105 protein-coding genes and 1 tRNA gene (2 of these 106 cut by a window edge) are annotated in these 115343 nt (G+C 32.9%); 71 read left to right on the plus strand and 35 right to left on the minus strand.

The annotated features are described in order from the left end of the window. The 10 genes from DK441_RS22070 to DK441_RS22115 all read left to right on the plus strand — a co-directional run. Nucleotides 1-2050, plus strand: the 3' portion of a protein-coding gene (locus tag DK441_RS22070) for a fibronectin type III domain-containing protein (RefSeq protein WP_109852764.1). Its footprint begins 137 nt before the window's first position; the window shows 2050 of its 2187 coding nt (coding positions 138-2187); the start codon falls outside the window, past its left edge; the stop codon is at nt 2048-2050. Nucleotides 2051-2177: 127 nt separating this feature from the next. Next, nucleotides 2178-8717, plus strand: a complete 6540-nt coding sequence (locus DK441_RS22075; protein WP_109852765.1) for a hypothetical protein — start codon at nt 2178-2180, stop codon at nt 8715-8717. A 50-nt stretch (nt 8718-8767) separates the two neighbouring features. Continuing rightward, nucleotides 8768-12328 carry a hypothetical protein gene (locus DK441_RS22080; protein ID WP_109852766.1) on the plus strand — a complete coding sequence of 1187 codons (3561 nt, stop codon included), beginning with the start codon at nt 8768-8770 and terminating at the stop codon, nt 12326-12328. A gap of 87 nt (nt 12329-12415) precedes the next feature. Next, nucleotides 12416-15766 carry a hypothetical protein gene (locus DK441_RS22085; protein ID WP_160112229.1) on the plus strand — a complete coding sequence of 1117 codons (3351 nt, stop codon included), beginning with the start codon at nt 12416-12418 and terminating at the stop codon, nt 15764-15766. A 30-nt stretch (nt 15767-15796) separates the two neighbouring features. Next, nucleotides 15797-19048: a hypothetical protein gene (locus DK441_RS22090; RefSeq protein ID WP_109852768.1), complete on the plus strand. Its 3252-nt coding sequence runs from the start codon at nt 15797-15799 to the stop codon at nt 19046-19048. Between the two features lie 159 nt (nt 19049-19207). Beyond that, entirely contained in the window at nt 19208-22357 is a 3150-nt protein-coding gene (locus DK441_RS22095) for a hypothetical protein (protein ID WP_160112230.1), read from the plus strand. Between the two features lie 34 nt (nt 22358-22391). Then, nucleotides 22392-23417 (plus strand): hypothetical protein, encoded by a 1026-nt coding sequence (locus DK441_RS22100; RefSeq protein ID WP_109852770.1) that lies wholly within the window; start codon nt 22392-22394, stop codon nt 23415-23417. Nucleotides 23418-23529: 112 nt separating this feature from the next. Next, nucleotides 23530-25965 carry a hypothetical protein gene (locus DK441_RS22105; protein ID WP_370444337.1) on the plus strand — a complete coding sequence of 812 codons (2436 nt, stop codon included), beginning with the start codon at nt 23530-23532 and terminating at the stop codon, nt 25963-25965. A gap of 147 nt (nt 25966-26112) precedes the next feature. After that, the gene (locus tag DK441_RS22110; RefSeq protein ID WP_109852772.1) at nt 26113-26577 is read left to right on the plus strand and encodes a DUF3291 domain-containing protein; all 465 of its coding nucleotides are present in this window, start codon (nt 26113-26115) and stop codon (nt 26575-26577) included. A gap of 54 nt (nt 26578-26631) precedes the next feature. After that, the gene (locus tag DK441_RS22115; protein ID WP_109852773.1) at nt 26632-27522 is read left to right on the plus strand and encodes an AraC family transcriptional regulator; all 891 of its coding nucleotides are present in this window, start codon (nt 26632-26634) and stop codon (nt 27520-27522) included. A gap of 56 nt (nt 27523-27578) precedes the next feature. On the opposite strand, the gene DK441_RS22120 is transcribed toward DK441_RS22115, so the two are convergent. Then, nucleotides 27579-28151 carry a hypothetical protein gene (locus DK441_RS22120; protein WP_109852774.1) on the minus strand — a complete coding sequence of 191 codons (573 nt, stop codon included), beginning with the start codon at nt 28149-28151 and terminating at the stop codon, nt 27579-27581. 178 nt (nt 28152-28329) lie between these two features. After that, nucleotides 28330-28461, minus strand: a complete 132-nt coding sequence (locus DK441_RS27175; protein WP_255412323.1) for a hypothetical protein — start codon at nt 28459-28461, stop codon at nt 28330-28332. Nucleotides 28462-28758: 297 nt separating this feature from the next. Between DK441_RS27175 and DK441_RS26795 the strand changes: the two genes are divergently transcribed. The 3 genes from DK441_RS26795 to DK441_RS22130 are packed head-to-tail and all read left to right on the plus strand — an operon-like array spanning nt 28759 to nt 29598. Continuing rightward, the gene (locus DK441_RS26795; RefSeq protein ID WP_160112231.1) at nt 28759-28923 is read left to right on the plus strand and encodes a hypothetical protein; all 165 of its coding nucleotides are present in this window, start codon (nt 28759-28761) and stop codon (nt 28921-28923) included. Between the two features lie 28 nt (nt 28924-28951). Then, nucleotides 28952-29395, plus strand: coding sequence for a hypothetical protein (locus tag DK441_RS22125; RefSeq protein WP_160112232.1), 444 nt, complete (start codon nt 28952-28954; stop codon nt 29393-29395). Beyond that, entirely contained in the window at nt 29392-29598 is a 207-nt protein-coding gene (locus DK441_RS22130) for a hypothetical protein (protein WP_109852776.1), read from the plus strand. The genes DK441_RS22125 and DK441_RS22130 overlap by 4 nt, the downstream gene beginning before the upstream one ends. Before the next feature lie 10 nt (nt 29599-29608). Here the strand turns inward: DK441_RS22130 and DK441_RS22135 are convergent, their stop codons facing one another. Beyond that, entirely contained in the window at nt 29609-30205 is a 597-nt protein-coding gene (locus DK441_RS22135; protein WP_109852777.1) for a hypothetical protein, read from the minus strand. A 187-nt stretch (nt 30206-30392) separates the two neighbouring features. After that, nucleotides 30393-30785, minus strand: coding sequence for a hypothetical protein (locus DK441_RS22140; protein ID WP_235015810.1), 393 nt, complete (start codon nt 30783-30785; stop codon nt 30393-30395). 144 nt (nt 30786-30929) lie between these two features. Here DK441_RS22140 and DK441_RS22145 point away from each other — a divergent pair, with 144 nt between their 5' ends. The 18 genes from DK441_RS22145 (at nt 30930) to DK441_RS22230 (ending at nt 41787) form a co-directional block, all read left to right on the plus strand. Continuing rightward, on the plus strand, nt 30930-31205 hold the full coding sequence (locus DK441_RS22145; RefSeq protein ID WP_109852778.1) for a hypothetical protein: 276 nt from the start codon (nt 30930-30932) through the stop codon (nt 31203-31205). Nucleotides 31206-31401: 196 nt separating this feature from the next. Beyond that, on the plus strand, nt 31402-31992 hold the full coding sequence (locus DK441_RS22150; protein WP_109852779.1) for a response regulator transcription factor: 591 nt from the start codon (nt 31402-31404) through the stop codon (nt 31990-31992). Between the two features lie 130 nt (nt 31993-32122). Then, entirely contained in the window at nt 32123-32380 is a 258-nt protein-coding gene (locus tag DK441_RS22155; protein ID WP_109852780.1) for a hypothetical protein, read from the plus strand. Between the two features lie 99 nt (nt 32381-32479). Beyond that, entirely contained in the window at nt 32480-32740 is a 261-nt protein-coding gene (locus tag DK441_RS22160) for a hypothetical protein (RefSeq protein WP_160112233.1), read from the plus strand. After that, the gene (locus tag DK441_RS22165) at nt 32737-32961 is read left to right on the plus strand and encodes a hypothetical protein (protein ID WP_109852782.1); all 225 of its coding nucleotides are present in this window, start codon (nt 32737-32739) and stop codon (nt 32959-32961) included. Before DK441_RS22160 ends, DK441_RS22165 begins: the two co-directional genes overlap by 4 nt. Next, nucleotides 32958-33161 (plus strand): hypothetical protein, encoded by a 204-nt coding sequence (locus tag DK441_RS22170; RefSeq protein ID WP_109852783.1) that lies wholly within the window; start codon nt 32958-32960, stop codon nt 33159-33161. The genes DK441_RS22165 and DK441_RS22170 overlap by 4 nt, the downstream gene beginning before the upstream one ends. A gap of 21 nt (nt 33162-33182) precedes the next feature. Next, on the plus strand, nt 33183-36251 hold the full coding sequence (locus tag DK441_RS22175) for a hypothetical protein (protein ID WP_109852784.1): 3069 nt from the start codon (nt 33183-33185) through the stop codon (nt 36249-36251). Next, nucleotides 36226-36471, plus strand: a complete 246-nt coding sequence (locus DK441_RS22180; protein WP_109852785.1) for a hypothetical protein — start codon at nt 36226-36228, stop codon at nt 36469-36471. Before DK441_RS22175 ends, DK441_RS22180 begins: the two co-directional genes overlap by 26 nt. Further along, the gene (locus DK441_RS22185; RefSeq protein WP_109852786.1) at nt 36471-37040 is read left to right on the plus strand and encodes a hypothetical protein; all 570 of its coding nucleotides are present in this window, start codon (nt 36471-36473) and stop codon (nt 37038-37040) included. The genes DK441_RS22180 and DK441_RS22185 overlap by 1 nt, the downstream gene beginning before the upstream one ends. A gap of 11 nt (nt 37041-37051) precedes the next feature. Next, nucleotides 37052-37264, plus strand: a complete 213-nt coding sequence (locus tag DK441_RS22190) for a hypothetical protein (protein ID WP_109852787.1) — start codon at nt 37052-37054, stop codon at nt 37262-37264. A 31-nt stretch (nt 37265-37295) separates the two neighbouring features. Then, the gene (locus DK441_RS22195) at nt 37296-37478 is read left to right on the plus strand and encodes a hypothetical protein (protein ID WP_109852788.1); all 183 of its coding nucleotides are present in this window, start codon (nt 37296-37298) and stop codon (nt 37476-37478) included. A 10-nt stretch (nt 37479-37488) separates the two neighbouring features. After that, entirely contained in the window at nt 37489-37827 is a 339-nt protein-coding gene (locus DK441_RS22200) for a hypothetical protein (RefSeq protein ID WP_109852789.1), read from the plus strand. A 2-nt stretch (nt 37828-37829) separates the two neighbouring features. Then, nucleotides 37830-38159: a hypothetical protein gene (locus DK441_RS22205; RefSeq protein ID WP_109852790.1), complete on the plus strand. Its 330-nt coding sequence runs from the start codon at nt 37830-37832 to the stop codon at nt 38157-38159. Between the two features lie 199 nt (nt 38160-38358). Further along, nucleotides 38359-38901 (plus strand): SPFH domain-containing protein, encoded by a 543-nt coding sequence (locus DK441_RS22215; protein ID WP_109852792.1) that lies wholly within the window; start codon nt 38359-38361, stop codon nt 38899-38901. A gap of 409 nt (nt 38902-39310) precedes the next feature. Continuing rightward, nucleotides 39311-39460: a hypothetical protein gene (locus tag DK441_RS26800; RefSeq protein WP_160112234.1), complete on the plus strand. Its 150-nt coding sequence runs from the start codon at nt 39311-39313 to the stop codon at nt 39458-39460. Between the two features lie 10 nt (nt 39461-39470). After that, nucleotides 39471-39914, plus strand: coding sequence for a hypothetical protein (locus DK441_RS22220; RefSeq protein ID WP_160112235.1), 444 nt, complete (start codon nt 39471-39473; stop codon nt 39912-39914). A 689-nt stretch (nt 39915-40603) separates the two neighbouring features. Next, on the plus strand, nt 40604-40834 hold the full coding sequence (locus DK441_RS22225; protein WP_109852794.1) for a hypothetical protein: 231 nt from the start codon (nt 40604-40606) through the stop codon (nt 40832-40834). 212 nt (nt 40835-41046) lie between these two features. Continuing rightward, on the plus strand, nt 41047-41787 hold the full coding sequence (locus tag DK441_RS22230) for an SOS response-associated peptidase (RefSeq protein WP_109852795.1): 741 nt from the start codon (nt 41047-41049) through the stop codon (nt 41785-41787). Here the strand turns inward: DK441_RS22230 and DK441_RS22235 are convergent. Further along, entirely contained in the window at nt 41784-42086 is a 303-nt protein-coding gene (locus DK441_RS22235) for a hypothetical protein (protein ID WP_109852796.1), read from the minus strand. The two genes, DK441_RS22230 and DK441_RS22235, sit on opposite strands and share 4 nt — an antisense overlap. 476 nt (nt 42087-42562) lie before the next feature. On the opposite strand from DK441_RS22235, the gene DK441_RS22240 reads away from it, so the two are divergent. The 29 genes from DK441_RS22240 (at nt 42563) to DK441_RS22385 (ending at nt 75232) form a co-directional block, all read left to right on the plus strand. Next, entirely contained in the window at nt 42563-43006 is a 444-nt protein-coding gene (locus DK441_RS22240; RefSeq protein WP_109852797.1) for a hypothetical protein, read from the plus strand. Beyond that, nucleotides 43006-44061 (plus strand): hypothetical protein, encoded by a 1056-nt coding sequence (locus DK441_RS22245; RefSeq protein ID WP_109852798.1) that lies wholly within the window; start codon nt 43006-43008, stop codon nt 44059-44061. The genes DK441_RS22240 and DK441_RS22245 overlap by 1 nt, the downstream gene beginning before the upstream one ends. Further along, the gene (locus DK441_RS22250; RefSeq protein WP_109852799.1) at nt 44058-45176 is read left to right on the plus strand and encodes a hypothetical protein; all 1119 of its coding nucleotides are present in this window, start codon (nt 44058-44060) and stop codon (nt 45174-45176) included. The genes DK441_RS22245 and DK441_RS22250 overlap by 4 nt, the downstream gene beginning before the upstream one ends. A gap of 6 nt (nt 45177-45182) precedes the next feature. After that, the gene (locus DK441_RS22255; RefSeq protein WP_074406644.1) at nt 45183-45509 is read left to right on the plus strand and encodes a hypothetical protein; all 327 of its coding nucleotides are present in this window, start codon (nt 45183-45185) and stop codon (nt 45507-45509) included. Next, complete coding sequence (locus DK441_RS22260) at nt 45509-45757, plus strand: hypothetical protein (RefSeq protein ID WP_074406643.1); 249 nt, start codon at nt 45509-45511, stop codon at nt 45755-45757. The genes DK441_RS22255 and DK441_RS22260 overlap by 1 nt, the downstream gene beginning before the upstream one ends. Before the next feature lie 11 nt (nt 45758-45768). Beyond that, complete coding sequence (locus DK441_RS22265; RefSeq protein ID WP_109852800.1) at nt 45769-50220, plus strand: hypothetical protein; 4452 nt, start codon at nt 45769-45771, stop codon at nt 50218-50220. Nucleotides 50221-50247: 27 nt separating this feature from the next. Next, nucleotides 50248-50472 carry a hypothetical protein gene (locus DK441_RS22270; RefSeq protein ID WP_109852801.1) on the plus strand — a complete coding sequence of 75 codons (225 nt, stop codon included), beginning with the start codon at nt 50248-50250 and terminating at the stop codon, nt 50470-50472. Further along, nucleotides 50465-50641, plus strand: coding sequence for a hypothetical protein (locus DK441_RS22275; RefSeq protein ID WP_160112236.1), 177 nt, complete (start codon nt 50465-50467; stop codon nt 50639-50641). Before DK441_RS22270 ends, DK441_RS22275 begins: the two co-directional genes overlap by 8 nt. A gap of 3 nt (nt 50642-50644) precedes the next feature. Then, a complete protein-coding gene (locus tag DK441_RS22280; RefSeq protein WP_109852803.1) occupies nt 50645-51100 on the plus strand; it encodes a hypothetical protein in 456 nt (151 codons plus the stop codon). Nucleotides 51101-51159: 59 nt separating this feature from the next. Then, a complete protein-coding gene (locus tag DK441_RS22285) occupies nt 51160-51570 on the plus strand; it encodes a hypothetical protein (protein ID WP_109852804.1) in 411 nt (136 codons plus the stop codon). A gap of 96 nt (nt 51571-51666) precedes the next feature. After that, entirely contained in the window at nt 51667-52233 is a 567-nt protein-coding gene (locus tag DK441_RS22290) for a hypothetical protein (protein WP_109852805.1), read from the plus strand. A gap of 184 nt (nt 52234-52417) precedes the next feature. After that, on the plus strand, nt 52418-53296 hold the full coding sequence (locus tag DK441_RS22295) for a S49 family peptidase (RefSeq protein ID WP_109852806.1): 879 nt from the start codon (nt 52418-52420) through the stop codon (nt 53294-53296). Between the two features lie 29 nt (nt 53297-53325). Continuing rightward, on the plus strand, nt 53326-55488 hold the full coding sequence (locus tag DK441_RS22300) for a hypothetical protein (protein WP_109852807.1): 2163 nt from the start codon (nt 53326-53328) through the stop codon (nt 55486-55488). 61 nt (nt 55489-55549) lie between these two features. Next, nucleotides 55550-56374, plus strand: coding sequence for a hypothetical protein (locus DK441_RS22305; RefSeq protein ID WP_109852808.1), 825 nt, complete (start codon nt 55550-55552; stop codon nt 56372-56374). A 324-nt stretch (nt 56375-56698) separates the two neighbouring features. After that, nucleotides 56699-57775 (plus strand): hypothetical protein, encoded by a 1077-nt coding sequence (locus tag DK441_RS22310; RefSeq protein WP_109852809.1) that lies wholly within the window; start codon nt 56699-56701, stop codon nt 57773-57775. Between the two features lie 6 nt (nt 57776-57781). Then, nucleotides 57782-58105 carry a hypothetical protein gene (locus tag DK441_RS22315; RefSeq protein WP_109852810.1) on the plus strand — a complete coding sequence of 108 codons (324 nt, stop codon included), beginning with the start codon at nt 57782-57784 and terminating at the stop codon, nt 58103-58105. After that, a complete protein-coding gene (locus DK441_RS22320; RefSeq protein WP_109852811.1) occupies nt 58102-58758 on the plus strand; it encodes a hypothetical protein in 657 nt (218 codons plus the stop codon). The genes DK441_RS22315 and DK441_RS22320 overlap by 4 nt, the downstream gene beginning before the upstream one ends. Beyond that, complete coding sequence (locus tag DK441_RS22325) at nt 58736-60442, plus strand: hypothetical protein (protein ID WP_109852812.1); 1707 nt, start codon at nt 58736-58738, stop codon at nt 60440-60442. Before DK441_RS22320 ends, DK441_RS22325 begins: the two co-directional genes overlap by 23 nt. A gap of 608 nt (nt 60443-61050) precedes the next feature. Further along, nucleotides 61051-62412, plus strand: a complete 1362-nt coding sequence (locus DK441_RS22335; RefSeq protein ID WP_109852814.1) for a hypothetical protein — start codon at nt 61051-61053, stop codon at nt 62410-62412. Continuing rightward, nucleotides 62412-63389: a DUF6712 family protein gene (locus tag DK441_RS22340; RefSeq protein ID WP_109852815.1), complete on the plus strand. Its 978-nt coding sequence runs from the start codon at nt 62412-62414 to the stop codon at nt 63387-63389. Before DK441_RS22335 ends, DK441_RS22340 begins: the two co-directional genes overlap by 1 nt. Before the next feature lie 9 nt (nt 63390-63398). Next, a complete protein-coding gene (locus DK441_RS22345) occupies nt 63399-63740 on the plus strand; it encodes a hypothetical protein (protein ID WP_109852816.1) in 342 nt (113 codons plus the stop codon). Continuing rightward, on the plus strand, nt 63733-64620 hold the full coding sequence (locus DK441_RS22350; RefSeq protein WP_109852817.1) for a hypothetical protein: 888 nt from the start codon (nt 63733-63735) through the stop codon (nt 64618-64620). The genes DK441_RS22345 and DK441_RS22350 overlap by 8 nt, the downstream gene beginning before the upstream one ends. Further along, nucleotides 64583-65035, plus strand: a complete 453-nt coding sequence (locus tag DK441_RS22355; protein WP_109852818.1) for a hypothetical protein — start codon at nt 64583-64585, stop codon at nt 65033-65035. Before DK441_RS22350 ends, DK441_RS22355 begins: the two co-directional genes overlap by 38 nt. A 169-nt stretch (nt 65036-65204) precedes the next feature. After that, entirely contained in the window at nt 65205-66032 is an 828-nt protein-coding gene (locus DK441_RS22360) for a DNA adenine methylase (RefSeq protein ID WP_109852819.1), read from the plus strand. A 204-nt stretch (nt 66033-66236) separates the two neighbouring features. After that, nucleotides 66237-67139 (plus strand): hypothetical protein, encoded by a 903-nt coding sequence (locus tag DK441_RS22365; RefSeq protein WP_160112237.1) that lies wholly within the window; start codon nt 66237-66239, stop codon nt 67137-67139. A 92-nt stretch (nt 67140-67231) separates the two neighbouring features. Continuing rightward, on the plus strand, nt 67232-67609 hold the full coding sequence (locus DK441_RS22370; protein WP_109852821.1) for a hypothetical protein: 378 nt from the start codon (nt 67232-67234) through the stop codon (nt 67607-67609). Then, nucleotides 67609-71244 carry a phage tail tape measure protein gene (locus tag DK441_RS22375; RefSeq protein ID WP_109852822.1) on the plus strand — a complete coding sequence of 1212 codons (3636 nt, stop codon included), beginning with the start codon at nt 67609-67611 and terminating at the stop codon, nt 71242-71244. The genes DK441_RS22370 and DK441_RS22375 overlap by 1 nt, the downstream gene beginning before the upstream one ends. After that, entirely contained in the window at nt 71241-73340 is a 2100-nt protein-coding gene (locus tag DK441_RS22380; RefSeq protein ID WP_109852823.1) for a hypothetical protein, read from the plus strand. The genes DK441_RS22375 and DK441_RS22380 overlap by 4 nt, the downstream gene beginning before the upstream one ends. Beyond that, nucleotides 73337-75232, plus strand: coding sequence for a hypothetical protein (locus DK441_RS22385; protein WP_109852824.1), 1896 nt, complete (start codon nt 73337-73339; stop codon nt 75230-75232). The genes DK441_RS22380 and DK441_RS22385 overlap by 4 nt, the downstream gene beginning before the upstream one ends. On the opposite strand, the gene DK441_RS22390 is transcribed toward DK441_RS22385, so the two are convergent. Both DK441_RS22390 and DK441_RS22395 read right to left on the minus strand, forming a co-directional pair. Further along, nucleotides 75222-76394, minus strand: a complete 1173-nt coding sequence (locus tag DK441_RS22390; RefSeq protein ID WP_109852825.1) for a site-specific integrase — start codon at nt 76392-76394, stop codon at nt 75222-75224. The two genes, DK441_RS22385 and DK441_RS22390, sit on opposite strands and share 11 nt — an antisense overlap. Before the next feature lie 124 nt (nt 76395-76518). Continuing rightward, nucleotides 76519-76592 (minus strand) — tRNA-Met (locus tag DK441_RS22395). A 199-nt stretch (nt 76593-76791) separates the two neighbouring features. Here DK441_RS22395 and DK441_RS22400 point away from each other — a divergent pair. Both DK441_RS22400 and DK441_RS22405 read left to right on the plus strand, forming a co-directional pair. After that, a complete protein-coding gene (locus DK441_RS22400; RefSeq protein ID WP_074406618.1) occupies nt 76792-77184 on the plus strand; it encodes an START-like domain-containing protein in 393 nt (130 codons plus the stop codon). A gap of 62 nt (nt 77185-77246) precedes the next feature. Next, nucleotides 77247-78095, plus strand: a complete 849-nt coding sequence (locus tag DK441_RS22405; RefSeq protein ID WP_109852826.1) for an aminotransferase class IV — start codon at nt 77247-77249, stop codon at nt 78093-78095. On the opposite strand, the gene DK441_RS22410 is transcribed toward DK441_RS22405, so the two are convergent. From DK441_RS22410 to DK441_RS22430, 5 genes are all read right to left on the minus strand, one after another. Continuing rightward, nucleotides 78092-78652, minus strand: coding sequence for a YqgE/AlgH family protein (locus DK441_RS22410; RefSeq protein WP_025666983.1), 561 nt, complete (start codon nt 78650-78652; stop codon nt 78092-78094). The two genes, DK441_RS22405 and DK441_RS22410, sit on opposite strands and share 4 nt — an antisense overlap. Before the next feature lie 133 nt (nt 78653-78785). Then, nucleotides 78786-79058, minus strand: a complete 273-nt coding sequence (locus DK441_RS22415; protein WP_024769076.1) for an HU family DNA-binding protein — start codon at nt 79056-79058, stop codon at nt 78786-78788. A gap of 187 nt (nt 79059-79245) precedes the next feature. After that, nucleotides 79246-80193, minus strand: coding sequence for a methionyl-tRNA formyltransferase (gene fmt, locus DK441_RS22420; protein WP_109852827.1), 948 nt, complete (start codon nt 80191-80193; stop codon nt 79246-79248). Next, entirely contained in the window at nt 80193-82100 is a 1908-nt protein-coding gene (locus DK441_RS22425) for an ATP-dependent DNA helicase RecQ (RefSeq protein ID WP_109852828.1), read from the minus strand. The genes fmt and DK441_RS22425 overlap by 1 nt, the downstream gene beginning before the upstream one ends. Before the next feature lies 1 nt (nt 82101). Then, nucleotides 82102-82659 (minus strand): AAA family ATPase, encoded by a 558-nt coding sequence (locus tag DK441_RS22430; protein WP_109852829.1) that lies wholly within the window; start codon nt 82657-82659, stop codon nt 82102-82104. Nucleotides 82660-82995: 336 nt separating this feature from the next. Between DK441_RS22430 and DK441_RS22435 the strand changes: the two genes are divergently transcribed. From DK441_RS22435 to murA, 8 genes are all read left to right on the plus strand, one after another. Next, nucleotides 82996-84285, plus strand: a complete 1290-nt coding sequence (locus DK441_RS22435) for a PepSY domain-containing protein (protein ID WP_160112238.1) — start codon at nt 82996-82998, stop codon at nt 84283-84285. Nucleotides 84286-84551: 266 nt separating this feature from the next. After that, complete coding sequence (locus DK441_RS22440; protein ID WP_109852831.1) at nt 84552-85013, plus strand: (2Fe-2S)-binding protein; 462 nt, start codon at nt 84552-84554, stop codon at nt 85011-85013. A 112-nt stretch (nt 85014-85125) separates the two neighbouring features. Continuing rightward, nucleotides 85126-87291: a xanthine dehydrogenase family protein molybdopterin-binding subunit gene (locus tag DK441_RS22445; protein ID WP_109852832.1), complete on the plus strand. Its 2166-nt coding sequence runs from the start codon at nt 85126-85128 to the stop codon at nt 87289-87291. A gap of 7 nt (nt 87292-87298) precedes the next feature. After that, nucleotides 87299-88354 carry an XdhC family protein gene (locus tag DK441_RS22450; RefSeq protein ID WP_109852833.1) on the plus strand — a complete coding sequence of 352 codons (1056 nt, stop codon included), beginning with the start codon at nt 87299-87301 and terminating at the stop codon, nt 88352-88354. Continuing rightward, nucleotides 88332-88949, plus strand: coding sequence for an NTP transferase domain-containing protein (locus tag DK441_RS22455; RefSeq protein WP_109852834.1), 618 nt, complete (start codon nt 88332-88334; stop codon nt 88947-88949). The genes DK441_RS22450 and DK441_RS22455 overlap by 23 nt, the downstream gene beginning before the upstream one ends. Before the next feature lie 87 nt (nt 88950-89036). Next, a complete protein-coding gene (locus DK441_RS22460) occupies nt 89037-89321 on the plus strand; it encodes a DUF493 family protein (RefSeq protein WP_109852835.1) in 285 nt (94 codons plus the stop codon). A 323-nt stretch (nt 89322-89644) separates the two neighbouring features. Then, the gene (locus DK441_RS22465; protein ID WP_074406607.1) at nt 89645-90301 is read left to right on the plus strand and encodes a DUF4290 domain-containing protein; all 657 of its coding nucleotides are present in this window, start codon (nt 89645-89647) and stop codon (nt 90299-90301) included. 47 nt (nt 90302-90348) lie between these two features. Continuing rightward, the gene (gene murA, locus DK441_RS22470; protein ID WP_109852836.1) at nt 90349-91659 is read left to right on the plus strand and encodes a UDP-N-acetylglucosamine 1-carboxyvinyltransferase; all 1311 of its coding nucleotides are present in this window, start codon (nt 90349-90351) and stop codon (nt 91657-91659) included. A gap of 174 nt (nt 91660-91833) precedes the next feature. On the opposite strand, the gene DK441_RS22475 is transcribed toward murA, so the two are convergent. The 20 genes from DK441_RS22475 to DK441_RS22570 form a co-directional block, all read right to left on the minus strand. Continuing rightward, the gene (locus tag DK441_RS22475; RefSeq protein WP_109852837.1) at nt 91834-93726 is read right to left on the minus strand and encodes a PAS domain-containing sensor histidine kinase; all 1893 of its coding nucleotides are present in this window, start codon (nt 93724-93726) and stop codon (nt 91834-91836) included. A gap of 363 nt (nt 93727-94089) precedes the next feature. Then, nucleotides 94090-94281, minus strand: coding sequence for a cold-shock protein (locus tag DK441_RS22480; RefSeq protein ID WP_024769089.1), 192 nt, complete (start codon nt 94279-94281; stop codon nt 94090-94092). A 208-nt stretch (nt 94282-94489) separates the two neighbouring features. Further along, nucleotides 94490-94966 carry a hypothetical protein gene (locus tag DK441_RS22485; RefSeq protein WP_109852838.1) on the minus strand — a complete coding sequence of 159 codons (477 nt, stop codon included), beginning with the start codon at nt 94964-94966 and terminating at the stop codon, nt 94490-94492. A 797-nt stretch (nt 94967-95763) separates the two neighbouring features. Then, a complete protein-coding gene (locus DK441_RS22490; protein ID WP_109852839.1) occupies nt 95764-95970 on the minus strand; it encodes a hypothetical protein in 207 nt (68 codons plus the stop codon). A gap of 142 nt (nt 95971-96112) precedes the next feature. Beyond that, entirely contained in the window at nt 96113-96250 is a 138-nt protein-coding gene (locus tag DK441_RS26805; RefSeq protein WP_160112239.1) for a hypothetical protein, read from the minus strand. Between the two features lie 49 nt (nt 96251-96299). Beyond that, entirely contained in the window at nt 96300-96830 is a 531-nt protein-coding gene (locus DK441_RS22495) for a dihydrofolate reductase family protein (protein WP_109852840.1), read from the minus strand. A 194-nt stretch (nt 96831-97024) separates the two neighbouring features. Next, nucleotides 97025-97237: a hypothetical protein gene (locus tag DK441_RS22500; RefSeq protein WP_109852841.1), complete on the minus strand. Its 213-nt coding sequence runs from the start codon at nt 97235-97237 to the stop codon at nt 97025-97027. Then, the gene (locus tag DK441_RS22505) at nt 97227-98066 is read right to left on the minus strand and encodes a bifunctional 2-polyprenyl-6-hydroxyphenol methylase/3-demethylubiquinol 3-O-methyltransferase UbiG (protein WP_109852842.1); all 840 of its coding nucleotides are present in this window, start codon (nt 98064-98066) and stop codon (nt 97227-97229) included. The genes DK441_RS22500 and DK441_RS22505 overlap by 11 nt, the downstream gene beginning before the upstream one ends. A gap of 674 nt (nt 98067-98740) precedes the next feature. Further along, a complete protein-coding gene (locus DK441_RS22515; protein ID WP_109852844.1) occupies nt 98741-99136 on the minus strand; it encodes a (deoxy)nucleoside triphosphate pyrophosphohydrolase in 396 nt (131 codons plus the stop codon). Further along, nucleotides 99123-99995 carry a YDG/SRA domain-containing protein gene (locus DK441_RS22520; protein WP_109852845.1) on the minus strand — a complete coding sequence of 291 codons (873 nt, stop codon included), beginning with the start codon at nt 99993-99995 and terminating at the stop codon, nt 99123-99125. Before DK441_RS22520 ends, DK441_RS22515 begins: the two co-directional genes overlap by 14 nt. A gap of 193 nt (nt 99996-100188) precedes the next feature. Beyond that, entirely contained in the window at nt 100189-101103 is a 915-nt protein-coding gene (locus DK441_RS22525) for a hypothetical protein (protein WP_109852846.1), read from the minus strand. Between the two features lie 158 nt (nt 101104-101261). Beyond that, on the minus strand, nt 101262-101999 hold the full coding sequence (locus DK441_RS22530) for a hypothetical protein (RefSeq protein WP_109852847.1): 738 nt from the start codon (nt 101997-101999) through the stop codon (nt 101262-101264). A 138-nt stretch (nt 102000-102137) separates the two neighbouring features. Continuing rightward, the gene (locus tag DK441_RS22535) at nt 102138-103322 is read right to left on the minus strand and encodes a hypothetical protein (protein ID WP_160112240.1); all 1185 of its coding nucleotides are present in this window, start codon (nt 103320-103322) and stop codon (nt 102138-102140) included. Nucleotides 103323-103957: 635 nt separating this feature from the next. Continuing rightward, nucleotides 103958-104506, minus strand: coding sequence for a hypothetical protein (locus tag DK441_RS22540; RefSeq protein WP_109852849.1), 549 nt, complete (start codon nt 104504-104506; stop codon nt 103958-103960). Nucleotides 104507-104518: 12 nt separating this feature from the next. Next, nucleotides 104519-105319, minus strand: a complete 801-nt coding sequence (locus DK441_RS22545; protein WP_109852850.1) for an RDD family protein — start codon at nt 105317-105319, stop codon at nt 104519-104521. 87 nt (nt 105320-105406) lie between these two features. Then, nucleotides 105407-106516: a serine hydrolase gene (locus DK441_RS22550; protein WP_160112241.1), complete on the minus strand. Its 1110-nt coding sequence runs from the start codon at nt 106514-106516 to the stop codon at nt 105407-105409. A gap of 228 nt (nt 106517-106744) precedes the next feature. Further along, nucleotides 106745-107395 carry a CPBP family intramembrane glutamic endopeptidase gene (locus tag DK441_RS22555; RefSeq protein WP_109852852.1) on the minus strand — a complete coding sequence of 217 codons (651 nt, stop codon included), beginning with the start codon at nt 107393-107395 and terminating at the stop codon, nt 106745-106747. 116 nt (nt 107396-107511) lie between these two features. Further along, nucleotides 107512-108333 carry a LytTR family DNA-binding domain-containing protein gene (locus DK441_RS22560; protein ID WP_109852853.1) on the minus strand — a complete coding sequence of 274 codons (822 nt, stop codon included), beginning with the start codon at nt 108331-108333 and terminating at the stop codon, nt 107512-107514. Nucleotides 108334-108553: 220 nt separating this feature from the next. Next, a complete protein-coding gene (locus DK441_RS22565) occupies nt 108554-109252 on the minus strand; it encodes a LytTR family DNA-binding domain-containing protein (protein ID WP_109852854.1) in 699 nt (232 codons plus the stop codon). Continuing rightward, entirely contained in the window at nt 109249-110211 is a 963-nt protein-coding gene (locus DK441_RS22570) for a sensor histidine kinase (protein WP_160112242.1), read from the minus strand. Before DK441_RS22570 ends, DK441_RS22565 begins: the two co-directional genes overlap by 4 nt. Nucleotides 110212-110553: 342 nt before the next feature. Between DK441_RS22570 and DK441_RS22575 the strand changes: the two genes are divergently transcribed. Beyond that, the gene (locus tag DK441_RS22575) at nt 110554-112743 is read left to right on the plus strand and encodes a DUF5916 domain-containing protein (RefSeq protein ID WP_160112243.1); all 2190 of its coding nucleotides are present in this window, start codon (nt 110554-110556) and stop codon (nt 112741-112743) included. A 12-nt stretch (nt 112744-112755) separates the two neighbouring features. Here the strand turns inward: DK441_RS22575 and DK441_RS22580 are convergent, their stop codons facing one another. From DK441_RS22580 to hutF, 3 genes are all read right to left on the minus strand, one after another. Further along, complete coding sequence (locus DK441_RS22580) at nt 112756-113091, minus strand: hypothetical protein (RefSeq protein ID WP_109852857.1); 336 nt, start codon at nt 113089-113091, stop codon at nt 112756-112758. A 124-nt stretch (nt 113092-113215) separates the two neighbouring features. Next, nucleotides 113216-114190 carry a class A beta-lactamase, subclass A2 gene (bla, locus tag DK441_RS22585; RefSeq protein WP_109852858.1) on the minus strand — a complete coding sequence of 325 codons (975 nt, stop codon included), beginning with the start codon at nt 114188-114190 and terminating at the stop codon, nt 113216-113218. A 622-nt stretch (nt 114191-114812) separates the two neighbouring features. Next, nucleotides 114813-115343, minus strand: partial view of a formimidoylglutamate deiminase gene (hutF, locus tag DK441_RS22590; RefSeq protein ID WP_109852859.1) — the end only. The gene runs 852 nt beyond the window's last position; the window shows 531 of its 1383 coding nt (coding positions 853-1383); its start codon lies off the right edge, out of view; the stop codon is at nt 114813-114815.

The raw sequence follows: 115343 nt of genomic DNA on the forward strand, positions 1-115343 counted from the left end.
ATCAGAATACGAAACAACCCCTACAGAAAAGCTAATAGTTAACTTATACCTTACCGATATTAACACATTTAATCGGCAGGTTCGTTTAAAATTACACATAGAAAATAATGCGGGATTATCGATCCAAAGTAGTGATGTGGTACTAGGAGCACCTCCTATTTTTTTGGATGGAGGAGTATCTTTACGATTAAGTAACCTTGATTTACGTCCCTATTTTTCCCTTCAAAATCTAAGAGGAATTACTCCGCAACAATATAATACCCCTTTGCCAGAAGGTTTATACCGTTTCTGTTTTGAAGTGTATGATATAAAATCAGGGCAACAGCTTTCTCGCAAGAGCTGTGTTGCAGCATATCTGTTACTTAATGATCCACCTTTTTTAAATCTCCCCAAACGAGACGAACAAGTAGTGATTCGGGATCCACAAAATATCATTTTTCAGTGGACTCCTCGTCATCTTAACGCTACTAATGTAGAGTATGAGTTTATACTAGCAGAATTATGGGATAATGGTATGAATCCTCAGGCTGCTTTTTTAGCAAGTCGCCCTATTTACCAAACCACTACCTATGCAACAACTTTACTATATGGCCCTGGTGAGACGATGCTACTACCCGATAAGAAATATGGATGGCGGGTTCGAGCTATTGTAAGTGATGGGATTACTAAAAGTGCAGTTTTTAAAAATGATGGGTATAGTGAGATTTTTCATTTTACTTATGCTGGGGATTGTGTAGACCCTCAATTTATAATGGCCAAAGGAGTAAGCCCTGTTCAGGAAAAAATTACCTGGCAAGGTGTACAACACAAGCAATATATAGTAGAATATCGTAAGAAAGATGTAGAAAATGCGGTATGGTTTGGTAGTGAGAGACCCATCTTAGAAGAAGAAACCACGATTTATAAACTAACCCCTGGTACTACTTATGAGTTTAGAGTAGGAGGGCAATGTCTGGAAAATGGTCCTTATATCTATTCACAGGTTTACGAATTTACAACCCAGATAGAAGATGGGGAGAGTACTTATAATTGCGGGATCACACCAGAGATCAAAATCGAAAATCAGGACTTATTACCAGGGTTAGCATCAGGAGATACGTTTACGGCAGGAGATTTTCCTGTACTGGTTCATGAGGTATCTGGCAGTAAAGGCAATTTTACGGGGATGGGTTGGATCAAAATCCCATATTTAAATGATATCAGTGTAGGTGTAGTTTTTAAAGGAATTTCTATTAATACTGATTATGAGTTAATCAAAGGAATGGTAGAGACTACCTACGATGTAACCTGGAGCAATGTTGACGATATTGGAGATGAGATAGAAATGATCAAAGAAATAACTTCAGTATTATCAGATAAACTGAATGCCTTGATTGATAAAATAAAAGATGGAAAACTTACAGGTAAAGACCTTGATGCACTGGTTGATAAATTAAAAGATGATTTACCCAACGATAAAATTAAAGAAGTTACAGATAAAATTAAAGAAATTAAAGACTTAGAAGAAGATTTGGCCAATGCAACAACAGAGAAAGAAAAAGAAGAAATAAAAGAACAAATCAAAGAATTGAATGAGGAGCTGGCAGAGATTCTTGATGAAACTCAAAAAGAGGTAGAAGATTTAATTGTAAATGCCATAGGAAAATATTATAACCAGAACAAATCACAAGAAGAAGGTTTAGTTGCCGCTTATAACGTGATTTTTCCTCAGGAAATAACAGCGGCAGATACAGAGACTGCAAGTTTAGATTTTGAGTTCGAATTCGAGGGAGAAATAGTGATAGACCAAATTGTAGATGAAAAGAAAGAAGAATTCGGAGTTCAGGAAAAATACCATTTATATTTCCTTTCAAAAGTTTTATCAGAAAATAAAGACTTACTGCTAAGTTTTGTAAATAAAATAAAAGACAAGATAAACCTTCTTAATCTACTTAAACAATATCAGGATAATGGTGACTCTGATGTTGATATCGTTGATAAGCTAGCGGTTGAAGCAAAGAACGCTTTACAAACAGTTATAGATGAAGAAAAATATAAATACTTAAACTAAGTATTTATATGAGATAATGTAGGCATATGAAGATAGATGTTATAGGTTCAATATTTGGTTTTTACTATGAAAACAATAGGGTTTCAAAATACCAAAGTGTACAATTTTTAAAGAAATAAAAAACATTATGTTTTTAAGAGAAATACAAAAAAAGGTAATCCTTTTGGCAATACTAGTAGTGATAAGTATTCAAAGTACAGCTTATGCTATAGATAAAATTCCGCTTACGGAAGGTGTAACGTATAAAACATTAGAAGAAGTACAAACAGGAATCGCTAATCAATTAGAGTATTTGATTGGTTATAATGAAACACAGAAACAAGGAAAAAAATGGTACGTGTATGTGGTAGGGGATGATACATTTAATCCTAAAACGATGTCAGGAGATGGTGATGCATTTGTAGAAAACCAGTTTGATCTTACTGATATCGGAATAGAGAATACCCCTATAGATAATATAGAAGAACTTAATGAAGCTCTGGAAGGATATAATACAAAATTAAGAGAAGCAGGGAAACCTTTGATTTATTATGGAGTTTCAAATAAAAAGACAGCAATCCTGGTACCTTACTTTCCTCCTAAAGGAAAGACAGAATCGGTAAAATCTTATTATGCTGATCTTATAGAAGAAAAAGAACCAGAGAAAGAAGCATTGCAACAAGTTCTTAAAAAACTAACTCATTTTTTTGATAAGGAAATAAGAGCTTCATTAACAACACTAATACAAAAAACAATAGCGAAAGCTTCTGATAACGGGGTGGTAGCTTTGTCAAAATACTATTTCGCGTTAAAGAAGGAATCTGGTATAAGTGGTCAAAGTGGGGCAATCAAATGGTATTCAGTTTCAAAATATGATCATAAGGGTAGTTATTTTGAAACAAACCCTATAAATAAGAAAGAGCTAAATAACCAAATAAAAATGCTATCAAGTACGGTAGGGGATAAAAACCTAAAACGTATTAATGGATGGTACAATTATTTGATGGGAGTATCATTACCAGATTCAAAACTGCTACAAGACATGCTGGTTGATCTATTAGGTAAGAGTTCTTGTGTAAGTATAGAAAATGCCGAAGCAGTTCGCCAGAAAGAAATTTTTATAAAATCAGTAACTACAGAAGATGCTCAACAAATCATCAAGGCAACAGAAAACCTGTGTTCTGATGTATTGCGTACTATAGACTATACCTATATAAGTAATGCCATACACACTATTGCCAAGGGAGATATGAAAGAAGATGGCGAAGCGGTCATTTTATATTATTTGCATACCATCCCCAATACCCATTATGCAGCACTGTTTGACGATCTCAAAAATGATAATAATAAACTGCTACGTACTTTACTTACAGAAATGGATGATATGTCTATCAATCCTTTTGATGAAAAACATTACACCTCATTTCTGGGTGCCCTTTTGTACATAGGACATCAAAATGATGGAGAATACCTTAAAAAAGAACGGGCATACTTATTAAACACAGTTTTTGAAGCAGAAAAAGAATTCAATTGGGACAAAAACCCCATCGCCAAAGCAATTACTCAAATAGCATCATTTAATATACCATCAGATGATGAATCTTTTGAAAAGTATCTTACCAATGATGAATATAAAAACCTAAGAAATATCCTACGGTTTTTAACATGGGATACCATTTACAACGAAGAATATTTAAAAGAACTAGCAAATACTCTGGGACCATTTCTTAATAAAAGAGATAATCATGAAGTATTTATAGAACTCTTAGAAACAGCTTTCGGGAGTAAAAAACTTACATCAAACATAGATCCGAAAAGAGAAGAACGTGTAGCTCATTTTGTACTGGATATCTTCGCTCATGTTCCCGAAGATGCAAAAATGTATTTTTATTTGGTTGGACAAGATTTTACCATGGAAATCTTAAAAAAAGTAATAACCTCTGGATATGTTCGTGATTCATATGCTACAAATTTTTATAAAGGATTAGATAAAATCATTAGCCTAAAAAAAGATCAACAGGTATATCTGACTTTGATACAATGGGCATTACATAATGATATTGTATTAGATAATAGCCACGAATATTTGGTTGCCAATATTTTCAATAACATAGATGAAAAAACCAAAGAAGAAAAAGAAATTATTTATAATTTTTTGACGTATTTGAGAGATGTGAAAGTAGAAATAAAAAACTATCAACTCTTAAAAAGCTGTCTAAAATTACTTAATTCTAATGAACTCGAAGGGCAGTTTATCACCAATTACACAAAATTATTAAATGATGGTATTGGCGATGTACAAGATCGTATAAACATACTAGAATATGCACTAGACAGAGGCGAAAGTATTTTCTTCAGCGATAGCGAAGGATTAATTTCTCACTTGTTTGATAATCTGAGTATAACAGATGCAGGGCTTATATCAAAAGAATTAAAAGCCAATAACAATCAACTTTTTGGTCGTATTTGGAATGTATTGCACGATTCAGGAATTACCGAGATATGGAATACTGATAATGAGTATGCCACCAATTTTGTAAAACAATTATCTGATATCATAAAAATGGTAAACCCCATTCCTGATACCAGGCATGTAGATCAATTTCTTATGGATAAGATAGATTATCTTAATACACCAGATATCAGTAGTATTCCCGTGATTGATATGGAGCAATATAAATTTGCGCCTATGCTCAAAACCAATCTTCTCGGAAACTCGACAGGAGGAACATACAATTATAATTATTTCAAACTCGAATCCAATATCGATTTTACTACCGAATCGGCTTATGTGACAGTAAACCTTAGGATCAAAGATGCATATGGTCAAAATGAAAAAACTATTATCGATGCCAAAAAAATAGACCCTATGAGTTGGGTAACCGTTCAGTTTTTGGATGATACGAGTATTAGTGATCAGGTATCTTATAAAAAAGGAACCATTATTATGGTGCCTGCTATGTATCTGGCATGGATGGATAATCTTATAGATGGAGCCAAAAATGAAAAATTGGCCGCTATCATAGGAGAAACAGCCGCTATAGTTGTTGGGGGAGTGGTTATTGCATCTACAGGGGGAGCATTAGCACCCTTATTGGGAGAAGGAGTCGAAATTGTTTTTGCATCCGTTAACCTGATGGTAGAAATCGATGAAGAAGGAATGAAAAATGCTTTTGGAGCCGATTTTGTACAAGGAGTACAAACTATTATTTTGTTATACGAACTCTCGCAAATTCCGGCAGCATTGCCAGAGTTATTTACACTCGCTACAAAAGGAGGAAAGATTATTGCAAAATCAGGTACAGCCGGGTTCAAAATGGCTGTAGAAGGAATGAAATCCTTCAAAGGACACAAGATTACTTATAATGGAGATCTGTTGCTACCCTCTCTAAGAGGGTTGAAAGCAGAATCTCCCGATGAATTTGCCTCTCGTTATAAACAGGCAAGAGAGCTACTGGCATCACAAGAAATGGCAATCGATAATCTGGCATCAGCAGCAGTAGAGGCTCGTAAAGATGCCAAAAAACTCAGAGATCAAACACAAGCTATTGTGAAGGCTTTTGAAAAGATAGATGGGGAAGATATCCTTGATATGACTCAATTACCTAATAGTTTTAGGTCAAACTTGATAACTCTTCTTCAAAAAGGATATAGGGTTACCAAAGATGGTCTCGTATACTGGGGAAACACCCTGTTGATGCAAATCGATATTACAGCCAAAAAAATTATCCTGATCGGAAAAGAAATCTGGAAAGAAATAGACAACACCTTTGCTCCCGATGCAGTCGTAACTACTCCTGATGGGTATCAGGTACGAGTAAAAATGAATACCGGAGAAGAAAAACCATTAGGAGAGCGAATCTTTGATATCATGAAAAGTGATGAAGGAACTGTAGGATGGAAAGGTCGTTCTGGAAACTCCACCGACGATCTTTCATTCGATTTTCTTGCAGATGTCAAAAACTGGAACGATGCTGATACCGAAGGATTAAAAGAAACCCTAAAGAATGATCCATCAATCGCAAAACTATTTGCCGAGGCAGAGGATGTAGAAAAGATAAAACTAGCGGAATCCTTTAAGATGTTAAGCAAATTCCCAGATCAAGTGACACCAGATCATGTCACACTCCTGTCCAGAGCTACTGATCAGGTCAAAACCAAGACAACAAAAGGAAGAGAAGCACTCGAAGCAGCAATCAAAAAGGTTGGAAAATTAGAGATCGCAGAATTTTTAAAAAGTTTGAATACGGCCGATCAGATTTTTGGAAAGATAAAAGGAGCAGATGGTCAATGGATTGCTTTTTATGATGTGTCAATGCCACAAATGATAAAAGTACTAGACGCTTCAGATGATCCAAAAAAACCCGTTTGTAAAATCAGTAATGGGTTGGTATTAGCAAAAGGTAAAAAAGAATTATATGATAAAGAACTCGAAGTAGTTGGCGCTCATGATGGATATCAGATAGTAAAAAATAAAACTAATGAACTTGGATTTAGGAAGCCATCCTGGAAAAATTTCTTTGCAAGCATGCAGGAAACACGTGATTGGGACAATAATTATGAAGATGAGTTAAGGGCATTTTTAGAGGATAACGAAAAGGTTAAAGTTTTATTTGACAAAGCTTTAAGCAATACTGAAGAGCTTAATGACGTATTAAAAATATGGATTGTATTAAAGAGCAACCCTACAGCAGTCAAATCTGCTGTTAATTTTAATACTATTCTAAAAACCAAAGAACGGTTCATATATGATGGAGAAAAAGGAATCGCCGGATTTGAAAAAGCATTTAAAAAGAGAGATATACTAGAGCAGTCGGGAGTTTTTAAAGGACTTGAACGTGCAAATCAGCTTTTTGACCCTTCAAAATTAAAAGGAACTCAGGTAGAGTTTAGTATTACAGAAGTAGATTATACATATTACCCTAATGTTATCGATCAGACAGGGCAGATCTGTTATTATAAAGAAGGATTACCTACTTATAAACGAGGGATACAAGACGGAGAAGAGTTGATAACAACAGCAGATCATACAATCCTGAAAAATAATAATAGTATTGGATTTAAAAATGGAGATTTCTATCTGGAGGAAGGAAACAGTTTTGATCAGCTATTTGATCAGTTAGGAGAAGATTGGACAAATAAAGAGTTAAGAGAAAAAATTGGAAATTTTATCGCAGATCATAAAAGTGTAAACCAAATGTTTTCAGGATCTGTAGCGATAGACCTTCAGAAACAACGTGCCAATACCTTGAAGAAATTGATTATAGATCATGACTATCCCGATGTATGTATCAAAAACCCAACGATATTAGATGTCAAAGGAGAAGATCTTACCCAACTCCTTACAGATTTTGATAATGCAGATGAATTAGTCAGGTTTTTTGAAACAGATACCAGAGCAACACAGCTATGGAAAATCCTGAAAAAAGGAGACGAACGACTCAACAACAATGAAGAGTATACCGCCATTATCCATAAAATGGAAAAAGATGGATTAGACATAGGGCAGGTGCAAAGAGCAATACAAGACCAAGGGTATGACACATGGATCAATGGAGGTCTTCTCATCACAGACAAACAGTTTAAAGCATTTTTTGACGAATTAGGAAAACCATGGAAGGGGGATGAAGCATTACAAGAGGAATTCCTCAGATTTAAAAATGATAATCCAGATGTTACAGCATTATTTACTACAATTAAAACTACTGCAGAAAAGAAAAATGCAAAAGAATATCTAAAAGTTTGGGTAGCCCTTAAAGACAAGTACGCTCAAATTTGTAAGAACAAAAGTGTATTACGTATTCTTGGAGGAGATGATGCTAGACTTACTCGATTTATAAACGATTTGGATACCTCACAAAGTTTGGTCGAAACGTTAAAATCAAACCCAAAATCTTTCTATAACGGATGGTACTTACTAGACGTTTTGAACCAGCGTAAAGCATGTCTGAATCAGGATGGAGAGTTGGCATTTTTACAAAAACGTTTCGATGAAATGGGCGATAATATAAACGAACCAAGAAAGTGGGGAACTATAGAAAAAGAAATCAAAGATGTTGGCAATTTTGAAGCCTGGAGAGAAAACCTGAGCGGGATTACTATTGATGGCAAAAAATATATAGCCAGAGACATCGCAGGAGAAGAACTGTATATCCACACCTCAAAAGATGCGAATCAGATCATCTATGGTAAAAAAGCAGGAGATAAATTTACAGAAACCATACAATTTGATCGATTAGACAAAAATCTGGCAATTACCATCCAATCGGATCTAGGCATACAAAATATAGGCAAAGCCATGTATACCGATGCTATAGTTCGATTAGGAGGTAGTGATACTGTCGACAAAATAAAATTTATAGATACAGATTCAGATATTGCCAAAACCTATGGAAACCAATGGGTTGATAACTATAACTATAAATATATAAAAGAGGGAAATGAGCATACTTGGGTAAAAATGGATGACGCTGCTATAGAAGCAAAATTTGTGGATATGTTAAAAAAATCTTCTAACAAAGAATTACTCGAGCAGTATAACCAATTATCACCAGAACTAAAAGAGATATTTAAAACAGATCTTGAAGAGTATGAAGGAGCTTTTGTTAACGTTAAAAGATTCTTTGACGAATGGAAAGAGTTTAGGGAAAAATTCCCAGAGGGAGACATTTGTAATATGTATAAATAGATTAAATCTATCTTAAAAAGAGGTAGCCTTCTTTCTGATCATAAAAAAACATGACAAAACATAACATAAAACATATTTTTTTAGGACTGTTTGTATTTTTTACAATATGTATAGCTAGTGCTACCTCTTACACAAGAGTTGATTATTTAGAGAATGATTGTGGATTAAAAAGGTTGAGCGAACTATTAGAATCAGATAATACTAACAAGAAGTTTAAAGATTTTATAGATGCCTCTAGCGAAAATATAAAGGTATTTAAAACCGCTCATAGAATTGATATGGCGGGAGATGATGCTTTTGTTACCAATATCGAAAACTTAAAACTAATCAAAGCCAACATAGGTGATGATACTATTGATGAGTTTGTATTAGAACTTAAAAACGCCGGCGGTTGGGATGCCTGGAAAGCAACATTTAATGGTGACTCTATTGATGATATCTCATTAGATTTTCTTATAGGGATCAAAAACTGGGAGGATAAGGACACAAAAGGCTTCACGGAAGCACTCAGCGATCTAGACCTTGCAAAACTATTAGCAGATGCAGACGACGATGCAGAAAAGATAAAACTTGCCCTATCCTGGAAAATGCTTAGCAACCATCCAAATCATATAACGGCAGATCATATTGCATTAATCACCAGAGCAAAGACTAAGTTTGAAAACGGAGGGATAAATCTAGAAGAAACCCTTAAAGAAATATTCTTAAGACCTAATAAATTACATGTACAGGATTTCTTTTCAAGTTTAAAAAATGCAGATAAAATTTTTGGATCAATAGATATAGCTTCTTATAGTTACAAAGGCATAGTTTTTAGGATACATGACGGGAAAAACGATATTGTATGTGAATTTTCGAAAAAAGGAGAATCGTTATCCCGTAAAAAACAACTACTTAATGGGGATGATGTAATAGGGGTTTATGAAAACTATAGTATAGTACAAACAGGAAAGGAACTTGGTTTTAGAGAACAATCCTGGATCGATTTTATTACAGGTATAGAGAAGGCTCCTGACTGGAATACTACCTATGAAAAGGATTTGTATTCATTTTTAGAAGAGAATAAAAGAGTAAGAAAAGTATTCAATAAAGCATTAGAGAATAATGCCAATGATACTAATGATGTGCTAAAAATCTGGTTGATGCTAAAACCCTATCGTAAAATAATTACATCAGAAGGTAATTTTAATACGATGATGAATACAAAAAATCGTTTTGTGTATGATGGTATAAAAGGATTGGATGGATATAAACATGCTTTTAAAAATATAAAAATATCAAGAGACTTACTGGTAGAATTAAAAAGAGCGAATACTTTTTTTGATCTTACAAAATTAAAAGGAGTTGATATCACTTTTAGCTTTACAAAAATAGAAGGAACATATCATACTAATGTTCTTTATAAACATGGGCAGATTTGTTACTCAAAAAAAGGAAAATTTTATGATAAAATAACACTCGAAGATGGAGAAGTAGTACTGGGAACTAAGAATGATAAAATCCTGAAAAAAGGAGACAGAATAGGTTTTGAAAAAGGAGATTATGACTGGGCAGAATTTGAGAATACTTTAGAAAACTGGACAAGAAAAGAAAAAAATAATTTTTTAACCGATCTCGAAGCATCAGAGAAATTAAAGGAGTGGTTTTTTACACGTGATATAGATAATCTACAACGGTATGAAATAGCAAAATTCTGGAGAATCTTAAAAAATGCAAAAGTTGATCCTGCTATACGAAAAGGCGAAAGTGAAGCATATACTCTATTAGAAACCTATCAGAAAAATAATCCCAAAATACTACCAAATGACATTGCAAAGAGTATTAAAAAAGATGGATGGGATGTTTGGGTGAAAACTCAATTAAAAAACAAATTAAATAAGTTTATAGGTGAAATAGCAGGGTGGGGTACTCCACTAGAACTGTTCTTCAAAGATTTTATTAGCAAAAATCAACATATAGAAACCCTTTTACTTGAATTGAACCCGCCTGAGCAAAAAAAGATTGCTTATGCTTGGCAAAGGCTAAATAGATTCCCTGGGTTATGCCAAAAAGAAGGGCTTTTGAAATCTTATGTTCTATTAAAAAGAAAAGGAAAATACATGAAAGGGGTGCATCCTATAGAAGTGACTCAATTGGTAAGAGCCTATAATCCGCGAGAATTAACAAATACCAATAGACTTCAGAAAATGGATGAGATCAAAAAAGCAGCAATATCCAATGGATATGATCTTAGTAAACCTGTGAGGGTGATTAAATTTGAAGATAAATTACTTGTCAAAGATGATGAAAGTCATCATATATTTCATGTACTCACCACAGAATTCAAGCAAAGAATAATACCTGTAGCAATACATGATTTCAATACTTCATCAAAAGAGGATGTAAAAACAATTTTGATATCAAAATTGACAGGTAATTATACAGGTGAATTCACAGGGGTGTCAGCCGTGAATTTTTTAGAATATGACAAGATTAAGGATGAAGCCATAGCATATATGGATGCTTATTTTCCGAATTGGAAAACACATACTTATATAGATGAATTGTTACCATTGGTAGGCGATAATGAAAAGTATAAATTAGAATTGACAATCGACTTGAAAGTAGACAAGGTATTTGCAGAAGTTCTAAAAAAAGATCAAGGTTTGATCGAACAATGGATAATATTTAAGAAACTTAATGTAGTACATGCGATCAGAAGAGGAAAAAATGGAGAATTGAAATTTTTGAAAGATTATATGCAGAAACTTCCTGAAAAAACCTCCGAACAAATTTACAAGGAAATCAAAAAAGATGGAGGCTGGGGCGCTTGGAAATCTATTGTCACAGGCAACTCTACCGATGATATCTCATTGGATTTTCTTGAAGATATCAAAAAATGGAGAGATATCGATATTATTGAGTTAAAAAAGACACTCAGGAATCCAGACCTTGTAAAACTATTTACAGGTGCAAATGATGCAGAAAAGATAAAACTGGTTCGTTTATGGAAAATGCTGAAGGAGAATAAAGTTAAGATTCCTATTAGATTGGCAAAATATCTTAAGATAATGCTGGTATCAAAAGACCGATTTGTTTATAGTGATATAAAAGGGTTAGATGGATTTCAGAAGGCTATACAAAACAAAAAAACTCGGGTGATTCCTTTATTGAAAAACTTAGAACAGGTTCACACTATTTTTGATAAATCTCAATTTAAGGGAGTTGATATTACATTTACATTCATCAGGAAAGGTAGTAACAAATATTATGTTAGTGTTTATGATCAGGCGGGACAGATTTGTTATGTAGACAATGGGAGATTTCTAGAAAAAAGAATAATAGAAGGAGGAACGATAGTAAAACAAACAGAAGACGGGGGTAACATTTTGCGAAAAGAAAATACAATAGGTTTTAATAGTGGAGTTACTGAAACAGAATTTATAAAACAGTTGGAGAATTATGAAGTATATAAAATATATAGTGAGTTACCAACAGATGAAATGAAGGAAAATTTTAAAAAAGGATGGATACGCTACAAACTTTATGAAGTCCCAAAAGAAGGTAAGAATATAAGAATACTACATTCTTTTATAGACTTTATAAAAAAAGGAGGAGAAGTTTGTGATTAGAGGTCATGTGAGAACCGGTATAACAGGTACCCATATTTTTTTCATAGAAAATTAAGATAAAATAATAAGAATAGTGATATATAAAAAATGAGTAAAATCATAAAGAACATTTTTACAAGGTTACTTTTTACAGTATTGAGGCGTCAAAACAATACCCGATGCTGGTCTAATGATTTAGTGGCTAAATTAAAAAGAGAAGCCGAACCAGAAAGTCGCCTCTATTCTTTTCAGACCTACATAAAAAACAGAACAAATGGTTGGAATGCCTATAAAATAAGATGGGAAACCACTCCTGCTAATAGACGAAACGATGATAAGGTGCTTATGGATATTAATGAACTCAACTTTATTGATGATTATGCTAACATATATAGCAGTAAAACCTCAAATCAGATTATAAGAGAGATTGTCGATATAGGAGGATATGATGTATGGAAAAAACAATTTAAAGATAATGAAGGTACAGGACCTTTAGAAGAATCAAAATCGAAGGATGGAATGCAGAACAAAAAAAGAGAGGTAAAGGTTTTTTCGATCAAAAAGATAAAATATATAGTAACATGTATCATTTTTATAACAACTGTTTATACAAGTACCGCTCAGTGCTGGATTGAAGATCTATTTGCTAAATTAAAGACAGAAACAGCCTCGGGAAAACCCTTGGATCGTTTTCAGGACTATATGATTGCCGAAGAAACGAGTTGGGTTGCCTATCAAGTTCGATTTGAATCTACTCCTGTAGAAAATCATACCAATACACTGCTTCTGGATGTTGACGAATTACAATTTATAGAAAAATATGTAGATACGTACCCCAAAAAACCAGATGAAATTATTGCAGAAATCAAAGAAGCTGGAGGGTATGATGCATGGAAAAAAAATCTAACAGCAGTAGCAGATGACGATTATAAGAATATCCTAAAATTAGGAAAAAATAATACCCCTATTATTATTGATGATTCTGCAAAAAATATAATTACATTTTCAATAGATTTTGAAAATGAGATTCATGAAATAGCCAGTTTCGAACTAAGAAATGGAAGACTTATTCAATTCGTAAATATTGAAGATAAATTTAAATTAAAAAATCAAGGAATTGGTAAAGGGATGTTTCACTATGCTTTTGACAGGCTGGGAGGAACCAATACGATTGATCGAATCCCTGATAAGTTTATTAATCGCAAACTTTCTGACAATTTTGATCATTTTCAAGAGGGCTTGTCAGATAATTTAACACCAGAACAAGCAGCACTGGCAACCTATACAGGTAAATGGGTAAAAGATAAATACCCATTTGTGAAAATAGATCCTAGTATTGTTGATAAAATCAAGAATTCTTCATCTACCGATTTAATTGTTGTTAAACCAGAATTTGTGAAAACTGCTGTAGAATCAGTAAGACCAGAATATCTGGAATCATTAAGGGAAGATATAGAAAAGTTTCCTGGTTATTTTGTTGATAACGAAGTGCTTGAAGGGTGGAAGGTGTTGCATGATTTAAAAATCGAATGTACCAAAGACAATCTGGATTTTCTACAAAATTATAGCGAACAAAATCCCGATAAAAAATGGAATTGGATTTCAAATGATATTTATCAAAAAGGTAGTTGGGAGACATGGGTAGCCTCATTAGAAAGTAATTCTACTACAGGATCTTTGTGGAAGGTTTCTAAACTAAAATCAGGAGAGAAGTCATATAAAGATGTAAAACTCCTTGATAGAATTGGACATGGAGAACATAAAGAAGTATTTCCGATTCTAGGAGAAGAGGATAAGGTTATTGTGATTCTCAAAAAAGGAACGTCTATTGCTATTTTAAATAAAGAAATAGAAGCACTAAAAATATTATCAGAGAAAGGATATCCCACAGTAGAAATCTTACAAAAAACAATACATAATAGTCAGCCTGCTATAGTGATGAAACGTTATGAGGAGTCTAGCGATCATGTTCTTAAATTAAATGAATCTAATGCGCTTAATGCTAGTAGTATAGAGGAGTTACAAACAATTCGAGAAAAAATAGATGAAAAAGAATTTGTAATTACAGATTTACAATTTTTAATAGCCAAAAATGGAACAGTTGTTATCGCAGATCCGATCCTATTTTTTAATGTTTCTTCTCCAGAGTTTATAGAAGTAAATATGGCGAACAATTATAATGTTATTGATGAGTTAATAGATATTGCCAGAAAGAATATGGGTATAGAATTGGAAAACCCTGTTTGGAAGTTTACAAAAGATATTGAGGGTTGGACTAAAGAAGTAAATGATAAATTCGTGAATTTTGTGGATAAGAACCCTGATATAGGAGATTTATTTAGAACAGCGGATAATGATTTAGAGCGAAAAAAACTGGCTCAATCGTGGTTAATGTTAAAAGATCATCCAGAATTCTGCAAGGATAGTAAAATCTTAGATGCCCATAGTAAGATTACCCGAATAGGAAAATATAGTGATGACGTACAACCAATGCGTATTGATGACATATCTACTCAGGGGTTTCTAGATAATCCTAATAAAATTAAAAAACAGCAGGATTTTATAAAGTTGTTTGGTTTTAATATAGGAGAACCGATTTATGTGATCGAAGGGATAAATGACCATTTACAGGTTGCCAGTGAGCGTAGCTATTATAGGTTAATGGCTATGCTAGAACTTAAGCAACCTATAGTAGCAGTAGTGAAAAAAAACTTTTTAAACGAAACTCAAAAAACAGCATTGCAATCAGATATTAGTGTGTATGCAAAATTAGGCGAGGAAATAAAAAGAGAATATAATCTTATGAAACCCTGGAGAGTGGCTTATGATGCTGGTTTGTCTCAGGAGATAAGATTAAACAAAAAGGGAGAATTAGAAATGATTCATATCTATATAAAAGAAAATTTATCAATTGATCTTTTAGAAATCTCCAAAAGTATTGAAGAAAAAGGATGGAAAAAATGGCTTACTGATTCGGCAGGATTTACACTCAAAAAATTTGGAAAAGAAAATACTGAAGTATATAGATCTTTAGATGGCGATATATTATTTTATTATGTAGATGGTGATTTTTCTGCTTCAGTTACAACTACATTTTCAGTTGATGAGGGGGCATTTAGTGGCAATATATTTGTTCCTGAATACTTAAGAGGTAAAGGAATAGGTTATGGAATTTTTACAGATGCTTTTAATGAGTTTAAAAAAAGTACTGATATCAATATAATAGAAGCTAATTGGAAAATAGAGGATAAAGATATGATACGAGAAGATAATTTTCATCTATTTAAAAAAAACCTGAAAAATAAGAAAATGACTCCAAATGATGCAGCCAATGCTACTCATACAGGTAGGTGGGCGGATGCACTGGGGTTTGAAGCAAAAGTAAATCCAAAAGAAGCACAAGAAGTAAAAGGTGGAATAAGGAAGCATATTATTGTAGAGTTTGTGAAGAAAAAATAGGATGTGTTAAGGATTTATTTGACTTATAAAATGAAAAAAAAGGTTAACCTCATAATAAAAGGAATACTCATACTCCTATCAATGCATTGTAGTTGGGGTAATATCAACAGTAATTCTGATTGCTGGTTTACAGATTTAAATACTAAGCTAGAGAATGAAGATATTAGTAGTGAGTTTAAAAGTTTTATAATTGAAGAAAAATATAGCTTTAATCTATATGCCATTTTATATTATGCACTTCGGGTAGAAGAACGTACAGATAACATCCTTACCAATATTGATAATTTAAAAATTATTCAAAAACATATAAAACATTATCCTAATAAAAATTCTAAGAATATTGTTAAGGAAATCAAAGGTGAAGAAGGAGGATGGAAAAAATGGAAAAAAGTAAATTTTGAGGATGAATTGTATGGCGATTGGGATGAGATATTGATAAAAGAATTTAAAGATGAAATTAATCATAATAAAAAACTAAAAGATCTCTTTGATGCTGCAGGTCGGGATAAGCGTGTGAAATTAGCATATGCATGGAAACTACTGTATGATTTTCCAGAGTTAAGGTTGAGATCAGATGTTCTTGAATCTCATATAAAAGTAAAAAGAGTCTGGGGGCCATATAAAGATGTAGGGAAAGAACCTATCTTATTGTCCAGCCTTACACCAGCATACAAGGTTCCTATAAAGGGAGGAAAAGATAATATTGAAGAACTCAAAAACATCTTTTTAAAAGATGGATACGATTTATCAGAAGGTACTATAAATGTTATTGAATTACCAGATAAAACTTTATTAGTGATTAGTGGTCATGATCATTTAATGGCTCTAGAACAACTGGGGCAATTAGTAATTCCTATTGAAAAAGTACATTTTAATAAGGTCGATAAATCTTTATATAATCAAATATACTTTTTTCTAGAAGTTTCCAAAAAAATGGGGATTTACACAGGCAATTTTGAGGTTAAAATATCACCATTTGATATCCATAAAATGAATGATAAAATTATTGAGTTTATAACAGAAAAATTTGATAATAGTACTATTGGCCCTTTACAGAAGGTAGCTAACATTATTAGAGAAGAATATATGGAAGCTTTTAAGATAGACTTTTTGAGAGAAAATGAATTTGCCGAAATTATTCTTGAAAATTATAGTTTGGCTTTATCCTGGAAAATTACTGAAATAGCGGGAATTGATAAAGCAATAGGTCTTGATAAAAAAACGTTGGTTTTTATCGATGAATTCATGAAAAAAAATTCAGGAATAACTATAACTCCTGAAGACATTGCAGAACAAATAAAAATTGCAGGTGGATTTGATCAATGGAAAAAACAACAAACTAGAATAAAAATAATTAATGGAAAAGAATATATAGTAGAAGAACATGGAAGTAGGAATTCATTAATTTACAAACGGATTTTATCTGGGAATACCTATAAAAAAAGTATTTCATACGCTGTTATGAATACACAAGGATCACCTGATACTCCTTTTATGGTATGTTATCTTGAAGAGAATACCATGATTACAGATTTTAAAAATATATCTGCAAACCTGCGTAAACATAAAGTAGACCAAAGTGTTTTTGAAGAAGCCTATAAAGAGTTACGTAATGAAGGGGTTATAGAGAAAATACAGTTTTTATGGTCTAAAAAAACAGATCCGGATTACGATCTGTTTAAACAGGCATTGGGCCAACAGTCCACTTTACACGAAGCACTACAAAAAACTAATACCGGAAAATGGGACCCCATTCGAGAATTCCCTTTGGTGCTGCTAAAAAAAATAGACGAAGAAACAATAGTACTTTCTTTTCAAAAACAAGTGTTCAAAGAGGGTTTTTATAATGAGATGTTATACAGGAAACATCATCGAATTTTATTGAATGATGATCTAAACAAAAGCAGTACACTTCGTAGTTATATAGAGGAAGACCCTAGACTTGTATACATCTGGAAAATAATAGCAGATCTTAAAGAGCAAAGTATTAATGCCCGACAAGGAGAAAATAACTCTCTGATAGATGTACAACAATATTATTTAGAAAGCGGTAAAAGTACGAGTGAAATTACCAAAGAAATAGATAAAGCGGGTGGATGGGATAAATTTAGAAAAAGACTAAAAGAACAACTTGAGGAATCAGATGGAGGTATTATAAATGTAAATGGTAAGGTTTATATCCGTAAAATCATTAATGGAAAAAAAGTGGACATACTAGATCAAAATAATGATATACGATTTCTTAGTTATTATCTAGATCAAAACTATGAATCGTCATATGCTACTTTCTATAATCAAGAAGGCAATTTTGAATTTGACATATCAAGGATGAAAGGTAACGATCTTGATTTTTCAATTTTTAAAGATGGGTTAGCTAGATTAAATAAAACCGAAGAGGTTACTAACATTATATCGACGTTGCATAAAAATTATACGCCCAGTACTATAGAAAACACAAATGAATTTATAAAACGCCTAAAAAAGCATAATGAATCTGCAAAAGAAGCTGCTTTTTCTTTGATAATAGGACAGTGGGCAAAAAAACTAGGATATACAGATGTCGAGATTAATCAAAAACATCTTGAGAATTTTTTAAAAGGAGGTGTAGACCTAAAACTTACTTTGAAATTCACAAAAAATAAACAAGGAAATGATGTGTTAAAACAAACCGTAATGGATAGGTTAGAAAACTTTCGTCGTGAGAGTAAAGAATCCATATCAGAGAACAAAATCTGTATCAATCTGGCAGAACAAATAGCCGAAGAGAACAATACGGAAAAACTGGCAAGAATATTTGGATCAGACAAAACTATAGAAGGTAAGGAAATGTGGTTTTCGGGAAAAAAGTATATAACCAAATATTCAAACACTCTGGTAGAATCTGATTTTAATCACCTTAATTTAAAGTTATTGGATAAGAAAGCCCGAAAACCCTATGAAATACATGTAAAAGACGGAGAATTGTATAATCAAGAAATAGGAAGGTTGTCTAGTTATACAGAATCGTATAGTGCACCTCTCATTTTTGTAATGGATGCAAATGGTAAAATTTATGCAGGAAAATATGAAAAGGGTATTTTACATCAGTCTAGTTTTTTACATAGTAAAGATGTGGTAACTGCAGGACAATTTGAGTATGATAATATAGGGGGGATGTTAATCATAAATGTAAAAGGAAAGCATTATGATTGTAGTATAGATTCTTTAAAAGATTTGGTAGAAGAAATTACTTTAAGAGGAGTTGATATATCTAAAATAGTAATAATGAATCCTAGACAATAATCGGGTGTCGAGTATAGCAAGGTACGATTTAGTTGCGATTCTGAAACCAAGGAGAAAAAAGAACATTGTGTATACTGGGATGACAAAAAACAATGAATAAGGAATATAGTACTTAACACAAAAGAATAGTGATAAAGCTCAATGAAAAATAAGCTCATAATGAATTTTAGAGACCATCATCTGTTACACTTGTTTTTAGGAGTGTTACTATGTAATATAGTATACTCACAACAATTACCCGTAGAAGTTACTCCCCAATTGATTCCCCCTTATAATTTTAGATTATCAGACTATGAAGCGATTACTACAGAAAAACTAATAGTAAACCTACACCTTACCGATATTAACACGTTTAATCGGCAGGTTCGTTTAAAATTATTTATAGAGAATAATGCAGGATTATCGATCCAAAGTAGTGATGTGGTACTAGGAGCGCCTCCTATTTTTTTGGATGGTGGAGTATCATTACGATTAAGCAATCTAGATTTACGTCCTTATTTTTCTCTTCAGAATCTAAGAGGGGTTACTCCACAACAATATGATACCCCTTTGCCAGAAGGTTTATACCGTTTCTGTTTTGAAGTATACGATATAAAATCAGGCCAACAACTTTCTCGCAAAAGTTGTGTTGCTGCATATCTGTTACTTAATGATCCTCCTTTTTTAAATCTCCCCAAACGAGACGAACAGGTAGTGATTCGCAACCCACAAAATATCATTTTTCAGTGGACTCCTCGTCATTTTAACGCTACCAATGTAGAGTATGAGTTTGTTTTATCAGAATTATGGGATAACGGTATGAATCCGCAGGCTGCTTTTTTAGCAAGTCGTCCTATTTATCAAACCACTACCTATGCAACGACCTTACTATATGGTCCTGGTGAGACGATGCTACTACCCGATAAGAAGTATGGATGGCGGGTTCGAGCTATTGTAAGTGATGGGATTACTAAAAGTGCAGTTTTTAAAAATGATGGGTATAGTGAGATTTTTCATTTTACTTATGCAGGTGATTGTGTAGATCCGCAATTTATAATGGCCAAAGGAGTAAGCCCTGTTCAGGAAAAAATTACCTGGCAGGGTGTACAACACAAGCAATATATTGTAGAATATCGTAAGAAAGATGTAGAAAATGCGGTATGGTTTGGTAGTGAAAGACCCATTTTAGAAGAAGAAACGACGATTTATAAACTAACCCCTGGTACTACGTATGAGTTTAGAGTAGGAGGGCAATGCCAGGAAAATGGTCCATATACCTATTCACAGATTTATGAATTTACAACCCAGATAGAAGATGGGGAGAACACTTATAATTGTGGGATCACACCAGAGATCAAAATCGAAAACCAGAACCCCTTACCAGATTTAGTATCAGGAGATACGTTTACAGCAGGAGATTTTCCTGTGTTGGTTCATGAGGTATCTGGTAGCAAAGGCAATTTTACTGGGATGGGATGGATTAAAATTCCATATTTAAATGATATTAGTGTAGGCGTAGTTTTTAAAGGAATTGCTATTAATACCGATTATGAGTTAATCAAAGGAATGGTAGAGACTACCTACGATGTAACCTGGAGCAATGTTGATGATATTGGGGATGAGATAGAAGTGATCAAAGAAATAACTTCAGTATTATCAGATAAATTAAATGCCTTGATTGTGATGGTAAAAGAAGAAATAGATCTTGCCATGCAAACAGGGTTAGCTCAAGAGATGATCCAGGGGTGGATTGATGAAATGGACCTGACCGATGAGCAACGAGAAGTGATGGAAACCTTTAAAGCCGATATAAAAGAAAATATCAAAAAAATAAGAGAAGATATAGCTAATGGAGTTTATGACGAAGAAATAAAGGAAAACCTTATCGATACATTCATAGAAGAAGAAGTAGAAATTAAAGAGACCCCTTATTATGTTACAGAAGTAAAAAATAGTACGAATAAGAACAGAAGTTTCTCTCGTGCAGGAGAAGGTGATCCAAAGAGTGCTAAAAAATATAAATTTAATGAGACAGTTTTTTCAGTACGGCAAAGAGAACCCATGCAACTTTCTATAAATACCATTGAAGGTGCAGCTTCTTTCTCTGATCCGGTTTGGTTTATAGATAAAAAAGAAATAGGAGAAGGAAAAATAGTTTCTTTTGATCGGAAAGAATTAAAGAGAAAGGCAAAAATAGTAATTAGAGATAGAAAAAATCCAGAAAATGAATTTCAATTTAGAGTAATAATTTATGAAAAACCCATAGCTACTTTCGAACTAGCGACGAATAAGGATGATTTTAAAGGAGAATTTTTGTTTGATGATGCTAGTAAAAAAATATTGCAAAGAGCAGGAGATTATACAGAAATAGGAAAAGAAATTTTTCATAAAAAGTATGCTTTAGGGAATAAGAAATACCATGCTCCTGTACTGGGCGTCAAAAAAGATCAGACAGTTAGCCTTAAGATCAACCTGTCTGGAGTAAACCAAAAAGATCCTGATTTTGAGATAGAGCTGAGATCGACAAAACCTTCAAAAATAAAAATAAACGGTGATAATATTCATGAGATTACAAGTAATTCTATAGTCGATATTACAGTAAAAGGAATTTTGAAAGAAGATGAATATATAAATGTCTATGATCAAAGTGAAGAACTTATTGGTAAACTCAAAATTGTGTGTAAACCAATGAAAAAAGAAAAATTAAAAGTTGTTTTTATCTCAGATGAGAAAAAACACATTAAAAATATGTCTGAAGATAAAATACTTTCGGCATTGAATACAAAAGGGCATAATCAATTATTTAGAAAGTGGATTTTTGAAGGAAAAGAAACAATCTCGATTAAGAAATTAATAGAGGAATACTTAAAGGTTGATAAGAGAGAAAAAAAGAAAAAGATAAAAGAAGAAATGAAGAGTAATATTGAATATATAGCCAAGGCTTATGGATGGTATAGAAAAGTTGTGTTGGGATCTCAAAAGTACTCAATTTTATTTTTGTCTAATTATTCAAATCATGTAGACAAAACTGGTCGAATAGATGGAGAGAATAGATCAAAAAGGAATATCACTTTAATGTTAAAAGAATCTACAGTAAAGCATATCATACATGAACAGGGCCATCAATTAGGACTACCTCATATATTTTGTTCTGATACAGAAAGTTTTCGAAAAAATTGTAAGGAAATCATAATTAATAAAAACAGGGGAATGCCAAAGTATTCTGCAAAATATAATTTTATGGATTATCAAAAAGAATACGAAGATTCTAAGGATACTCGGAATATGTTTTTTACGTATCAGATGGAGGAAATTAATAGAAGAGATTAACAAAAAACGAAATAATAACACTTCACTTCTAGATATGATAAATAACAGTACAGATGAAGAAGCATATCGTTTTGTTTTCACAAAAAAAGTGGTATTTCTACTATTTGGTATGATGATACGTATCACTTCTATGGCTCAGATAGATGTTTTTTCTTTAGTGAACCATCCTAATCCACCTTTAAAAAAGATACAAAATGCTGTAGAATACAATTTGAAGAATAGTCGCTTTTATGATTTTTATGAAAAAAATGAATACATAAGAATTCCTAAGCCTTATCAATATAATTTTTTTACTGAAGAAGCAAAATTAAGGCTACTAGAATTACTCAAAAATACCTGGACAGAAGAAGAAATTGAGTCACATCTAACCATAAAACTAGCCTATGAATTAGATACATTAAACTCAAGGAACAGTTTTTACAAAAGAGCAAAAAGAATTGCCAAACGGGATAGTATTCCTATAGACAAAGTATGGGGGCAAATGCTTGATAAAAGATCAAAAGCATACAAAAAACTCATCATTAATCAAAAAACTCCTAGAGATATTGCCCTACTGGCGGGATATCTAAAAGATAAACGTTTTATACCGTATTTAAAAACATTGGCAACCGATACAGCGTATTATTATAATTATGAAGCTCAACTAGCTTTGGCTCATTATACTATTGAACCTTATCATATAGAGATGGTCAAAAAAAATTCGTATTCAGAAAATCTGAATTTTAATAGCTTCAGAAATAGATTAGAAAATCTGGCATATATCTGTACTAAAGAGTCTTTACAACACTATTATAAGTTTTGCAGGAGTAGCGATAAAGTATATAATTCTCATGGAAATGGATATGATTATATGGCAGAAACAGCCATTATAGGGCTTTCTTTTCTATTAAAAAATAAGGAAATGTATAAAGAGATAGAAAATATTAAAATGAAGTATATGAAATCAGGAATATATGATGAGAATTACCTAAAAGAAATACAGGCTGTTGCCAATAGATATTTTTCTAGTAAGGATATGAATGCTATGGATTGTGAATCCATAAAATTAGAGATTTGGTAATGCTACATAAAATGATTTCTCTGGAAAGCAAAATAAAGTACATTTTTTTAACTGGGTTACTCTCTGTTAAGGCCTTATGTTAAACTTCGTTGATTATAAAAGGGTTATGAGAGTGGGTAAGTCAAAATTGGTTTTGTATAATTTTAGTCATAGAAAGCGTTCATGGGGTTTATTAGCTTTTTTGGTATTCCCTTTTTTATCTATTGCACAAACACTGGATTATGAAACAATTACTCAGAGTAAGCCTTTAAAAGTAAGTGGTCAGGTTTCTGCCAGTGGCGTGTATTACAGTTCTAATCAAAATGCTAACCGAGACCCCTTTACTTATTTTTTGCAAGGAGCCCTTAATATTAATATATATAGTTTTTCTATTCCGATTTCGTATAGTTTTTCGAATCAGGGAGAGAATTTAGGCTATCAATTACCCTTTGATTTTAATCGTATTAGTTTGCATCCCAAATATAAATGGGTTACGGGCCATATCGGTAATATAAGTATGACCTTTTCTCCTTATACCTTAAGTGGTCATCAGTTTACAGGTGGTGGTATAGATCTTACTCCACCGGGAGCCTTTAAAATCAGTGCTATGAGTGGCCGTTTACTAAAGGCTGTAGAGGATAATGCAGATGCCAGAACGGTTCCTTCGTATAACCGTATGGGGTATGGGTTAAAAACAAGTTTAGAGAAGGAGCGATATAAGATCGGTGTTATAGGTTTTTATGCCAAAGATGATCCAACTTCTATCGATTCTATTCCCGAAGCCAAAGGCGTATTACCGCAGGAGAATCTGGTGGTAAGTATAGAAGGAGAAGTTAAATTAGGTAAAAGTTTTAGTCTTCAGGCCGAATATGCATCTACAGCGATTACCAAAGATACCCGAGCCGAGGAGGTTGATAATTCGGAAATATCTCCGATTGCTACTATTTTTAATAACCGTGCATCTACAGAATATTATACTGCAATAAAAACCCGTTTGGGTTATGGTGTAGGACGAGTAAATCTTGGTTTGGGCTACGAACGTATTGATCCGGGATATGAAACTCTGGGGGCCTATTATTTTAATAACGATTTCGAAAACATAACTTTAGATGCTTCTAATACGTTTTTTAAAGATAGGTTAAGTTTAGCTCTTAATATAGGATATCAAAGAGATGATCTGGATAATTTGAAGGCCAATAACACCAATCGTACGGTTGGATCATTAAATGCCACCCTTTCTGTATCCGACCGGCTGAATATTTCTGGTATGTATTCTAACTTTAGTACGTTTACTAATATCAAGCCCAATCAGTTTGATGAGATTAATGATGCCGATCTTTTGGATGAACAGATAGAAGAGTTAGATTACAAGCAATTATCGCAAACGGCTACTTTAACGATCAACTATGTGCTTTCAGGAAAAAAGACCTCTCGCCAGAATCTCACGATGAATTATGCACTTAATGATGTTTCAAATGAACAGGGAGGAGTGGTAAGACTTGGTGATGCTTCTACATTTCATAATATGAATTTGGGTCATACGATAGATTTTTCAGAAAGGAACCTAAATATAAGTACATCGGTTAATGGGACTTATAATACCATTGGTAGAGAAGAAGCAACGACTTGGGGGCCAACAATAAGTGTCGGTAAGCGATATTTTAAAAAAACACTCAACACCCGACTATCAGCAGGATATAATAGTTCTACTAGTACTACATCTACTACCAGTGTTACCAATCTACGAGGGGCGGTGACATATACCTTAAAGGAGAGACATAATTTTAACCTCAATGCCGTACAGTTATTTAGAAGTGGTGGCAATAATGGACAATTAAGTGAATTTACGGCTACTTTTAGTTATAATTATGCGTTTGGACTAAAGAAGCCTAAAATCAATTTCAATAAAAAGCCGAAGAAACCCAAAAAGGCAAAAGAAGTTAATGACTCTATCAAAATTCAGTATAGAAAATATCGCTATGAAGGACTCCCAACAGATATCACTCCAGAGTTATTAGCACTACCAGAGAAAGAAGGTTTTGCCCATCTTATTAAAGATAAACGAGGAAGATTAAGTGATCTTGGAAAACAACTTGTAGAAACCGAACAAAAAGATAAAAGAGTATACAAGGAGGTTGCCTTAAGTTATCTTAAAGCAATGAATCTTTATTTTGACTTTGCAGCGTTTTATAATGAAAAAATATATGAATCCTATTTAAAACTGGTTCGTGAAGCACAGGATATTGATCGCCAAATCAGGGACGAGTTTACTTTGTTAAGCGCAAGAATCAATAGTGCCGAGGAAAAAAACCAGGAAGACCTGGATAGACAGAAAGTATTAGAGAAGCGATATGAATCCCATACCGAACTGTTGCAGTCCTTATTACAGTGGAATTTAAAACCAGAAGATATCGAATATCCAGAAGGAGATATTAAAGCACTAAAAAGAGGGAATGCCTCAAAAGTGTTCTCTATGTATCAGAATGAGAAACCAGAAAGAGATATCGTAAAGTTTATCGAAATACGATTGGCAGATGTATTTCATAAACTATTAAAAGAAGGAAATTAATATATACCACTATTTAGGTTTTATTTTATGATTTAAAGAAAGAATTCTGTAAAAAGTACAGAAACAACCGTGATCTCTATATAAATACATAAACTACCTATCTCTAATTTTGAATATTGATACTGATAATACAGTAAAAATCAAATTATGAGTAAAAAGTATATTGCAGAAATTAATATTGCCAAAATGAAGGCCCCGCTGGATTCTCCTTTATTAAAAGAATTCGTAGATTTTCTAGAACCGATTAATAAACTAGCCGATGAAAGCTCAGGATTTGTGTGGAGATTAAAAGATGATGATGGTAGTTCTGCTGCAAATATAGAATCTCCTTTAGAAGATGATATGATGCTTATTAATATGTCTGTTTGGAAAGATCTTACATCTCTTAAAAATTTTGCTTATGATACTGTACATAGCTATTTTGTGAGGGATGGTAGAAAATGGTTTGAAAGAATGAAAAGTCCACATGTGGTATTATGGTGGGTAGATCACGATCATATACCAACAACAGAAGAAGCCATTTCTAAATTGAAACATATAGAAAAATATGGACCAACTTCTGAAGCTTTTAATTTTAAAAAGATTTTTAATAGTTTAGGTGAAGAAATTTAAATTTATGATTTTATGTTTATATTGATGAGAGAATAAAGCAATGAATCAAAATATATGAGGCCTGTAAAATCAGTAGAAAAGATACCAAATTACCATTTGTATGGTAATACGATAGAAGGAGAAGTTGCCTCTTTTTTTAATATGAGACGCTTAGAAGAATTATCTGATGGCCTTAATAATGTAGTGCATCATCCTCATCGACATTTTAATCTCTTTCAAATCATATGGGTAACCCATGGCCGTGGAAACATTATGATAGACGAAAAAATGTATGAAATGGAGAAGGGGACACTATTTTATATTCACCCAGGGGTAGTTCATGCCTGTGAAAATTCTAACGATTTTAAAGGATTTGTATTACATTTCTCCCCAGATGTTTTGTTATCACAAATAGGAGCCAACACCAGTTTTGAAATTATAAATACAACCATACATAATACATTTTTAGGAGTACGAATTAATGAAGAAGAAAAAGCAATTAACAATAGTATTACAGAGCTATGGAAAGAATTTACTAATGACTATGTAGAGAAAGATCAAATTATTAAAAATAATCTTAATGTTTTGATGATCTATATCCAGCGACAAATGCATAATGATCAGGGGTTTGGAGATGGGACATCTAGTAATATGATTGTGAAATCTTTTAGAGCGTTAATAGAACAAGAGTATAAAAAAGAAAGAAGTGTTAGCTATTATGCTTCGTTACTACATATTACACCGACTTATCTAAACGATACAGTAAAAAAATCAACAGGGAAAACAGCAGGAACACTAATTAGAGAACGTGTCATTTTAGAGGCCAAACGACTTTTGATTTTTAGTAAACTAAGTATATCTGAGATTGCTTTTAAGTTACACTTTGAAGATTCGGCTTATTTCTGGAAGTTTTTTAAGAAATATGTATCAATTTCTCCAAAATCATTTAGAGAACAACATAAATGATTAATAGTATGTGTTTTCTGAAATAAGCAAAAAGAAATTAATTACTGTATATGCCATCAACTAATCATCATTACCGTAACCTGAAAGATTTCACCGATAACCCCGAACAAAGCTAGTATCAAACCGAATGCACCCAAAGCTCTACCATGAGCATATCGATCTAAGTAATTTAAAATACTGGCAATAATTTTTAAAATAATTAATAGAATTGTTATCACTATAAAAGAGCTAAACATTAAAATACCTATACTCGAAAATATGATACCAAGCCATCCAACAAACCAAGCGAAATAGTCAAAGTAATTAAAAAAATGATCTTTAGGGCGTTCATATAGGATAGGGACATATTTCCAGCAAACCCAAAAACAGCCTAATAATGCTACAGCGATAGAAAGATGCATCAAAACAGCAAGAGGTAACGATGTGCCATCTTTGGGGCTACGCTTTTTAATGATATTGAATAACCAATCAATTAAAATATCGATCCCTTTCTCAATACGATCTGCTAGAGATGGCTTACGCACTTCAATAAATGCCAGAGCAAACCCGATCAACTCTAATGGAAGGCTTATGATCTGAACAAGATCTGCATTATGATCGGTAAATATCCCCACAATATAAAAATACATTTTCTGAATTAAATAAAAAAGGTTGTCTTATATAAGACAACCTTTTTTATTGTAGCGAGAGGGGGGCTCTCAATGTTATTTTATACTTTTAATCAATGTTGATTATCAATGATTTACATCTGTGATTTATACTTAATATCTTATAATACTGCAAGAATTTAACACGCTTCAAACGCTGTTAATCCTTGCTTTTATTAGGTTTCTGCAATTTTTCTTTTTCTTCCTGGGTAAATGTGGCGTCCAAAAGGTTATTAATTTCCTTAGAATTATCATCTTCAGGTTGTTGCGGTTTTCCCGTAATTTTATCCATTTGTATATAATTTGTACAGGGTTAGTGTGCGACTTGTACACAAATATAAGCAATTAGCCCTTATAAACCAGTCATATAAAACTATGATGTGCATTTCATCGATTTACGGTTTTCCCGTAACAATATTTTAAAAATTAGTATATAACTTGCACTGTCTTAATGTAATAAAGTGACATTCTACCCTGCGTCATCAATTATTTACTAGCGAATGACTACCATTGGCTAAATAGGTTTGTATTGTACATTTATTAGTACAGTGCCTACGTATCTTTGTATTATAACCAATAATCAAAGTATATGAGGTATTTATTAATGATATGTGTAGTAGGTCTGTTTGCTGTTAGTTGTTCTGACGAAACACTTAAAGAAAATGAGAATCTACGGCAAATTGAGAAAGATGAATATGAAATCCCCCCTAACGGGATTGAAAAAGACGAATACGAAATCCCAGACAACGGGTAATCGATATAAAAGGTTTATACAAGGGGCATTGATTAGTATCATACTGATTAGTACCCCTTTTTTGTTTTATTTATATAGACTAGCACCAAAAGCAGATACTTGGGATTTAGGTTTTATGATACTCGATAATGGAGGATTCTCTACAGTCAAAGTTTTTGTTCATGCACTTATGACCAAACTAATGTTTTTAATCTTTACAACCATATGGTTTTTTACTTCAAAACATTGGTGGCGATTCTCGATATTAATACCGTTTGGATTATTCTTTTTCCAAACCACTGGTGTTATTAATCAAAATATTAAGTATACAGAAGATTTTAATTTTTGGAGTGTAGTACCTATGCTATTACCAATATTGATAGGGATGATATTGGTATCTATTAAATTAAACAAGGAATCAAGACTTCTGGATATAAGGGAACAAATCTCTATAGAAATGGAGGAGATTAAACAAAAACGGCGAGCCTCATGAGTAAAGTAACTTCAAACATTTTACAGCGTATGTATCAACTTACGCATAATAAACATTTATACACTCCAGAGCAATTATATAAAGAATGGGAAGATCTGCAGGCAGAAGTAGATGATATCCTTTTTGGGGATTCTGTTGTGGCACTTAGTGATAAAGAAAAATTACAATTACAGAAATTATTAAAGGAGATTAGTTTTGTTTAGTTTTTGAGGTTTAAAAATCATTATCATGTATTGATGGATTACTATCATGCATTGGACTGTAATTACCATAAGTTTCACTTATTTCAGTAATGATGTCCTGAAATAACTTTTGTTCTTTCTCTAGGTCTTGTGTTATACTCTCCAACCTAGCTATATAACTGTTTGCTGCGTTTCTATATTCCGATCGTTTTGTAGAATTTGGGTGATCCTTAGATAGTTTTAAATTCTCCTCGTATAAAAACTGATAGGAATTTAACAATGCTTGTTTGGCAGTCAAACTAGTCTGGAGGTTTAACCACTTTTCAGATTTTACTTGTGCCTTAGAAGATCTAATAAGTTCATTTCGTTGTAATTCAAGCTCTTTTCTTTGTAATAACGAGGTAACTATTAAAAAAGCAAATGCTAGTGCAGAAAAAATTGCATTTGCCCCACCAAAACTATCCCCAAATTCCGCTGCTGTTGGAGGGATATCATGCCAATATCTATTTATTTGCCAGTACCCTATAAATATTATTAAAACCAAAACAATTGAACAGGCAAACCACAGCCACACTTTTGTTTTCTCCTGATCTGTTTCCTCCTGATCTGTTTTCTCCTGAGTATTCATTTTTACTTCAAACCTTTATACTTATTCTTCCTCACGTAATCGATGAACCATAATCCGAATAACCAGATGGGGATAAATATCAGATACCACCACTCAAAACTTATATTTTCTAATGGTCCAGGTCTGGTTATTTTTGTAGGGTCTACTATTAAGAGTAATATTTTCATATCCATCGATTTCTTACTAATCACTTTTGTTTTGCCTGTTCTTTCTCCATCGCCTTTTTGGCTTCTAGTTTTTGAGCCTCAGAGAATTCTTTTACCATCATTAGGGTTTTAAGATCTTCTATAGTAACACCTCGTAATTTGGCTTCTATCTTTTCTTCAATAAGTTCATCAATGGTTTTAGGTTTCGCGAATTCTTCGCGTATCATATTGCCTTTGCCAGTAACAACCCAATCCGCATTAAGTTCTTCGTATATTGATACAATTGTATGTAAAACGTCTACACCTATAGACGCTTTGTTCTTAATCTGCTTTCCAGTATAACCACCAGATTTACCTATGCTTATATCAAAAGCGTTAAGGCTTAGCCCTTTATAATTAATGTATTCTTCGATTCTATCTATTGGTTTTTTCATATTTACGTATAATTGTATGTAAATAATTTGGTTTTATGTATAATTGTACGTACTATTGTATGAGATTAGTACACAATTAGTAAACGATTAGTAAAACAAATGTACACATATACACTCGTTTTGCCAATAAACTCATAGTTAAGTATGATAACTACAGAACAAAAAACGGAGATTATTAATACACTGGGCAAAAACCATTTATCAAAGATTCTTTCCTTTCTATCAGAGAACAATATGGAGAAAGAAGAAGGAGTGCCATATTCCAGAAGTTACATTTATAAGATTCTATCAGGAGAAAGAGAACACTCACATATCGAGTCTTTGATTTTTAAGCTTGCTTACGATACGTATTACCAAAATTTAGAAGAGAAAAAATACCGCGAAGATTTTCTAAAACTCACTAGAAAAAATGTTGCGTGATGCAAAAATTTTGGATCAATAACAGGATGGCGATACAATTTTTTATCGTGATAGTATTAAACATATTCGTGTTGTGTTATTACCTCTTTTTGTTATTCGCTTCGTCATCCATTGATCCTAATGATATAGAAATTAAAAACCCGTAGCGGTCACTACGGGTTAACACAATAATTAATCATTTAATCTACTAATTATTATGAATACCAAAGTTAAGAATACCCCAGCAGAAACCCTAATCGGGCAACTGATTTCTAATGATAATTCTATAGAATTTTTCGGGATCAAAAGAACACAAGAAGTTCGTTTTTTACGCAACGGTCATGTTTACAAATTTGATCAACTGGATCCAGGGCATTATACATTACTTCACAATGCATATATGAAAGATAAGTTTGCCATACATTTTATTCGCAAACAAGCCCGTGACAGTATCAAAAAACAAGTAGAGTTATATACATACTTTACATACGGTGCCTTGGATCATACTCCAGATATTATTGATAACATTTTACAACCTGCAGAGAATTTTAGACACCAGAAAGAATGTATCTCTCTAAAATTTGATAGTAAAAAAATTACTATCGATAATAAACCTATCACTGCACGTGAGCTACAAATCATAGATTTAGTAGCGCAAGACTACCCCGATAAACTTATCGCTGATCATTTAGGAATTGGCATACCTACCCTAAACACTCACAAAGCAAAGCTTTTCAGAAAAATTAATGTGCAATCCAAAGTCGGCCTGATCAAAAAGGCAATGGACGAAAATATACCAATGATATGAGTAATAGATCAAATAGAAGTGAAAATCGTCCAGAGTTTATAAAGTTAAATGAAGATACATATGTAATGTTTATAGATGATGCTATTAATTTTTTTGATATGGAAACATTATTCAAAACATCCTCGAAAATATGAGATCTACTAAGCAAATCCAATCAGAAATCAACAGAGCCAAAGGACAGATAAAAGCTTTTCAAAAAGATCATTTTACAGATGCTGATCGAGCAGTACTGATACCGAAATACAAGGAAACTTTAAAAAAATTAGAAGATGAACTCACAGAAGCAATTAAGCAAATCGAAGTCAATGATCCAACACAGGTTGGAGAATCTAAAAAAGCAGGAACACCTTCAGGAATATCTAAAAAAGACAGCTGCTCTACAACGTAAGATCTATGAAATGCTAGAGGAATGTGTAGAGAAAATTGAGGTTAAACCAAAGCTAACGGTTAAATCATATTACGATCAATATTTAAAAAATCAAGAGTAATGGAGCTATTTATTTTTTACATATCAGGAGTAATTGCGTCAATGATCGCCACCTATTTTGAAGTGAGTTTCACTAAAAAAAGCTTGCTTTTACAAGATGAACTACCAGAAGAAACGTATCTGGATAGTAAATCATTCCTAAAAATATATTGGCCCTGCTGTGGTAGTTGGCCATGGTTAATACCGGCTATCTACGCAGCACAATTTGCACTTGATGACTTAAACAAAACAAAAGAGAAACTATCAAACAGAGGATTATGAAAAAGATCATACACTTTATAAAGGACGTACAAGAAGGACTACAATTGTTGAGAAAAAAAAGAGAAGAGGATATCGAGATGAAGGCTTTAATAGGCAGGGCAAAAGCCAAATTATTTTCATCTGTTTATCAAATGCGATTAAAAGAAGCAATTGATAAAGAGGACTACAGGACTGCTGCCAAGATTAAATTAGAAATCGAAAAATATAAACACGAATCATGAAGCTCATTGATATCATAAAAAACCAACTCGAATCCGAGGGACATACGGTAAAGAAAAATAAGATTGGTACCGAACGAATATTACTCACAATATCCAGCAGATCATTACTACAGGCAGATATACAAAACATGATGTTGTTCTTCAATAAAGAAGGGCAAAAGATAAAAGAAGTTTCTGCAGTAGTATCACAACAAGAATAACAACACACACGATTACCAACAATGCCATACATAAACGACGACAAAAAGAAAGAAATTCTCGATAAATCTACTTTAGAGAATACACTTAATGCTTATCATCCTGCGCCAAAAAAGAAAGGTGCTCAACTTGCATATGATTGCCCAGTTTGTAAAAAACAGGAAAAATTACAGTATAGTAAGTCTAAGGATATTGTATCATGTTTTCCTTGTGGTATTAGGGTTAAGTTTCCAGTAGATTATTTAATGCAGTTTCATGGACTTAGCTACCCAGAGTCGTTAGAAGAACTAGCAAGAATAGAGAGTATATCACTAGAAGCAGAGAAACCAAAATCCAAACCAAAAGGGGTAAGAAGCAAAAAAGCGATGGAAGAAGGTGATCATTCCTTTTGTGCCAATAAACTTCACGGTAGCGGTTTAACCACAGATGATGTAAAGGCGAATGTTTATGTAGATGGTGAAACCACAAAAGAAATCCCAACCTTCAGAAGTGGTACCAAGGATGAACGTTGGGAGATTATAACAGGCGATGATATCATTATTAGTTATTATGATCTTGAAGGTAAGCCGATGTATTATTATCGTAAAGATAAAAGTGGCCAGTCTACAGGTAGTCGTTTACTTTTCCGCAGAATTCGTTTTCAATATCCAGAGCTTCATAAAGATAAAAATGGTCGCCCGATTAAATATATGTCACCTTATGGGAGTGATAGTAAAATATATATTCCACAGGCTATTCGTAACAAGTACAAACGAGGAGCGATTATCAAAACCTTATACATTCAGGAAGGTGAATTAAAAGCTGAAAAAGCTACCAAGCATAAAATGATGAGTGTAGGAGTTATGGGAATTCATAACATTGCCTATAACAAAAAATTACCTCTAGAATTCGAACTCATTATTAAAAAATGTAAGGTAGAGAACGTTGTCTTTGTGTTGGATGAAGATTGGGACCGCTTGAGTAGAAAGATCGATAGCAGTAATGCTGCAGATATGAGGCCAAAGAATTTCTACAAGGCGGTTCTCAATTTTCGTAACCACTTTTATGCTTTTACCAACAGCGATATTCACCTCAATATATATTTTGCACATATCAATACCAACGAAGAAGGTGATAAGGGTATAGACGATTTGCTTACTAATTCACTTCGAGGTAAGGAAAATTCGCTGGTAGATATTTGTAATAAAAACATGCTAGATCCATCAGAGGATCATAAGTGGATCACGTTTAGAGATATTACTACGGAGAGTCATTACAAATTACTTGATTATTGGGGACTCCAAAACAAAGATAGTTTTGTAGAAAAGTACTTTGACCAATTAGAGCAGTTACCAGAATTTAAATTTGGTAAGGTAAAATATAGGATAGTAAACAAAGAGATAGAACTAGCACAACCACTACTAGATCATGAGCAGTACTGGAACGAAGAAAAAGCAAAAAATAAAACTAATTATTCTTTCAATTACAAAAGGTGCTATGTATTTCTACAAAATAGAGGCTTTTCAAGATATGAAGTAGCACCACGAAAATGGATATGGATTCATAAAGAGGATAATATTGTTCGCGAAGTTGATAATTACCAAATCAAGGATTACATATTAGACTTTACCAAACAGGCCATTAATAATGAAGCGGTAGAGAATATGCTGTATTCTGGTGGTAATCGATATCTGGGTCCTGATAGTATGGGGAATTTAGAATTCTCTTATCTCAATCTGCATTTACCAGGAAAAGGTATCCAATATCTGTATTTTAAGAATTGTTATTGGAAAGTGACAGATGAAGGTTTTGAGCAAACCCCACTAAAAGAAATTCAGGGTGATGTATGGAAGGATAAATTAAGAGATTTTGAGCCTACCAAATTACCATTACTCCTTAAAGAAGTGCACAAAATTACCGCAGAGGATGCAAAAGATAATGATAGGTTAAAGCAATACATCGGAGAGTATACCATAGAATTTACTGAAGATGGTGATCGATGTCATATGCTTCAATTTATTATGAACACTTGTCGATTTACCCGTAAACCAATCAAGGATTATGATTTAGACGAATGGTTTCATACCTCCCGACATTTTCTAGCAAAATTAACGGCAATTGGGTATATGTTGCATCGCTATCGAAATGCTAAGATTCTTAAAGCAGTTGTAGGCATGGATGCAAAAATGAGTGAGGTAGGAGCATCTAACGGCCGTAGTGGTAAGTCGATCATAGGGATGTTATTAGAACATCTTATTCCTACAGTAACCATACCTGGGAAAAAACGAGATTTACTGGAGGACCGATTTATTTTTGAAGAAGTAGATGAACGAACGGAATGTGTGTTTATAGATGATGTTCGAATGAACTTCGATATAGAAGCTTTATTTCCATCTATCACCGGAAAATTCACGGTAGAGAAAAAAGGTCTGGGTAAACAAACCTTACCGGCACATTTACCTCAAAAGTTTTATATCACAACTAATCATGCTTTAAAAGGGGAAGGAGGGTCATTTAGAAGTAGACAAATATTATTGGGCTTTAGTGATTGGTATAATGAAAAGTATGAACCGGTAGATGATTTTGGAGTTTTGTTCTTTGATGAATGGGATACGGATCAACATAACCTTTGCTACAACATGGCTGCCTTATGTCTCCACTTATATTTTAAGCATGGGATTATCGAAGCTCCACAAGACGAGCTTAATCAACGTAAAATACGGCAGGATCTAGGAGAAAGTTTTATCGATTGGGCAAACTCTTATTTCTCTAATCCCAATAATGTAAACACCAGAGTATTAAAATTTGATATGTATAGAGTGGATCAGGGATCCCCTTCACACCGTACCCATGGGAATGGTTTTGGTAATGTGTATCCAACTGAAACCAAGTGGACTAACATGACCAAATTCAAAGAGAAACTAAGAAAATATGCAAGTTTTAAAGGTTGGGATTATAATCCAAGTACAAACGGAAAGGATATAAAGTCTAGTGGTAAAGAATATATAGAAATACATGTGCCTACCGAGCTATACATAAAGCTTGAGGACGAAGCCAGAAGGCAGGCAGAAGAAGATAATCCATTTGATGAAGATAATGAAACCGTGGAATAAAATACTAGCGCATTTTGGTATCACAGTCACAACAATTGTTGATGATCATGGGGTAGAGAATCTTTTTTCTATCGATCCAAAAGCAATAGTGATTCCTAAAGGAGCACATGTTTTTGATAAAGAAAAGGATCCTGTAATCACTAGTGAAAATAAGAAACGAGAGCTAACAAAGCTCAAAATTAAAATAGCGAATAAAATAATCAGAAAAGTATTTCAATAATGAAAACGGAACATGAAAACTTCAAGAACGATTTTCAAACCCCAATTAATGTGGCTAGATATATGGTTTCTTTAATCCCAAATGAATCTAGAACAGTATTAGAACCAACTCCAGGATTAGGAACGCTGGTTAAGTTGTTAAAAGAATACAATGTAACCGCCCCAGAAGATTATTTTTTATTAGAAAAACAAAGATGGGATACTATCATCATGAATCCACCATTTGCATTGAAATATACCAACATTGAAAATGCTCCTTTAGAAAGAATTAATAAAGGAATGAAAATGGGATATCAGATCTTATTTGAATGTATGCAAATGACAGATAATGTTATAGCCCTAATGCCCTGGTTTACGATTTCTGATTCTGATATCAGATTAAAATCTTTAAAAAAATATGGATTAAAATCACTAACAGCTTTACCAAGAAAAACGTTTCAATACGCAAGAGTTCAAACAGTAATTATAGAATTGGTTAGAGGTTATAAAAAGGATACTTCCTTTAAAGTTTTTGATCTTCTAAATAGTGGATTAGAATATACAGAACCGGAATTATTCAGCAATCACTAAATACCTCCAACATGAAAATGAAAACTATTAAAAACCCAGATAGAGTAAATAGACTCTACCAAAAAGGAACAAAGGATTGGGAGCATCAATTCAACATGCTACTACCGGATGGTAAAACCTGCAGTGATTGTATTCACGCCAATCGATGTCTTACACTGTTTGGTCAGGAGATAAGGAATACAACATGCCAATTTCATCCTAACAGATATACCGAAAAACCATAAAAACAAAATATCAACCCTTAAAACCTAAACGATGAAAAAACCAATACATCAAATTGAAATCATGGAGAAAACCTTTACAAGACAAGAACTAATCAACGCTCAGGTTAAACTCAATAAAGAGTTTCTGTACAATCCAGAAAGTTTTACAGAAATAACACAAGACGTTGAATGTGCCGAAATGCAAATAGATGATTTAATAACTCGAGTAAAATAGAATAATAAAAATGAGCGGAATCAATTACGAAATACAAAATAGAAAACTAGCAACCTTCAAACACACCTTCGATTATAATTTTTGTAAGCGTAAATACAATGAATATGCTCTAATGGATTTAGAGAAATTCAAAGAATGTTTACTAGAAAAAGAATCGTTAGGCGAGATCGGTCATTTATGCTGCTTTGTGTTATGGGTGAAAAACAAAGAACAGCATGAGTATCAGGATTCTCTAGGAGACTATGGAATCATTCACTTGCTTTTTCACTGTGCAGAAAGTATCGATCAGGTGGAGTTGCACGCAGAGTATATACATAGATTATTTAAAGAAGATATAAAACTAAGCTAATCATGAAAACAAAACACTTAATCATAACAATCATTTTAGGTCTAATAGTAGGAGGTTCCACCTTTCTAATTATTGAATCGCGTAGACCAAAACCATTAATTATTATCAATACTGAAAATTTAGGATTCTGTCCAACAGATAGGGGAGAACTCGAAAAAATCAAATACGATTACGATAACGGTAAAAGCGAAATAAAATACATGCTTTACCGAGGTTCTTCAGATTACGAATATATAAGCAAGGAGGAAGCTTTAAAACTATGCGATCCAGATTTGCATTATGTTAAGGATACACTTAATAATTGGCGTATTGATGATGAAGATTATGATTAATAAAACAACTTAAATGAGAAACGATGTCAGATACGTATATCAACAAACAGGAAAGAAAATCAATTGTCATGGCAATCGATTTTATAAAACAAGAGAGAAGTAAAGCCAAGGCTCTACAAGATACATATAAGCATATACACTTATGCGAAATAGAATCAGGATTAAAGTCACTAGCAAAAAAGAAAAATACTAAACAGATATGAATCAGGTAAAAGAGTTTTTAGAATATATTTTTAATGCAATTAAGATATGGATTATCATACAGCCGTGGGAAACGGGATTACGAGTTAGGTTTGGTAAACACATTAAAAAACTAGAGAAAGGAATATATTTTAGAATACCATATTTTGATAGCGTTTACAAGCAAGAAAAGCGTTTACGAGTATGTTCTTTACCAATGCAAACATTAACTACTAGAGACAATAAAACAATTACTCTAAATGGCGCAATTGGATATAAAATAACCGATATCGAAAATCTATACGGTACGTTGTATCATCCGCAGACTACAATTTCTAATTTATGTATGAGCTATTTAAATGAGCATGTTATCAGGTTAAGTGCGGAATCATTGGACTTAGAAATAATGGAGAATTATGTAATCGAAAAATTGAAAGAAAAAAAGTATGGGTTATGCTTTCAGTATTTTAAAATCACCAATTATGCCTTAGTAAATACTTATAGATTGATTCAAGATCAAAGCTGGATTAATGAGGATATAGGAGTAGATATAAAATCTTAAATAAAACACTTAATAATTAGAACTATGAAAGAAAAAAGTAATAGTAAGAAATGTAGCCTGTGGAAAACCACATGGTAGTACAATCATGATATAATACTTTTGGATGATGCTAAAGTGGTTAAAAAAAATATATGAATTTCAAAGGTATAAGTACATGACGAGAAAGCACAACTTATGCATATGCAACCCTAAGAAATTACTTACTCCTGATAGTAAACATTGCCTCAATTGCGGACGTAAAATATAGATTCCCCAATCATTGATTTTATGTATTTAAAATTGGACAGGAAACCCTTTGGTGTAGCTAACCGGAGGGTTTTTGTTTTACTGTAAAGACGGATAAAGATTAAGAAAAAAGTTGTTTCTAGAGTTAATCCTATCTAACTTTAGATAATAAATTTATAAAAATATGAAATACATATTACTGCAATCGAGTAAGTTAAATCTATTAGAAGATAAAGTTAAATATGAACTAAAGAACGGAGGATCTGTATTAGGAGAGATCCAGTCATATAATACAGATAATTGTTTAATGTATTCACAATTAATCAAAAAATAATTAGAATAAAATGATGAGAATACCTTTAGAATATGAAATTTTGGATAGAATTTTAGAAAAATTGTATAGTTCAAAAAATATAACAGAATCAGACATTGTTCTACCTGAAAAATTACTTAACCAAAAGCTATTGAAGAAAATGGTAAAAAAGTTTATTACGAATCATTCAAAAACCGAAAATAAATTAGTGGAATCTAAATTAGAATATATCTTAAGAGCTGCTTTTACATTTTTACATGAAGAAAAATTAATCGTTTATAAGCAGCATGGGAGTAACTCTGCAGGAAAAATAAGATATGCAGGCATTGTAAAATTAATGGATGGAGGTTTTGTTGGAGAATATAAACGTAACACTATAAATAAACGCCTACAGAGAATGTTTTGGATATTTTCTACACTTTCTTTTTTATTGGCTTTAATCTCTATCCTAATTTCTTTAAAACAAAAGATTTGATAATAGTATCTTATAAATTATATATTGAAATAGTAAAATTTTTTACATCATCCAAAAAATTTTGTACATTTGTCGTATTATTTAAAATAATATTAAAGAAAACCGTCCAGTGCTAATGGACGGCTATCAAAATGAAAAACGGTACTATTATTCGCCTTTTTCAATACAAACGAAATTAATCGCTCTTTAATACTACCAGTATTAGTAACATTAGAAATAGTTCTAACTCCATTTCTGATATGTAAGGGAGATTAACAATTATAAAAAAACTAGAAATGGTACTTCTAGTTTTTTTTATGCCCCCAATTTAGCAAAGCTATAATTGTATTAAGGAATTATTCCTTAAATGCATAAAACTAGACCAAAGATAAATAAATTCACTCTTGATAATTTAAATAGTTATTCAGAATTATTAACTAAAATTATTAAAGTTATTGACTATATATATAAATTTTAGGAGTATTTGGTTGTCCAGTTTATGAGATTATTTGAAGTAATTTTCATTATTTATTTCTGAAGCTTTTCTAATATAATATATAAGCCTCCATTTTCCAAATTTTTACATATATAGCCATTTTATGCAAATTGAGGTTTATTTATAGATTTTTTACTAATAGATCTAATATTATTTCTGTTATGTTTTTGTATCATTTTCTGTTGTAAATTGCATAAAATTAAATAATATTATTATGCACAAGATTGGATATATAAATAGTAAGTATCAAATTATATTGAAAGATGTAGCACAGGGATTTTATACAGATACTGATGATCAGACTATTGTTAAGGGGTGGCTAGAAGATGATAGAATCAATATAGAAATGACCAATAGATATAATAACTTTCCATATAAAATTAGTAATCTAGATAAAAGCGAATATGTTTATGCAAATAAAGTAGATATGTCTAAAGGATATTAATTTAAAAATCATCGATAATATAACCAAAGACGATACCGTACAACTAGAAATCGATAGCCCAAAGATGACTGTCCTTGGGGTTGATACAAATGGTTATGCCTTTTGCTCTTGGACAAATATACGTGGTGATGAAATGCGTGGATCTTTCCCAATACACTCCTTAAAAAAAATATCGTAAATTAGGAATTGGGAAAACTATAACTACTAAATATATGTGTTACCATGCTGCACAAGAAAGAAACGTCCGTCTACTGGAGAAAAGGTACAGAGTAAAAAGAACAGAATTATTCGATATTAGAGATAACGATTTTAGTGCTTACCATTTTAACGGCTATGCTCATCCAGATATGTTATTCATTCCGCAGGAGAGCAAAGAAGAGTTGATACCAGGACTTTGGGGAATCATGCCACACACACAACATGGAGCGTATCAAAACGATTACTATAAAAAAATTGCTCCTAAAGGCGGTGGGTTAAATGCCAGAAGTGAAAGTGCATTTGATCATTTTATCTATAAGTGGAGTATTTTTGAGAGAAGATGTATCATTCCATTATCAGGATTCTTTGAACCACATAAGTTTAACGGAGTTTCTTATCCATGTTTTTTTAGTGCCAAAGATGATGATGTTTTATCTGTAGCCGGTATATATTCAGTAGGTAACGATGGTACAGTAAGTTTCACTATTTTTACCAAGCAGGCAAGCCCTTGGTTTGCTAAAATTCACAACAAATCTGGTGATAAAAGACAAATTGTACTACTGGATAAAGAACTCGAAAAAGAATGGCTTAGAGATGATTTAAATGAGAATCATATCAAGGAGTTATTTAATGTAAAATATGATGATAGCTTATTGTCAGCACATCCAGTAAGTCGAGATCTGTTTTCACGATCTATTGATAGTAATAGAAAAGATATAAAAGAACCGGTTGATTATCCTGGGTTAACTATTTAACGAACCTCTTGCCACAACCAGATTCCTTTATGATCATTAAAATAATATCGAATGTCATCACATTCAAAGTTTTTATATCGATCTATTAACCCAGTAAATATTGAGATACTAGCTCTTAAACTTCTTTTCCCAGAATAATCTCCACCAATGCCACGATAAGAATATATTTTATTTTTAAGATGAGCGTAGTATATGCCATCATTCATTACTTTGATAGAGGAAAGCCCACAATAGGCCCGGTTTATCTTTTTTTCGATAAACTCTTCATCTATTTCGATTATGTTGTTAGATAATGACATTCGGAAATTTTCCCAAATATAGGAAATAATCCTAATAATTTACGGTTTTACCGTAAATTGAGTATGGTTGATATTGGAGAATTACCATATAGCACGATTGTACACTATTTGAGTAAACCAGGGTAAAGCTCTTCAGGATTATTTACCTTTCTTACATTACTTGTTTTTTCTATTTTCCCCCACACCCCCAATTAAAAGAGTAATAATAAATAGTGCTTTCATGCAAAAGTTGGTAAATCCTTTCTGGAAACGACTAAAAAAAGGCAAAAACCTATATATACTATATCTTTCTTTTACTTTAATTAATTAATAAAATAAGTAAAGAAAATCGTGCTTTTGTGCTTTCGATGTTAACTATTTAAAAATCAATTATTTATAAAGCACGATTTTAGCACGATTTTAGCACGATTCGCACGATTTAATATTCAAGTAAGTAATGTCCACATAAATATCTGGTGTTCATACTATTATTGAGTATGATTCTGCAGCGAAACGATAACCTTATTTCTAATATCTGTAAAGTGTACTTAAAATCGGTGCACGGTAAGGCTTTTCCTTTATTATCAGAAACGCATACAAGTCTTTCAAAAATCAGATGGAGTAGTAATGCAACTACGACAAAGGCAGGTCTTCGGTATAAAAATAGTCTTAGGCTTGTGTATAGAGGATTATCAGAAGAAATTTTCACAGAGCTGGACCAACTATTAAAAGGCCATTATGAGGTTGTTGTAAAAACAAATTATGGAGATCATTATAGGTTGTCAGGATCTAAAAATCCAATGATTTCTAAAAACAGGTTCAGAACCAGAGAGTCTGTGATAACATTACAAAATGAAGATTTTTTACCTATAGAATATATCAGTCAAGATTTAGCAAATGACTATGGTTTTGCTTACGTGTTAAGTTTTGGTTTATCATAATGCCGTTTCCAGAAGTTATATCAATACCACAAAAAAGTAATGCGGTAGCCTTTACAGACCCTATAACACAATTCTCTGCGGATGAACTCAATCAAATTGTAGAAAAGCATAATAAAAATGCTTTGTTTCATGGAGTACACCCTAATTATAATGCATTAATTGTAGCTCATCCTAACCCAAAGATTGGAGCTAGTGCATTGTTGATAGATGGTACCGAATACAGGAGTACAACTGGAGTATGGATAACTAAGGATATAGCAACAGAACAGGATAATAAAACTATCCAAAACAGAATGATCTTAGTTAACCCGTTAACTAATATTAATGAGTATGCGGTTATAGCAGATCAAATAAACAACCTCCCAAATTTTGTAGTCCAGGAGGATGAGACTGCATTATTTTATATATACCAGGGATCTATTGAAAAAGGAATATACCGTATTGATTACGAAATTGTAAAAGGAAAAGGTACATATGGCCAGTCTGGCACTGCTTTACAGGCTCAGGATATCAATAAAACGGCACTTAAATTTATAAAAAAGGATGCCATCAATGGCTTTCAGGATTTAGGAGATATCGGTGTTCAGACCATTGAAGATTACATCAATGCCAATGGTCCGTATGGAATTCAGGGAGATCGATTTTTTCAGGCAACTATTTCGGGCATTGAAAATGTATACCTATACACTGGTAATGCTGGTGTGATAGGTACCGGAAATACTCAAACTATAGCAACCGATTACAATGATATTTATACCACTTCTATTAATGCAGTCCTGATTAACATAAGAGAAATAGGAGTATTTGCCAGTACCAATTATGTAGACCAGGGTGATGCTAATGTTTTAAATACAGTTACAGGACGAATTGGCACCTGGACTGTGATCGATGGATACCGTGTAGATAAGAAAACCAATCCAGATTATAACGCCATTGAGATTGGCGATGAGATACATGGCAAACGTTCTGCAACTCGATTTATAGTAGCAGACGTGACTGGAATGCCTTATACAGACGATGCTAATTTAGAATTCTATATAGATACAGAAAAATGAAAAAACTAGTAGTACTTATTATTTTATTGATTTCGACAGCTTCTATTGCTCAAAAAATAAAAATAGATGTCACGCGATATAATCCTTTAACCGGTGCACCAGTAAACCCTCAAAAAGGGTGGGTGTATTATGGCGATGATGATAATTTGTATAAGTATAATGGTTCGCAATGGATTGTAGTTGGTGCTCCAATCATAGCAGGATCAGGAATAGTTAATAATTCAGGTACTTTTGATTGGGGCGGGGGCATTACTAAAAACACAGCTTTAAATTTAGGTGCTTTTAATCTTACTTATTCTTCTGTTGTAGGTACCAATGAGTATGGTGGGCTTGTTAATTCTAGTAATTATAATCATTACATAATTAATAATGCAACTGGTGTTACTAATTCTATATCTATTAATGATACGAATTTATCTATATCTAATGAATCAAATGGAGGTGATGACTCACAAAGTATATTACTCACAGAAGATAATGTAAAAATTAGGTCCATAGGAACAGGGTCTAGACATAATGTAACGTTTAGTGAATCTAATATCGTGTTTGATAGCTCTACTGGTGCCGTTAATAGCAATAATTTAGAGATAGGATTAGACGGGGTTATTAAGGCACCTTCTATGACAAATTCAGAAGTTGATTCAGCAACGGATGATGTTTTAATACCGAAAGGTTATGCAGATGCCAATTATGGTGGGGGATCTAGTGTAATACAAAAACATACAGAAACTTTGACAGATCATGTTATCGTTTCTGGACCTAACATACAGATTTTACCTAGCCCAGGTATTGACAAAGTGTATGACATCATTTCTATTTCGATATCTAAAAATTTAACAACTGCATATAACAATGATGTTGGATATAGAATTTATATGGGAAATGGGGTTGTATCAGAATATAGTGTAGCAAATAGTGAAATGAGATGGAATTTTCCTGGGATCATTTTTCATAAACTAAATATTACGGATTATGATGGTGATGCAGGCGATGGGAATACTGTTGCCGATACGGTTGGTAATTCAGCATTGAACTTATCTTTTTTTGGTGCTTCTGCCACAGGTGGCGTTGGTACTATTAAAGTGAATGTTGTTTATACGGTAATTGATCTATAAATTAATATGGAAACAACCTATAAAATAGATGATCCGACAATAAAAGTTTTTGAAATATCAAGATCCAGTAATCCAATCTTTGAAATTCGAAGGAAAGAATGTCCATTCAATGATAATATTAAAATTATTGTATCAGAAGATCAAAGAAAAAAAACGGTACGACAGACATTAGTGCTAGGAGAAGGAATAGAAAAAAGAGGGGAGTGGTTACGCTTTAAGATCGATTGGAATAGATTAAAACGTAAAAAAAAAGTATGTGTTGAGATCGATGGATATGGTAACGGTAATCGGCAAATGATATTTGAAATTAAAATTAATAAAAGTGCAATCTAATGGGAATCGATGTAAATGTAATAGTAAATGAGTTTTCAGGAAGTGGCTTATCGGATGTAGGTCAGGAACTAGGAGTTCTGTTTCATAAAGCTAGTGGTGAATTTGATCCAAATAAAATACAACCGGATAATGTAGCCTTTAGTAGTATCATGTCAGATGGCTCTTTTATAGGGTATGGTGTTTATGTTAGTGGTCCTGCAAACGAAGTCAGTTCTTATAAAGATGTTGTTAGTACCTATAACCCTTAAATTAATTAAAAATGAAGAAAGTACTTATTGTAATTGGAATGCTTTTTTGTGTATTGGGGAATGCACAGAATTATTCAAAACTACCAGCCGCTACTAAGAACGACAGTATATTAATGTGGAGGAATAGTGATAAAAGAATCACACATGCTCCGTTATCTACATTTGCCGGATGGATAAACGATGCAATTACTGGAGGAGCAACAGATAATCAACAACTATCATTAAGTGGTAATACGCTTACATTAGAAAGAGGGGGGAGTGTTGATCTAACACCGATATTACCTATGGATCAAACAATTCAAACTTTCTCTTTTAATCCAACAACAAATATAATTACACTTCAATTATCTAATGATACAGTTAAGACTATCGATTTATCCTCATTATCAGGAGGAGGCTCTGGAACTGATGACCAACAAATAAGTAGGTCAGGAAATACTATCACACTGGAAGATGGAGGGAGTATAGATATATCGGATAAACAGGATAACCTGGTTAGCGGTACCAATATCAAAACAATTAATAATCAATCCTTATTAGGATCTGGTAATATTGCAATTTCAGGAGGTGGAGGAAGTACGAATGCAAATATCTTTGTACCAACTTTAGCGACAGATTTCACTACTCCAAGTGCTTCCAATGCAAATAAAATATGGGAAATCCAAAGTACCATAGATTTAGCAGGAGGTAACTTCAGTCCACCAGCGAATGTCACTTTATCTTTTAAAGGAGGAGAGATACTAAATGTAGGCAATTTTGTTGGTAACAATACTTCGTTTGAATTCATCAATGAAGATTTGGGAATAGATCTTTTTGATGCCACCTTATCTGGAACTTTTATTGTTAGCGAAGTCTATGCTTCTAATTTTGGAGCAAATGATACTGATTCAAATACGATTAACAATTTCAATGTAGGAAAGCAATTGCTTTATATGGTTAATCAGAATTCAGGTACTTTAATATGGAATAAAGTAACTGATGGTGTATATCATAGAGATCAGTATATAGATGACTATGGATCACCTTTTTTTACAAATGGGCCGGGTAATGATAATTTATGGTTAGTAGGTAATGGCGGTGATTATGTTAAAGTTACATCCAAAGGAGGTGCTAAAGTTAAATCCAATCCTAGCGCTTTAAGAAGATCTTCTATTTATGGATTTTATGACACTAAAGGTTCTATTATAGAAGGAAACCATTTAACCGGAGATCGATTTGAACATTTTTATGATAAAACAATTGAACTTACCAGTGCTGCAACTTCAGCAGGAAATGTAAGATTAAGAATAATAGAACATCCTCAATTTAAAGATGATGTAACCGAAAAAGAAATTAACGAATTAATACCTCTAACGCTAAGTAATATTGCTACCAATGTTACCGAAATAGTTAATTATATAAACACGGATCCTGATTTCGCTGATTGGACAGCAACAAACCCTACGGGAAATGAGATAGAGCTAAGAGGGCAACCTGGGCAATATTCTACTGTGATTTTTACAGATGAAACATCTGGAGCAGGAGTATCTGTAGATATAACAGACTTATACGAATGGGGTCATGGTGTTGTATACGGTTCTAATGCAATTGATTGTATAGTTAGGAATAATGTTATAGAACAGTTTCACGGTGATGGTATTGCAAGAAGAGATCAGACCAACGGAAATTTTAATATAACAGATGATCATTTAACCAATGGTTTTATAGACGAAAATGGTACAATTACGGCAGGTGGAAGTTATCAATACATGACTCTAACCAGAGATATGCCAACTCCTCATTTATGGTTTACTTTTTTCCCCGGAGCTTCTACAAGTGTTTACTTAACTCATTTTAGATATTGGATGATTTTTTATGATGAAAACGATGTTTTTATAGAAAAATCCTCTACGCTCACGCCATATACTGTTTATGAATATCCAGACAACTACAAAAAATATAGAATATTAGTAGATGATAATGGTACAAACATCACTGATTTTAGATGGTTTGTTACATCACCTAGTTATCCTTTTAGGGCTATAATTGAAAATAATGTACTTAGAGAAAATAGAAGACATGGTATTACAAATCCTGCTATAGGGGCTAAAATACTATATAATAATTTTTATAAAAATACAGGAGTACTGCCTAGTGGAGATCTTAATATTGAAGATTATGGGAAAAAATCTAATAATTATATTATTGAAGGTAACAGATTTTCAGAATCTAATTTCTTTAATTTAAGTATAAAAGGTCCAGATAGAGTTATTATTAATAATAATTGGTTTGAAGGGGGTATACAAGATTTTAACGGTTCTTATAATTCTAAAACAGTAGCTATTCTTACTTCTTTTTGTAGAAAAGCAAAAATTACAAATAATTTTTTCGTAGATAAATCCAGTAATGTAGATTTATCTACTGATTTTAGAGGTAATACTTTAACGAATAGTCAAATTGATGTTAGATCTGGAGGTGCTGTAGTTACCGATAATATATTTATTAATTCAAGAATACGAAGTGGTGCTCCAGGAGGTGTTATAACTGAAGGGTTAATGTCAGGACATTCTTATGTAACTAATAATACTTTTTATATTAGTAAAGGGTGGGGAAACGCTTCATTTATCGATGAAGATAATACATTAAGAAGGGATAATAATAAATTTCTTTTTAATCATAAAGCTACTCAACATGCACCATTAAATGAAGAAACTTTAAGGACAGTAGAGTTACAAGGTACTTCTGAGAATTACATGCGCTCCCAAAGAACTATCCCGCAGGGAGAACCTTATACAGGAAGTACAAGACGTGAAATTGTTGAAGGGATACAAGCAATAGCTTCACAAAGACACTATGTTGGTTGGACAATGTACGCTGCACCGATTTCAGACATTAATATTGGAACGAGTCTCAAAATAGAAAGCGGTTATCCTAAATCATTCATTATTGATGGAGGTAAAGTAGAGGGTTGGTTATGGTTAGATTTAGAACAATACGCAACTGATGGAGTTGGAGATTTTGAAACAATAACAGTAAAAGATTTAATAATAGACGTTCCTGCTAATATTAGTGCAAATGAAGGATTTTTAAATAATTCTAATTTTGGAGGAACACAGTTGCAAAATTTAGTGAGGGTTACGCAGGACAAAAATGTAAACTTAGCTTTTGAAAATTGTACGTTTAAAACAGAGGATACTACTACAGGATTGTTTCTGTATTTAGGTCATAGAGGTACTACTATTCTTGATAATTGTACTTTTAGTAGCCCTAGCCCTCAAACTATTGATTTCACTACAGGAGGTGCAGCTAAAACAATAGGTGTGTATCGAGGACCTAATACTGGGAATATTACGAATATTAATCCAACCACTAATAATATTTCTTTTGTCTATAGAGGTAGTGATACAGGACTTATAAGTTATGGTGGTAACGCTACAGACGTTAATGCAATTCATAGTAATGTTTCAAATGAAGTCAACTCTCTAACAGAGAAGGTAACGCCTATAGGCGCAGATGTTTTAGTTATAGAAGATAGTGCCGATAGTAATAACAAAAAGAAAATTCAGATAGCGAACTTACCTAGTTCAGGAGGAGCTACAAACCTAACGTATAGTAATGGAGTTATTCAAAGTGATACAGGAACGGATGCTACTATCCCAAGTGCCACGAATAGTGTAAATGGTTTAGCTACATCTGCTCAAGTCACTAAATTAGAAGGAATAGAAACTGGTGCAACTGCGGATCAAACGGGTGCAGAAATTGAATCGGCATTAGATACTCAATTAGGCAATACAGATTGGAAAGTAGCAGGTGCCTCATTTGATGGAGGAACGATAGCGCAAAATTTGACATTAGATGATGGTGTTGGATCACCGCCTCAAATTAGATTAAATGGGTTATCTGGTGCAGATAATATTAGAGGAAGTCTTTTTATAACCAATGATGTTATGACGTTGCAGCTAGCAAATTTAACTACACCCTTTACTACAGGATTAGTGTTTAGTAATACAGCTATTCGAGCAACGGGAAATACATTTTCTTTAGGAACCTCCAGCACAAGATTTGTGAATGGTTGGTTTAGCGGTGATATTACTGCTGCTAATTTTAAAGTTGAAGGAGGCACATCATCTCAATTTTTAAAAGCCAACGGATCAGTTGATAATACGGCCTATGCAACAATACCTACGATCACTAATTATTCGGCTTCACAAAACTTCTTTACATCCGACATAAATAACTCCAGAAATTATACAGGAGCAGCATCCAATACATGGTTATTATCAACTACGGTAGATACCGCAGCTAATATAGGGGATACCGTATGGTTATCGAGTAGTAGTGCTTCAGGTACAGTAGCAATTAACCCTGATACGGGTATAACAATATTAGATTCTGGGAATGGCTTAACATTGGGCCCCACAAGAAGAAGTGGTAAAATAACCAAGGTGGCTGCAAATACCTGGATAATGGCATTTTTTGATTAATAAGTATAAACTAAAAGAAAAGAAAATATGAGAAATTTATTACAAAAATACGGAGTTTGGGAGTACGTGCTCTTTGTAATTGGATTGTTAGTCCTGGGTAAACTTACCTATGACTTTTTATTTAATACTCTGGAGTATTCAGTATTAAACGGAATCGCATTTGTAGTTGGGGTATTGTTGATAGCAGCTCCTGCCACATTAGTGAAAGCAGCAAAACAAAAATTGGGTCAAAATGGTAAAGCAAATGAATGAAATATTAGAAACAAAGCTCCTATTACTTTATACTATTGCCCTTCTCTTTGGAAATTTTTTTGAAGAATGGATTATTGGAACTGCAGCGTCCACAGGAACTCTATTAGTAGCAGCTACGGCAACCCATTTTTGGAAGAAGTATGTATTAAATCGTAACAAAAAAAAGTAAATTATGGGTTATTCATTTGGTCAAAGGAGCAAAGTTGAATTAGAAAGTTGCCATATCGACTTGCAAAAAGTATTGAACCTGGCTATAACATATAGCAAGGTTGACTTTGGTATTAGCGAAGGTCATCGCCCTATAGAACGTCAATATAGATTGTATTTACAAGGAGCTACTACTAAAGATGGTTATACCGATAAAGGGAAACATAATTATGAACCATCTTTGGCAGCAGATATATACATCTATCACCCAAATAAAAAGATGAGGAAAGAGATAGACTATGACGAAGTTCACTTAGCTTATGTTGCTGGAGTTATAGATGCTTGTGCAGAAGAACTGTTAAAGAATGGAGAAATCACACATTTGATTAGATGGGGTGGTAATTGGGATAATGATGGTGTTATTAAAAAAGATCAATCCTTCCAAGACATGCCACATCACGAACTTAGAAAAGCAAAATGAGACTATTAATTTTTATCTTAATATTATGTTGCTGGAGTTGTGGTACCAGAAAACGAACTATGGAGAGAACTCGGGTTCAAACTTTAAAAATTGAGAAAAGAGATGTTGTAAAGAATGAAACTGAAAAAATAGAAACCAATGCTTTTATTATTCGAGAAACTGACAAGATAATTTATCGACCAGTAGATATCAAAAAACCTATGATATTGGATGGTAAAAAATTTATCAATACCGAAATTGAAAAAGAGGCAATTAAAGAAATTGATTCTACAAAAATTAAGAAAGAAAAGGTCGTTGAAACTTCTGATAATTCAACCATTAAGACCGACAAAAAAGAAGACAATAAGACGGTAAATGTTGATCGTGATTATTCTTTTAATTTTTGGGATTGGATATGGTTGTTTCTAGCTGCAGCAGCAGTGTACTATGTATTCACAAAACGAAAATGGATAATTTCATGGTTTGTATAAACCTTTGAAATATATCAACATCAGTATGTTAACTAATAATCGAATTAACCTTGCGGAAATCCACAGGGTTTTTTAATTTAGAGGAACTGAACATTAATGAGTAAAAAACAAATCATACCATTTCCTTTACCCGAATACCTGGCTACTTATTTCGGGAATAAATTAAATACTAAAACACATCTGTTAACAAATGGATCTTTGGTAAAACCTTTTCACGTTGATATGAGTTCGTCGTTTGGCCGTTTTGTCTGCACTAAATTATCTAAAGCTAATAAACCTACTGTATTAGAAAAAGGGATGACCTTCTTTATTGAAGTTAGTCTTACAGCAGGTAGTAATTTTGCAGAAGTTGTTGAAGGACGTTATGCTCTAATGGAATTTACTGATCAGGCAATTAATGAAATTACATTACGATTTAAGGCTGCGTTTGAAAGAGAATTATTAGCATATGTTGCTGGTGCAGAATCTCAGCATGAGGACACATTAAAATCTTTTCCATCCAAAAGAAAGACTGCAGAAACTTCTAGAGTTAGGACAAAAGCAATCAAACGATTTTGTCATAATAATCACGTATTATACTCCGATAAGAATCTTGAAGCATGGAAAAAGAGATGTCAAAGATATAAAACCAATCATAAAGACTTGATTTACAATGCTTTGTGATTTATCCCGTTAATTTGTCCTTATAAATGTTAAAATCAAGGTCTTAAAATCCTATTATTTTTCCCATTCTCCTTTTTTCTAAACTTTTTTACGAATTCAATTTCCTTTACTACTAATTATAATGTCCATTTATAAAATCGCTCACTAGGCTATTATTGTAATGTAGATCATTAAATGATATGAAATGCTATTCAGCAAAACAGCGAGCGAAATTAGAAGAGGCTTATGGGCGATAGATCCTATTACGGGATTATATAATCTCAAACTTGCCAATGATATCCTTTCCGGTAATGTAAAATCCAAAGAACAAAAAATCCAATCTGCTATTCGAGAGGTAGTAAACGAAGATGGTATTCCATTGGCTAATAATGGTCAGGAACAAATTCCTGCTGGGAGTATAGGTATTGTTTCCATTACGGGTAATATGATTAAGTATGGGAATTATTATTGCTGGGGAGCTGATGAACTGGTGTCTTTTGCTAGGTCTTTTGATAATAACCCTAATATAACAGGGCAGATATGGAAAATTGATTCCGGAGGTGGTTCTGTGGGGGCTGTAGCTCCATATTTGGACTTTTTAAAAAACAAAAAGAAACCTGTTGTTGCTTTGTGTGATTTTTGTGCCAGTGCTGCTAAATGGGTGGCTTCAGGCACTGATTATATTATGGCCGAAAATGATATCAGTTCTGCATTCGGTAGTATAGGAGTTATGGCTTCATTTATGAGCTATATAAAATACTTTGAAGATTTAGGAATTAAGGAGCATACCGTGTATGCGGATCAATCATCAGATAAGAACAGAGATTTTGAAGAAGCTCTCCAGAGTAATTATAAATTATTAAGAGAACTTACTCTGAATCCACTTGCAAAAAAATTTCAAGATACTATAAAGAAAAATAGAGCAGGAAAACTCAATGAATCCATTGAAGGCATTTTAACCGGTAGAATGTTTTATTCAGAACCGGCAATAGAATATGGATTAGCAGATTCAATTGGTAACCTTGATGCTGCTATTGAAAAAGTTAAAGAACTAGCCTCAGTGCAGAGCTTTATGAATAGTTAAGTAATAATTTAAATTTTAAAACAAAAGTTATGTGGAAACAAGTAATGGCGGCTGTTTTGGGAGCACTGGGATTAAGTGCTTTTAAAGAAGGTCCATTGGAATTTACCGCCGAAGAGAAAAAAACCATAGACGAAGCAACCAAAAAAGATGGTTTTGCCGATAAGTTTATGAAGGAGTACAATGCCAAGTTAGATCTGGATGGAGCTAATGAGGCTATCGATGCATTTATGAAGGAACAGGGAATAAGTCCTGGACCTACAACTGCAAGCGAAGGAGACGAAGATGAAGGAAAGAACCCAGCAACAGTTTTGCCGAATGTGGATGCTTCTTTGGATGATAAACTGAATGCGGTAATTAAAGACAGTAAAAAATTAAAAGCTGATAACAAAAAATTAGCAGCTGATGTAAAGAAACTAAAAATACTACCTGAAGCAGATGATCCGGAGATAATTAAGGGAAATATGAACAAAGGAAACATTAAACATTCTGCAACACATTTATTTGGAATAGATGCAAGCTATAATGAGTTCGAGGGTAGACCATGGAATCAGGCAGCAAAACAGGCTAGTCTTGGGCAAAAAATTACAGCCGAAACAAATTGGAACCAAACTGCGAACATTGAAAAACTGAATCAGGACATACAGGATTACTTCAGAAGAGACCGTCAGCAATTAAAACCTACACTTTTAGATGGTTTACAAATGAAGAGATATGTTACCATGATTAGTGGTGTCAGTGATGAATTAATTTGGGGAACCGTAGCAACAGGGGAAATCACCCAAAGTTTAAAAAGACAATATCTACCTAAGAACAAAGTAAAATTTGAAGCGGAAAAAGGAAAAGTACGTGACATTCAAATAGATATGCTGTTTGAAGGCTATGAACTTAAAAAACTTGAAAAATCATATCTAAAGAATTTCGCTAATCTTGGCATTAAAGACTCAAACCCATACAAAGAAGTGTTTGTGCGCTATGTGGTTAATGAAATTATGAAACGTGCTCGTAAAGAGGATAAAATTGTAATGGGACGTGGAGTATATTTTAATGATCCAGAGAGAGGTGTGCCGGGTTCATTCATGAATAATTTTGATGGATTTCTTAAATTGATCGATCGAGCAAGAGATGAAGGAAAATACAAAACTTTTAAACTAGGTAGACCAACCGAAACAAACATTGATGATTACATCAATAATATGTGTGAGAAACTGCCTTATGAAATTAGAATACTACCAGATTTACAGTTCGTTCTTTCTCCTTACTGGAAGCGTAAATATAACGATGCAAGAGAGCGTAAAAAAGGTGTGAATACTAACTATAATGGAGATACAGATTTTGTAGATGATTTCCCAAATATAGAATTAGTAACATATGACCAGCTTGAGTCTATGGATTTCATGTATATCACAACCAAGGATAATGAATATGCGTTAACTGATAAACCAGGAGAGGACGGTTTTATTCAATTCGAAAAAGACACACGTAATATAAAAGCTTTTGGAGATTATAAGTTAGGCACCTTTATAGCGATGTTTGGTCGTAAACAAATTGATGGTACTACTGGATACGGCAACCAAATGTTCTTCTCTAATGATGTAGCACTAGTTGTAGATACATATATCCCAACCGCAGCAAACGACGCAACTCCTTCTTTGGAAATTCATCATTCTCTAGTAATTGGATCGAATAATACTTCAGCAACCAATATTACTAACCTTGATGATGCAATTCCAGGAAAGAAAGTATACTTATTAGGTGATACAGATACAAATCCATCTACCGTAAAGAATAACACTAACATCATATTGGCTGATGGTGATTTTGTTTTAAATAATGGGAATTTATTAGTTCTTAATGCCTTACCTGGAGGGAAATTTATCGAAGTGGAACGAAAGACAGTAACTACAGATGAGGAAGTGGTACAGGTGGTATTGGCTGATGGAGCGACTACAGCAGATGCATTAGAAGGTAGAAACTTCATCACTTCTGAAAACGCTGCACCAACTGCATTAACAAATATTTCTAATGCTGTAGAAGATGAAGAATACACGATAACTGGGGGTAGCGATACGAATGCTACTACTATTGCAAGTAGCGGAAACTTCTTCTTGAGTGCTGCAATAACCCTTAATGATGGTGTATTTATTACAGTAGTGTATAGCAACGGTAAATTCATAGAAGTAGCCCGTGGGTAAAAATAGATTCCTGTAGGACTACTGCAGGATCTGTTTTATTAATCTTTAAAAAAATAATAAAATGGGATATGTAAGAGTAGATATAAAGAAAGCCTCTGGTGGTGGAGCTCCTCAATCTAAAAGTCAGGAAGTTGTTGTCATTGATGTGGCAGATGTAGCTTACTGGCCAAACAGAGATGATAAGGGAGTACGTATGGTTGGTGACATAGTTATGAAGCCAGGAAAGTACGCAACGATAATAGAAGCAACAGCAAGTACGATAAGTTTACCTATCACAAGTGAAGGAGAAGAAGATGCTGTTTCATTCACTTCTTTACCAGAATTTAGTCATCCTGGCAGCTCATTAGAATTTGATGAGTTTATTACCTGGGCAACTAACAAAAACCTAATATTAGGATTCCGAATTGGTGCTTGTGATGGAGACCAACCTTATTATAGGTTTTATGGAACCCCGTGTACACCGCTATCGTTAATGATTGAGGGTGTTAATAATAATGAATCAACCACGAATTTAGTAAAGTTTCAACAGTTCCAGAAAAGTAGAACAGTACCAGGAAGATATTACGGTACGGTAACCTTTGCGACTGTAAATAACGTAGCAGCCGATGAAACAACGATAGATGTTACTGCAGGATCTGGTAGATATCAGTTACAAGATAACACTGTAGCTACAGCGATTGCAGACATTACGAATGCAACGGATGGAATCAGTTATACCTTATTAGGTAGTGGTGGTACCAATCCAGCTACAATTATATCTACTAACGCTAATTTCTTATTAGCAGGAGCGGTAGATTGGCAAGGTTTGGCTGGTACTTCAATCACTTTTGAAGCTATTGAACAGGCAGGCGGTGATTTTATATTTGTAGAACGATCAAGAGTGTGATTTATATTTGATTGATTTAGTTAGTTTTAAAAATGCTGTTGTAATCTTGCAACAGCATTTTTTTTGATGCAATTTTCAATAAATATTCTTAAAATACTGTTAAATCGTGCTAATAGCACAAAATAGCACAATTAAGTTGTGCTTGGTAATTATTTGTAAATCAGTTATTTACACGGTTAAGCACAAAAGCACGATTTTTTGCACGCTTTTGACAACATATATAGTTTTTATATCCAGTATTAATTTATTGATACTTTTTTGTCCTTATAAAGGGTGCAATTGCACGGTATATTGCTGTAAACAAAAACAGTAAAGCATGCTATTATGAAAGCACCTAACAAACAAGATGTAATTACGTACCTAAAAAGTGATCGTACTCTTACTGGTGGTAAGAATTTATATAATAAAATGATTGGCCGCTCCTTGGCCATTCAAAATGGGTTTAATCGAATGACTGATACGACTCAGAACAAAGCGATAATGTATTATGAGATTGGAAAATTAGTCGGAATCACAGAACGTGAAATAAAAATATACACCTCAAAACCAATAGTTAAAGCCGAAACTAAAGAAAAAGAAATTATACCAATCTACACATTAGAAGAAAGAGTTTTAATGATTGATCCTAATGCTAGCAGAGAAGAATTAGTACAAGAAGCAATAGATCTAAATGAGGTTTCTAAAATAGAGCTTCCTATAATTCCAAAATTTTCGAAAGGATTACCTGGAAATAAGGAAATGATAGCATTTCTAAACGAAAATGGAATAGTTCCGGTTAAGAAGAAGAAGAAAGATTTACTACAAGAAATAGAACTGTACAAAACTCAGGCTACAGAAAAGACGAGTACAGAGGCTATAAAAACTCTTTTAGACTATCGTGATTCCTTGATTTCAAAAAAGTTGAATGAAAGTCCTATTGAGGTAAAACAAACTTTAAAGTTGTACGAGCAATTCCCATTCCTTAGAGATAAAGATTGCCCAGATGTATACAAAATATTGGTTAACGATATGATAACGGCTTATACAATTTATACTGAAGAACAGCCTTTATTGTTTAGCAAAGCTACTCTGGAAGAACTTGCAAAGATAGCTGCTACTGTAAAAAATAATTTTATTGAGAATAAAGATATCTGGGAGGAGTTGGAATACTACCAGGAGAACAAATCTCCACTTGGTAAACATGCTATGTTCTTGAAAATGGAGGTAGAAAAAAGCATTAAGGAACTTTCTACTTCAGACCTAAATAAAAAGATCAATAACCTACGTAGTAACATTTCCAGAAACAAACAAAAGTCTACAGATCCAAAACGGAGCGATAAGGATAAAGAACTGTCTTTAGAGTTATTAAAAAAACAAGAATCAGAGTTAGAAGTCGCTTTAAGTGAATTGGAGAAACGATAGTTAGTCATGGATGTTCCCCAGAGACATGCAAGTGAGTTAAACCTTGACGATTTTGAAATCATCAAGGAACTCGCTGCACAGAATTGTTCACTTAAGGATATTGCTGATTCACTAAATGTAGATGTAAGAAGCTTTAATCTTTCATGGAAAAATAAAGAGTCACCTATCTATAAAGCCTACAGAAGGGGGAGAATAGAAATTGAAATTTCCAAATCTGAAATGCTTGAGCAAAAAATATTAGAAGGTAATATTACAGCGATTCAAGAGCATAACAATTTAGCTCACAAACGTTGGTTTGATAATATTAAAAATGATGTTTTTGATCTATGAAGAAGAAACATAAAGTTACCAAACTCAATAATGGAGACGCAATCTTTGAAGATTTGCATTTAGATTTACTTACTCAATGGATAGAGCGAGGATCCAAAGATGAAATGCCGGAAGAGATTTTGGAATATCTCGATCAATTGGATAAAGCACGTGGGTGGTATAATTCTTTAATGACCGAAGAACAGATCATTAAAAGGTTATTAGCTAATTATCCAGACCTTGACCGCATAAAAGCTAGAAATCGATTCTACGACGCTATTAACTTCTTCTATTTGGATAATCATGTAAAAAAAGAAGCCTATGCCAATATCTATGCAAACAAACTAGATAATATTGCCACAGCTATTATTCGAAGCGCAGAGAATTCCGATGATTATAGTAAAGCAGTCAAAGCAATAACCGAAGCAGCCAGAATCAGAGGAGTATATGAAAAGGAACAGGATAAACTTCCAAAAGAGTTGTTTGATAAACCTAACAAAGTATACACAATGAATCCAGAAGACCTTGGATTACCTGCAGCGAACAGAAATGAACTAGCCCGACAAATTGAAGCTATGAATATAACCGAGGAACAAGCTATTAAGATTAAACAAGATGCAGGATTAGAGCCTCGTAAAATATTTACCTTCCATGAGCAGAAAAAAGAAGATTGATAAGACTGCAGAAAACGTTGAACTTCGATATGGTAATTGGTTATCAATTCTAATTGCGCTAATTGCTCCCAAAAATTTATATGCTATTCTTGGTCGTGGTACTGGTAAAACTACAGATATATTAGCGCAACGTGCTCAAGATATCTGTTACGACATGCAAGGTGCATATGTGGCCATTTCATCAGATACCTATATGAATGCCTTAAAAAATGTTATTCCTTCGTTAATTGAAGGTTGGGAACGAAATGGGTGGATAGAAGGGATTCATTTTGTGGTAGGTCAACGTCCTCCCAAACATTTTAAAAAACCTTATAAACCGCCAATAAGTTGGAAACATACAATTACGGCTTTTACTGGCACGCATTTTAAGATAATCTCACAAGATCGACCATCAACTGGAGCAGGAGATTCATATCAGCACATCATAGGTGATGAAATTAAATATCAGTCTGAGAAAAAAATAAACAAATTAACTCCAGCTATTCGTGGTGAATACACACGTTTTGGTCACTCACATTATTATGGAGGAAGAACATTCACATCCGATATGCCAAATCCTAATCATGGAGAGCATGATTGGGTAATGCGTATGGAGAAGAACATGGATATGGATCAGATCAAATTGATTTTACAAACTTCATTGGTTGTCAATGAAATAAAAATCGAGCTGATGAACGCTGAATTACACGGTAATGATCGTGATATTAGAAAACATAAAAAATTATTAAAGGTTTGGGAAGAAAGGCTGTCTATTGTAAGAAAAGATAGTACATTCTTCCATATAGCCAGTAGTTATGCAAACGCTGATATCCTGAGAGAAGGGTTTTTTAAAGATATTTTAGAGACAATGAACTTCAGGGAAGTTATGACCTCCATTCTTTCCATACCTCCAACACTAGAGAGAGGGCAAATGTTTTATCCTAATCTATCTAAAAGTAACTTCTACAGTGATGGTTTCCGATATGATCGATATGATAAAGAAAATAGGGGAGACAAAGTAGAAGGTAATTGTTTAGACCTTAGATATCTTAATTTGAACCAAACATTGGAAGCAGGCTTTGATTCTGGTAAGATGTGTTCTTTAGCAATTGGTCAACCAGAAAGCAAAGAAATATATAGAATCTTAAAAGATTTCCATACTATTCCTCCTGAGTTTATTCCACAGTTGGGGCAGAAATTCAGAGAATATTTTAAACATCATAAAAAGAAACATTTACAACTATACCACGATCGAGCAGCTAACAAAATGCAGAGTGTTGGAGAAGATCATGCTTCAAAGTTAAAGAAGGCTATTGAATATGATTCAGAAGGTAAATCTACTGGTTGGACGGTTGAATTAATGAATAGAAATCAGGCTACAATTTACCAACAAGAAGAATATGAATTAATGCTTGAGATGTTCAAAGGAAAGCATAAAGATTTACCAATGGTGCTCATTGATAAATTTGCCTGTAGCGTTTTAAAGAGTTCAATAGAACGTGCTGAAGTAATTATTAAGGAAGACCGACACGGCAAGAAAACCATACATAAAAATAAAAGTTCAGAACAACTGGCAGATGAATTACTCCCATTGTTTTCTACCAATATGTCTGATGCTATGAAGTACTTATTATGTAGAAGAGTCTTTTTAGATATGCTTAAAGGCTCAAGTAACCTTTTTAGTGTCACTCCAGGGATACATTAGATATCAATTGTATGATTTTATATCCTTATCAACCGATAAGGATATTTTTTTGGCAGAATGTATGTTCATTTGGTTAGAATTTAGAACAACTGTACAAAAGTTTGATTTGTAATATTTTGAAAATCAGCAAACAAACCTAAGTAACTTCAAAAATTAATTTAATTCACAAAAAAAACATGGCGCCACGCTCTATCTGTAATTTGCAATTGCACGATTTTGCTATTTTTTAGATATATGACGGGTAAAAAGTTTTTAAAAAAATTAATTTTTTCGCCTTTTTTCAGTCAGGCAATGCATTATGATGTCCATTTATTACCTCATTGATAGTAGTATCATTGTTATATGAGTAATGAGTGCTATCATAACTACGAGGATCCCATCAATACCATGCGCCAGCATACTAGTGCTGGTATTCCCTTCTCTCTAACCTTCATGAAGTTATCAGGCAGTATCGCAAGGGTTGAAAAGGCTACACTCAGGGGTATGTCAGGTACGGGTATCAACGCTAAGTATAGACTCCAATATACTAACATAGCCACCGACGAATATAGGTCCTTCTATATACCATTACTCATGGCTGTAAACGATAAAAAAATAAGGCTAAAACGATGAGTGTAATTAGGTTAGATAATGGTAATCATCTCAGTATTCATGAGAATACGGTTAATTACTTCGAGATATCAGGGCGTGGTGCTAATAGTGGTAAGGATGAGAATAAAGAGTCATTCTCTGATTGGGGTGAAAACACACTGAACATTGGTAACTATAAGGTTATACCTTTTGGAGAGGAGAATGATATCCCAGATAAGATCATAGATACGCTATATCCAAATCATTTGGCACCACGTATTCAAAATCGTAAGGTAGAATTGGTTGCAGAGCAAGGACCTTATTTATACGAGACTGAGGTAGATGGGGAGAAATACAAACGTAAACCCGTTACAGAACCAGCAATTACAGAATGGTTAGAATCGATCGATTATGAGGAGAAACTTCACTTTACAGCCTCTCAATATTATAATACCAATGTTACTTTTACCAAGATATTTAGAGATAGAGCTGGATTAATTGGTTCTTCGTCATCGTTAGCTCAAATCGAGGTATTAAGCACGCATAATTGCCGATTAGCATATAAAGAAAGCTCAAAAACCAAAATACCAACTCATGTTGTAATAGGTGATTTTAAGAACGGAAAGGAAGATGAGTATGAAGTTTATCCCTTATTTGATCGATTAGAACCTACAAAATATCCTGTTTCTATTCATTACTATGCAAGAAGATCCTTTGGTGTTAATTATTATTCAATGCCTGAAATATATGGAGCTTTACCTTGGATAAGACGATCAACGGCAATTCCAAAGGTAATTGAGGCACTCACCAATAATTCACTTAATATAAAATGGCATATCACTTCGCCAAAAGAGTATTGGGATCAAAAACGAAAATTAATCCAGGATAATTTACCAGATGGAGAAAACTACACAGAAAAACTCCTTGACGACCTAAAAGAGCAAATATTAAAGAAATTAAGCGAATTACTATCTGGTGTTGAAAATGTTGGTAAGTTTTGGCATAATGAAACGGTAACTACCATTATCGGAGGTTCTCCAGTGGAGTTAGGTTGGAAAATCACTCCAATAGAGCAAAAAGTAAAAGACTATGTGAAATCACAACTGGACATCGCTGTAAAATCAGATTTCTCCGTATTAGCTGCATTAGGTCTTCATTCAGCACTTGCCAATGTTGGTGCTGATGGTAAGAGTGATTCAGGGAGCGAACAATTATATGCCTTAAAGATTCATCAACTCACAGGTGTACCTCTGGCCGAATATTATATCACTAAAGCATTTAATGATGTAATCAAATTCAAGTTCAATAAACCTATTAAAATAGGCTTTTATCATATAAATCCAGAACGAGAGCAGGATATCACAGGTAGTAACAGAGTAATCGAACAAACACCATTGTAATGGATATTATATTTAATTCAGAAGCAGACGGAGGAATTGAAGTAAAAGAAATTTTAGGTTTCATTGATGCTGATTTTACATTCAAAAATCTAATAACTGATATCGAGCTTCAAACCCCATATTTAATTGATTATATAGGTAAAGAAACTTACGAACTTGCTCTCTACATATACGACGATGGGTTAAAGCCTTCAACATATACAATACCTGTTTTATCAGCAGTTCAGGAGGAACAAATGAAGCGTATCATTAAATTGATACAAACGTACATCCTTATAATGGCCAATCATCAATATGAACAAAGTAATGATTTGTTACATACCAATTCAGGTCGTAAAGTGAATCGTACCGAACACCAAGTTACACCTTGGGAGTGGCAAATCAATAAGGATAATGCTGCTCAAATGAAAAAAGCGTATCAAGCTCTCGATCAATTGATTTCTATTTTAGATGAGTCTGAAATTACTACATGGCTAGAATCCGATGCTTATAAAAAATCAAAATCATTATTTATTTATAATACTAGAATATTTGATGATATCTATCCAATTAATATGAGTGGGCAACTGTATTATCGTTTGGTCCCGTTTATGGAGGATATTGAGATCGAAAAGGTATATCCGATACTTCAAAAAGAGAAATGGGAATCGATTAAGAATGGCATTGCATCTCAAGAAACATTAACCGATTTAAACGAAATCAGGCTATTAAAATTAATTCGAAATGCAGTAGCATATTTCACTTTAGAAAAGGCTTACAATGTATTTCCTATAGAAATGTTCCCTGATAAGATAAACTATCAGGAAAACACCACTATGAGATCCAGAGCTAGAGCAGAAGTGATGTTGAAATTAAGAAAAGACGCAGAACAATATTTACTGGATCTAGAAAAGCATTATGGTAAAATGACTAGCACAAGAGTAGAACGTGATCCTATGCAAGGATTAAGTACTGAAAACAATCATGTATCACTATAACAACTAAAAATGAAATTTTATTTAAAATACTATTGGAGACAATTAAAAGAATGGTGCTATCTACACCTCACAGCAAAGGGTCGAAAAGAAAAGTTTTTCGCAGAAGGACTGAAAAACATCAACGTGCATCTAGAAGATCGAAAGAAAGAAGCCAAACTTAATATGCAACTTACTGCAGGGAGTATTTTGGAACAAAAAAAGATAATAGGATACAACGGAAGAAAATCAATAACCAAACCCAAAACAACGAATCATAAACTTAAAAAAGTAGTGGAGAATAAGCATGCAAAAGAGCTAAAGGATAATAAGTTAAAGATTCAAGATAAAACCCTGGTTATACAAGATGCATAAGATCGAAATTCCACATAAAAACAAGAGTATTGAGTTTCCCGAATCTATTTCTGAAATGAATACCAATCAATATATCCTGTTTTCTGATTTGGCGTTTAAGTTCGCTACTCAACAGATTAGCTATGGAGAGTTTAAAGTGCAACTTACATATATTTTGTTGAATCTGGAACGCAAAGTGGATATGACCGAAGCGTCTGAAAAAACAGATCGGGTTGCTGAGAATGTATACAGGATATCAGAATTAATGGAAAGCTTCTTCAGAACTGAGATTAAAGACAAAAAAAAGTATAAAATAATCAAGTTGGATGATGTAGTTAATCATATTCCATTCTTTTCGATTTCGGGAACCAAGTATTATGGACCAAAAGATGCGTTAACCAGTTGTTCTTTTGGTCAATATATCCAAGCATTAAACGCACTACATGATTTTTATAATACCAAAGAAGAACATCATCTTAATACATTGGTAGATACATTGTATAGACCGATAGGAGATGAATTTAGTAATGAATCTATTGATGATAGGCCAGAAGTTCATGTAAATACGGCAATAGGTGTGAAATATGGGGTGTATCTTTTCTTTGCTGCATGCCAGGAATGGATTGTTACTAATAAAGAACTAAGTATTGGAGGAGGGAATACTGTTGATCTTACCGTATTATTCAAATCAAATAAACCAAAGGATCCATTAGCTCCCAAAGGTATAGGTATGCTAAGTGCATTGTATACTATTGCCGAATCCGGAGTGTTTGGAACTATGGATAAAACCGCAGATCAAAACTTATACGATGTATTGGTCTATATGGTACAAAAACATAACGAAGTCGAAAAAATGAAAAGAGATGCTAAGCGTAAGAAGTCTACAAAAGTTCCTGGATGAAACGAAGGAAGAAATTCCAGAAATCACAAATGTAAAAATGCTATCGAGCGAACCTAGATTCGCTCGAATAGTTACGGAGATAAAAAAAGAAGATATTTATTTGATAGGGCTTTTACCGAGCGCAAAGAATAAACTCAATAACGAGGATAATCGTACTAAAAAAAATAGTCTCGCCTTTTTGATAATTACACGTTTTAATGAACGTGAAGGAGATGATCATTACATGAGTACGTTTGATATTACTCAACCTATAATTTTAAAATTAGAAGAACGCTTAAGAAGAATCAAAGGAGATGTGAATAGCAAATGCCAGTTTTCTGATGTTGATTTATCGACCATATCGATAATGCCAGTAGAAAACTATCATCAAACTAATGGGTGGGATTTGAGTGTGATTGTTGAAACTAAAAAATGATCATGTATGTGGTTGGATGGCAAAAAAATGTCCTCCAGCTTTAAAAGTATCTCACCACATTTTAAACAAAGAGCCAACGGCTACTGGAGGACAATATGTCTTTTAGTGCTGTTGGCTTTTTTAATGTGGTGAGATATACAAATATATAAATGAATTATTATCTATCATTATGAAAACTATGAAAACTCCCGTTTCGTACTATGGAGGCAAACAAAACCTTGTAAGTACAATTTTACCAATGCTACCGGATCATAAAACTTACATAGAACCTTTTGTTGGTGGAGGCGCAATATTTTGGACTAAACCAAAGAGCGATGTAGAAATAATTAATGATACTAATCGAGAATTAATTAACTTCTATGAAATTATACAAAACGAATTTGTAGAATTAGAGAAAATGATTCGAATAAGTTTGCACTCAAGATCTCTACATAATGATGCAACAGTCATTTATAACAATCCTCATATGTTCTCAAGAATTAAAAGGGCATGGGCTGTTTGGGTCTTGGCTGCACAATCATTCAGTTCGATGTTAGATGGTACTTGGGGCTATGATAAAATAAAAGAAACCACCTCTCAGAAAATAACAAATAAGAGAAACTCCTTCACAATAGAATATTCGATACGAATTCAAAATGTTCAAATAGAATGTACAGATGCATTGAGAATAATAAAAAGCCGTGACTATTCTGAGGCTTTCATATACTGTGATCCTCCCTATTATAATAGCGATTGTGGTCATTATGATGGATATTCTATTGAAGATTTTGAAAACCTTCTAAAAACTTTAGCAGAAGTAAAGGGAAAATTTCTCATGAGCAGCTACCCCAGCGAAATTTTGAATAAATATACTAAACAACATAATTGGTTCAATAAATCAATAGAGCAAAAGGTAAGTGTTGCAAACAAAACAGGGAAGCCTGGAAAGAAAAAAATTGAAATGTTCACCGCAAATTATGACCTATCTAATCCAAAAGAAATTTTAGAATTATTTTAATTTTAAAATATGGAAGTCTGAATTTGATTTCATTAAACTAAAAGATAATTTGTTATATTTATAACTCAAAACAACCCCTACACCTAAATTAAAATTTTAGATGCAGGGGTTGTTTTATTAAAATTAAACTTAGTATATAATAAATTTAAAAAAGTTATCACGGTATTCTATTGCGATTTTCCATACCATATAATAGTTTTACAATTGAAAGAAAAATATCAAATAGAAATTATTAAAAAGTTAATTAAGTTTAATTCCTTAAAAAGAATTACTTTTTGGTTAATGACAATATCAATTATTAATCTTTTAATACTTGGACCTAGTTACCCTGATTTTTTTTATAGTACAAGTTATTTTATAACCGTTGGTGTATTGGGATTAATTTGGGTTGTAATGATCATCATTTCATATTTGAATAGAGGTTTTGATAAGGATTTAGTTAGAAAACAAAGAACTCATGAATTTCTGGATGAAACAATATTAGATGAATTGAACGATATGGATGAAACAGTGATTCCTGATGAAGATATAAGTGGTGTAAAAAAAAGATTAGACGATATTAAAGAAATTCTTATCGGAAAACTTTCAACCGATCCAATTAAAATTCATATTGAAGATTTGGAAGAAAGGATATTTTATGAAATAAGTAATTTGAGAAGAAACGCAAATCTGAATTTAGGAATTGGTATCGCTGCTACTGTTGTTGCAGTAATAAGTCTTGGGTATGTAATTCTAACGCAGGAAATTCAAGATGTGTACTATGATAAGTTTTTGATGAATTTTATACCAAGATTATCGTTAGTACTTTTTATAGAGCTTTTTGCTTTCTTTTTTTTGAAACAATATAAGTCAAACCTTGAAGATATTAAGTATTATAATAATGAGAAAACTAACATCGATTTCAGAATACTGGCGATAAAAATTGCAGAAACGCTGGAGGATAAAACTATGCATGATCAGATAATAAATAGTTTTATTAGTATAGATAGAAATTTTAAATTAGATAAAGATCAATCAACGATCCAACTAGAAAAAATGAAACTTGATAACGAACAAAACCTTCAGTTATCGAATTTACTTGCTAAAGCAATAGATAAATTAAAATAACGAATCAATAATTATGTAAATATTCAATCCCTCAAATTCGAGGGATTTTTTATGTCCATATATCAACCAGTGCCACTCGCTATACTTGTAGTATGAATGGTATTGATACACTACAAAATAGATCCAATGCTAATATTATTACAGATCATTACATCCATGAGGTATTAGAGTCTGCAGCAGAAGAAATCCATGATCAGCAATCGAGAGTTATCACCAATGCAAATTCTAACTACCAGGATCTTCTCGATCTTAGGTCATACACAATATCATCGGGTACATTAACACTTACCCACGCACTACGAGAGCGATTTGTAGATATGAAACGTATCAAAGGCAAATCCCAAAAATCGTTAGAAGTACATAACCAAATCATCTGGTCACAGTTTAATGTCATTGTTGGCAAACTTAGATATGGATTCACACAAGATATTCGTAACAGTATAGCCGGCAAGTTTAATATCGATATGTGATGGCAGATAGAATTAGTGATGAAACGTTAAACTTCAATGTCATTATTAATGGCAATAAGGCTCAAGCTCAACTTGGTAACTTGCAGGAAGCCCAGCGAAAGCTTAGAAAAGCAAATGTAGATCTTCGAAAGGAAAAAGTTAAACTCATAAAGCAAGGAAAAAAGGAAAGCGAAGAGTATCGTCGTATAACCAAGGCTATACGTGAAAACAACACTGCAATCAAAAAAAACAGTGAGGAGCAGGCTAATTTAAGACAACAGATAGGATTAACAGGTTTAACCACTAGACAGCTTACACAAGAACAACGAAGGCTTCAATCAATCATGTCGGGTTTTTCTCCTAATACTCCTCAATGGAAAAAATATAATGATGAACTTCAAAAAGTAAACAAGCAATTAGGAAAAGTCAGAGCCAGAATGCGTGGTGTATCTGGGGTGATTTCAAAAATGAAATCTGAATTTGGTAGCCTGTTTACAGTATTAACTGGTGGGTTAAGTTTAGTTGCTTTATTGCAGGGAATGAAAAAACTAGTGTCATCCAATGCAGAACTTTCTGATGTGCAGGCAGACGTTGCAAAAACTACAGGGTTAACCAATGATGAAATAAACCAACTTACGAGTAGCTTAAAAAGATTTGATACCAGAACACCAGTAAAAGCTTTACTGGAATTAGCTGTAGAAGCCGGTAGACTAGGAAAGGACAGTGTAGAAGATATAGAGGAATTTGTAAAAACTGCTGATAAAATACGAGTTGCACTTGGGGATGATTTAAAAGGTGATGTTAATGAGAATATCAATGTAATAGGAAAATTAGCTAAGCAATATAAAGTAGGAGAAAAAACAGGAGATTCATTTGGTACTTCGATGGAGAAAATTGGATCAGCAGTAAATGAGGTATCTGCGTCCGGTTCCAATCAAGCTGGCTTTCTTGTTGATTATCTAAAAAGGCTTTCAGGTATATCGAGTCAGGCAAGAATATCCGCAGAAGATCAATTAGGATTCGCAGCAGCTCTAGATGAAGCAGGGCAATCAGTTGAAGTATCTGGTACCACAATGAGTACTATTATTACCAATATGTTTAAAGACACTGAGACCTTTGCAAAAGTGGCTAAAGTATCTACAGAAGAATTCACTGATCTTTTAAGTAAGGATGCGAACGAAGCTTTTCTTCTATTTTTAAAAGGACTACAGGGTAATAATGAAGGGTTATCCATCATGACAAAAAAAATGGATGATCTTGGTTTAGAAGGAGCGAGGAGTGTAGGGGTGCTTACTTCTTTAGCTTCTAATATCGATAATGTAAGATCCAAACAACTTATTGCGAGTAGAGCCTTGGAAGAAGGAACATCTCTTACCGACGAATTCAATAAAAAAAATCAAAACCTAGCTGCAACTTTAGATAAAATAGGAAATGCAATCGCGAATCGATTTACAGGCAGTGGTTTACAAAAATTCTTTAATAATGTTGCTGGTGCGGTTCTCAATATGGTTCAGGCTTCTGAGACGGCCGTCGAATCATATGAAAACCAAGGTAAGAAGGTAGTCGAGTTAGAAAAGAAACTCGTTCCACTTGTAGAAGAGTATGATACTCTTAAATCAAAAACAAAATTAAGTAAAGAAGAGCAGGATAGAATGAAAGTGGTAATTGGCCAAATTGCTAAAATTACTCCTACTGCAATAACAGCATTCGATGAATACGGTAATGCTATGGATATATCTTCCGATAAGGCCAAAAATTTTATTGAAACTCAAAAAGCACTATTACTATTTAGAAACCAGGAAGCTATCAAAGAGCAAACAGATCAACTAAAAGAGTACGAATCTGCCATTGCTAAAATACAAAGCACGCTTAGTAGAAGAGATGAAGAAGGGGATATATCGAGAAAAAAAGTAACTATTTCTAAAACGGATAAAGTAACTATTTCTGAGGAAAAGCTTTCAGGAGGGGAAATTCAAAAGTTACAACAACAACTACAGGAATATCAAACTAAAAGAATTGGGGTTGAAGCTTCTCTAAATGAACTTTCCGGGGATTATCTGGACCAATATGCAGAAAGAGAAAGAGAAAAAACCAGGATGACATTGGAAGAGCTAAGAAAAAGGGCTTCTGCACTTGAATTAGATTTTAATAAAGATACTTCTGCAGAGGAATTAAGACAATTGATTTCCAATGAAGAAAGGCGTTTAGCTATTCTGGAAGCGAATAGGTTAAAAGAAGGAGAGTTAGCTGAAAAAGCTTTAAAGGAAGCAGAAAGAAGACAGAAAAAGGTATTAGAAAACTTCATTAAAGAATCAGCAGATTTTCAACAGTTTTTAGCAGATCAAAGAGCAGAGAAGGAGGCTAATGATTTAAAAGGAATTGAAAAGGAACTCGCGCTACTAGATATAAAACATAAAAAAGAGAAGGAAAAGTTCCTACTTACTGAGGAGGAAAGAAAGTTTTTATCAGAAAAACAGATACTAGAACGTGAAGCTTATATAAAAGAACTTGAAGAAAGCCAAGAGACTGAACGTAACGATTTAAAGGTCCAACGTCAGACAGAATTAAATGAACGGTTACGAATACTTGAGGAAGAAAACTGGGTTGAGCAAGAGGCTTTAAGATTAGAGCGAGAAGCTATGCAAGCCGAAACTGATGAAGAGCGTGCATTAATTCTATTAGAACGTGCTCAGCTTCTTGCAGATTTAGAATTGAGAATTGAGCAAGCTAAAGAGCTTGAGAGACTAAGGTTGGCCGGTGCAACTGAAGAAGAAATTACTGCGATAAAACGAAAGCACGCTTTGCAAAGGCAAGGTATGGAGCAGACTTTTCATATTCAGTCTAATAATGTCAAGAAGCAGGATGTCAAGTGGACTGAGATGACCGAACAGCAAAAGTTGAATTTTACAATGAATGCTTTAGCTGGTGCAGCAGACGCGTTTAATGAAGGTTCTGCAGCTTGGAAAGCAGCTAAGATTGCCGAAACTACAATTGCTACATACCAATCTGCTGTTAATGCTTTTTCGGGGATGACTCAGGCAATTCCTGGTCCGGTCGGTATAGCGTTAGGAATAGCTGCTGCAGGATTTGCTGTTGCCTCTGGTATTAAACAAGTTCAAAATATTGCAAATACTGATATCAAGAAAATTGATAAGCCTAAAAAACAAAAAATAAAAGGTCGAGAATCAGGGTTGTATCCAGATAATATAGATGTGACCAGAACCGATGGTCGAAGATTTAATGCGAAAAATGGAGGAGCTACATCTACTCAAATTGTTAAGACTCCCACTTATTTTAGTGATGATTATATAGCTGGTGAGAACGGTCCAGAAATGGTAATTGATGCACCTACATTTAGAAGATTGGATCCGCAAGTAGTGGAGCATATCCAATATGTACATAAAGGAGTTAAAGGATATGAAAATGGTCTTTTCCCTGTAGAAAACCAAACAACGACAAATACTAATGAGACAACAGAGCAGCAAGAGCAACAATCCATAAAAGACGAAATGATGTTACAAGTTATGAGTAGCGTATTAAATCGATTGAATAATCCAATAAAGCCTAATCTAATTTTTGGATATCCTGAGGCAGAAGCTATCGATGATCTAAACAAGGAAAGAAGAGAAAGTGAACAAAACGGTACATTATCATGATAGAGGTTATTCAAACTCCGGCAATAAATAGAGTTTTAGCAGATGGCAATGATGCAGAAGTTATAGTCAAATCACTAAGAGGACCTAAATATTATTTTAAAATCAAAATATCGGTAGGAGGAGAACTAATATTTGAACAAAGTTGGAGTAAGGATGAGACAGGGACTTCTAGATTTAATCTAAAGTTGTTGTACTATTCTTACTTTAATAATGAATTCTCTATCCCATCTACTATAGGTTTTGAATATAAGCCCAATTTATATCAAAGGGTTAAAATAGATATTCAGGAAATTGAGATTCTAACAGGAGCGATAGTTGAGACCACTGATGTACCAGAGTTTTTTATTATAAAAAACAGAAGGCCATATCCTTTTACTGATAGTGAAGATTTGATTCTGTTGGATTACGATGTTGATCAAATTAATGTGCCTGTAGAAGGACTTATAATTTTTCCAATATATAGTAATGGTGCTAATCCTATAGAGGTAACAGTTCGTGATGATCAGGATAATGAATTATTTTCCCAATCGTATAATGCATCAACTACTAAAATAATGAGATATAATCTACCGCTATCACTATTATCAATTGGTGCTGATGTGCGGTATCTTAAAATTACAATGACTTGTGGGACCATCACCATTAATAAAATTGCAATTATTGTAAGAGAGTCAATTTACCCGATCAAACAAGTTTTTCACCTAAACAATTTCGGGATGTATTTATGTTCTTACCTAATGGGAAAATTAGAGGAAGAGAATAGATTAAAGCCAAAAGAATATATCCAGGAAGATGGTAACGCTATAACATATGATGTCGAAAACAAAATAATGGTAGATATAAATACTGGTTTTGGGTATTCAAATAAATTAGCTCAACTTATTGCAAAGAGTATTGATGTTAGAATAATAATTGATTCTGTTTGGGAAAGGATGTCAGCAAAAACAAAAAAAATCCTTAAGTATGAAGATAACAAATTCATCTATGAGGATACTTTAAAATTTTCAAAGATAGATACGCCTAATTTCAATAATAACGGAGTGTTTAATCAAATACCTAAAGCTACAGATATTATATTGTCAGGATTGGAAAATGAATCCATTCAATTCGGAGTTTCTAAAATACTTGAGGCATTCCAGGATGATGGAACATTACAAAGTATTACTTTTTATAATCCAACGGTTAATGGTTGGTTTGGATATACTAAACCAAATGGCCAGTTTATCACCATATTTAATGGAAACACAGACAATCCACTGTTGTATGTTCCAACGACAATCAATGCTTCCGATATTGTATCTTTTAAATACACACCGATTACTGAAAGATTTGGGTCTCCTTTAGATGATATCGAGTTTAAACTAAGTGACGGTTCTTATAACAGTAATTCAGCAAGGATGAAGTTCAATATTTCGGAAGTAATCGATTCCAGAATCGCACCATCTTTAAACCTTGTAACTCAATATACCATAGTGGTAGATGGAAGTGGAAGTGGGCAGGTGCAAGTGCCTATTACAGTAGTTAATCCAGATGGTTTTCCGACTACAGTAACTTGGTCTGAGAACGATCCAAAAGTAGGATTATCTAATACTTCTGAGACATCTGGTATTATATCAATAATTAATTCAAATGATGAAGATGAATTTTATGTTATACTGAGAGTAGAGGATAGTAGAGGATTATTTAATGAATATACCGTTAATATTAAAGCGGCCAGTAAGATTATAGATTTTACAGTAGAAGAGAAGAATGCCTCTGCTTCAAACATCAGACTATATGAAATTATTTTATCTAATGGCATTCCTAATGGTATAATTGATTTTGATTTTATAGCAGTTCTTCCAGGGTTTGATCAGTTTGTTAGTATACGTGATACGGCATCATCGATTACCATAGCTATGTATTCAGGTCTAGAAAATGAATCATCTACAATAACATTTGATAACTCAGGAAAAATCAAATTAATTATCGAGATGACTGATTCAAGGCAAGCAATACCGCCTTTTGATGGTGTTAATCTAAAAGTAAAAATTTCAAACCCTTCATCCGGCATGTTTATTAGTCCAAGTAATGATATTATAAATATATCTCCATGAGTAATATAAGAATTGTAGTTAATGACATAGAAATTGATTTTGTAAAAAAAGACTTAATAATCAATGATGAAAACAACTCGTTTTCTGATGAATTTAAGGTACCTCATAATACATACCCAATCAGAATAATTGAAAATGATAATACTCAAAAAGCATTAGGAAATCTTTCTATTGTTACAGCATCCAAAAAAAGGACTATTTCTTGTGTGATTTATGTTGGAGCTTCGGTCTATAAGGCACAATTGATTCAACTTTCCCCTTTACCAGGATTCCGCAAATGTGATGTTAGATTTGGTTCAGATATTTTGAAAGTAAAGGATAAAAAGATAGCTAATTTTTTTCCAAAATATAATGTATTGGGTAATGATCCTAACTCACAACCATATTTTGAAGAGAGCGAAACACAGTATAATGCTTATGATGCATGGAATCAAGAAGCAAAAAATAGAGTAAACAAAATATTTCCCCAAGTAGATTGGCAATTACCGGTCATTTACTATCCCGAAAAATATAGAGAGGAAGAGTTTTATAGTTTTGTTGAAGAGATAAATAGCAGGGATAATACTATGAATTTGAGAAAGAATGAATATGACCAAGAAACTAGTGTAGTAAATTTAAAAAATATCAATTCTGTAGCTCCTCAGGTTTTTCTATTAGCCCCTCTTTTTAAAATTTTCAATAGCATCGGATATAGGGTTAAAGGTTCATTTGCAGAAGATCCGTTTTATAAAATGGTCCTGATGTTTTCTAAAAATGACAATATGGTCACTGTTCCTGTTAGTCCAGTTTCGACTACCTTTTTTTTAGATGTTGGTTTCGAACATATATTGATTACTCCTGGACCAGGTGGTAATATTAATGTTTTTGGTTACTGGGGAACATTTGTAAAGAGAAAAAGTATTGTAAGTGCTTCTAATGGAACTCTGTTAGATGGAAGTTATAGAATAAACTACGATTTTGTAATGGAGGATGCTTCGTTTTCTCAAGCATATTTTGGTTTGCAGGCTTTCGTTGATGGTACCCTAATTGGAGAATGGTATAATGTGAGAGCTGGTAGGTATAAGCACTATTTTGAATTTGATATTCAAGAAGGTCAAACCTTACATTTCATATATCACAGCATTGATAGAAAAGATCCTTTATCATATTCTATACAAATCCTGTTTAATTCGGATCCTTTCGAGTACAAGGATTTTCATCCAACTATTGACTTTACCAGACATCTTCCTGAATGGACAGTTACCGAATATTTAACTAATTTAAAAAATAGTTTCAATTTGGGAATTACGATAGATGATGTTGCTAAAAGTATTTTGTTATACTACAATACCGATTATTTATTAAACGATACGCCTGAACATATTGATGGAAGCTTTCAAAATATCAGTCCCAAGCTTTCAAAACACGAAAGTTATATCGTTAGGCATGCTGATGGGATTTATGCGTATAACAAAATTACTAAAGAAGGAACAGTTCTTAATGGTGTTAAGGATGATAGCACGAAGGAGTATGTTACTGCTTTTAAAGCACCTACTTATGGGCGGACGGCAGGGTTTAATAAAGCATTAGATGATTTAGAAGGAGTAGCGCTTATGATATACAATCCTGCAAATGGTCCATATACAAGTCCTATGGTATTTGGCAGGACTATTGAAATTGTTGGTACTGGGGGAATATTTCAGGTAAACTGGAAAGAGTGGCTATTATTTAAATTGAATTCTATTTCTATTACTGCAGAAAAACCATTTTCAGCAACTGAGATAGCCAACATAACGAAAAGAAAAAAAATATATGTCAATAGACAATTATTCCTGGTTAAAAAAACTAAATACAAAGAAGATAGCTCTGGTTTGTTAGCAACAACACTCGAACTTGAAAGCGTTAATTATTAAATTTTAACCCTAGATTTTTAATTTTTTTATCAGCTCTTAGAAGTTCTTTTGGTATGTAATCTTCGGTTTGGGATATACTGTGATGCCTAGCTTGATCCCGAACTCTTAATAATTCAACTCCATTTAATAGCAAATCGGTAATACCACTATCTTTAAGCGAATACCATTGGATGGAAGGAGGTAAGTTGGCTTCTCTTCTCATTTTAGCCCATGTATCACTAATTTTTTTTGGTTTTAATTGTGTATCACCTGGCGCAAAATTATCTGCTGAAAATAAGTATTGTGAATTATTAGCCTTGGAAAGATGTTTTGCTAAATGTGGTACTAATATATCAGGTATGGTAACCGGTTGGCTTTTGTTATTTTTGGCGACACTACTCTCTATATATATAACATTGTTAATTAGCATCACATCACCAACCCTTAGTTTGGTTAATTCTGTTCTACGAATTAGGCAGTAATAGCAACTCATACATAGTGTATAAAAGTTTTTATTATTCTCATTGAAATATTCGAATATAGTGTTACGATAGTTCTCCTTTATGTATACGCGTTTTTTTGGTTCTACTGGAATGTTTTTTAAATGTAGACATGGATCTTGCTTTATATATCTTCGATCCACCATATAAGTAGTAATATTTTTTAGGAAACCAAGATAATTGTTGCGAGTTCTTGCTGAATTATCACGATCATGGTATACATAATCAATGAAATCTGTAACCAATTCTATATCAAATTTAATGGCAAATAGACTTGGCTTATCAATCATTTGAAGATATTCATTAATTATTTTCACGTAGGATCGATAAGTTCTTAGGGTGTCTTCGCTTTTTTGATTTTTATTCACTTCTTTCTGTGTTTTTGAAAGATATTGCTTTAAAATGTCCGTCACTTTATGAAAGGACTTTGCATTTTTTTCAGTGATCCAAGGAGTCCAACCTTTCTGTAGTTTATTATTGATCGTAGCAACCATTCTCTTGGCAAGTTTTCTCCTTTCAACAATACTTTTTAAGGGTCTAACTCTATTCCTTTTGATTTGTAATTTATCTGTAAAAGGATTCTTACAGTAATAAACAATCTCCCAGGTCTTATTTTCTCGAAGTTCAGCAGGCACATAATCTATAAACATTGATGCCTTTGTAATTTTTTTGGAAATGGACATTTTTTTTTACCTCAAAACTTAATTGAGATGCAAAATTGTTAATCCTTATTGATCGTATTTAACACGGTAGATTTGTGAAAACCCACTTAACTAATTGAATGTTAATTAGTTAAGTGGGGTGTTGTAGCGAGAGGGGGGCACGATCCCCCGACCTCCGGGTTATGAATCCGACGCTCTAACCAACTGAGCTACCTCGCCATTTTCCTTTATTTCTATACAATCAAACCATTAAAAAAGGTCTGATATATTAGAATACTTTTTACAGTACTGCTAAGGAGGGTGCAAATATAAAAACAAAATAGAATGACACAAACAATAATGCATAATTAATTTTTTTTTCAATGTACTTTTAAAGTCGATAATTAATCTATATATTGGCTTACCAACAATTAATGATATGTCTGAAAAAACTAAATATGAACTTGAATTTGTGGTACAGTCATCACCGCAACTATTATATCAATATATATCTACACCTTCGGGACTCTCAGAGTGGTTTGCAGATAATGTAAACTCAAGAGGAGAGTTGTTTACATTTATCTGGGATGATTCTGAAGAAGATGCAAAACTTTTAAGTAAAAAAAGTGGTGAACGGGTAAAGTTTAGATGGGTAGAAGATGAAGATGATGGAAAAGATTACTTCTTTGAAATGCGTATTCAGGTTGATGAAATAACCAAGGATGTTTCTCTTATGGTTACCGATTATTCTGAAGATGATGAAATGGATGAAAATAAAATGCTATGGGATAATATGATTGGAAATCTAAAACATGTATTAGGTTCGGCATAATTCTTCTTTTTATAATACAAATCTTTATACCCCATAAACATTAAAATTTATGGGAATTTTTTATGGTTAATATCAACGGAAATTTACTAGAAGATCATAAAGCAGTATTGGCTATTGATAATAGAGGATATGCATACGGAGATGCTTTATTTGAAACTATCAGAGTTAATTCTGGAACTATTTTATTTTGGGAAGATCATTATTTTCGGTTAATGGCCTCGATGCGTATTCTTAGAATGCAAATTCCTATGTCGTTTACCCCAGAATTTTTGGAAAAGGAAATCATAGATCTTATCACTGCAAATGAGTTAATGAATGCTTCAGTAAGGATAAAATTAATGGTAAATAGGGTAGCGGGCGGGCTATATACGCCCGCTTCTAGTGATATAGAATACAATATATTGGTTTCTCAATTACAATCTAGCTTTTATACGATTTCTGATCAGAAGTATGAAGTTACTCTTTTTAAAGATCATTATGTAAGTACAGATATGCTGTCTACTCTAAAATCAACAAATAAACTGGTCAATGTTCTTGGTGGGATTTTTGCTAGAGAAAATGGTTTTGATAATTGTTTGCTGATCAATTCTAACAAAATGATTATTGAAGCTTTAAATGGCAACTTATTTCTTGTAAAGGGCAATACGATAAAAACGCCTCCAATAACAGATGGGTGTCTAAAAGGTATATTAAGAACTCAATTGTTAAGAATTCTTGAAAAATTACCAGAATATCAATTAGAGGAAGCTTCTATTTCTCCTTTTGAGTTACAAAAAGCAGATGAATTATTTGTTACGAATGTAATTACGGGAATTTTACCAATTACCAAGTTTAGAAAAAAGGAGTATACTTCTAAGACAAGTAAGAGATTATTAGGAATATTAAATACCAGGATAAGGTTAGGAAATTAATTGTAAGTAGGATTCTCTGGAGCGTTAGACCAAAGGACGTATTCTCCTCCTAGTTCTATCATTTTTTCTTTCCAGAAAGTATCACAGGATTTTCCGAAAATATTCTTTTTGTAACTGTTTTCGACAATTACCCATGAGTTGGCTTCAAGTTCCTGGTTAAGTTGCTTAGAGTCCCACCCAGAATATCCTAGGAAAAATCTAATTTCATTTGGAGTGATTTTATCTTCAACAATAAGTCTAGAGACAATAGAAAAATCTCCTCCCCAATAAATACCACCAGATATTTCTACACTGTTAGGAATTAGATCAGGAACTTTGTGTATAAAATACAGGTTATCTTGTTCAACCGGGCCACCATTATAAATCTTAAATTCCATTTCAATTTCAGGAACCAGATCAGCAAGGAAATACTCAAGAGGTTTGTTCATTATAAAACCAATAGACCCTTGCTCACTATGATCCGCCAAAAGAACAACCGAACGATTAAAAGACACATCTCCTATAATAGATGGCTCAGCGATTAATAAATGTCCTTTTGATGGTTGTAGTGATATCATACTAACAATTTTACTTATCTTAAATCTAAATAATTATTTCTAATAATCAAAGGAGTTAGGTGTTTTTTGCCAAAAAATCATAAAAAAAACTCCCAATTTTGGGAGCTTTTAAATAATATCGAAAACGAACTGATTAGTTTACCGAACTTGATAAATCAGCACCAGCCTTAAACTTAACAACGTTTTTAGCAGCGATTTTAATAGTCTTACCAGTTTGTGGATTTCTACCTTCTCTTGCAGCTCTTCTAGAAACTGACCAAGATCCAAATCCTACTAAAGAAACACGTCCTCCTTTTTTAAGAGTACCTTCAACGTTTCCTAAGAAAGATTCTAAGGCTTTTTTAGCCGCTGCTTTAGTAATTCCAGCGTCAGCTGCCATTGCATCGATTAATTCTGTTTTGTTCATAATTCTGTTTTTAAATTAATTGTTGGTTAAACCAATCTTTTATGTTAAACGCTTTACAAATTTATACGGATTTATGATTCATGCAAGGATTGGCCCAGTAAATACAGGGATTTGTTGATAACTCAATGCGATTGTTAATAACCAATGTTGTTTTAGATAGATTTTTAAACCCTATACTACATAGGGGCTAACACATTTTTGCATCTCTGTAAAATACATAACCATTCAACAATGCTTGTGACTCCATTGCTTTTTTACCTGGGAGTTGAAGTTTTTTCAATATAATGTACCCATTTTTTACAGCTACTTTGATTGTAGAATCTTCAATAATAATTTTACCTATATCAAAAGTATGAGCTTCTTCTATTGGTTGAGCATCGTATACCTTTATATTTTCAGACACTCCTTTATTATACAATTCACACCAGGCAGCAGGATAAGGGCTTAGTCCTCTAATCAGGTTATGAATAGTATGTAGATCATCTTTCCAGTTAATTTTGGTGTTCTCACGATTTAGCTTATATGCGGTTTTAAAAGTACTGTCTTTGGGTTGGGGGTTTACCGTTACCGAATCATTTTCTATTGCTTTTATGGTATCTACTACCAAATCAGCACCTTTTTTCATTAGCTTATCATGTAGTATCCCCGCAGTATCATCATTTTTTATTTCAACTTCTTTCTGAAAAATAAGATGACCAGTATCTATTTTTTCGTCAATGAAGAAAGTCGTGATTCCGGTTTTTTGCTCTCCATTAATAACAGCCCAATTAATTGGTGCTGCACCTCTATAATCCGGAAGCAGAGATGCATGTAAATTAAAAGTGCCATACTCTGGCATATCCCAAACTACTTTTGGGAGCATTCTAAAAGCAACAACTATATTAAGATTAGCGCCCAAAGCTCTTAACTCTTCAATAAAACCCTCATCTTTTAGATTTGTTGGCTGAAGAACTTTTAGATTTTTGGATAGTGCATATTCTTTAACAGCAGATGCTTTAAGTTTTCTACCTCTTCCCGCTGGCCTATCGGGAGCAGTAATAACACCAACGACATGATACTTGTTTTCTATTATGGTTTTTAGGGTTTCAACGGCAAAATCCGGTGTCCCCATAAACAGGATTCGTAAGTCTCTCATTATTTTTGTGCTAATTGATAGTGATTATCGTGATTGATCCTTATAATTTGATGTTCGTTCATTTCCCGTAATACTTGTAAGGCTAATTTTTCGGGATATGCTAACTGTGCCAGTAAATCTCTTGAAGATAAGTTTTTTCTTTCTAAAAGCCTTATAATATCGTCTTGTATTTTATTAAGATCTATTGGTGTGGTCTTGTTTTTTTTGGTGATACAAAAACTACATATACCACAATCTGTGGTTTCTTTTTCTCCAAAATAATGAAGTAACTGTCTGCTTTTGCATTTTGTATTATTTTCTGTAAATCTTAATATTGCTTCTACCTTCTTTATTTTTGAAGTATTTTGCTTTATAAGATGATGTTTAATCCTATTGATGGTATGATCATCCTCACGTGGCAATAAGAAGATGATTTCTGCATCAGAAATTTTGTATATAAATTCTACTAATTCGGCTTCGTGTAGTTTATGTAATACAGTAACAACTTCTGTTTCGGGTTTTCCTACCTTAGAAGCAATCAAAGGCAGATTAATTGTGACTTTTTCGTCAAAAATACCGCCATATGTTCTTAGGATAGCCTTGGTAATTAGCTGGTATTCTTTATTGTTTTCTAGGAATTCTAAAAGATGATTTCCGGTTGTAAGAATATGAACACTACTTTTTTTGGTATATCGTTGCATAAATCTAATGACACCGCAACGATCTAAAAATTGTAATGTATTATAGGTAATAAGTGTATTTAACTCATACGTTTTACAAAATGTATTGAATTCAAAATTATGAACGGTCTGTTCACCTTCACCATATGATATTTGAAAATAGTTACATAGCTTTCTATAGACTAGTTTTACTTCATCTATATCCGGCAATACTTTTATAAATTGATTGTGTAATCTCTGATTATCATTTGTGTTTTTTAAAAGATAGGCAAAAGATGGTTCTCCATCACGACCGGCTCTGCCTGCTTCCTGAAAATAGCTTTCTATACTTTCTGGAATCGTATAATGAATTACCGTGCGTACATTAGGCTTATCTATTCCCATGCCAAAGGCATTTGTAGCAACCATTACTCTAATCTCTTCTTTTAACCATTGGTTAAATCGTTTGGTTTTTTCTTGAGCATCTACACCACCATGATAATATGTCGCCAAATAGCCACTTGCATTAAGAAAATCACTCAATTCAACTGCAGATTTTCTATTTCGAACATAAACGATCGAAGTTCCCGGGTATTTATCTAAAATCTGAGTAAGTTTATACTTTTTGTCGATTACATTTTCTACCCTATACCCCAGATTAGGCCTAAAAAAGGATTGTTTAAGTATTTTGGGTTGAAAAAGATCGAGTTCTGTCACAATATCATCTACTACTTCTTTGGTGGCAGAAGCGGTTAGTGCAATAACAGGTACAGCAGGATGTATTTTTCTTAGCACTTCTATTTTTTTATAAGAGGGCCTAAAGTCATTTCCCCATTGCGAAATACAGTGTGCCTCATCTACTGCAATAAGATTAATATTCATTTGCTTTAATCGTTCCTGTACAATGTCTTGTTGAAGACGTTCTGGAGAAAGATAAAGGAATTTATAATTACCATAAATACAATTATCGAGCAAAGTATCTAATTCTGAATATCTAATACCACTAGGCAGTGCAATTGCTTTTATGTTTTTTTGCTGAAGGTGTAGTACCTGATCTTGCATTAATGCAATTAATGGAGAAATAACAATACAAATACCTTCCATTATTAGAGCTGGCACCTGAAAACAAATTGATTTTCCCCCGCCAGTAGGGAGTAATGCAAAAGTATCTTCTCCTTCCAGTACCGAAGCTATAATCTCTTCCTGCAATGGCTTAAAACTATTGTGTTTCCAATATTGTTGTAATATTTTAAGAGGAGATTTTAGCAAATTATTTTATGTTTTTGAGAATAAAATCATAACGTTCATGCACAGATCCAAAAGGTACTTCGATACAATCATAGCCTAATTGACTATACGTTTCAAACAGATGATGATGGATTTCTTTTGCTTGTTCGAAGCTTTCATAGCGCTCATTGTCTGATACATAGATGTCTTCCCATGGTGGCAGTAAAAAAACCTGATCATACGTATGATTCTTACAAGCATTAATAAAACTGTCGTCGTAGGATTGGTTAAAATAGTTCATATACGCCAAAACATCTGGGATACCTCTATCATAAAATGTAAGATCTTCTTTTTGGGATACGGCCTCTTTAAATTGATCAACCCTTCCGTTAAGAATTTGTGTATTAAATTGATAGGGGTCAGAGACAGAAATTATGGGATTAGAAACAATAGACTTAGAGTCATTACTTTTTAATGCTTCCTGAGTCATACTTCGTATAATCTCATGAAAACAGAAAAATTTTGCTTCTTCAAGTTTATGGATAACTGAGGTTTTACCTGTTCCCGGTGCTCCGGTAATTACAATTCTTTTCTTTGTCAAAGGAATAATTTTGATGCAAATTTCGGAATTATAAAAGGATTTTGAAAAGAAGTTGTTTAAAGTTTTCTATTCTAACAAACCGAAACAGTTTGATGTATAGTAAGGTAATTGCAGAAATTAGATATAAAAAATTATATTTTCTATGTATTAGGGCAAAACGGATCATTATACGCTCTGAATGACATCTACGTCTCGATGAAACACAAATATTCAGTTTTTCACGGGATATCGAGATGGATATTCAATTGGAAGGAGTAATCGAACTATTCAGCAAAAAGATTTTATATAGAGAATATGATTGTCTTACTTTAATGTTAAACATGTATATTATACAAAGTGAAAAAGAAGTTATTTTTAATACATGGATGGATTGGGACACAACTAGGCCTACTTTTTTTTGTAGTATGTTTTTCTGGAACAATCTCAACTGTTAGTCATGAGTTAGATTGGTTAATTCAATCAAACTATAGAGCCACACCACAATCTACTTACGTCTCGAGAAATGTCATTTCAAATAATTTTGCAAAGACATATCCAAAAGCTAAAATTACCTATTGGATACGGCATGATGAGCCTTACCTATGTGATTTGTTGTATAAAGAAGAGGATGAGAAACTTTCGTTTGTATTTGCAAACCCTTATACAGGAGAAATTCAGGGAGAGACAAGTCTTACGGCTCAACTCTATCTAAGAGATTTACATTATTACCTCTTTATACCTTTTCAAATTGGGAATTACATCGTTTTATTTTTTGGATTTCTTATCCTTGTTTCTGTAGTCTCTGCTCTTTATTTTTATAAATCCTGGTGGAAGAAATTTTTTGTGCTCGATGTAAAAAAAGGGGGGAACAAGTTTAGTAGAAGTTTACACAGGTTAGTTGGCTTATGGGCTATTCCTTTTATTTTTCTTATTGTGATCATTAATAGCTGGTATTTTGCAGAACGCGCAAATATTGCCGGTATTAAACCAATGGTAAATCCTAAGCATATAAAATTAGACATACTTAATTATCAAAATGAGAAGAAGAGTTTGTTTCCTTTTAATATAGACTATAATAAAGCAGTTAAGATTGCAGAAAAAGCTATTCCTCATTTTAAAGTAAAAAACATTTCTCCTGCGATTGATTCTACAGAAACAATATATGTAATGGGAAATAGTAATGTTCCATTAGTTAGGCAAAGGGCTAACCGCGTATATATTAATCCATATAACTATAAAATAGAACATATTCAAAGTGCAGCAAAGAGCAGTACTATTATGTGGATTAATGATATAGTAGATCCTTTACACTTTGGATATTGGGGTGGAATAACAACCAAAATAATTTGGTTTGTTTTTGGGTTAATTATCTCAATATTAATACTTTCTGGGATCTATATCTCTTTAAAAAGGAAGTCTCGATCAAAACAGAAAAGTAGGATTGAAAAAATAGTTCTAAACGTTATTAATACATTAATTATTTGTTGCTTGTTTTACTTTATGCTAAAACGATTACATACAAGATATGAAGCTACTGTTTTGGCTTATTGTGTAATTTTCATTTTCTGGGTGCTATTATTTGCTTTATTGTATTACTTGTTAGTTTTCTGCATAAGAAAACCAGGAGTTAGAAAACTAAACCGATAAGGTTATTTTAGATAGTGTAATAAGTATCGGGATGAAAATAAATGGATTTTACTACAACTAAGTTTTGTATGAACAAAAAGACAGTATATAAGATATTAATAAAAGCAGATATAATCTATTTAATTCGATTTTCAGGAATCATAATTATTTGTAATGATCTGTTAAAGTTGAATCAACATAGTGAATTTTTAGTAACTTCAATAGCAATTGATACGCATTTGCTTTATTTAGACTAGTTAAATACAAATCTTTAAAAATTAAAACTCATGCCTGTTTATAATTTAAAAATTAATGGTCAATCTCATAGTGTCGAGGCAGACCAGGATACCCCTCTTTTATGGGTGTTAAGAGATCATCTTGATATGGTTGGTACCAAATTTGGCTGTGGTATAGGCCAATGCGGTGCATGTACGATACATCTAGACGGCTCTGCTACCAGAAGTTGCTTACTTCAGGTTTCTATGGTAGAAAATATGGAAATTACTACGATCGAAGGCTTATCTGAAGATGCTTCACATCCTGTTCAACAAGCCTGGAAAGAAGTAGATGTACCACAATGCGGATACTGCCAGGCAGGGCAAATGATGTCTGCTGCTGCTTTCTTACAGCAAAATGCAAACCCGAATAAATCAGAAATCAGGGATGCAATGAGCGGTAATATATGTAGATGTGCTTCGTACAACAGAATAGAAGAAGCTGTAGAAGTTGCTGCCAGTAAAATGAGTTAACCCTTTTAAATTTTAAACGTATGAAATGAGCCATAACAATTGAGTGAATACCAATCGAGATGTTCAATGGCGAATTCCATCTGACAACTAAAAAAACAATAAAAAAGAACAGATGAAAAATAATGCATCACCTTCATTCGGTAGAAGGTCATTTATAAAAACATCGGCATTGGCTGGTGGCGGAATGTTAATTGGGTTTAATTTATTTCAGGCATGTAAACCTGAAGCGAAACCACCTGTTGATATACCTATTGATATTTCTCAATTAAACTTCAACGATTTTAATGCCTTTATCAAAATAGCCGATAACGGTATGGTAACTATCTTCTCTCCAAATCCAGAAATAGGCCAAGGGGTTAAGACATCTATGCCTATGCTTATTGCAGAAGAACTTGATGTATCATGGGATAATGTTCATGTAGCGCAAGGGGCATTAGATACCAAAAATTTCACACGACAAGTAGCCGGAGGAAGCCAATCCTTAAGGCAAGGGTGGGAACCCTTACGCCAAACGGGAGCTACAGCCAGACAAATGTTAATTAACGCTGCAGCAGCCAAATGGGGAGTGGATGCTTCAGAATGTAAAACAGAAAACGGAGTAATTATCAATGCCAATGGTGATAAACTTGGATACGGAGACGTAGTTAAAGAAGCATCAGCGCTTGAAGTGCCAGAAAATATAACACTAAAAGACCCTAAAGATTTTAAAATCATAGGAAAAAATATTTCTAATGTAGATGTAGATAAGATTATCATCGGAAAATCTCTTTACGGAATGGATTATAAGGAGGAAGGGATGGCATATGTGTCGGTATTAAGACCTCCTGCTTTTGGTAAAAAACTGGTTGATTTTGATGATACTGCAGTTAGAGCTATTTCGGGAGTACATGATGTAGTTAAGTTTGGTGATAAAATTGCAGTCCTGGCAAAAGATACCTGGACAGCAATGAAAGGAAAAAAGGCATTGAAAGCGAATTGGACTTCGGATTCAAAATTAGAAAATACAGAAGATCATGATAAAATACTGATGGATCTTCTTAATGGAAAGGAGTTTAATACACTACGTGCCGATGGAGATGTTAAAAAAGCATTTGCTCAGGCAGACAAGGTGATCGAGAGAACTTATGAGTCACCATTCTTACCTCATAATTGTATGGAACCCATGAACTTCTTTGCAGATGTTACTCCAGAAAAAATTCGTTTGGTCGGCCCTATACAAACACCAGCAGGTACTGCACGTAGAGTTGCTAATTTGTTAGAGCGCGACCCAGAAGATGTTTCTGTAGAAATGACCAGAATGGGAGGCGGTTTTGGAAGACGACTCTATGGTGATTTTGCTTTGGAAGCAGCAGAAATATCAAAAATTGCCCAAAAACCAGTCAAAGTAGTCTATTCCAGAGAAGATGATATGTCTGCAGGGATATATCGTCCGGCAATAAAATATAAAATCAGTGCCTCAATTAAAGATGGTAAAATTAGTGGATATCACCTTAAAGAAGCCTCTGTAAATTCGAATATGTATGGGTTGATCCCTAATTTTTTTCCGGCTGGAGCTATTGAAAATTACCAGGTTGATGTTGCCAATTATAATAGTAAAATTACAACAGGAGCCTGGAGAGCTCCATATACTAATTTCTTGTCTTTTGCAGAACAAAGCTTCTTTGATGAATTGGCAGAGCTACTAGAAATTGATCGTATTCAACTTCGTTTAGACTTACTACAGAAAGTAAAGGGAACTACAGATGAGAGAATCCAGTATTCTCCAGAACGATTAGAGAAAGTAATAAAAGTAGCTGTAGATAAATCTGGATGGGGAAAAGCAAAAGATGGAACTTACCAGGGATTTAGTGCATATTATTGTCATAATACTCATGTAGCAGAAGTAGCAGATGTAGTATTAGAGAATGATATACCTGTGGTAAAAAAAGTTACTTGTGTTGTAGATTGCGGAATCGTAGTGAACCCACTCGGAGCAAAAAACCAGATCGAGGGTGGAGTTATTGATGGTGTAGGCCATGCGATGTATGGTGATTTTTCATTTAAAGATGGAGTGCCACAAGACAAGAATTTTAACACCTATCGTTTAATTCGTATTAATGAAACTCCTGTGGTCGAAACACATTTTATAGAAAGTGATATTGCCCCAACAGGACTAGGAGAACCCACATTACCTCCTGCAGGAGCAGCTGTAGCAAATGCAATTAAGGCAGCAAAAGGAATACGATTGTATAAGCAACCTTTTATTAAAAATATGAATTCCAAAGCGCCATTGGGATAGTACGCTTATGACACACGAATTCAAAGAAATAATAGAATCTTATCATAAAGCCAAACAGCAGGGGATACCTGCTGTTATGGCTACAGTAGTAGATGTAGAAGGGTCTTCTTATAGAAGACCAGGAGTGGGTATGCTCATTCTCCAAAATGAAAAAATGACAGGTGCTGTAAGTGGGGGATGTGTTGAAAAAGAAGTGTTACGACAAGCGCAATCTGTTTTCGTTTCCGGAGAACCCAAAATGATGACCTACGATGGTAAATATAGGCTGGGATGCGAAGGACTATTGTATATTTTGATTGAAACTTTTGATATTAGTACTATTGAGATTGCAACAATACAAAGACACTTAAAATCCAGAGTACCGTTTGAAATTAAATCATGGTACTCAAAAACAGAACAAGAAATCTCTACTATGGGATCTATTGTTCAATTTAAAGGAGATCAGGCATTTTGTTTTTCGCAAAATACCAGGCCAGATGATTGTTTAGAGAGTTTTGTGAGGGAAATGCAACCTTGTTTCAGATTAATAATTATTGGTACCGAGCACGATGCAGCGCAGTTATGTAAACTGGCATCAGCTACTGGCTGGGAAGTTGATATCGTAAGTCCACCACAGCATTCTAAAAAACTAGAAGATTTTCCGGGGGCAAAAGAGATAATTCGTAGTGCTCCAGAAGATTTGAATATAGATCATATAGATGATCAGACAGCTATCATTCTAATGTCTCATAATTTTGCTAAAGATTTGTTATATCTTCAGGCGTTAAAAGAAACCAGCCCGGTGTATATCGGATTATTAGGACCCGCGCAGCGTAGAGAAAAGCTATTGTCTGCTTTTATAGAGTATTTTCCCGAGGTTACCGATAGATTTCTCGATGCTATTCATGGTCCTGTCGGTCTAAATCTGGGAGCAGAAACTCCTCAGGAAATTGCAATTTCTATAATTGCTGAAATATTGTCCGTGATTAGAGGTCAAAACCCGATACCATTGCAGGAGAAGAAAGGAGCGATTCATGATGATCCTAAAAGGAAAAAAATAAATGCCATTCCCACCAAAACCTAAAATAGCACAACTTATCCTTGCAGCAGGTTCTTCTAGTAGAATGAGAGAACCAAAACAGGTGTTGCCATGGCGTAATACAACATTAATTGGTCACGCTATAGAGAGGGCACTACTAATAAAAGAAACCTCAATCTATGTGGTTTTGGGAGCGCATTACGACACTGTATATGAGGAGATTTGTCATTTTCCTGTTACCATACTCAGAAATGCAGAATGGCAATCGGGGATGGGATCTACAATACGTTCTGGAATTAAGGCTATACAACAAGACAAATTGTCGTATGACGGAGTGCTAATTTCACTGGTAGATCAACCACTATTAGATACAGTTCATTTTAATGCATTAATTACTCAATTTAGTAAAGAACCAGGTGTTATTACTGCTACAGGTTTAGGTTCTGGCGTTGGGGTTCCTGCAATTATCCCATCTCAATATTTCTGCGAATTAGTGCAGTTACAGGCAGATTTTGGTGCCCGATACATTATTAAAAAGCATATAGATCATATCCATACAATTGATGCTCTTGATAAAGGAGTAGATATTGATACGATAGCACAATATCATGCTATAATAAAAAGCAATTTTTCTTCTTAAAAAAGCAAAAGGAGTTTCTGTGTAACTTCGTTTTTATAAATCATAAGATGTATCTTTGGCCTAAATTTTGATCTGATACATGTTACTATGAAAGACCCTGAAGAGTTTTATGAAAAATTAAAAGAGCAGTTGGCAGATACATCACTATGGCCAACTTCATATTTATATAAATTTATTGTACCTACAAATACAGAAAAGATTGAACAAATCGAATCAATTTTTGATAACCTGGGTTCGGTAATTCAGACTAAACAATCTAAAAATGGTAAATATACTAGTGTATCTATCAATGTTAGAATGAAAAATCCAGATCAGGTGATTGCTAAATATAAAGAAGTTGCCGAAAAAGTAGAGGGAGTAATTTCATTATAGTATTTAGGTTGTACCAGATATCGCAAAGAGGTAAAACAGCCAATTTATAGGTGAGCATAAAAGTTGAGATGACTTTATTACCTGTTTTCTTTATTAAATACCATTGATTAATAAATAAAATATAGTAATGACAGTAGCTTACTTATTTTATTTTAGTATTTTGCGAAACGAATTATAGAATAGTCCAAAAAGTAATCAATTGTCAAACTGAATCTAAAGAGGTTATACATAATTACTTATAAATAGTTTTCAAGAACTTATATTCACAACAACTTACATATTGATTTTTTAGGCTATCTCTACACAATTTTCACATACATTTTATGGATATATATAATATAGAATACAATACCGAGCGCGAAAAGCTCATTATCCCAGAATATGGTCGTCATATGCAGAAAATGATAAACCATACGGTTACTATCGAAGATCGTGAAGAACGTAATAAGGTTGCAAAGTCGATTATAGCAGTAATGGGTAATCTGCAGCCGCATTTACGAGATGTGCCTGAGTTTCAGCATAAATTATGGGATCAGCTGTTTATAATGAGTGATTTTAAATTAGATGTAGATACTCCTTTTCCTGTATTGACTAAAGAAAAATTACAGGAAAGACCAGAACCTCTTGAATACCCTCAGAATTTCCCAAAATATCGTTTTTACGGAAATAATATTAAACGAATGATAGATGTTGCAAATGGTTGGGAAGATGGCGATTTAAAAAATGCACTTACTTTAACAATTGCAAATCATATGAAAAAGTGCTATTTGAACTGGAATAAAGATACGGTAGAGGATAGTGCGATATTTAATCATCTTTTTGAACTAAGTGATGGTAAAATAGATCTTAAAGGAAGTAATGAAAATCTTACAGATTCTTCAAACTTGATGAGAGGAAAAAAGAAAAAGCATACGACAACAAATAGTAATAATAGTGGTAAAAAGAATTACCGAAATAACCGTGGTAAAAAACGCTATTAAAATTAATCAACTACCAAATTACTAACCGCTAACGAACTAACGATTACATGGGTACTTTTCAGATAGAAGGAGGGCATCAGCTCAAAGGGGAAATCACGCCTCAGGGCGCCAAAAATGAAGCCTTACAAATTCTTTGCGCAGTATTATTGACACCAGAAGAAGTTATAATTTCTAATATTCCTGATATACGAGATGTAAATAAATTAATAGATATTCTTAGGAATTTGGGTGTAAAAGTCCAAAAATTAGGAAAAGGAAAATATTCTTTTAAGAGTGATGAACTCAATTTAGAATATATGGAGAGTGAACAGTTTAAGAAAGAAGGAAGTGGTCTTAGGGGATCTATTATGATTGTTGGGCCCTTATTAGCAAGATTTGGTAAAGGGTATATTCCGCGTCCAGGAGGTGATAAAATTGGAAGAAGACGTTTGGATACCCACTTTGAAGGGTTTATTAACCTTGGGGCAGAATTTAGATATAATAAAGAAGAACGTTTTTATGGTGTAGAGGCACCAGAAGGTTTAACAGGTACCTATATGTTACTTGATGAAGCTTCGGTAACCGGTACTGCAAATATTGTAATGGCGGCTGTACTCGCCAAAGGCACAACTACAATTTATAATGCAGCTTGTGAACCTTATTTACAGCAGTTATGTAAGATGCTTAATGCTATGGGAGCAAAAATCTCTGGAGTGGGCTCTAATTTGTTAGTGATTGATGGGGTTAAAGCTTTAGGCGGATGTGAACACCGTGTACTACCCGATATGATCGAGATTGGATCATGGATAGGACTAGCTGCTATGACAAAAAGTGAAATTACTATTAAAAATGTAAGCTGGGAAAACCTGGGATTGATCCCAAATACGTTTAGAAAATTAGGGATTGCCCTGGAGCGGGTAGGAGATGATATTTATATCCCTGCACATACGAATGGATACCAGATAGAAAGTTATATTGATGGTTCATTTATGACCATTGCCGATGCTCCATGGCCTGGATTTACCCCCGATTTATTGAGTATCGTTTTGGTTATAGCTACACAAGCCAGAGGAGAAGTAATGGTGCACCAAAAGATGTTCGAGAGTCGTTTATTCTTTGTAGATAAGCTTATTGATATGGGAGCTAAGATTATTTTATGTGATCCACATAGAGCTACAATTATAGGCCATGATTTTCAATCTACATTAAAAGCAACTACAATGGTATCTCCTGATATTAGAGCCGGAATATCATTATTAATCGCAGCATTGAGTGCTAAAGGAACATCAACTATTCATAATATCGAACAAATTGATCGTGGATATGAAAATATTGATGAACGCCTTAGAGCAATAGGAGCTAAGATTATTAGGGTTTAAGGCGTAATAGATACATATTTTTGACGCAAGAGATTAGATAACTAGCTGCATAGGCCCTTCTTCATATGCCATCTCTTATGGTTTATAAGATTGCATAAAGGCCAAAAAAAGAGTTTTAGTATTTTTATTTCTTTGAATTGTATTTTAGAAATGTATTGTTTTTAATGCTAAGAATTAGACCGTTGTTTGAGATACTTTGGTATATGGAATAGTAAAATAGAATGTAGATCCTTTACCTTTTTTACTTTCTAACCAAATTTTTCCTGTTAGCATTTCGACATAAGCTTTGGCAATAGATAATCCAATACCTGCACCTTCTAGTGCATAGCGATCTTCGAGATCTGCCTGTACAAATCGTTCAAAAATAGCTTTCTGACGATCTTTTGCGATCCCCATACCAGTATCTTTTACATAAAATTGAAGAATATCTTTATCCCTTAGATATCCAAACTCAATTCCTCCTTCATTCGTGTACTTAATAGCATTTTTTATTAAGTTAGAAAGGATTGCATTAAATTTTTCTTTATCGGTTTTGATGATTGCATCTTCTGTCGACAAATCAATTGATAATGATAGTACAATATCCTTTTTATCCGTTTGCGGTTTAAAGAGGTCAAATAAATACTTGGTTTGTTTATTGATATCAACCTCTTCGATATTGACTTTTACCTGATCTGCGGCTATTCTGGAGATATCAATAATATCCCTGATAATATTAAGCATGCGTGCTCCACTTTCTTTAATAAGATCCAGATACAGTTGTTGTTCGTCACCAGTAAGTTTTGGTTCGTTTAAAAGCTCTGCAAGACCAAGAATACCATTCATAGGGGTTCTTATTTCGTGACTCATATTGGCAAGAAAAGCAGATTTAAGGCGATCACTTTCTTCGGCTTTTTCCTTTAATCGACTTAGTTCAATTTCGTATAACTTAATATCTGTGATATCTGTTAGAGTACCAACATACCCAATAATTTGATGTTTATCATTGTACTCGGGTATAGCACGACCTAATACCCAGGTTACCGTACCGTCGGGTTTAAGAAATCGGTATTCGGCATCAGAGGTTTCTTTTTTACCTGTAGCTGAATACCATCCTTGTTTTAGTCTTTTTCTATCCTCTGGATGTACTGCATTAAGCCATCCATCATTTAGGGCTTCTTCTTGTGATAATCCCGAGATAGAACACCATTTTGGATTAACAAATATGGTCTTTCCATCGCTTTGAGTCATAAATACACCTACCGGTATCAGATTGGTTAATGTTTGATATCTGCCTTTGGTGAATTGAGCTGCTTTTTCGGCTACTTCATATTTTTGCTTGTACGTTAGGGAATGAAAAATATCTTTAAAAGTAAGATAGTTAACATGGTAGGTTTCTTTTTCAAAATACTTTAGATATAACGTAAATATAGCACTATAAAAAATAGCCATAGACCCCTTTGATAATAATCCTGATAACAAGAGTTTTGGTATGTTTTCAAAATACCAAAACGAGCCTAGTGTAAAAAAGATGGCATCAAAACTAAGAACTAGTACCATAGTAAACATTACTCTAAGAAATAAGCTAGAAGTATGTTTTGAGATAAATTCGTATAAAAATATGATCAATATTGCATCCAGATAAAGTACTCCGGTTCCTACAAATAGTACCAGTACATTTGTGTAGAAGAAATCTGTAGAAATTTCGAAAGGATTATAGCTATATGCTCCTTCCATATTCATTCTAAAAGCAAGTAAAAGAAAGCATAATACAATATTGGCTATAACTAATGCGTAAATTAGTTTTCGAGCTGTAGTTGCATCTTCTTTGATGTATATTAGAAGTATGGCAAAAAGTGTAGCAGAAAATAAAACAGATGAACCTGGAGAAACCACGATAGCATCAGATATTTTGAAATAAAGTGTACTGGCCATAAAAACCTGCACAAACTGAAACAATCCCAAAGAAGCGAATAGCACTCCTAAGCCTATTATCGTTCGCAAACGAAATAGTAGTAATATTAGGAAGGCAACAACAAATCCTTGAAAAAGAAAAATTAAGATTTGATAGAAAATTAGTGTGTCCATAAGAGTCTAATGCTACATTTAATAGGCGTTTTTAGATTCTTTGGTTAACCTATTTGTGTATAACATATAATTTTTAAGCCCCTTAAAGCTACGAACAATTGTTAAAACATTAGATATATAATCCCTTAAAAAACGATTTTTAATTAGTAATTATTACTTGTGATTACGCAAAAAAAAGGAGTTTAGATGTGTATTATGTTGATTTACAGTTTGTTTTTACTTCAGTTACGTTTATTTTGATTTTTTTTTAATGAGAAGATATGCTTATAAAGTACTTAAAATAGAATTTAGGTTATGGTATAGATAAAAAAAACCTGTCATTTTTGACAGGTTGTAGTGCTTTAAAAAATTAAGTAGTATATATTAAATTACTTTTACATTTACTGCGTTTAATCCTTTTTTGCCTTCTTGCAAATCAAATTCTACTGCATCACCTTCTCGAATTTCATCGATTAGCCCAGAGATGTGTACGAAATGTTCTTTGTTAGAATCTTCTTCAGTGATGAATCCAAATCCTTTGGCATCGTTGAAAAATTTTACTGTTCCTTTATTCATTGTTAAAATTTAAATTAGTTAATAAAAATCAAAGATAACGCCAAATATCTAAATGATCATCATCAAGATGTTTTTTACTTTACTTGTTAACACAAATTTTAAGTGTTTATTGCTAATATAGGTATAAAATTGTTAATTTATCAATTATTGGTGATTCCTATAGTAGGTGTAATTATGAAATATAGATGATTAGATATTATATAATTACTTAAAAATATAGTTTTTGTAATTCTAATGTATAATCATATTGTAAATCTTCGTGCAGTACTGTAATCTTCTTATTGATAGCCGATGTTTCGCGATGATAGATGTTTTTGAGAACAGTATTATTTTGTATAGAAGGAGTGAAGTTTTTTAACTTTTTGCAAAAATAAAGAAGCAATTCTATTTCAGTTTCTTTGTTTTTCGAATATCGAATATATTTCTTTATCGTACGCAAAATTTTTCGAATACTTTTTTTAATATAATAATATGATGCGGTGTTGATCATTTCGAATTGCTCATCAATTTCTCTCTGTATGCTTATGATATATTCTTCTTCATGGGTCGATTCGAATAATAAATAGGTAAGTAATTCTTTGTTTTCTTTTTTAAATCGGGATAGACGAAGACATAGTTCTATAAGCTCCTGGTGCGAACGATCTGTTAATTCGGTTTTTAGTTCTTTTACGGTAGCAGTTTTCATCTATAGGTAGTGCTTGTTTTATGGTGATACATTTCCTGTATGCAATTTAAATAAAACAATAGTTTCTAACCGGCTAACTCATTTTTAACTTATAACAATGGTATATCGATACTTTGATCCTTTTATACCGTGTGACTTTATGTTTTTGCACTTTTTTTGATAACTGTTTGATATGTATGCCGTTGGTATATAGGGCCTCCCAAAGTTATTAACATAGTTATTAACAATAAAAGTAGGTTTTTACGTGTTAATTATTAGTAAATTTTAATAAATAATGTATTATATCGAAGTTATTATATTTTTAAACAAATTATTAACAATAAATCAACAAATAATTTGGTTTATTGTTAATAACTTATTATATTACAGGTAATTAACCTTAAATCACACAATCATGAATCATTTTTATTCCACTTTTGGGTTGAATTTTAAGAGTATTGTAAATTTTTTAAGAGAACTCCCTAAGGCTTCTAGTTATGCAATTCGTAAGTAATAGAGATATAACAAATTTTGGGCATTTGTTTTTTAAATCTATGAGAGGGATTATTTTTTGGTAATCCCTTTTTTTATGTTTGATACTGAAATGTATATATAAGAGGTAAGGTAAATGAGAAGATTACTACTTAAAACTCTCTTAAATAATAGTATGCGTTTTTGATAGAATACACTTCTAATAGGTTTTGATTATATTCTTTTATCACTAGGTTACATGCTTTTAATCTAAGATCAAAACTAATCTATGAACTCACCCTATTTTTAAGTTTAGCTAAAAATAGGATGAGTATGTTTACATAGAACTATCCGTAAACCGGGTAACATTCCCATCCGTGATTTATAAGAAAGTCAGCATTTTTAACATCCTGTTCCAAAGTCCTTCCATTAACAGTTTTTTCACAAGTCCAACTTGTAGGTTCAGGATCAAGGGTTGAACTCATGTTTCCGGCATTAATAGCCGATAGGTTAGATAATTTAAATTTTTTGAGATCTTTAAGAGTACTTTTCATAATATGATTTAAAAGTTAAACATACTTCTAAAGTATAGTTATTAAGCGACCTTATAGAAGATAGTTTATAAGTGTAAGGGAAATTTAGATAAATGAGATAGATAAATTTATAAGCGCAAGAAACATGATTTTGGAATTGAAACTATTTTACTTTAAAAAGACTATCTGTTGCCGAAACCAATTTAGATTCTTTAAACCTTAGATCTCCAAATTCAGAAGACCATAATTCTTTAGCAGATTTGTTTTTATATTCTTTATGTTTATTGTTTAATTGATGCATATATCAGCTGATGTGTTTTCTGTATTTTATTATGATTCGTTATTTTATATTATTCTTTTTCATACGTTAAGATCTGAAGTCCATCATCAAAAGATTCTTTTTCGATTAACTTCCATTTTTTGTTTGTTATAGAATTACCAAATAAACGAATTCCATCTCCAATAATTATTGGATTAAGTTTTAGCTTGAGCTGATCAATCAAATCATTATCTAAAAGCCAGCCAGCAAAGTCTCCACCACCACATAAGTAAATGTCTGTTTTCGAATTTGCTTTAATTTCTTTTACCCGATGAATTGATCTTTTTTCAATATGAACAGAGTTTGCCAGGTTTTCAATTTTCATTGAATCCGAAAAAATGTAATGCTCCATATTTGGATAAGCAGCTTGTCCTGGCTGAAGACCGTATTGAAAACCAAACTCATACGTTCGTCTTCCCATTAGTACAGTTTCAAATTTTAAAAGCTCAGCCTGATATTTTTCAACTCCCTTCCCTTCAAGTATGAATTGACTTATGTCGTCGTTCTTTCCTGCTATAAATCCGTCGAGAGAACTTGCTACGTAATAAACAATTTTTTGCATATGATTTTATGTTTTTAGAATTTCTACATTACTCACAACATTATAAGTAAGTATCGAAGTAGCGCAAATTGTTACCTTGCTTTTTGGTTTTTCTCACATTGATTGTTAACTTTTTTATCATAAGTATTGTTTTTTACCAAAAATATAAGAGTCGTTCGATTAAAACTTAGTTGTTATGAATATATATTATGATGTTATGTTTTTTTATTTTTCCTTTTCGCTATTTTCATACGACTATAATCGCAAGCTCCATTCTCTAAATATTCAATTTTATGTTCAGATAACAGTCGAACAATGATTTCTCTTGTTTCCTTTTCATCAAATCCGAGTTTTTCTCCAAGGTCGATTTCGTTTAACCGGCCATTGTTTTCAATTAATGCGTTATAATATTTTTCTTTATTTTCCATACGTTATTTGTTTTTTTACCGCTATCATCATATGCGGGCTAAAAGGTAAAAGATAGCTGTCGTTTTCTGTAATCTTTGTAAGTTTTAATAATGTTTCTTTCTTTTTGTCATTTAGCATATTAGTAAAATAATTTTTGTCTAACCAGGCCATTCCCTCAACTGCATAAGTAGTAAGATACGTTAATTCTTGACTTATAAATTCGTTTTTAAGCTGTTCTGGTGTATGATAATATGCTTCTGCCAAAAGCCATGGGAAATCATCTGGGGGATTGTGTATTCCATTTGTTAATTCGTTTTTACACATTTCAAAAAACGATTTTTTATGAATAAGCCCATTTAAAAGGCCTACCAGAGTAGATGCGGTATAATTGATGGCAAAACCCAAAATGATTCCGTTATTCTTCAAAACACGTTTTGCTTCGCGGATACTTAACGCTCTATCTTCTTTTTTTTGAAGATGATACAAAGGGCCATGTAGCAGTATTAGATCGGCAAAATTATTAGGAAATTCGAGTTTTCGGGATTCTCCCCAATGAACGGAAAACCTGTTTTTTAATTTATCGGCTCTGTCTTGAGCTATTTTTATATGTTTGGGAATAGGTTCGACCAAATGTACCTGGTGTCCTTTGTTAGCAAGCCATTCCGAGTATTTTCCTGTCCCACCACCAATGTCAATTATTTTTGATGGTGAGGTAGTAATATATTTTTCTATGAGTGATTTGGTTCTTTCAAATTCAAAAACACCCATTCCTTTGTTAAGCCTGGTTTCTTCGGATGCTGTATTATAAAAGAGTTCTATGTTTCTGCTTATTAACTGTTTACTATTCATTTTTAATCACTGTATTATCATCACCTTTCGAAATGCAGCATGCATAGCATAGTGATAAAGCAATTGATTTATAATCGATTACTAGTATTAAAATTTGATAAAATAATTGGATATGCTTATCTGTGCATTAAAAAATCAGAAGAATTTTTATGCATTAATTTCTCGTTGTATAGAGAATGTCTTTTTATAAAGACTCAGATCATATGTCGAATTAGTATAACAGACTATAAAGATATTAATTCTGAATTGATTTTTCTTTTCTTTTTTGAATTAACCAGAATATCTCATAAGTTATAATCGAAATTAAAATTAGAATGCTATTAAAGTTAAATAATCGTGCTACTTTTTCATACCCATTAATTATAACAATACTTATACCTATCATTAATAATAGACTCATAAAAAGACTGAAAATGTGCAATACTTTGTCAACTAATCTTTTTCCCATTTTGTGACTGACTCCACGCCATATTTGAAATAAACAATAAATTAATAAAAGTACTGTAGCTAATAAAATAAGTGATAGATCTATATAATTCATATCATTAAACTTTCCAGCCTTCTACAATTGATAATCTCTTAAAGTAACCATAAAAAGAAAATACCCGGCTACATAGAAAGCTAAGATTTTAGATATAATTTGAAATATCTTCATTAATATTGGGAAAAATTATTCACTGCGTTAGTTTAATTATTAATTCTTGAGCTATTGGAATATCTGCAGGAGCAAGCTTCCAATCTAACAATTCATTTGGTTCAATCCATTCATATCTGTCATGATCAGTGAGTTTGAAGCTCGAACTCACAAAATTACATATGTAAGCGATTAATTCAATGGTGAAATTTTCATACGTGTGCTCAGAAGATTTGAAGAAGCTCTCAATGTTAACTTCCATTTCTAGTTCTTCTTTAAGCTCTCTAATGAGTGACTCTTCATTACTTTCATTTTCTTCAACTTTGCCACCCGGAAATTCCCAATATCCTCCAAGAGATTTTTCAGGTTTTCTTCTACATATAAGAATCTTATTATCATTGTAAATGATTCCACAAACAACTTTAATCGTATCCATGACTTTCTCTATGATGTTTAAAATTGTCTAAACCGATTTGATGTTTATCATGTACAAATAGTTTTCCTTTTTCTTCTCCCAAAAAAAGGTATTCATCAGATATAGAAAAAGTACCCTTATCAAGCATTACATGATGATTAGGACACAAACATAGTAAATTTGTCGTACTGTCATCTCCATCATGAGGTCTTCCCAAAGGACGAATATGTGCTCCTTCAGCATAAAACCCATTCTTGGTTTTTATAGCAGTTCCGCAGACTTGACATCGAAAGTTGTATAGCTTTTTTATGCTTAATGCAATTTTGGAGTCTCTAACAATTCTTAGGACTGTTCCTTTTTTTCTTTTTTTATCTCTAACACTGTGATCCAATTCTATCTCTTCTGGTAATTTTTTGGATGGATTGGTGCCCGAATAAATTAGTTTAAAGAGGCATATCTTATAACCGTTTGTTCCTACCTTTTCAAATGCTTCAATAACACTATATAGTCCTGCATATTGATAACCACTTTTTGGAGAGAAATCTGATTTATGTTTATGACCTCTAATAACTCTTACAGGTAAACCTTCATCCATGCTTTTAAGTAAACCGGCATTTCCACTATTCTCCCATGTTTGATCAGCGATTTGCTTTCCATTCTTATTTCCTCCAGCACCAGTATAGAGAATTTCATCTCCAAGATCATAATCATCTTCATAACCTCCGGAAAGAACTATTGCTGCTGTCCCTTCTTTTCCATTACCATCGATCCCAGATCCCCAGTTTCTGTGAAAACTAGATGGCATCATTTCTTTTCGGCCTTCGAACCAATGTCCTTCTTTAATACCTGGGATTTCTCCGAAAATTATAGGTCTTGACATTTGATTGTATTGCTTAAATTATCTTTTGTATTTGATATAGATAGGGTGATGTATTATATAGAATATTTAATCTTGTTCATCCATGGTTATTCACAAATCTAACTCATTTTTGATCAATTTGAAATTAATGAACTACGTATTTTTAACCTGAGATTAAGGATAAGGTTTAAAAGATTAGCTAATTGCTATGATTTTATGGAATTTGTAAATTATCACCTGTAATGTGATTATATGTTGTTAGCATTATATCTTTATTTATTACTTGGTTAAGCACTAAATCTAAAAGTTTCCCTTTTACAAGTTGACCCCAGTTTTTCTTATTTAAATTAGAATATAAATCTCTCAACTCTTCAATCTCTTCAAAAATTATTTGTTGTCCAAAACCAAGTTTTTGAAGTTCTTTAATTATTTCATCAAGCTTTCGATTAATATCTTCCTTATTATCACTTATAGAGTCATAAATAGGAGTTACAAGCTTCCTTTTCTGTTCTATATAGAGTTTACCTTCTAATGTTAATTGTGCATCAGCTTGTCTAGCAATACCTTGGCTGTTAATATATCCTGTGTTCATTAAAGTGTTTACGTAGTCAAACTCTTCCCTTCTTTTTTTAAGGATAATCCCATTTCCTTCTAGAATTGGTAATATAGCATAGAAATTATCATCATACAAGTCGTATAACTTATCTAGTATTAAATCTATAATTTCTTCGGAAGTATAATTGGATCGTTGGTTTAAGTCAATTTCCAAAGGTTTGATAATTAAGTCTGAAACTCTCCAAAGGTTTTTATTTATATAAAGATATGATAATTCATTTCTTATTTTTTGTTTAAGACTTCTTACATTAATTTCTTGATTATTACTTGACTGCCCTGGTATTTTAAATTCATTATTATTGAGAGACTTGAACTCATATGAATATTGATTATTTTCTTCAAATGCAATGTTTAGTTCATTCAAAACTTTTTTTCTCCATAAGTTATATTTGTCTACAAATTTTTCTTCCTCTTGTTTTCCTTTTGGGTTTGTATTTAAAATGGTTTCTCCATATTCATAAAGTACTTTTATCCGTTCAGCGAATTTTTGCCATTCTATTTTAAGTTCAATCATTTTTGTATTGTAGTTACAGATTTGTAATGGACAATTGCCTTTTGTCATTCAATAATCCAAATTAATAAGTTTGCACCCATATTTATTGTGGAAAACCACATGTTTAATCTAAGACTTGGGAAAGGGCTTTACATAGGATACGTTGTTAGGCATAGTTTTTATTTCTTTTTTTGATAATGAAATTGATAATAATAGGATAAAAAGAAAATTGAATTATCAATGTTATTTGGGTTTTCAAACTTTGTAAAATCATTCAGTACGTTAATGGCTTCAAGCCCATACTTATCATCCTTTAATTTTTCTTTCTCGTTTTTCCCGTATTCAATTGCGTATTTTCTTATATCTAGACTTTTATTTTTCTCATCTTTAAATTCAACAAGAAATATCTCCTGAGCAAACTTTTTTAAATGAACTAATACAGCACTATTCTCTGCTTGTTTGAGATTCTTAGAATTTTCAGATATCTTATTTTCAAATTCAGATATTTTTATGGCATATTGTTCCATTAATTTGCTCTGGCTTTCAATTTTTTCTTCAAGTAGTGAATTCTCGTTTTTTAGAACCTGATTTGTCTTTGTGAAATCTTTTAAATCTGTTTCTTTAATTCCAATTTGCTTTGTCAAATTGTCGATTGTATTTTGCTTAGATTTCAATTCATCATACTTATCAAATACAGGTTTAACAGAATAAAAGTACGATAGGATTAAAAATACTAAAGTAGCTATTGGTGTAAGTTTCCAAATAATGGTTAGTAGACTTTCTTTATTTGGCTTGTTTTTTAATTCCTCAATCAACTGAATTTTAAGTTCCTTTTTTATTTGTTCAAAATCTATTGTTTTGTTTTCTGAACTTTCAGATTGGGTATTATCAGGATTTATTTGTTCAGTTTCGTCCATTTCTTCATATTATACCTAACGGTCTCGGCTATGAGTAGTTGAGTGGATTAGCACTTAACTTTGCAAGTACACACCAAACTGAAAATCCGCAAGGATTTTCAAAAGTAGTCGAGAACAAGCAATTACTTATAGCCATTGTTATGTAGCGTTTTTATTTACTTCTTTTTTTAATTTATCAATATAACTTTTCGGGTTTTTTCCCTCAATGATTCCATCTAAGACGAATTCTTCCAGTAATCCTAAACCATAATCTACGGCAGGTTCAACTACGGGTTTTGCTGCGGCACCGACCGCACCTCCAATTGGTCCAGCAATTAGAGTGCCTAAACCAGACATAGCTCCAAAAAGAAATGTGTTTTTGATTAATTTTCCTTTTGTTGTCTCAAAAAACTTCTTTGCTCCTGCAACTTCATTTATATAAGCTTCTGTTATTTCACTCGAATCCGAATTTTCTCCAACTTCGTTAATCCACTTTCTAAAATATTTTGCACTTGACAAATGACGCAATTTGAAAATATCACTGATTTCGAAACCTCCTTGGTAAAACATAGCTTTAAGGTCAAGCGTATTTTCTATTTTTAGAATTTCTGATACATTTTCTGAAATATTATAGGCCTTTCCGATGTTTTCAAGGTTCTTTTTTGAGATTTCTAAATGTTCATAATTGTTGTAGCTATTGTATCCATTTTTAGTTAAAAGCGACGTATCTAATACAGTATGACCTAAATCAAAAAGAATTTTTCTTTCCTCCAAGTTTAAATCGAAAGGGTCTTTTTCAAAAGGAAGCCCTAAATTTTCTAAGTTATTATTTACATATGCGTCCGTAACAACTTTAGCAGCTTTACTGCTTATTTCTAGTCCATCATTTACAATGTACCTAGGTGCTATTTTTTTGATAAGTCTATTCCTCTCTTTTTTGCTAAGCCCAAAACGCACTAATGCTCTATAAATATTTGCACTTGGGTCAATGTCATCTCCGTTTAAACTTCCGCCAACAATTGGTGGTTGTTCATAAATTACAGATTCGTCGGTTGTCCCATCTTCTCTTTGTCTGCCAGTTCCTGTGAATATTGCAGCCGACTTTATTGAAAAGAGAATATATCCGCTTCTAATTAATCTTTCTACCGTTTCAAGTCCAAGTTTTGAGATAAGAAAAACTAAAGTTTGATTGTTTTTGTCTGTACTCAACACAATCTTGTCAAAAAGTAAAAGTTGCTCAAATAATCCTGCTAATATTTCAGACTCTTGTTCAGCTGTCAGTTTGATTGTCATTCCGAGGAATGAATCTTTAATAATTGAATTATTAAATAGTACGTTTTTCAATGTTTTTAACTGTTGGTTTAAATGCTACATAACAATTGAATATAATTACCAAAGTAACTATACCCGCAATATTTACGATATATAATTACTTTGGTAATTATATCCATTATATTTTTGTTAAAACCCAAATTACTAAAGCAATAAGAAAACTGGTTACGGTAAAACCGCAAAATTTACTTCCCTTGAAATTACGGTTTTGTGTTAAAATTCGAACTATTATTGGATTTAAAGTTCGGTGAATTAAATAGTTACGTTTTTAGGGGTGAAAACAGTGATGATTTCCCGTAATTCTGGTTTGGTTTTTGCTGTGGTTTTTATTATTCCTACCCACATCAAAATTCATGATATAATTGCTGTTTAATCACATAAAGTAGAGTATGATTTTTATGCTGTTTTTACGGAAAACCGTAATAAACACTATAGCTTAAGAAGAAAACGTGTCAAAAAAATGCATTTAATTAAACGGGAAATATCCCTGTGTGTATAGTATAAAAATAAACCTATATTTCGGGATCAAAATACTCGATGCGTATAGGTGTTTTTGTAGTATTTTTTAGCGTTTTTGATTAGAAGTTGATCAAGAGAGTGTTTTTTATAGATATAGCTTCTTGTATCGTTTTAAAAAAGAATGAATACTACCCTCCAAAACAGTTAACGATCCCAAATAGTGTAGCCAAAACTATAATGGCAATCACTATTAGAAAAGCCATACCTCCTTTATATTCTTCTTCCTCTAGTTGTTCCTGTTTCTTTTTCCATTTTCTGGCGACCTCTTTGTTTTGTGATTCATATCTTGTCTTAAGGTCCTCATCAAAACTAGAAACATACTCGTTAAATTTCTTATACCCTTCATAGATCTGATATTTGTCGGTATGATTAGAAACTAACTCAATTCGTAAAAACCTTTCCAATACGGCATAGCCACTTTTCTCCCGAATTTCGGTATAAGCGCTTTCACGAGTATTTTCGTGTATCAAAACGGTTTCAAAGATATTCTCGATCTTTAAGAAACTCAGAATTAGCTGTACTTTTTCCAGATAACTGCTGTTAGTAGTAACATTAGTATCATAATTATACGATATGATATCCAAAACAGCTCTATCGACTACTGTTACGGTTTCGTCCGGTTGTTGAAACGTATATTTATCGAGTTGGTATTCGTGTTTTTTTTGAACAGTTTCCATGTACTAGGTTTTTTATTCCTTTTTTCTCCAATCCAGTGTCAATGTACGTGTATGTGTGCTATGGTGTTGTTGATAGACATATTGAATCTGTCCCACAAAAGTTCCTTCTGGGAACTTCTCCAAAATTAGGGGAACAGTTACCGATTTGATTTCTTCGTAATTGTTGTCATTCTCTAAGTAGTTTTGATTAAGCCTAAGTATAACAGAAACATATTTCAAATCTTTATGTTGTTCGAGTTGGTCATAAACACGTACATCAGAAGTTAAGTATGTACCCAGGCTATCTGCAAAAAGTTGTTCGGTTTCATTTGCTGCTTGTTCATTTAACGAACTGGCTACATAAGTTACTTGATTGCTTTTTATTCTTGATCTCCAGGCTTCAAGAGGTAGCATCATAAGCGTCATCATTCCATAGGCAAGAAGCATAGAAAATGCTATTTGCATGATATTAATTTTGGGTTGTTTGTGCTCAGGATGAAACAGAACTACTTTTGTTCCTACTACCAGATCACCGATTCTCCTATTAGGATTTACCAGGGTCACGATCACTTCTATACACCAAAAGATACAAAATATATTTCTAATAAAACATCTAATTGGCGAAGCCACTTTACCGCTTGAGTTTTCGACGACTTGAGGTTTTAGTACTCTTTTTGCAATGCTTCGTCCTTGTATACAATCTTTACAGAAATAAAGAGCAAACCCAATAAGTGTAATGTAATTAAAACCAAAAATTTCGATGGTGGCCGGTTCACGACTTATTTCAAAAGCTGTAGAAAACCCTAAAATCATCCCTGGAATAAAAAAGAACATCGATAAATGTCATTACGATATCATCAAAGAGCATCGAAACAATTCTTATTCCTGCATTTACTTTCTGCTCTTCTATCATTTATTCTCCTATTTCAGGAAATGTGGTAACACATAGGTGTACATCATATCAAAAGGTTGCTTGTTTATGATAGGTTTACCATAATTACTTCCTGTAAAAACAATGACCAAATTATCTAATTCAGGAACAAGTACAATATAGTTACCTCCGTTTCCGAAAGTGAATTTTAATGTAATTTCCCGGTCTTTTATTTTTGCTTTTTCAGTGTACCAATAATAACCATAAGTAGCAGGATCTTGCCCTTCCCAGGAATTGCCAGCTGTATTAAAAAAAGAATAGTTTTGTGGTAATTCTACCTTTTCGCTTAAAATTTCGTTGATCATTTTCTCCGAAATCACCTGCTTTCCGTTATATTTTCCTTTATTGATAACCATATGACCTATAGTAAGCATATTTCTTGGTGATATTCTTAGATTACCGGCAGTAAAATATCTTCCTGTCATTTTATTCTTTGCCCATCGATAATGGTTTGTAATATCTAAAGGAGTAAATAAATAGTCTGATGCAAATTCTGCAATATTAACATGAGATGCATCACTAATTACAGCTCCCATAATCATTGGAGCCGTTCCTGTATATAACCATTTTTCTTTTGGAGAAAAAGCCATCTTTTGATCAAGTCCGTATTTAACCCAGTCTTTTTGGTCAAACATTTTATCTTCACAATCCGGAAATCCCATATCTCCAAAAAACTGCTCACAACCAATTCCGGTTCGCATAGTCAGTAAATCTTCAACGGTTATCAAAGATTTTCTATCGTCCCAATTGTCGAGATTATCTTTGTTATACTGCGAAAGATAGGTAAAAATAGGCTCGTCTACTTTCAGGATTCCTTTATCTACAGCAATTCCTGTTAATAGGGCTGTTATTGATTTGGTGGTTGATCGAACATCTTGCAGGCTATCTTTTCCATAGCCATTAAAGTACTTTTCAAAAAGAAGACTATCATTTTGGGAAATAAGAATGGCATTAGTTGCAGGGTATTTCCCGTTTTCTATTTCTGAAAATAACTGTTCAATAGAGTTTTTTTCTTTTGTGTTTTTCTGTTGCTTTTTAACATTTGAAGTACAAGAATAGCATAGTGACAAAAACAGGAAAAGATAAAGTGATTGTTTCATATAACTTATTATTTTGGTAATTGGGTATAATGTTCTGGTATAAGAAAAATAAAGCATGTGATAAGCAAATATGTTTCGGATTGATACTAAGCCAAATATAGTATTTTACTTTTATCTTTTTAGAAATGTAAATTTTGTATTTATTGACTTTGTAAATGAACTAGACTTTTTTATTAAGCGCAAAAGCCTTATGTTTTCTTATACATAAGCTTTATACATAGTAAACTATTAAAGCCATCCATAATATATAAATAGAAAAGCAACAGTGTCAATAAATCCGTGAACAGCAACATTAAACCACAAATCGTTCTTACGATTATGAAAAATAATTGCTAAAAGCATACCAGTTATACCTGCTACGATTTGACCAGTTATACCTTGATATGCGTGTACCCAACCAAAAATAAACCCAAATAATAAAATATTAATAACAAGACTTATGTTGCTTGAGCCAAAAAACTTGGTAAACTGTCTCATTAAATACCCCCTAAACACAATTTCTTCACCGAATGCTGCTGCTGCCCACATAAAAACAAGTAAATTCAATATGCCAGGTAGATTTCCTTTATAGGGTTCGAATACAGAAAAGTCTATAGGTTGCCCTGTAATATAAGTAACACTTGGCACCATGATGTAGTAATAAAATAGAAAAAAAGTTGTACCCAATAGAGGTGCTATAACTAAGAGGCTTTTTATATTTAACCTTTTTCGTTGAAAACCTAATGATTTAAAGAGGTCTTTTTTGTATTCTATTGCACTTGCAATTAATACTAAAAAAGCTGCTGTAATCATTTGAAAATAGCCAGACAAGTATAAAAGGCAGAAAAGAATTATAGTGATTATAGGAGTCAAATTTGTTTTTAAAGAAGTTTTGTTCATTTTTTTTCGTTTTTAAATTTTAAACGAAGTAACAATGATCAAGTAAGAAAAACTCCTGAAAAACAGCAACTTTTACTGAATGGTATCAAAAAAGTACCTGAATAATCAACCTTAATTTATAATTTCTTATTAAACCAATCCATAAACGCTTGTCTCTTATATCTACTTATAGTTATTTGAGAAGTTTTTTTATCTGAAAAAATAGATTTGAGTAGTATAGATAGTTTTCCATTTTCTATTGATTGTACTTGTTCTATAGAACGAGCATGAAGAATTATTTGTCTATTCGCTCTAAAAAAACTCTGTTCGCTAATTTTACTTTCAACTTCATTTAAAGTAAAATCTGTACTAATTGTAGTTCCATCAGTTTTTACAATATATACTATTTTGTTTTCACTATATATAAAGGCAATTTCAGGATACTTAACCAAGGTTATTTTACCTCCTTGCCGAACTTTAAGTGTACCTTCTATAGAGGCAAGTTTGTGAAGTTTATAAATATCTTTTGAAAATAAAAGAGCAATTCCAAGAGTGCACATTAGCAGGGAGATTGAAAATCCCGTTAGTAGATGATAAATACTGTATGATTCAATGCCATTAATCAAACCATTTAAACCATAATATAAAGGGATATATAGTATGGTAATATAACCTAAAGTTGAAAATAGGAAACGTAATAATATTTGTGTGTTAATTTTTTTAGTGAAGTATTTGTTTCTGAAATATTTAAAATTAAAACTAGCGATAATAAGTACTATACCTCCTACAATAATTGAAGCAACAATAGGAAACCAAGGGAATTTGTAGGATTTATTTAGTGGAAAATTTTCTGGCTCAGTAAGGTGGTTAATCAAAATAGAAAGTACTACAATTATAAAGCCGTTTCTAACCCAAAAATTTATTTTTTTATTTTTAAAAAAGTTAATAATTATTTCCATTGAAAACTTGAATCTATCTTTTTGGATTATTTAGCTTATGTACAACAAAGCTATAATAGTAATTGCTATTATATACTTCCTAAGCAATACGATCAGATACAAATCTAAGTGATTTTTGATCAATTCAGAATAACTAACCATAGACTCTTGCTTTAAGACCCGGGAAAGAGGTTTACATAGGGCGTGTTGTTACCAAAAACTATTACTTTATTAACTCTTGTCATGTTAAAAAAGAAGCAAGATTGTTCCTGAAATTTTCACCAATAGGGATTTCGATGTTACCAATTTCAATATCATTTTTTGTGTAGGCCGCAATTTTATCTTTATTAATGATATATGAGCGATGTACTCTTATAAACCGTTCGTCTAACTTTTCTTCAAAAGCAGATATACTAGACTTGGTAATGTGATTTTCTTTCTCTAAATGTATTTTGACATAATCTTTTAAACTTTCTATATATAAAATAGCATCTAAGTACACTTTTACCTGTTTTCTGTCTTTTCGTATATAGATAAAAGCATCTTTGTTTTCTGGGGTAGGGGTTGGATCAGAACTACTGACTCTTTGTAACGTTCTAAATTTTTCTATAGCATTAAAGAAACGTTGAAAAGTTATAGGTTTTAGAATATAATCAACGGCATTTAACTCAAACCCTTCAACAGCATAGTCTCTATAGGCCGTGGTAAAAATAACTTTGGGTTTGTGTACCAGGTTTTTAAAAAAATCAGTGCCCTTTAAAACAGGCATCTCGATATCTAAAAACAATAAATCTATGGTTTCCTTTTGTAGTATCATACTAGCCTCAATGGCACTACCACAAGAAGCCACCAATTCGAAATCCTCTAATTGAGACAAATGTGTTTTTATAAGCCCTCTAGCCAACTTTTCATCATCAATTATTAAACATTTGTATGTCATTTTACAGGCAATTTTAAACGTACATTAAAGCAATTGTTTTCTTTGTTAATATCTAATGAATAATCATCAAAATATAATAATTCAAGCTGTTTTTTTACGTTCGTTAATCCAATGGTTTCTTTATTCGCAGAAACCACATTTTTTGCTATAGAGTTTGTAATGTCAAATCGTATAAACTTTCCTTCTACAGCTATCGTTATCTGGATATATGCTTTCTTAAGTTCATGCGCAACCCCATGTTTAAAAGTATTTTCTATAAAAGTTAACAAAATTAGCGGCGCAATGTTAACATCGGTTTCTACATTATTATTAAAACTAATAGCTACCCGGTCATCATATCTCACTTTTTCTAAATCGAGGTAGTTTTCTATGAGTTCAATTTCCTTTTTCAAGGATACATATTTGTCATTACACCCATACAGTATATAATCTAAGATCTCAGATAGTTTAGCAATGACCTCGGGAGCTTTGTCAGATTTGTCTATAGATAAAGCATATAAATTGTTTAAGGTATTAAACAAGAAGTGTGGATTTAACTGATGTTTTAATACCGATAATTCTGTAGCTATTTTTTGCTCTTTGAGCTGTAGATAATCCTGCTTTTCTTTATAAAAATTTGCGACGACTAATAATATTGTTGGTGTTAAAATTATTGTAGACTTACCAAAAAAGATACGAGGATTCAATAATTTCTCCCAAAATATGGTATTAGAATCATATATAGCATTATCACCAGACTTAAAATATCTAGGGATATGATAATATTCATGAAACCCTACAAAAATGATAAATACACCAGCTAATAACAACAATAAGCTTATTGCAAACCGAATATTCTTTTTGGGTATTAAGAAACGTGGGATTAAAAAATACAGACATGTGTATGCTACAATAACCTGGCATACGATATAAATGGCGTAATGCTCAATAACTTCTTTATAGCCACTGTAATAAGACATGTTTACAGTGCCAACAAAATAAGCGTAAATACCAAGCCAAAACAAAAAATGTTTGACTATCGGAATATTAAAAAATGTCGATGTCTTTTTTAAGCTACTCATATACGCACTAAAGTACAATTTTAATGAGGATGAGAATTAAAAGTAGCTTAAAACTGGCTTTTTGTAGCTAAAAGTAGAAATATAATAGACTAAACTTTGTTTCTTTCAAATACAACTTTCCAGACGTGAAAATTACCTCTTAGTCTACTTTTTAAAATACGAATACATACTTCGGATAGCTTTACTTCTTAAATGTGTTTTGAAATATAAACACCTTGTTAAACTTTTTAATTTAAGTAAATGAAGAGAATTGTAATTCTTTTAATATCAGTGTTTGTGATGTTTCATGTTCAGGCTCAGTCTCAGTCTGAGTTAGGGAAGGGGAAAATAATTTTTAGCGACAGTAGTATTCAATTAGATGGAGAGCTAAACGAATCTGTATGGAGTACTCTGGTTCCTGAAGGAGGATTCCTTAATTATATACCCAATAATGGAGATTTGGCGTCTAATACAACTGAAGTAAAAATGTTTCATAATGGAAAAAAATTGTACATAAGTGCCGTGTATCATGATACAGTTCCCGATGTTCAAATAGGATCTTTAAAACGAGATGATATCGGAACTTCTGGAGCAGAAAGTGATTCGTTTGCTATCATTATAGATACCTATAACCAACAACAATCTGGTTATTTCTTTATTGTTAATATGGGGGGTGCATTAATAGACGCATTAGTGGCCAGGCGTAGAGATGGTTTTAGAATAAGTACGAGTTGGAATACAGTGTGGAACGCCAGGACTTCTGCAAAAGGGAATTTAAAAACATACGAAGTAGAAATCCCGTTAAAGGCACTGGGCTATAAGGCAGATACTCCAGAATGGGGAGTTATGTTTCACACCAGAAATATTAAATTAAATGAGTGGACAACCAGTACACCTATAGATCGTAATTATAGCCAATTCGATTTACGATTTGCTAAAACCTTTGATGTAGAAAATCTGTCAGAAAATAAATCGTCTCGATTTGCTGTAACGCCATCGGTTACTATGAATCATTCAGAAGATGTTGCTAATGATACCGAAAAGACCAAGGTAAAACCAAGTGTAGATGTACAATTTAATGTAAGTTCTTCTTTAAAATTAGATGCCACGATAAACCCCGATTTTTCACAAATAGATGTAGATAGACAAGTAACTAATTTAAGTCGCTTTTCGGTGTTTTTTCCCGAACGACGTAATTTCTTTTTAGAGAATAGCGACCTTTTTACGGGTTTGGGAGTAAGTGGAGTAAATCCTTTTTATTCTAGACGAATAGGGGCAGATAGCGAAATATCCTTCGGATTAAAATTATCTGGAAACATCGCTAAAAAAACACGATTGGGGGTACTTAATGTGGCAACAAAAGCCAAAGATGATACTCCTGCCCAGAATTATGGAGCCCTGGTGGTGCAACAACAATTATCCAAATCTTTTACAACAACAGGGTTTCTTATCAATAGACAGGAAACAGATGATTTTTCTTTTAAAGATGATTATAATAGAGTAGCAGGAATCAACTTAAATTATCAATCAAAAAATAATAAATGGACAGGGCTTGCAAATTTTGCGGGTAGTAATACCAATGATACTTCGGGAGATACTAATTTTTATAATTTGGGAATTTGGTACAATACCATAAATGTATCTGGTTATGCAGGGATTAGAAAAGTAGAAAAAAACTATAGTACAGATATTGGTTTTGTACCACGTTTATATAATTACGATGCGATTTTAGAAAGCACTATACGAGAAGGGTACAGGCAAGCTAGTGGTCGTATTACTTTCACTAAATTTTATAAAGATTCTAAAACCATCGATAATCACCGCTATTTAAATATGTATAATCAAACCTATTGGGACGATCAGGGCGATGTTACACAAGCGACCATAGGAGTAAATAATGATTTAGTATTTAAAAACCAATCATTGTTATATGGTGGATTGCGATATGAATATGTGAACCTGAAATATGCGTTTGACCCATTAAATAACGGGAATCCTATTATAGCAGATAAATATAGGTATCTAGATGCTGGTTTGGGATATGCTTCTGCCGACAATAAAAAGTTTCAATATGGAGGTAATGTTAGTTACGGTAGCTACTATAGTGGACATAAGAACCAGGTTAGTATTAATGCTCAATATAGATTAATGCCTTTAGCGCGTTTACAAGTGAGATATGAACGAAATGGTATAGATTTAAAAGCATTAGGAACAGAGACATTTCATTTAGCACGCTTTACAGGTGAAATTTTCTTTTCTAATCGGTTAAACTGGACTACCTACATACAGTACAACACTCAGTTTGATAATTTTAATATCAATAGCCGTTTGCAATGGGAGTACAAACCCTTGTCGTATATCTATTTGGTGATTTCAGATAATTATAATCAAGATATTATACGCAACAATTGGGGCGTAGCTTTTAAAATGAATTATAGATTTGATTTTTAAGGATTACTATTTTTATACGTTCTCGTATTCTGTCTGATTTGTGGGATATTTTAACTTAATGCGATTTATTATTTCCATCCGATTTTGAGCCCACTGAGGATATTCAGTCCATTCATTTTCGGTTTTGAAATAGATAACATGACTCACTTTTCCAAGTAACATTTCTCCATCAACCTCTATGCGCTTCCATTTTCTATCAACTTTTTGGGTATAAGTAATTTCATTCCTTCCACTTCTATAGACATTCCAACCTAACCTTTCTTGCCATAATTTTTTAATAAATCCTATTAACAGTAGAATGGCAATCAACCCAAAAACTATTACTACTCCAATAAGTAAGATATTCATATTTTTAACTTCCTTTTTTCAAAATTAACGTAGTGTGTATGAGTAGTAGCGGATTTTCACTCAAAAACCTTTCGTTTTATCACTTAAACCGCTATGATTTTTACACATTGTTGGTGGCAATTTATTATATCGTTTGTGTAGTATAAAAGTCATACGTAGCTTTTGCAATATCCGCTATGATTTTTGCATTTGTTTTAAAATCTTCTTGTGAATCTGTTACAAAAACACTGACAACAAAGTAATTCCCATTTGGCAAAAAGACAATCCCAATATCGTTTACTGCAGCAGTAATTCCTGTTTCTTTGTTAGTACCTGACCAACCTGTCTTATTGGCTACAATTATTTCCTTTGGCAATTGTCCTCTTATTCTATTTTTTCCTGTTTTTGTATCTATATTAGTTTCCCAAAAGAAATCATAACTGCTTTTTGAAAGTAAGTTATTATTATTTTCAAAGAATAGTTTTAGTGTTTCACTTGCTGCATTCGGTGTTGTCCAATTTTGGAATATATTTTCCCACTTTGCTTGTAATCCTTCTTCATTGAAAGTAATCTGTATATCTTCTATACCACTCTTTTTTATGTACTCTTCAACTGTTTTAGGTGTTCCGATAAGTCGTATTAAAATGTCACAGGCTGTGTTGTCGCTATGAGATACATTGTACTGAATTAACCTTTTAATTGTAAAGCTGCCTCCATTCGGGTTTTCATCTCTAAGTGGGCTCCAAAAGTCCTCTGGCAAAAGTTCATCTTTACCTATTTCTACTGTTTGGTCCAATGACAATGTCCCCTTATCAACCTCTGCCAATACGGCTAATGCAATATGGAACTTAAACACACTTTGCATTGGAAATCGTTTGTCTCCGTTTAGCGAAAGAGTATCTGTTCCATTATTTCCGATTATTGAAACGCCAACTACCGCATTTTTATCCGATACGATTTGTTCAATAGTTTTGCGTAACGGTTCAGTTTTGCTGTTTGGTATCTTGTCCAATACGATTTGCTTATTTTCTTTTCGTAACAAATCACTTTTGCTTTTTGATGTCGTACAACTTGTTAAATGCAATAATAGTAAAGCTGTTAATTGGAATATTCTATTCATTCTTTATTTTATATTTTGTCTTTGAAAATTGTCACCAACAAAGATATAATAGCATTTGTTATTATATTATTTCTATATAGGATCATTCACAAATCTAACTTATTTTTGACCAACATGACATTACCCAATCATGTATTTATAGCCTATAATTTTGATGTGAGCTATATAGAAATACTCATGGTTTGATACTCAGTGTTCTAGTTGTATTCATAAATAATTATTTAACAAAAATTTGTCAATTCGAGAGTTTTGCCATACTCATCTGATCTTAAAAAACTATTCTCGATAGTTATTCAATGAAGTGTTAAAATCATACTTTTTAAGCATTAATTACACCTATTGCGGAAACCCGTAAGAATCGCATTATTTAGTACAGTATCTTTATACTAAGTTGAGTTTATATGATTGTAATTTAAGTGGTTAAATGTGTAAAACCCTCTAGTGAAACCTTAGAGGGTTTTATATGTGAAGTATATATGTTAGGCTGTTGTGCATTTAAATGTTTTTTGCCATAATCCTATTCTCGATACACCACCCTCAAATGCGCAGCACTCGAATTGACGCATTATGGTGAAAAAAGCTACTTTCAATACCGCACAACAGGTTACGCTAATCAGAAATATTACCTGTTTTTTAATGCATCGATAGTTGTTGCAAACTTTTCTTTTATTTCCTTATACTTTGTATGATTTTGGTTTGCTACAATCATTTCTCCATAAGCAATAGTCCCTAGTTGCATGTTTGAATCTGTAGCATATACAATAGTCGATGCCAGGTTTTGTGTAGCGGTAGTGGCTAATAATGGTGACGAAGCATCAATAATACAGGCGTTTAGTGGTTCTCCGACCTTAAAGAAATCTGCAGTAAAATTATTCATCGCTTTTCTCCCTGTTTTTGTTGCCATTTCTATTGCATACATTCCAGAATCTCCTTGTTGATGAGAAGAGTACGTATTTCTTTTATGAGAAATTAAACGCTGCCCATAATCCAAAATACGAAGTTCTTCTAAGGGATTAAGCCCTATATGACTATCGGTGCCAATACTCCATTTTCCTCCATTTTCCTGGTATTTTCTTAAAGGAAATAATCCATCACCCAAATTACCTTCTGTACTGGGGCAGAGTACTACATTGGCTTTGCTTTTTGCAATACC

This window comes from Aquimarina sp. AU58 (assembly GCF_900312745.1).
In the GTDB taxonomy this organism is placed as follows: domain Bacteria; phylum Bacteroidota; class Bacteroidia; order Flavobacteriales; family Flavobacteriaceae; genus Aquimarina; species Aquimarina spinulae.

Excerpts from the sequence above, each read along its gene's own strand:
- DK441_RS22080 (WP_109852766.1), top strand. The coding sequence starts at position 8,768 with ATGACAAAACATAACATAAAACATATTTTTTTAGGACTGTTTGTATTT.
- DK441_RS22385 (WP_109852824.1), top strand. The coding sequence starts at position 73,337 with ATGAGTAATATAAGAATTGTAGTTAATGACATAGAAATTGATTTTGTA.
- murA (WP_109852836.1), top strand. The coding sequence starts at position 90,349 with ATGGGTACTTTTCAGATAGAAGGAGGGCATCAGCTCAAAGGGGAAATC.
- DK441_RS22140 (WP_235015810.1), bottom strand. The coding sequence starts at position 30,785 with ATGAAAAAACCAATAGATAGAATCGAAGAATACATTAATTATAAAGGG.
- DK441_RS22280 (WP_109852803.1), top strand. The coding sequence starts at position 50,645 with ATGGGTTATTCATTTGGTCAAAGGAGCAAAGTTGAATTAGAAAGTTGC.
- DK441_RS22090 (WP_109852768.1), top strand. The coding sequence starts at position 15,797 with ATGAAAAAAAAGGTTAACCTCATAATAAAAGGAATACTCATACTCCTA.
- DK441_RS22360 (WP_109852819.1), top strand. The coding sequence starts at position 65,205 with ATGAAAACTATGAAAACTCCCGTTTCGTACTATGGAGGCAAACAAAAC.
- DK441_RS22075 (WP_109852765.1), top strand. The coding sequence starts at position 2,178 with ATGTTTTTAAGAGAAATACAAAAAAAGGTAATCCTTTTGGCAATACTA.
- DK441_RS22175 (WP_109852784.1), top strand. The coding sequence starts at position 33,183 with ATGCCATACATAAACGACGACAAAAAGAAAGAAATTCTCGATAAATCT.
- DK441_RS22405 (WP_109852826.1), top strand. The coding sequence starts at position 77,247 with ATGGTTAATATCAACGGAAATTTACTAGAAGATCATAAAGCAGTATTG.
- DK441_RS22575 (WP_160112243.1), top strand. The coding sequence starts at position 110,554 with ATGAAGAGAATTGTAATTCTTTTAATATCAGTGTTTGTGATGTTTCAT.
- DK441_RS22320 (WP_109852811.1), top strand. The coding sequence starts at position 58,102 with ATGAAGAAGAAACATAAAGTTACCAAACTCAATAATGGAGACGCAATC.
- DK441_RS22455 (WP_109852834.1), top strand. The coding sequence starts at position 88,332 with ATGCCATTCCCACCAAAACCTAAAATAGCACAACTTATCCTTGCAGCA.
- DK441_RS22160 (WP_160112233.1), top strand. The coding sequence starts at position 32,480 with ATGGAGCTATTTATTTTTTACATATCAGGAGTAATTGCGTCAATGATC.
- DK441_RS22450 (WP_109852833.1), top strand. The coding sequence starts at position 87,299 with ATGACACACGAATTCAAAGAAATAATAGAATCTTATCATAAAGCCAAA.
- DK441_RS22240 (WP_109852797.1), top strand. The coding sequence starts at position 42,563 with ATGATTCTGCAGCGAAACGATAACCTTATTTCTAATATCTGTAAAGTG.
- DK441_RS22200 (WP_109852789.1), top strand. The coding sequence starts at position 37,489 with ATGAGCGGAATCAATTACGAAATACAAAATAGAAAACTAGCAACCTTC.
- DK441_RS22580 (WP_109852857.1), bottom strand. The coding sequence starts at position 113,091 with ATGAATATCTTACTTATTGGAGTAGTAATAGTTTTTGGGTTGATTGCC.
- DK441_RS22145 (WP_109852778.1), top strand. The coding sequence starts at position 30,930 with ATGATAACTACAGAACAAAAAACGGAGATTATTAATACACTGGGCAAA.
- DK441_RS22275 (WP_160112236.1), top strand. The coding sequence starts at position 50,465 with ATGAATGAAATATTAGAAACAAAGCTCCTATTACTTTATACTATTGCC.
- DK441_RS22235 (WP_109852796.1), bottom strand. The coding sequence starts at position 42,086 with ATGTCATTATCTAACAACATAATCGAAATAGATGAAGAGTTTATCGAA.
- DK441_RS22245 (WP_109852798.1), top strand. The coding sequence starts at position 43,006 with ATGCCGTTTCCAGAAGTTATATCAATACCACAAAAAAGTAATGCGGTA.
- DK441_RS22130 (WP_109852776.1), top strand. The coding sequence starts at position 29,392 with ATGAGTAAAGTAACTTCAAACATTTTACAGCGTATGTATCAACTTACG.
- DK441_RS22115 (WP_109852773.1), top strand. The coding sequence starts at position 26,632 with ATGAGGCCTGTAAAATCAGTAGAAAAGATACCAAATTACCATTTGTAT.
- DK441_RS22135 (WP_109852777.1), bottom strand. The coding sequence starts at position 30,205 with ATGAATACTCAGGAGAAAACAGATCAGGAGGAAACAGATCAGGAGAAA.
- DK441_RS22350 (WP_109852817.1), top strand. The coding sequence starts at position 63,733 with ATGCATAAGATCGAAATTCCACATAAAAACAAGAGTATTGAGTTTCCC.
- DK441_RS22100 (WP_109852770.1), top strand. The coding sequence starts at position 22,392 with ATGATAAATAACAGTACAGATGAAGAAGCATATCGTTTTGTTTTCACA.
- DK441_RS22475 (WP_109852837.1), bottom strand. The coding sequence starts at position 93,726 with ATGGACACACTAATTTTCTATCAAATCTTAATTTTTCTTTTTCAAGGA.
- DK441_RS22375 (WP_109852822.1), top strand. The coding sequence starts at position 67,609 with ATGGCAGATAGAATTAGTGATGAAACGTTAAACTTCAATGTCATTATT.
- DK441_RS27175 (WP_255412323.1), bottom strand. The coding sequence starts at position 28,461 with ATGGATAAAATTACGGGAAAACCGCAACAACCTGAAGATGATAATTCT.
- DK441_RS22195 (WP_109852788.1), top strand. The coding sequence starts at position 37,296 with ATGAAAAAACCAATACATCAAATTGAAATCATGGAGAAAACCTTTACA.
- DK441_RS22165 (WP_109852782.1), top strand. The coding sequence starts at position 32,737 with ATGAAAAAGATCATACACTTTATAAAGGACGTACAAGAAGGACTACAA.
- DK441_RS22150 (WP_109852779.1), top strand. The coding sequence starts at position 31,402 with ATGAATACCAAAGTTAAGAATACCCCAGCAGAAACCCTAATCGGGCAA.
- DK441_RS22560 (WP_109852853.1), bottom strand. The coding sequence starts at position 108,333 with ATGGAAATAATTATTAACTTTTTTAAAAATAAAAAAATAAATTTTTGG.
- DK441_RS22525 (WP_109852846.1), bottom strand. The coding sequence starts at position 101,103 with ATGATTGAACTTAAAATAGAATGGCAAAAATTCGCTGAACGGATAAAA.
- DK441_RS22485 (WP_109852838.1), bottom strand. The coding sequence starts at position 94,966 with ATGAAAACTGCTACCGTAAAAGAACTAAAAACCGAATTAACAGATCGT.
- DK441_RS22570 (WP_160112242.1), bottom strand. The coding sequence starts at position 110,211 with ATGTCTTATTACAGTGGCTATAAAGAAGTTATTGAGCATTACGCCATT.
- DK441_RS22550 (WP_160112241.1), bottom strand. The coding sequence starts at position 106,516 with ATGAAACAATCACTTTATCTTTTCCTGTTTTTGTCACTATGCTATTCT.
- DK441_RS26805 (WP_160112239.1), bottom strand. The coding sequence starts at position 96,250 with ATGCATCAATTAAACAATAAACATAAAGAATATAAAAACAAATCTGCT.
- DK441_RS22465 (WP_074406607.1), top strand. The coding sequence starts at position 89,645 with ATGGATATATATAATATAGAATACAATACCGAGCGCGAAAAGCTCATT.
- DK441_RS22380 (WP_109852823.1), top strand. The coding sequence starts at position 71,241 with ATGATAGAGGTTATTCAAACTCCGGCAATAAATAGAGTTTTAGCAGAT.
- DK441_RS22500 (WP_109852841.1), bottom strand. The coding sequence starts at position 97,237 with ATGGAAAATAAAGAAAAATATTATAACGCATTAATTGAAAACAATGGC.
- DK441_RS22260 (WP_074406643.1), top strand. The coding sequence starts at position 45,509 with ATGGGAATCGATGTAAATGTAATAGTAAATGAGTTTTCAGGAAGTGGC.
- DK441_RS22095 (WP_160112230.1), top strand. The coding sequence starts at position 19,208 with ATGAATTTTAGAGACCATCATCTGTTACACTTGTTTTTAGGAGTGTTA.
- DK441_RS22445 (WP_109852832.1), top strand. The coding sequence starts at position 85,126 with ATGAAAAATAATGCATCACCTTCATTCGGTAGAAGGTCATTTATAAAA.
- DK441_RS22460 (WP_109852835.1), top strand. The coding sequence starts at position 89,037 with ATGAAAGACCCTGAAGAGTTTTATGAAAAATTAAAAGAGCAGTTGGCA.
- DK441_RS22315 (WP_109852810.1), top strand. The coding sequence starts at position 57,782 with ATGGATGTTCCCCAGAGACATGCAAGTGAGTTAAACCTTGACGATTTT.
- DK441_RS22390 (WP_109852825.1), bottom strand. The coding sequence starts at position 76,394 with ATGTCCATTTCCAAAAAAATTACAAAGGCATCAATGTTTATAGATTAT.
- DK441_RS26800 (WP_160112234.1), top strand. The coding sequence starts at position 39,311 with ATGAAATACATATTACTGCAATCGAGTAAGTTAAATCTATTAGAAGAT.
- DK441_RS22190 (WP_109852787.1), top strand. The coding sequence starts at position 37,052 with ATGAAAATGAAAACTATTAAAAACCCAGATAGAGTAAATAGACTCTAC.
- DK441_RS22325 (WP_109852812.1), top strand. The coding sequence starts at position 58,736 with ATGAGCAGAAAAAAGAAGATTGATAAGACTGCAGAAAACGTTGAACTT.
- bla (WP_109852858.1), bottom strand. The coding sequence starts at position 114,190 with ATGAATAGAATATTCCAATTAACAGCTTTACTATTATTGCATTTAACA.
- DK441_RS26795 (WP_160112231.1), top strand. The coding sequence starts at position 28,759 with ATGAGGTATTTATTAATGATATGTGTAGTAGGTCTGTTTGCTGTTAGT.
- DK441_RS22120 (WP_109852774.1), bottom strand. The coding sequence starts at position 28,151 with ATGTATTTTTATATTGTGGGGATATTTACCGATCATAATGCAGATCTT.
- DK441_RS22205 (WP_109852790.1), top strand. The coding sequence starts at position 37,830 with ATGAAAACAAAACACTTAATCATAACAATCATTTTAGGTCTAATAGTA.
- DK441_RS22285 (WP_109852804.1), top strand. The coding sequence starts at position 51,160 with ATGGAGAGAACTCGGGTTCAAACTTTAAAAATTGAGAAAAGAGATGTT.
- DK441_RS22520 (WP_109852845.1), bottom strand. The coding sequence starts at position 99,995 with ATGTCAAGACCTATAATTTTCGGAGAAATCCCAGGTATTAAAGAAGGA.
- DK441_RS22305 (WP_109852808.1), top strand. The coding sequence starts at position 55,550 with ATGGGATATGTAAGAGTAGATATAAAGAAAGCCTCTGGTGGTGGAGCT.
- DK441_RS22295 (WP_109852806.1), top strand. The coding sequence starts at position 52,418 with ATGCTATTCAGCAAAACAGCGAGCGAAATTAGAAGAGGCTTATGGGCG.
- DK441_RS22255 (WP_074406644.1), top strand. The coding sequence starts at position 45,183 with ATGGAAACAACCTATAAAATAGATGATCCGACAATAAAAGTTTTTGAA.
- DK441_RS22085 (WP_160112229.1), top strand. The coding sequence starts at position 12,416 with ATGAGTAAAATCATAAAGAACATTTTTACAAGGTTACTTTTTACAGTA.
- DK441_RS22185 (WP_109852786.1), top strand. The coding sequence starts at position 36,471 with ATGAAAACGGAACATGAAAACTTCAAGAACGATTTTCAAACCCCAATT.
- DK441_RS22355 (WP_109852818.1), top strand. The coding sequence starts at position 64,583 with ATGCTAAGCGTAAGAAGTCTACAAAAGTTCCTGGATGAAACGAAGGAA.
- DK441_RS22180 (WP_109852785.1), top strand. The coding sequence starts at position 36,226 with ATGAAGATAATGAAACCGTGGAATAAAATACTAGCGCATTTTGGTATC.
- DK441_RS22340 (WP_109852815.1), top strand. The coding sequence starts at position 62,412 with ATGGATATTATATTTAATTCAGAAGCAGACGGAGGAATTGAAGTAAAA.
- DK441_RS22565 (WP_109852854.1), bottom strand. The coding sequence starts at position 109,252 with ATGACATACAAATGTTTAATAATTGATGATGAAAAGTTGGCTAGAGGG.
- DK441_RS22170 (WP_109852783.1), top strand. The coding sequence starts at position 32,958 with ATGAAGCTCATTGATATCATAAAAAACCAACTCGAATCCGAGGGACAT.
- DK441_RS22345 (WP_109852816.1), top strand. The coding sequence starts at position 63,399 with ATGAAATTTTATTTAAAATACTATTGGAGACAATTAAAAGAATGGTGC.
- DK441_RS22440 (WP_109852831.1), top strand. The coding sequence starts at position 84,552 with ATGCCTGTTTATAATTTAAAAATTAATGGTCAATCTCATAGTGTCGAG.
- DK441_RS22495 (WP_109852840.1), bottom strand. The coding sequence starts at position 96,830 with ATGCAAAAAATTGTTTATTACGTAGCAAGTTCTCTCGACGGATTTATA.
- DK441_RS22230 (WP_109852795.1), top strand. The coding sequence starts at position 41,047 with ATGTGTTACCATGCTGCACAAGAAAGAAACGTCCGTCTACTGGAGAAA.
- DK441_RS22310 (WP_109852809.1), top strand. The coding sequence starts at position 56,699 with ATGAAAGCACCTAACAAACAAGATGTAATTACGTACCTAAAAAGTGAT.
- DK441_RS22250 (WP_109852799.1), top strand. The coding sequence starts at position 44,058 with ATGAAAAAACTAGTAGTACTTATTATTTTATTGATTTCGACAGCTTCT.
- DK441_RS22480 (WP_024769089.1), bottom strand. The coding sequence starts at position 94,281 with ATGAATAAAGGAACAGTAAAATTTTTCAACGATGCCAAAGGATTTGGA.
- DK441_RS22215 (WP_109852792.1), top strand. The coding sequence starts at position 38,359 with ATGAATCAGGTAAAAGAGTTTTTAGAATATATTTTTAATGCAATTAAG.
- DK441_RS22545 (WP_109852850.1), bottom strand. The coding sequence starts at position 105,319 with ATGTTCTTTTTTATTCCAGGGATGATTTTAGGGTTTTCTACAGCTTTT.
- DK441_RS22490 (WP_109852839.1), bottom strand. The coding sequence starts at position 95,970 with ATGAAAAGTACTCTTAAAGATCTCAAAAAATTTAAATTATCTAACCTA.
- DK441_RS22155 (WP_109852780.1), top strand. The coding sequence starts at position 32,123 with ATGAGATCTACTAAGCAAATCCAATCAGAAATCAACAGAGCCAAAGGA.
- DK441_RS22370 (WP_109852821.1), top strand. The coding sequence starts at position 67,232 with ATGAATGGTATTGATACACTACAAAATAGATCCAATGCTAATATTATT.
- DK441_RS22400 (WP_074406618.1), top strand. The coding sequence starts at position 76,792 with ATGTCTGAAAAAACTAAATATGAACTTGAATTTGTGGTACAGTCATCA.
- DK441_RS22290 (WP_109852805.1), top strand. The coding sequence starts at position 51,667 with ATGAGTAAAAAACAAATCATACCATTTCCTTTACCCGAATACCTGGCT.
- DK441_RS22410 (WP_025666983.1), bottom strand. The coding sequence starts at position 78,652 with ATGATATCACTACAACCATCAAAAGGACATTTATTAATCGCTGAGCCA.
- DK441_RS22300 (WP_109852807.1), top strand. The coding sequence starts at position 53,326 with ATGTGGAAACAAGTAATGGCGGCTGTTTTGGGAGCACTGGGATTAAGT.
- DK441_RS22270 (WP_109852801.1), top strand. The coding sequence starts at position 50,248 with ATGAGAAATTTATTACAAAAATACGGAGTTTGGGAGTACGTGCTCTTT.
- DK441_RS22540 (WP_109852849.1), bottom strand. The coding sequence starts at position 104,506 with ATGGAAACTGTTCAAAAAAAACACGAATACCAACTCGATAAATATACG.
- DK441_RS22530 (WP_109852847.1), bottom strand. The coding sequence starts at position 101,999 with ATGGACGAAACTGAACAAATAAATCCTGATAATACCCAATCTGAAAGT.
- DK441_RS22415 (WP_024769076.1), bottom strand. The coding sequence starts at position 79,058 with ATGAACAAAACAGAATTAATCGATGCAATGGCAGCTGACGCTGGAATT.
- fmt (WP_109852827.1), bottom strand. The coding sequence starts at position 80,193 with ATGAGAGACTTACGAATCCTGTTTATGGGGACACCGGATTTTGCCGTT.
- DK441_RS22110 (WP_109852772.1), top strand. The coding sequence starts at position 26,113 with ATGAGTAAAAAGTATATTGCAGAAATTAATATTGCCAAAATGAAGGCC.
- DK441_RS22515 (WP_109852844.1), bottom strand. The coding sequence starts at position 99,136 with ATGGATACGATTAAAGTTGTTTGTGGAATCATTTACAATGATAATAAG.
- DK441_RS22220 (WP_160112235.1), top strand. The coding sequence starts at position 39,471 with ATGATGAGAATACCTTTAGAATATGAAATTTTGGATAGAATTTTAGAA.
- DK441_RS22225 (WP_109852794.1), top strand. The coding sequence starts at position 40,604 with ATGCACAAGATTGGATATATAAATAGTAAGTATCAAATTATATTGAAA.
- DK441_RS22555 (WP_109852852.1), bottom strand. The coding sequence starts at position 107,395 with ATGAACAAAACTTCTTTAAAAACAAATTTGACTCCTATAATCACTATA.
- DK441_RS22505 (WP_109852842.1), bottom strand. The coding sequence starts at position 98,066 with ATGAATAGTAAACAGTTAATAAGCAGAAACATAGAACTCTTTTATAAT.
- DK441_RS22335 (WP_109852814.1), top strand. The coding sequence starts at position 61,051 with ATGAGTGTAATTAGGTTAGATAATGGTAATCATCTCAGTATTCATGAG.
- DK441_RS22265 (WP_109852800.1), top strand. The coding sequence starts at position 45,769 with ATGAAGAAAGTACTTATTGTAATTGGAATGCTTTTTTGTGTATTGGGG.